Source organism: Streptomyces triticisoli (assembly GCF_003270085.1).
Taxonomy (GTDB): domain Bacteria; phylum Actinomycetota; class Actinomycetes; order Streptomycetales; family Streptomycetaceae; genus Streptomyces; species Streptomyces triticisoli.
In genome coordinates this window covers 1-81821 of sequence record NZ_QFDQ01000054.1, presented here as the reverse complement: position 1 = coordinate 81821, position 81821 = coordinate 1, and the positions used below count along the sequence as shown (strand labels likewise).

Below are 81821 nucleotides of genomic sequence, written 5' to 3'. Positions count from 1 at the left end.
CCGCGGCGAGGCGGGCGACCCGGACGACCCGGCGGTGGCGGCCCTGCGCAGGGCCGCCGCGCTGCGGGCCGAGGCACTGCGGGTCGCAGCGCCGGCATCCGTCGGCCGGGAGGCGGCATGTCGCTGATCGCCACCCTCGCCCGGCTCGAAGCGGTGCGCGCCGGACAGGCCCAGCCCGCCGCGACCGTCCGGCACCGGCACCTGTCCGAGCGGCCACTGGTGTTCGTGCCGCTCACCACCGCCGGTGAGGCGGGCGCCCCGCTCGGCGCGCTGGTCGGCACGGACCGGCACGCGCCCCGGCTGCTGGCCGTGCCGCAGCCGCGCGACCGGGACCTGAGGTTCGCGTTCCTCGCCGAGCTGGCCGACGTGGTCCTGCCGTACATCGACTCCCACGCCTCCGCCGTGGAGGCCGCCGAACGCACCGAGACCGACCCGGAGAGCGGCAAGCGGGTCAAGGTGGAGGTCGAGCTGTGCGCGGACGCGCCCCAGCTGATCGTGCCGAGCCGCGCGGGCATCGACTTCGTACGGCTGCTCGGGCGCTCCATGCGCTTCCGGCGCACCGCCGAGCAGGATCCCCAGGCTCCGCACCCGGCGCCGCCGAGGGTGCCGTTGCTCGGGCGGTGGCTGACCCACTTCGGGGAGCGGGCGCGGGTGCCCGGCTCCTCGCTGCTGCTGGCGCTGACCGACGTGCTGGCCCGGCACTGGACCACCGGCCAGTCCAGCCTGGAGGACCAGCACCTGGGGGCGCTGCTGGCGTGGATCGACCCGCCGGAAGGCGCCTCCGGCGCTCAGGCCGCGCTGCGGGCCGAGCTCGCGCGGGGCGCCGACGGCCAGCTGGAGTGCCCGCCGGCGGGCCCGGCGACCGACCCGGCGTTCGACAACAAGCTGCTGGCGCCGGCCATCGAGCGCTACGACCGCGCGCGTACGGCCCTCGCCGCCGCCGAGGACGGCCTCCAGGCCGACGCCCGGCTGGGCGCCCTCACCGCCGCCGAGCGCGAGATCCGCGCGCTGGTCGAGAGGTGCGCCCTGCCCACCTGGGAGAAGGTCTGGGACGGCCTGGACCTGCTGCGGGCGCTGCCCGAGGGCGCGCACGTCGAGGAGCGGTGGACGCGCGACCGCTGGTCGTTCACCGGCCACCGTGACCGTGTGCTGGCGGGCGAGCCGCCGCAGCCGCGCCGCGACGACGCGGTCACCGCGGCGAACAAACTGGCCGCGCGCGAGCGTGAGCAGGCCCGGCTGGAGGCCCAGGAGGCGCTGGACGACCCGCTGGTCATGGCGGGGCGGCGGCTGGCCGGGGAGGCGTTCGCCGGCGAGGTCACGGACGTCGTCATGGCGTACGGCGAGGGCAGGCGGCCCAGCCCGCGCCCGCTGGTCACCGTCCGCACGGACGACCTGCCGCACCTGGGCGAGCGGGCCCGGGTGTACCGCTCCCTGGACGGCAGGCCGCAGTCGGCCGAGTTCGTCGCCCACGAGGAGGGGGACGGGGCCGAGGGGACGCTGATCGTGCTGCGGATCCTGGACAAGATGGGCCGCGGCAAGGAGCCGGCGGCCGGTTCCGTGCCGGACAAGGGCGACCGCGTGTGCTTCACGCTCTTCGAGCACGAGCAGCGCGGCGGCGCGAAGCTGCCCGAGCCGGAACAGACCCCGTGGACGCATGGCGGCCCGCCGGACGAGGAGAGCGCGCCGGAGGCCCCCGACCCGGTGACCGAGGAGGACGTTCTTTGACTGCCCCCGCCCGCGAGACCGCCTTCGACCCGGGAGCGGCCGCCGCGCGCGCCACCGACGCGATCCTCCGTGACACCCTGCACGGCCCGCACCGCGGTGTCGTCGTCGACTCCCCGCCCGGCGCGGGCAAGTCGACGCTCGTCGTCCGCGCCGCGCTGGAGCTGGCCGCCGCCGGACGGCCGCTCATGGTGATCGCGCAGACCAACGCGCAGGTCGACGACCTGGTGGTGCGGCTGGCGGAGAAGAACCCCGAGTTGCCCGTCGGCCGGCTGCACAGCAGCGACGCCGATCCGTACGACAAGGCGCTCGACGACCTGCCGAACGTACGCAAGTCCGCGAAGGCCGCCGACCTCGCCGGTCTGGACGTGGTGCTGTCGACCGCCGCGAAGTGGGCGCACGTGAAGACCGACGAGCCGTGGCGGCACGCGATCGTCGACGAGGCGTACCAGATGCGCTCGGACGCCCTGCTGGCGGTGGCCGGGCTGTTCGAGCGGGCGCTGTTCGTGGGCGACCCGGGCCAGCTCGACCCGTTCTCGATCGTCGGCAGCGAGCAGTGGGCGGGCCTGTCCTACGACCCGTCGGCGTCCGCGGTGACGACGCTGCTGGCCCACAACCCCGAGCTGCCCCAGCACCGGCTGCCGGTGTCCTGGCGGCTCCCGGCGTCGGCGGCGCCGCTGGTGTCGGACGCGTTCTACCCGTACACGCCGTTCCGCAGCGGCACGGCGGCCGGGGACCGGCGGCTCACCTTCGCCGTCGCCTCGGACGGCTCGGCCCCCGACCGGGTGATCGACGAGGCCGCCGCGTCCGGCTGGGGCCTGCTGGAGCTGCCCGCGCGGTACACCCCGCGCACGGACCCGGAGGCGGTGCGCGCGCTGGCGGCGGTCGTACGGCGGCTGCTGGAGCGGGGCGGCGCGGCCACCTCGGAGCGGTCACCGGACCCGGCGCCACTGACCGCCGACCGGATCGCCGTGGGCACGGCCCACCGCGACCAGGCGGCGGCCGTACGGGCGGCCCTCGCGGACCTGGGGATCACGGACGTGACCGTGGACACCGCGAACCGCCTCCAGGGCCGGGAGTTCGACGTCACGGTGGTCCTGCACCCCCTCTCCGGCCGTCCCGACGCCACCGCCTTCCACCTGGAGACCGGCCGACTCTGCGTCCTCACCTCCCGCCACCGCCACGCCTGCATCGTGATCTGCCGCGCCGGCGTGAGCGAACTCCTGGACGACCACCCGTCGACGGAACCGGTCCAGCTGGGGGTGACGGTGAAGTTCCCTGACGGGTGGGAGGCGAGCCACGCCGTGCTCGCGCGGCTGCGGGAGCACCGGGTGGGCTGGAGACCGTGACCGACACACCAGGCACCTGGTCAGCAAGCGTCCAGCCCGGCACGCCCCATGGCCGGACGGAATCCGGCACGCCGCCGGAGGCGGCCGATGGTTACAGCCCCTGACGGGTGGGAGGCGAGCCACGCCGTGCTCGCGCGGCTGCGGGAGCACCGGGTGGGCTGGAGACCCTGAGAAATCGGGGGTGATTCCCGCCCCGCCGCCCTCTTGCGTGCGCACGGGACAATGGAGGGTGGCCCCTTCGCAGGGCCGTGCCATCCGAACGTACGAGAGGACACGACATGGCGGAGCCGACGCCGCGTCGCAACGAACCGCGGCTGCGCCCCGCGCCCCTGCTGTTCGAGCCCGCCGCGGCGGGTGCCGACCCCGAGCACTTCTTCGACCTGGAGTCGATCGACGATCCGCGCGCGCTGCTCGCGCGGGCGACGGAGCTGACACAGGCGTTCCGCGCGGCGGCCGACCGGGCGGTGGAGTTCCAGGCGATCGCGGCGGCGCAGCTCGCCGACCCGCGGCGGTTCGACCGGCTGACCCCGGCGGACATCGCCGAGCGGGCGGAGTGGACCGAGGACTACGCCAAGAAGATGGTGGAGTTCGGCCGGGATCTGCTCAGCGGAACCGAGGGCGGCGTACACGTCAACCCGGCCGATCCTCTCTAGCCCTACGGAGCCCTCCAGCCCACCTGTTCTCCCCGGCCTGGCATATGCCGGGGGCGCACGATACTCCCGCCCGCCCCTCCCTGTCCCGGTTTTCCGCAACTCGGTGGAAGCGACTGCTCACGGTCGGTAGACATATCCGCCATGAGCCGCACAGGGAGCGAACCGTTCTTCGACCATCTGCACGCCTCCGGCGTCACCGCGGACGGTGCCGCCTGGCTCGCCTCGGCGGGGACGCACCCGCGCGGCACGCTCGCGCTCTGGCGGGAACAGCCGCGGTCGCCGGTCGCCCTGCCCTGCGGCACCGCCTTCGACGTGGTGAACACGCCCGCGGTCTTCGGCCGCCGGATGCTGGACCGGCTGTGGGACGAGGGCCCGGGCTCGGGCCCGGTGGCCGTCCACCGGGGGCGGATGCTGCTCTTCGCCGCGCCGGGCACCGCGCACCGGCTGCCCTCGCTGCTGGAGTGGGAGGAGTGGGGGTCCCGGGGCCGGGCGGCCGGCCGTGGCGAAGGCATCCCGCCGCTGCTGTGCCACGGCAACGGCGACGCGGTGACCCTCCCGCCCCTGGCCGGCGAGGCCTCCCCCGGGCGGTCCGACTCCCGCTGGCTGGTCGCCCCGGACACCCGTCACCCCTGGCTGCCGGGCCCGGAGGTCCTGCTGTGGGCGGCCGTGCGGGCGGCCCGGGCGGCCGTGCGGATATCGATTTTTCCTCCCGCCGACCAGGGTGCTAATGTCTACGACGTCAGCAGGCGCCGCTAGCTCAGTTGGTTAGAGCAGCTGACTCTTAATCAGCGGGTCCGGGGTTCGAGTCCCTGGCGGCGCACGATGGCGATGGCGAGGCGTGTCCGCGGAAAGCGCGGAGCGTCTCGCCATCGTTGGTTTTGCGCGGCTTTGCCGCGCGTTGTGGGGGCTTCGCCACCCACACCCCCTTACTCCGGTCACCGTGGGTGTCAGGTGCTCCGGCGGTCGTGGTGTCAGGTGCCTCCGCGGCCGTGAGGATCAAGCGCTCCTGTGGTCGTGAGAGTCGGATGCCTCCGCGGCCGTGAGGGGCGGGCGGGTGGGTGGGTCAGGCGGGTGTGATCTTGATGGTGTACGCGCCCGATGTCGTGCGGTTCTCCACCTCCACGCGGACGCCGTCCCCGGGCACGGTGAAGGTCTCGCCGACGTCGATCGGCGCGTCGGCGAGCGGCGGGTAGACGGAGGTCTCCGCGCAGGCCTCGGTCTCCGGGTGGGCGTCGATCACCTGGATGGGGCCGTCGCCCGACTCCGCCGTGCTGCGTACCCGGTACACCAGCACCCCCTGCCGGCATCCGGTCACGTCGTTGCCGAGCTGGGCCCGCGCCTCGATGGCCAGCGCGCTGTCGCTCCCGGTGCGCACCACGGCGAGCTTCGTCCCGTTGCCCAGTCCGAACGGCGGCGACCCGGCGGCGCCCTCTCCCGTATCCGTCGCCCCCGCCGGCCCCACCTCCACCGGTTCCAGCGTCAGCCGGGCCGGCCCCGTGCCCCGTACGCAGGTCACCTGGCGCGGCTCCAGCCATCCGAGTTTCCACTTGTGCCAGGCGAACGGGTCCGGTGAGAGGGCGAACTGGCTGCCCATCAGGTCCCAGTCCCCGACGTAGGTGTCCCAGTCGCCCTTGCCGTCCACCGGCCGGTGGTACAGGTCGGGCAGGTCGAAGACGTGCCCGGTCTCGTGGGCGAGCACCAGCCGGTCCGGCGGATGCCGTTCGAACACCGTCACCACCCGCCGGATCTCCTTGCCGTCGGCCTGCAGCGGCATGTCCAGGTTGACGACCTTCGTCGCGTCCGAGTCGACGCCGGGCGCGTCCGGGTCGGCGACGAAGTAGACGACGTCGTAGCGCGAGAAGTCGACCTCGGGGTCGGCGGCGGCGAGCGCGTCGTCCAGGTAGGTGGCGCGTTCCCGGGCGTTCCAGTCCCGGCGCATGGCGTACGCCGTGGACGGCCGCGGCATCCGGACCCAGTGCCGCAGCGCGTGCGGGCGCAGGGTGAACCTGCCGTAGGACGCCTGCTCGTAGAACCGGCTGGTGGCCGGGAAGTGGTCGGCGGCGAGTTCGGCCGGGGTGGTGAGCGGTGCCGAGTCGGGGAAGGACAGGAACACCAGGACGGCGTCGAGCGGCCGGGTGGGCCGCGGGTAGGAGGCGTTCCAGGTGTCCAGGCCCTCCGAGTGGTGCGCGTCCGTGCGGCGCAGGGCGCAGGGTGAGGCCGCGAACGGTTCGGCGACGGACGGCCCGGTCAGGATCGAGGTGGCGGCGACCGCCGACAGGGTGGTGAACACGGCCGCGGTGCTGCGCAGTCGGGGACGCGCCCCGCGCACCCCCGCCCGGCTGAGCGCCCTGAGGGCGTCATGACCGAGCGCCTTCAGGGGGAGCTGACGCGGCACGGGGACCTCCGGGGCGGTTCGCGGGACACCGAACCCAGCTTGTGACAGTTTGTAGGGGTACGCCCTGTTTGCCTGCACCGGAAGGGTGAGAGGCCGGAGTTCACGGCTGGACGGACCGGCGTGGGGTCCGGGGAAGCGACATCCCCGGACCGCTCACGGAACGTCACAAGTGATCGGTCGACTGAAGAATCCGTCCAGGTGTGGGCAGAAACGGTCCGCGCATGGGGCCGGTCGTTCCGTGAGGCCGGCAAGTGGCTGGAAGGGGTCCGCCGACGGCATCTATGATCGGCACACTTTCCTTGCACTTCCCTGCGCGGACACGGGCCGTGCGGCCGTTCGTCCCCCGGCCGGCCACCCGACGAGACCGATACGAAGACCGAGTGCACTGCGGGAGCGAGCGGTGAGCGGAACGTCCGAAGGGCCGACGCCCGCGACAGACCTCAGCCGACCGGGCGTCACACAGAGTGACGTCACGGTGTGTCCGGGTACCGAGCCGATCGCGGTCGCCGCGGCACGGCAGTCCGTTGCCACCGTCCCGTCCGCGCCGCCTCGCGGCGGCCCCGGCGACCCCCTCCCCACCGCCGCTCTCACTCCGATGGCGGAGCCCGCGCCCGCTGCCGTGGGATTCACCGGCATGGCCCAACGCCCGCTCACCGCCTCCCCGGAGCCCCGCTTCCCGGAGCCCCCCTTCCGTTCCGCCTTCTCCGCCGCGCCGCTGGCCATGGCCGTCGTCGACCGCGACGGTCTGGTGGTCAGCGCCAACGACACCTTCGGCGCGCTGTTCGGCGGCGGTCCCGAGGAGTTCGCCGGGCAGCCGGCCGCCGATCTGGTGGACCTGACCTCCGACGCCCGCACCCGGCACGCCTACCACAAGGTGCTGGGCGGCCGGCAGGCCCGGCTGCGCTGCGCCCGCCGCCTGAAACACCCCGACGGCCACTGCCTGTGGGTCCAGATCACCGTCGCGCCTCTGACCCCGGAGTCCCCGGAGTCCGCGGACGTGCTGCTGTCCGTCGCCGACATCAGCGCCCGGCGCGAACTCCAGGCCCGGCTGCGGCACCTGCAGAACCACGACCCCGTGACCCGGCTGCCCAACCGCACCCTGTTCTTCGAACGCCTGTCGGCCGCGCTGGAGGCGGAGTCGTACGAGGGCGGCGGGAGCGGCCGGATCGGGCTGTGCTACCTGGACCTGGACGGTTTCAAGGCGGTCAACGACACCCTCGGCCACCGCACCGGCGACCGGCTGCTCGCGGCCGTGGCCGAACGGCTGACCCGGTGCGCGGACGAGGCCGGACACGGCCGCACGAGCGCCCCGCTGGTGGCCCGGCTCGGCGGCGACGAGTTCGCGCTGCTCGTGGAGGACTCGACCGGCACCGAGCAGCTCGCGGAGCTGGCCGAGTCGGTGCTCACGGCCCTGCAGGCGCCGTTCGAGATCTCCGGCCGGCGCCTGTCGGTGTCGGCGTCCATCGGCGTGGTCGAACGGCACGCGGCGGGGACGTCGGCCACCGCGCTGATGCAGGCGGCCGACACGACGCTGTACTGGGCGAAGGCGGACGGCAAGGCCCGCTGGACGCTGTTCGACCCGGAGCGCAACGCGCACCGCATGACCCGCCAGGCCCTCGTCTCCACGCTGCGCGCGGCCGTCGAACGCGGTGAGTTCACCCTGGAGTACCAGCCGCTGGTCGGCATGGACGACGGGCGGCTGCGCGGGGTGGAGGCCCTGGTGCGCTGGCTCCACCCGCAGTTCGGCACGCTGACGCCGAATCGGTTCATCGCACTGGCGGAGGAGGACGGCTCGATCGTGCCGCTGGGCCGCTGGATCCTGGCCACCGCCTGCCGCCAGGCCCGCCGCTGGCAGCTGGACCACCCGGACGAGCCGCCGATCTTCGTCAGTGTCAACGTCGCGGTCCGCCAGGTGTGGGACTCCGACCTGGTCGCGGACGTGGCCGAAGTGCTGGCCGAGACCGGGCTGGCGCCGCACCTGCTGCAGCTGGAGCTGACCGAGTCGGCGGTGATGGGCTCGGCGGGCCGGCCGCTCCAGGCCCTGCGGGCGCTGAGCGACATGGGCGTGCACATCGCCATCGACGACTTCGGCACCGGCTACTCCAACCTCGCCTACCTCAGCCGGCTGCCGGTGTCGGCGCTGAAGCTGGACGGTTCCTTCGTACGGGGCTTCCAGCACGAGGAGCGGGACGGTACGGCGGGGCGGCCGAGCCCGGCGGACGAGGTCATCGTGGAGGCGATGGTCCAGCTCGCCCACCGGCTGGGGCTCACCGTCACCGCCGAGTGCGTGGAGACCTGCGACCAGGCCAGCCGGCTGCGCCGGATCGGCTGCGACACCGGGCAGGGATGGCTGTACTCCCGGCCGGTGCCGCCGGACCGTATCTCCGAGTTGCTGGAGAGCCGGTGCTGAGCCCCGCTCAGTTCCTGGGCAGGTCGTAGGCGTCCGCGATGAGTTCGTAGCTGCGCAGGCGTATGTCGCCGCTGTGCGCGTTGCTCGTGATCATCAACTCGTCGGCGCCGGTGCGTTTCTGCAGCTCGTCGAGGCCCGCGCGGACCTCGTCGGGGGTGCCGTGCACCACGTTGGCGTTCCAGGAGGCGACGAACTCCCGCTCCGCCGGGCTGAATTCGTACGCCTCCGCCTCCTCCGGAGTGGGTACGAGGCCGGGGCGGCCGGTGCGCAGCCGGACCATGTTCAGCGCGGCGGCCAGCACCTGGCGGCGGGCCTCCTTCTCCTCGTCGGTGGCGAGCGCGGCGACGCCGATCAGGGCGTACGGGGCGTCGAGCACCGCGCTCGGCCGGAAGGACTCGCGGTACAGGTCGAGGGCGGGGAGGGTGTTCCGCGCGGAGAAGTGGTGGGCGAAGGCGAAGGGCAGGCCGAGCAGGCCGGCGAGGCGGGCGCTGAAGCCGGAGGAGCCGAGGAGCCAGACCGGCGGGCGGTGCGGGGACTGCACGCCGCCCGGGGAGGTGCCCTGGACAGGGCCGGGGACGGCGTGGACACGGCGGTAGGGGTGGCCGTCGGGGAAGTCGTCGTCGAGGAAGTGGATCAGCTCCGCGAGCTGCTGGGGGAAGTCGTCGGCGCCTTCGTTGGGCCTGTCGGTGCGGCGCAGGGCGGCGGCGGTGGCGCCGTCCGTGCCGGGGGCCCGGCCGAGGCCGAGGTCGATACGGCCGGGGGCCATGGCCTCCAGGGTGCCGAACTGCTCCGCGATGACCAGGGGGGCGTGGTTGGGGAGCATGACTCCGCCGGAGCCGAGGCGGATGCGGTGGGTGTGGGCGGCGAGGTGGGCGAGGATCACCGCGGGTGAGGAGGAGGCCACGCCGGGCATGGAGTGGTGTTCTGCCACCCAGTGGCGGTGGTAACCCCGGGACTCCGCGAGGCGGGACATCTCGACGCTGGTGCGGAGCGCTTCGGTGGCGGTGTGGCCCGCGCCCACGGTGACGAGGTCCAGTACGGACAGGGGGACGGGAGCGGTTCCGTGGGTCGTTCCCCTGATCTCGTCTGCCACCGGTGCCTCCTGGTTTCGCCGTTCGCTTTCCTGACCGGCGTCAACAGGGCACCGTTGCCTTTTGTTCCTTTTCCCACCCGCCCAACCGTCTCGGTCCCTTGAAAGCCCCCACCGCGGGGCTCCACCCCGGGCCCCGGAGAACCCCCTGCGGGGCTCCGCCCCGGAACCCGAAGGAAACGCGTCGCGGGGCTCCGCCCCGAGCCCGGGGAACAGCCCCGATGCTCGCCCCGAACCCCGAAGGAAAGCCGGACCCACGGCGGTACTCGCCCCGACCCCGAAGGAAAGCCGATCCCACCGCGGTACTCGCCCCGACCCCGAAGGAAAGCCGATCCCACCGCGGTACTCGCCCCGAAGCCCAGGGGAAGCGGCCGCGGGGCTCGTCCCGAAACCCTCGGGTTCCGGGGCGAGCCCCGCGGCTCCCCTTGTCCCTCCGTCACGCTGCCAGTGCGTGGCCCGGGCGGAGGACCACCTTGGTGTAGCCCTCGATCCGCTTGTCGAACTTCTGGTACGCGTCGGGCGCCTCTTCCAGCGGCACCTCGTTGGAGACCACGAAGCTGGGCTTGGCGCGCCCTGCGATGATCAGGTCGCGCAGCTGGCGGTTGTACAGCTTGACGTTGCACTGGCCGGTGCCCATCGCCAGGCCCTTTTCGAACATCTTGCCGATGGCGACCAGCAGCTGGCCGTGCTTGGCCTGCTCGTCGGGTGCGCCCGGGTCGGAGGGCACGTACAGACCCGGTACGCCGAGCATGCCGGTGGGCCGTACCGTCTGGATGAGCTGGTTCAGGACGATGGCGGGCTCTTCCTGACCGGGGTCCTTGTGGGACTGGGCCTGGTAGCCGACGGCGTCCACGCCCTTGTCGGTGCCTTCTCCGTCCGTCTGTTCCTTGATCTGCTCGGCCGGGTCGCCCTTGGTGAAGTCGATCGGGATGGCCCCGATCTCCTCCGCCTTGGCGAGCCGCTCGGGCACCCGGTCGACCGAGAACACCTTCGCCGCGCCGCGCAGCAGCGCCGAGTAGGCGGCCATCAGGCCCACCGGTCCCGCGCCGAAGACGACGACGGACTCGCCGGGCTTCACCTGGGCGAGTTCGCAGCCGTGGTAGCCGGTCGGGAAGATGTCGGCGAGCAGCACGAAGTCGTTCTCGTGCTCCTCCCCCGGTGGCAGTTTCAGGCAGTTGAAGTCGGCGTAGGGCACGCGTACCCGCTCCGCCTGGCCTCCGAGGTAGGGACCCATCGCCACGTATCCGTAGGCTCCGCCGGCGAAGCCGGGGTTGACCGTCAGGCAGAACCCGGTCTTTCCGGCGAGGCAGTTCTTGCAGAAGCCGCAGGCCACGTTGAACGGCATCACGACCCGGTCGCCCTGGGACAGGGAGGTCACGCCGTTGCCGACCTCCTCGATGATGCCGAGGTTCTCGTGGCCGAAGACGATGCCCGGCTCGGCGGCCGTGCGGCCCTCGTACATGTGCAGGTCGGACCCGCAGATCGCGCTCGACGTGACGCGTACGATCACGTCGTTCGGGTGCTGTATCTGTGGGTCTTCGACTTCCCTCACCGTCACGCTGAAGGGCTTTTCGTAGACGACGGCTTTCACCTGGGTCACCTCCGCGTCGAACGCTGGACGACGGCGGCGACGACGGGCCGTTACCGGGGACGCACACGCAGGCGAGGTCGGTCGCCCCGTGCCGTGGGCCCGGGCGTTCTCGCTGCACCGCCGGTACTTCCAGGTAACGCCTCCGCGGCAGGGTCCGCAACCGCGGCGGCTCACACCTGGACGATCGGCTCCCGGGTGAACAGCGCGCCCAGCGCGGGAGCGTTGACGCGGCGGTCGGTCAGGCGCAGGGCCTCCCACACGCTGACCTGGTTCCCCGTGAGGACCGGCTTGCCGAGGTCCTTCTCCAGGGCCGGGATGTGGGCCACGGTGTGCAGGGCGGTGTCGGGCAGCAGGACCGCCTCCGCCTCCGGGACGTCCGCCTCCCGGGCCAGGGCCAGGACCTCCGCCTCGCCCCAGGTGGCCACTTCGGCCGCCGTGACGGTCCCGGCGCTGCGGGCGGCGGCCACCTCGATGTTCCCGGCGCGCAGGAAGTCCACGAACAGGGCGGTGACGTCCTCCGGGTAGGCCGCGGCGAGAGCCACCCGGCGCGCGCCGATCTCGGCCGCCGCGTGCACGAAGCCGAAGGAGGTGGAGGAGGCCGGCATGCCCGCCGCCCGGGCCAGCTCGCGGACCTGTTCGTGCGCGCCCCGCCGGCCGCGTACGAAGCTGCCGCCGGCGCATGCCCACACCACCGCCTCCGCCCCGGTCAGGCGCAGCCCCTCCACGCCCTGGGCGAGCCGCTCGGGCGCGCCCATCTCGTGCAGCGCGTCCACCCGGTGCGTGTCCTCGCCGGGGTCGGTGTGGACCAGGTCCACCCGGATGTCGCTGCCCAGGAGCTGCTCGGTGCGCGGGTAGTCGTCCTCTGCGAAGTGGCCCGGGTAGAGGAATCCGAGTGCGGTCATGTCCAGCCTTCCTGCTGTTCTTTTCGACAGCTGCTCTTCCGGCAGTGGGGGCGGCCGGTACGGCCCCACGGCTCGGGTACCCCGTCGGCGCGGCACAGCCCCACCTCGTGACCCGGCGGGCCGGATCAGGTTTCGACAACGCCTGTGAAGGATTGAAGGGGGCTGAAAACCGGCCGGAATACCCTTCCGGGTTCCGGGTAGCGGCGCGCCCATGGTTCCCTTCCAGTCACACGACAGGGGCTCGCCCCGTACGGACAGACCCGGCCTGCGCCGCCGCGCCCTGCTCTCGGGTGCCGCCGCCCTGGCCGCGGCCGGCGCGGTCGGGGCGAGCAGCGGTTGCAGCCGGGTGGCCACCGCCGACACCGGTGACGGCGGCCGGCTGCTGGAGCAGCTGCGGGCCCGGGGCAGCGTGCGCCTGGGCATCGCGGGCGAGCAGCCCTACGGCTACATCGGCAAGGACGGCAAGGTGACGGGGTCGGCCCCGGCCATAGCCACCCGGATCTTCCAGCGGCTCGGCGTCGGCCGCGTCGAACCGTTCCCCACCGAGTTCGGCTCGCTGATCTTCGGGCTGAACTCGCTGCAGTTCGACGTGGTCGCGGCGGGCATGTACATCAACCCGGACCGCTGCGGGCAGGTGCTCTTCGCGGATCCCGAGTACCAGATGAAGGATGCCTTCATCGTGGCCAGGGGCAACCCGATGAAGCTGCGCAGCTACCAGGACATCGCCCGGAGCGGGGCGCGGATGGCGACCGGTATCGGCTACGCGGAGATCGACTACGCCAAGGCGGCCGGGGTGAAGAGGATCACCACCCTGCCCGACCAGCTGGCCGGTCTCCTCGCCGTCGAACAGGGCCGGGTCGACGTCTTCGCGGGCACCGCGGTCACCGTGCGCAACGTGCTGGAGCAGACCCGCAGCACCAAGGCGGAGGCCACCGACGAGGTCACGCCGTACGTGGACGGCAAACCGGTCGTCGACGTCGGCGGCTTCGCGTTCCGCAGGCCCGAGCGGAATCTGCGCGACGCCTTCAACCGGGAGCTGCACAAGATGAAGCGCAGCGGCGAACTGCTGCAGATCATGCGCCCCTTCGGGTTCTCCGAGGAGCAGATGACGACGCTCACGGCCGAGGAGAAGTGCCGGCCATGAGTGAGATCACATCGGGCCTGTGGGGCCTTCTGCTGCACGGGCTGTGGGTCACGGTCCAGCTGACCGTGTTCAGTGCCGCGCTCGGCGCGGCCGTCGCGTTCGCCGTGGGGCTGGCCCGCACCCACCGGCTGTGGATCGTCCGGTTCGTGTCGGGCGCCTACTTCGAACTGTTCCGGGGCACCTCGGCGCTGGTGCTGATGATCTGGGTGTTCTTCGTGGTGCCGATGACGCTGGGCTGGCAGCTCGTCCCCATGTGGGCGGCCGTGCTCACGCTCGGGTGCACCTACGGCGCCTACGGCTCGGAGGTCGTCCGGGGCGCGGTGGCCGCGGTGCCGCAGGCGCAGCGGGAGGCCGGTGTCGCGCTGGGCTTCACCCCGGTCCAGCGGCTGCGCAAGATCGTACTGCCGCAGGCCTGGCCGGAGATGGTCCCGCCGTTCAACAACCTGCTGATCGAGCTGCTGAAGGGCACCGCCCTGGTGTCCGTGCTCGGTGTGGGCGACATCACCTTCGCGGCCCAGCTGGTGCGCAACGCCACCGGCCGGAGCGCCCCCGTCTACACGGTGATCCTCGTCATGTACTTCGTCCTCGCCTTCCTCCTCACCCGGGGGATGCGGCGGGTGGAGCGCAGGGCCAAGGCGAGCGTCGGACGGCTCGCGCCCGCGGAGCCCTCCGGGACCGCGAAGACCGGCCGGGTCCGGCAGCAGGACCTGGCCGGCAGCTCCTCGGCCACCGGAGGTGTCTCGTGAACTGGGACTGGTCCACGCTGGGCGACTTCCTGCCCCTCTTCGGGCACGGCGTGCTGGTGACCCTGCAGGCCCTGGTCCTGGGCGCGCTGATCGCGTTCGCCCTCGGCCTGGTCTGGGCGCTGGCCCAGCGTTCGCCGCTGAAGGTGGTGCGCTGGCCGGTCACGGCCGTCACGGAGTTCGTCCGCAACACGCCCCTGCTGGTGCAGCTCTTCTTCATCTTCTACGTGCTGCCCGAGTGGGGCCTGACGCTCTCCGCGCTGGCCACGGGCGTGATCGGCCTGGGGCTGCACTACTCGACGTACACCGCGGAGGTCTACCGCGCCGGCATCGACGGCGTGCCGGCCGGCCAGTGGGAGGCGGCGACGGCGCTCAGCCTGCCGCGCTCGCGGACCTGGGCCGCGGTGATCCTGCCGCAGGCGCTGCGCCGTGTCACGCCCGCGCTCGGCAACTACGTCATCGCGATGCTGAAGGACTCGCCGATGCTGATGACCATCGGTGTGCTGGAGATGCTCGGCCAGGCCCGCCAGTTCGGCTCGCGGACCTTCCAGATGAACGAGCCGATCGTGGTCGTCGGCATCGCCTTCGTCCTCATCGCCTACCCCGCCTCCCTTCTTCTGCGAGCCCTGGAGCGACGCCTTGCCCGCTGACGCCGAACCCTCGATCCCGAAGACCGCCGCCACCACCAGCACCGTGGACAGCCCCGCCGGCGGCCCCGGCGGCCCCGGCAGCCGTGAGCTGATCCGTCTGGAGCAGGTCACCAAGCGCTTCGGCGACCACACCGTCCTGGACCGGCTCGACTTCTCCGTGGACACCGGCAAGCACGTCACGCTGATCGGCCCGTCCGGCTCCGGCAAGACGACGATCCTCCGGCTGCTGATGACGCTCACCAAGCCCGACGAGGGCACGATCACCGTCGACGGGGAGCGGCTGTTCCCGGCGCCGGAGCAGCAGTGCCGGGAGGTCCGCAAGAAGATCGGGATGGTCTTCCAGCAGTTCAACCTGTTCCCGAACATGACCGTCCTGCGCAACATCACCGAGGCCCCGGTGACCGTCCTCGGCCTGTCCAGGGACGAGGCGGAGGATCGCGCCCGCGAGCTGCTGGACCTGGTGGGACTGGCCGACAAGTGCGACGTGCGCCCGACCCAGCTCTCGGGCGGGCAGCAGCAGCGGGTGGCCATCGCACGGGCGCTGGCGATGCGGCCGCAGGTGCTGCTGCTGGACGAGGTGACCTCGGCGCTGGACCCGGAGCTGGTCGCGGGCGTGCTCGACCTGCTGCGGGACATCGCCCGCAGCACCGACATCACCATGCTGTGCGTGACCCACGAGATGAACTTCGCCCGGGACATCTCCGACCAGGTCCTGATGTTCGACTCGGGCCGGGTCATCGAGTCGGGCCCGCCGGAGAAGCTCTTCGGCGACCCGGACCACGAGCGCACCAGGGAGTTCCTGAGCGCGGTTCTCTAGGGGCGCACGGAAGCGACCACCCCGGCGGCACGTGCGTCCCCGCATCCCGCCGGGGTGGTCGGAAGCACCCCGGGGAACCAGGTAGTATTTTCTTTGTCGCCGGCCGCGGAGAGCGGACGGCGGGAGTCATGCGCCGCTAGCTCAGTTGGTTAGAGCAGCTGACTCTTAATCAGCGGGTCCGGGGTTCGAGTCCCTGGCGGCGCACAGATGGGAGAGGCCCCTCGTGATCACGAGGGGCCTCTCGGACGTTTTACGGCAGGAAGGTGTCCACCGCCGAGAAGATCACATGGACGACGACCATGAAGATCACGCAGCCGGCGATGAACACGCCCAGGAAGGCCGCCAGGCAGCCCGATTCCGCCGCGAGCCTCCCGCGTGCCGGGGCATGGGCCGTCGCCCGCTCCGGCCACTCAGCCGCGTAGTGCACGGTGACGAGGTCGCCCTCGACGACCGTCGAGGGCCCGTTGCCCTCCTCGAAGCGGACGCTGCGGCCCTCGCGCGTGGTGAACTCGTACACATGGTGCAGCGTCGTGCTCACCATGGTGTCCCCGCCGCCGCTGGTCGTGGTGTACGTCCGCAGGCACCGTGCCTCGGCCGTGAGCCCGCTGCTCCAGGCGCTGCGCATGTCCTGGGAGCGGCGGACGACCTTGACCAGCATGAAGACCGCGACGCCGATCATGAGCAGCGGCACGACGTAGAACAGCGCTTCCATGAAGTCCCCCGTACTCCGTGCGCGGCCGTGATCGGCCGGCGTGGGAGCAACCTACCCACGCCGGCCGGCCCGGTGTCTCAAGGACCGCTCAGAACGTGACGTCCGAGCAGGCGTAGAACGCGTTGCCCGTGTCGGCGACCGTCCAGACCGCGAGGATCACGTGGCGGCCGCTCAGCCCGGTCGGCAGGGTGCCGCTGTGGCTGAGGGTGGCCGGCGGCTGATTGCCGCCGTAGGGGACCGTGAGGAACGGGGTCGTGTTGAGGTCGGAGCGGCTCAGGGCGTGGTTCTGGTTCCAGCCCTGCTTGGTCACGTAGTACCTGAAGTCGGTCGTGGCGTGCCGGGCCGTGAACTGCCAGCGGAAGGTGTAGCTCTGCCCGCCGTTGACCCTGGTGGTGGGCCAGGCGCCGCCCGAGGGGGTCCTGGGGCTGTCGAGCTGGCCGAACCGGGTGTTGTTCCCGGAACAGATCCGTCCGTCGGCCGGCCCGGACGCCGGGAAGCCTTTGGGGCCCTCGACGCTCTGCGGTTCCCACTGGATGTCGCCGCAGTTGGACACGGTGCCGTTGGCACAGAGTTTCTGCCGGCTGATGGGGAGGTCGGTGTAGCCGTGGCTGCTGGCGCCGCCGGTGGAGAGCACGAAGGCTCCGGCGGTCGTCAGACCGAGCACGGCTGCGTACAACTTGGCCTTGGTGCGCATACTGCCGCTCCTGGAGATGTGGGGGAGATTCAGTGAGCTGTGCAGGTCTAGACCAAGTCTCAGATTATTGCTGCGAGGTGAGCATGTCCATACCAATCACGGACCCGACTCCGGCTCTCCCTCCCGCTGTCCCCGCCGCGGGCCCGGCCGGGGCCGGGCCGGGCCCGTCGCGGAACAGTGGCCGGGAACGCCTCCGGGCGTCGTGTAAAGTGGACGGGTCGGCAGGCGCCGCTAGCTCAGTTGGTTAGAGCAGCTGACTCTTAATCAGCGGGTCCGGGGTTCGAGTCCCTGGCGGCGCACGGCGATGAGGGCGAGCCCCGTCCGCGGAAAACGCGGACGGGGCTCGCCCTCGCTGCATCCGTCCCCCGCCGCGTCCTTGCGATCACGCCGAACACCGTAGAACCCTGGGTGCGAGGTGCCGCCGATACGCGGCACTTGGGGGTGTTGAGGATGGTGGGGGGTGTTGGGGGGTTGTAGCAGCCGGTTGCCCGTTCCGTGGGGATAAGGGCCCCCATGCGTCGACGGCCGCCAAGGGGGGCGGCCCTGCAACCGGCAGGCCGCGGTGCCGTGTCTATAAAGTGCACGGCGTGGTGCCCGCGGCCCACCACGCACACGCCTGCGAAAGGTCCAGGGGAACCCGGGGCAGGCGAAGGAACCGACAGACACGCGCACCTGTGCGTGTGGGGGGATGACTCATGACGTCCACGCCGAAAGGCGCCCGGCAGGATTTCGATCCTTCTCGGACGACCCAACTCCGGGTGCCATGGCACCGCAGCGGCCACACCGGCACCCTGCGCAGAATCAAGAAGACCCTGCCGAGATACGACTACGAGCACTACAGCCGCCTGGCCGGCCCCCTCACCCAGCCCGACCCCGACAAGCCGTACAGGGTGCGGTACCGCTCGCTGATCTCCCAGGAGCCGCACCGCGTCCGGGTCGCGCTGATGCTGGCCGCCGCACCGCTGCTGTCGCTGGTCCTGCTGGCCTGGCTGCTGCAGCCCGAGCACTGGACCGAACGCGACCACCCGGCCTACGACTTCCTGCCGGCCCTCGACACGGTGATGCTGGTCTCGATCGGCCTGATCGAGTTCTTCCGCTGCATGAACGTGCTGTCCAACGCGCACGCCACCCTGGTCGCCCGCGACCCCGTACCCGTGGTGCCCGAGACCGGCACGAAGGTCGCCTTCCTGACCTCCTTCGTGCCCGGCAAGGAGCCCCTGGAGATGGTGACCAAGACCCTGGAGGCCGCCGTACGGCTGCGCCACCGGGGCCTGCTGCACATCTGGCTGCTCGACGAGGGCGACGACCCCGAGGTGAAGGCGGTCTGTGCGCGCCTGGGCGTGCACCACTTCAGCCGCAAGGGCGTCGAGCGCTGGAACCGGCCCAAGGGCCCGCACCGCGCCAAGACCAAGCACGGCAACTACAACGCCTGGCTCCAGGCGCACGGCGGCGACTACGACTTCTTCGCCTCCGTCGACACCGACCACGTGCCACTGCCCAACTACCTGGAGCGGATGCTGGGTTACTTCCGCGACCCGGACGTCGGCTTCGTCATCGGCCCGCAGGTCTACGGCAACTACGACACGTTCGTCACCAAGGCGGCCGAGTCGCAGCAGTTCCTCTTCCACGCCCTCATCCAGCGCGCCGGCAACCGCTACGGCGCCCCCATGTTCGTCGGCACCTCCAACGCCGTACGGATCAAGGCGATCAAGCAGATCGGCGGCCTGTACGACTCGATCACCGAGGACATGGCCACCGGCTTCGAGATGCACCGCGCCAGGAACCCGGCCACCGGCCGCAAGTGGAAGTCGGTCTACACCCCGGACGTCCTCGCGGTCGGCGAGGGCCCGAACGCCTGGACGGACTTCTTCACCCAGCAGCTGCGCTGGTCCCGGGGCACCTACGAGACGATCCTCAAGCAGTACTGGAAGGGCTGGTACTCGCTGCCGCCGGGCAAGCTCTTCAACTACACCATGATGATCATCTTCTACCCGATGTCCGCCCTCAACTGGATTCTGGCGGCGCTGAGTTGCGCGCTGTTCCTGGGCCTGGGCGCCTCGGGCGTGAACATCGACCCGACCGTGTGGCTGATGCTCTACGGCAACGCCTCCGCGCTCCAGATCGGCCTGTACGTCTGGAACCGCCGGCACAACGTCTCCCCGCACGAGCCGGAGGGCTCCGGCGGGGTGGCCGGCATGGTGATGTCGGCGCTGTCGGCGCCGGTCTACGCACGCTCGCTGATGGACGCCGTGCTGCGCCGCAAGAGCAAGTTCGTGGTGACCCCGAAGGGCGAGTCGGCCAGCCCCGACACGCTGTTCGGCACGTTCCGCATCCACTGGTTCTTCATTCTGGTCTTCGGCGGTTCGCTCGCCGCCGGTTTCGCCTTCGGGCACTCCCACCCGGCGATGATCACCTGGGCCACGTTCGCCCTGCTCATCACGGCCGCACCGATCTTCGCCTGGCGGTGGACGCTCCGGCAGGAGCGGAGGAGGAGCGCGGGCCCGGCCGCCGCGCCGGAGCCGCAGGACGCGGTCCCGACCGCCGTTCCGGAGCCGCAGGACGCGGTCCCGGCACACGCGCACCGGGCCCACACACCGGCCCAGGGGCTGCCGGTCCCCGTGGCGGAGGTGCCACCGGGACACGCGCCGCACACGGCGCGACAGCAGCCCGGCTGGGTGACGACGAACGGAACGACGGGCGATCACACCGTGCGGATCGCCCTCGGTGGACTGGGGGGACGTAAGGAATGAAGGACCATGCCGGCTTCCGCCGCGCCCGACGGGTCGGGATCGGCGCGGTGGTGGTAGTCGCTCTGGCCGGGATGAACGGGCCGTGGCTCTACCGCTTCGGCACGGAGCGCTACCACCACTACAAGATCAACAAGCCCGAGTACAAGGCCGAGAACGGCCACTGGGAGATCGTCGAGTTCCCCAAGGAGTACCGGCAGAACACCATCCACGCCGTGCTGCTGCACACGGGCAAGGTGCTGATGGTCGCCGGTTCGGGCAACAACAAGAAGAACTTCGACGCCCGGCAGTTCGACACCCGTATCTGGGACCCGGCCAAGGGCACCATCAAGAAGGTGCCCACCCCCGAGGACCTGTTCTGCACGGGCCACACCCAGCTCGCCGACGGCAACATCCTGATCGCCGGCGGCACCAAGCGGTACGAGAAGCTCCAGGGCGACGTCACCAAGGCCGGCGGCCTGATGATCGTCCACAACGAGAACCCGGACAAGCCGATGACGCTGCCCGCGGGCACGAGGTTCACCGGCAAGGAGAACGGCAAGACGTTCGTCTCCAAGGACCCGGTGCTGGTGCCGCGCGCCAAGAAGAACTTCGACAAGACCGGCAGGTTCACCGGCAACACCCCGGGTCTGGGCCGTATCTACGTCGAGGCGCAGAAGAGCGGCGCCAAGTACGAGACCGGAACCCAGGACAACTACACGGTGCAGGGCCTGGCCGGCGCCGACGCCCGCAACACCTACGGCATCGCGCAGAAACTCGCCCTGGACAAGAAGGACTTCCAGGGGATCCGGGACGCCTACGAGTTCGACCCGGTCGCCGAGAAGTACATCAAGGTCGACCCGATGAACGAGGCCCGCTGGTACCCGACGCTCACCACCCTGAGCGACGGCAAGATCCTCAGCGTCTCCGGCCTCGACGACATCGGCCAGCTGGTCCCGGGCAAGAACGAGGTCTTCGACCCCAAGAGCAAGAAGTGGACGTACACGCCGAAGATCCGCCAGTTCCCCACCTACCCGGCGCTGTTCCCGCTGCAGAACGGCAAGCTGTTCTACTCCGGCTCCAACGCGGGCTACGGCCCGGCCGACGAGGGCCGCGACCCGGGCATCTGGGACGTGGACAGCAACGAGTTCACCAAGCTGCCCGGCCTGAGCGACGCCGACATGATGGAGACCTCCGGCACGGTCCTGCTGCCGCCCGCGCAGGACGAGCGGTTCATGGTGATCGGCGGCGGCGGGGTCGGCGAGTCCAAACTGGCCAGCAACAAGACCCGGATCATCGGCCTGAAGGACAAGAACCCGCGCTTCACGGACGGCCCGACGCTGGAGAAGGGCACCCGCTACCCGCAGGCCTCGATCCTCCCGGACGACTCCATCCTGGTCTCCGGCGGCTCGGAGGACTACCGGGGCCGCAGCGACTCCAACATCCTCCAGGCCCGGCTCTACGACCCGAAGTCCAACACCTTCAAGCGGATCGCCGACCCGCTGGTGGGCCGCAACTACCACGCCGGCTCGATCCTGCTGCCGGACGGCCGGGTGATGTTCTTCGGCTCCGACTCGCTCTTCGGCGACAAGGCCAACACCAAGCCCGGTACGTTCGAGCAGCGCGTCGAGATCTACACGCCGCCGTACCTGTACCGGGACGCGCGGCCCTCCCTGTCGGGCGGCCCGCAGACCATCGCCCGGGGCGCCTCCGGGACGTTCACCTCGCAGCACGCCGGCACGGTCAAGAAGGTCCGGCTGATGCGCCCGAGCGCCTCGACGCACGTGACGGACGTCGACCAGCGCTCGATCGGGCTGGACTACACCACGTCCGGCGACAAGATCACGGTGACGGTGCCGAAGAACCGGAACCTGGTGCCGTCGGGGTGGTACATGCTGTTCGTGGACGACGACCAGGGGACGCCGAGCGAGGCACAGTGGGTGAAGGTGCCGTAGTCTGACGTCCTTTTGACGTCCTTTTGCGTCTTTGGGGGCGCCCTCCTTGAAGGGGGGCGCCCCCAAGTCGCTTCCGCATCTTGCTACTTGCTGGTTTTCGCCAGCTCAAGCGCGTACTCGGCCCACCAGTCGCCCGCCTTGGGGCCGCCCTTGCAGGTGCCGTCGGACTCGCCGGGCCGCTTGACCCACAGGTAGGCGTCGACGAGGGGGTCGGCGGTCCTGGTCGACGGTGTCTCGCCGAGCGCCCGGCCGGGCGGGTTGCACCAGCGCTCGCCCGGATCGCCTTCGGTGTAGGGGCCGTTGCCGTTGCGGCTGGTGTCGACGACGAAGTGCTTGCCGCCGATCTTGGCGGACAGCTGCTTGCCGTAGGCGAGGGAGTCCTCGGTGGAGTAGAAGTTGGAGACGTTGACCGCGAAGCCGTCGGCCTGTTCCACGCCCGCCCGTCGCAACGGCTCGAAGATCTGGTCGGGATGGCCCCAGCCCGCGTTGCCGGCGTCCAGGTAGACCTTGGTGTTCTTCAGGGACTTGAGCCGTTCGATCGCGCCCTTGAGCAGGTCGTAGCGCTCGCCCTGGAACTCCTCCGGGGTGCAGCCGTCCACCAGGTGCAGTACGGCGTCCGGCTCCAGGATCACCGTGGCCGCCCGGTCCCCGATGCCCTTGGCCACGCCGTCCACCCAGGCCCGGTAGGCGTCGCCGTCACCGGCGCCGCCCTGCGAGTACTGGCCGCAGTCGCGGTGCGGGACGTTGTAGAGGACGAGCAGCGCGGTGCGGCCCGCCCTGTCGGCGGCCTCGGTGAACCCGCGGGCCTCCTCCTCGGGGTTCTCCGGCCCGATCCACTGGCCGGTCGGCTGCTCGGCGATCTTCCGGATCTGCTCGGCGTCGGCCTTCTTCCCGGCCTTGACGTACGCGGCGACCTGCTGGGCCGCCTTGCTGTCCGGGTTGACCCAGAACGGGTCGGTGTCCTTGGGCTGTTGGGTGATGGAGGCGTCGTCGTCCTTGCCGTCGTCGCCTCCCGAGGAACACCCGGCGGCCAGCAGCGCCGCCCCCAGCACCACCGCGGACGCCCGGATCCCCGCCGAAGAGACGCGCGAGAGAGCCCCTTTCCTGCCGTACATGCCTTCCCCCCTGGTGTGTTCGGCCACGCCCCATGCTGACACACGGGTGACGCCGCCCTCACGCACTCCGCCGGTGCCTGTCGGGGACCTGTTACGGCGGGGCTCAGGGGACGGTTCCGGCCGGGGGCCCAGAGACCGATTCCCGCCAGGAGCCCAGAGACCGGTTCCCGCCGGGGGCTCAGGGGCCGGTTCCAGCGGGCCGTCCGGCCGCGGCCATGTCCCCGGTGACGACCGGCGCGGCCGGCGGCTGCCGTACGTCGCCCAGGCCCTGCCCCCACAGCCACACCCCGAGCAGCAGCACGACCCAGGCCAGGCCGACGAGGAGACGGCCGGTACTGCGGGAGGAGGCACGGTCGGAGTCGAAGCAGGAGCCGGAGCCGGAGCAAGGGTCCGAGCCGAGGTCAGGGCCGGGCATGGTGATCACGTCCTCGGTCGTCCGTCCGGTCGTCCGTCCTGCGGCTCCGGTGGGCGACGGCCGCCGCGGCGGCGCCCGCGAGGACCAGCCCGGTCACCGCGTGCGCGGTACCGGGACCGGCGGGGGCGGCGGGGGCCTCCGCGGCAGCGGGGACGCGGTCAGGGATCTCGGCGTGCCCTTCCGCGGCCCCGGCCGCGGGAACCAGGAGGGCCCCCACCAGAAGTCCCGCACAAAGAGTGAGACGTACTGGACCCATCGTGACACCTCCGCCTTCCAGGAGACGCCCGACGGCCCGGTCCCGCATCCGCTGCGGCCCCGCACTGCTCCGAACGGGGGAATGCGTGTCTCAGACCTGCTCGACGAGATCCGCGATCGAGTCGACGACGCGGGACGGCCGGAACGGGAAGCGGTCGACGTCCTCCGGCTGGGTGACACCGGTCATGACCAGGAACGTCCGCATCCCGGCCTCCAGGCCCGCGAGCACGTCGGTGTCCATGCGGTCGCCGATCATGGCGGAGGTCTCCGAGTGGGCGCCGAGCGCGTTCAGCCCGGCGCGCATCATCAGCGGGTTGGGCTTGCCGACGAAGTACGGCTTCTTGCGGGTCGCCGCGGTGATCAGGGCCGCGATCGAGCCGGTGGCGGGCAGGGCGCCCTCGGCGGAGGGGCCCACGTTGTCCGGGTTGGTGGCGATGAACCGGGCGCCGTCGTTGATCAGGCGCACGGCCTTCGTCATGGCCTCGAAGGAGTACGTCCGGGTCTCCCCGAGGATCACGAAGTCGGGGTCGTGGTCGGTCAGGACGTAGCCGATGTCGTGCAGCGCGGTGGTCAGGCCGGCCTCGCCGATGACGTAGGCGGTGCCGCCGGGCCGCTGGTCGTCGAGGAACTGCGCCGTGGCCAGGGCGGAGGTCCAGATGTTCTCCTCCGGCACGTCCAGGCCCATGCGCTCCAGCCGGGCGTGCAGGTCGCGCGGGGTGTAGATCGAGTTGTTGGTGAGTACCAGGAACGGCCGGCCGGACTCCCGCAGCTTCTTCAGGAAGGCGTCGGCACCGGGAATGGGAACACCCTCGTGGATCAGGACACCGTCCATGTCGGTGAGCCACGACTCGATGGGCTTGCGGTCTGGCATGTGTGAGTCTCCTGCCGTTCCTGCCGTACGCGGACGTGCGTGAACCCCAGCCTAACCAGTGCCCGGATCTTGCCGAAACGGTCCGGCGGGAGCGTTGCGGGTACGCTGCGCCGCAAGCCGAGGTCCCGGGAGCCAGGGGGAGACAGATGCTGAAGCGGCAGTACTGGGGAGTCACCGTCCTCTTCTTCGTCGTGGCCTTCAGCTACGTCGGCTACCGCCTCAACGGCGGGCACCCCAGCGCGCCGTGGCTGATCGGCGGACTTGCGGCCGGGGTGTTCGTCACGGCGGTTCTGGCCCGGGCCGGAACGAAGTAGGCCCGCTGGAGCGGGCGGGTCAGGAGAGCCAGTCGGTGTAGCGGGTGGGGGCGAGGTGGGCGTGCCGGTCGGTGAGGACGTCCCCCTTGACGACGGCGAACATGCCGGCGGTGGGGTCGGTGACGACCGTACGCTTGTCGCCCTTGCGGGACAGGGTCATCCGGCCCAGCTCGTCCAGGGAGAAGACCTCGGGGCCGGCGATGTTGCGGACGCCGTTCAGCGGGGCGCCCGCGGCGACCTCCGCCACCGCGTCGGCCACGTCCTTGGAGGCGATCGGCTGGATCGGCGTGGCGGGCAGCCGGACGGTGTCGCCGTCGGCGGTCCAGGACATGACGGCGTCCATGAACTCCATGAACTGCGTCGCCCGGACGATCGAGTAGGGGATCGGCCCGGCCGCGAGGATGCGCTCCTGGAGCACCTTGGCCCGGTAGTAGTCCAGCTCCGGCACCTGGTCCGCGCCGACGATCGAGAGGATGACGAAGTGGCTGACGCCGCCCCTCTGTGCCGCGGCCAGAAGGTTGTCCATCGAGGTCCGGAAGAAGGCCGCGGAGGCTTCGTCGAAGGTCGGGGAGTTCGTCAGGTTGACGACGACCTCGGCTCCCGCCACCGCCTCGTCCAGCCCCTGGCCGCTGATGACGTCGACCCCGGTGGAGTGCGAGTGCGGCACCGCCTCGTGCCCGGCGGCGTTCAGCTTCCTGACGACCTGCGACCCGATCAGCCCGGTACCGCCGATGACTGCGAACCTCATGCCGTGCCCTTCGTCTGCCTCTCGTCGGACCATGTCCGCAATATGGCATACGAACCGCTATGTGGCCTGACGTGACCTGACAGGTGCCGAAGCCGGCGAAACAGCCGCAGGCCCAGTTCCCGGTCTCCCGATACCCGGACCAGACGACCGCCTGCGCGACGATCACCCGTTCCCCGTCGGACGTGACCGACGGCCCTTCGTGCAGCCGGTACCCCATCGCCAGCGCCTCGCTCACACGGTGGCAGAACGCCGCGTCGTCAGGACCAGCCAGCACCCGGTAGACGGGCAGCCCGTCCGGTGTCGTCGTCATGCCCCAAACGTGTCACACGCCCCGCCGCCAGGATCTCGCGCGGCAAGGCGGCCGGGCCCGGAAACGCCTCGGCCCCGGCGACATGATCATGAAGATCAGCGGTCCATCGGGGCTTGTCAGCCGGTGGAGCACCCACACCGGCAGGCGGAACGACGTGACGCACGCTTCGCAGGCTCCCGGTGCCGGACCGTGGGTGGAGGCCTGCCCCACTCGGCCCGCTTCGGGTTGTGCACCTGACCGAGGCGCCCAGCGCACCCCCGCGCAACCGTCACCCGTCTCCCCGCCCGAACATCGGCGCGAGAACCAGTTGCGCCGCCCCTTCCGCGACCCCCCGCTCCCCACCCGGCGCGACCCGGACCGGGACCGCCCCGTCCGGCATCCCCTCCCGCCGGGCCCGTGCGGCGACCACCGCGCTCACTCCGCTCACGAACACCTCGGGCGCGGCAGCCACGGTCCGCCCACCGAGCAGCACCAGCTCGATGTCCAGCAACCCCACGAGGTTCGCGGCCGCGGCCCCCAGCACCCGCGCCGCCTCCGCCGGCTCCCCCCGCTCCACGGCCGCCAGACACAGCGCCTCGACGCACCCCCGGTTCCCGCACCCGCACACCGGGCCGTCCAGCTGGATCACCTGGTGTCCGAACTCCCCGGCCCCCGTCCGCACTCCCCGGTGCACGCTCCCCCCGATCACGAGCCCGGCCCCCAACCCCGTACCCAGGTGGAGATACGCGAACGACCCGCCCTCCCCCGCGACCGCCAGCCCCAGCGCGGCGGCGTTGGTGTCCTTGTCGACCACGACGGGCACACCGAGCCGCCGCGTGAGCGCGTCCCGCAGCGGGAACCCGTCCCACTCGGGAAACCCGGTCACCCGGTGCAACACACCACTCCGGTGATCGAGCGGCCCGGGCAGCGCCACCCCGACCCCGGCCAGGGACTCCGCGGACCCGGGAGGGCACCCCCCGAGCACCTCCCCCACCAGCTCCTCGGCCTCCCGCGCCACCGCCTCCACGACGGCGTCCGCCCCCGCCCCCAGGTCCAGCGGTCGGCGCCGCTCACCGACCACGGCGCCGTCCAGGTCGACGACCACCGCCCGTGCCTCGTCCCGGTCGACGTGCACCCCTACCGCGTGCCCCGCATCCGGCACCAGCCGCAGCACCGTGCGCGGCTTGCCCCCGGTGGACGCCTGCCGCCCCGCCTCCGCGACCAGCCCCCGCTCCCGCAACCGTGCGGTGATCTTGCTGACCGCCTGCGGGGTGAGCCCGGTCCGCTCGGCGAGCTCCAGCCGGCTGATCCCCTCCGCGCCCGCCCCGCGCAGCAGGTCGAGCACCAGCGCGGCGTTGTGGCTGCGCAGGGCGGGCAGGTTCACCCCGGCGTGCGCCCGCCGCCCCGCCGTCCCCGAGACCGTCACGCCGCCCGTCCCACTCCTCCTGCTGCTCACGCCCCCATACTGACCCCACGCTTGCACTTCGGCAACAGCGTTGCGAAAGTAGGACCATGACTGGCACCCCCCTCCGCGTGGGCCTCGTCGGCTACGGCCTCGCCGGCTCCGTCTTCCACGCCCCGCTGATCGCCGCGACCGAGGGCCTGACCCTCGACACGGTCGTCACCTCCAACCCGCAGCGTCAGGAACAGGCCCGGGCGCAGTTCCCGGACGTCCGCACCGTCGCCACCCCCGACGAACTGTTCGCCCGCGCCGGCGAGCTGGACCTGATCGTCGTCGCCTCCCCGAACAAGACCCACGTCCCGCTCGCCACCACCGCCCTGAAGGCGGGCCTGCCGGTGGTCGTGGACAAGCCGGTCGCCGGTACGGCGGCCGAGGCGCGGGACCTCGCGGCCCTGGCCGAGGAGCGCGGCCTGCTCCTGTCCGTCTTCCAGAACCGCCGCTGGGACAACGACTTCCTGACTCTCCGCAAGCTGCTCGCCGAGGGCGAGCTGGGTGACGTGTGGCGGTTCGAGTCCCGCTTCGAGCGCTGGCGGCCGAAGCCGAAGGGCGGCTGGCGGGAGTCCGGCGACCCGGCGGAGATCGGAGGGCTGCTGTACGACCTCGGCAGCCACGTGGTCGACCAGGCCCTGGTCCTGTTCGGCCCGGCCACCCAGGTGTACGCCGAGTCGGTGATCCGCCGCGCGGGCGCCGAGGCCGACGACGACACGTTCATCGCGATCACCCACGCGAACGGCGTCCGCTCCCACCTCCACGTCTCCGCCACGGCCGCCCAACTCGGCCCGCGCTTCCGGGTGCTGGGCTCGCAGGCGGGCTACGTGAAGTACGGCCTGGACCCGCAGGAGGCGGCACTGCGGGAGGGAGAGCACCCGGGCGCGACAGACGGCTGGGGCACGGAGGACGAGTCGCTGTGGGGCCACCTGGGCTCCGGGGAGTCCCCGCTGACCGGCGGCGGCCGCCCCGTACCGACCCTGCCCGGCGACTACCCGGCGTACTACGCCGCCGTCGCCGCCGCCCTGCGCGAGGGCGCCACGAACCCGGTGACCGCCCACGAGGCAGCCGCCGCACTCGACGTCCTGGAGGCGGCCCGCCGCTCGGCCCGCGACGGCGTGGCGGTGCGGCTGTGACGAGCAACGACACGCAGACCACTCAGCCCACCCAGCCCACCCAGAGCACCCGGACCACCCCGAGCATCGAGGAACTGGAGGCCCAGGAACGCCGCCTGGTCCTCCCCCACTTCACCCTCGACGACGCCTGGACCCTGGGCTCCCTGCTGGTCGACCTGGCACGCGAGCGCCGGGCCCCGGTCGCCATCGACATCCACCGTGCCGGTCAGCAGCTCTTCCACGCGGCCCTGCCCGGCTCCACCCCCGACAACGACGCCTGGATCACCCGCAAACGCCGGGTGGTGGAGCGCTACGGCTGCGCCTCCTACCTGGTCGGCGCCCGCTTCCGCGCCAAGGGCACCACCTTCGAGGCCTCCTCCCGCCTGGACCCGGACCTCTACGCGGCCCACGGCGGCTCGTTCCCGATCAACGTCGAGGGCGCGGGCGTGATCGGCGCGGTGACGGTGTCCGGGCTGCCTCAGCTGGAGGACCACCGGATGGTGGTGGAGGCGCTGGAGCGGTTCCTGGAACAGCAGCGTTAGTGCTGTCGGGGGAAGCCGGGGATTATCCCGGGACGCCCTCCGGTTGGGGTGTGCTGTACGCGTGACGATCAGGGCACAGCACCCACCCCGTCCGGAGGGATCGGAACCGATGAGCGACACCGCAAGCCCTTTGCAGCGCCCTTTGCAGGAGACCGTCGGCCGCTACGGCATCTGGAGCATCGGACTCCGCTCGGAGGACGCGGCCCGGCGCACCGAACTCGCCGAGGCCGCAGCAGAGTTGGAGGAACTGGGATACGGGGCCGTCTGGCTGGGCGGCAACAGCACCGCCCGCAACGCCGCCCCGCTGATCGAGGCGACCCGGCGGATCACCGTCGCCACCAGCATCCAGAGCGTCTGGCAGCAGGACCCCGTCGACACCGCGGCAGAGTTCACCGATCTGGAGGCCGCCCACCCCGGCCGCTTCGTCCTGGGCCTCGGAGTGAGCCACGGCCCGCGCGTGGAGCAGTACCGCAAGCCGTACTCGACGATGGTCGGCTTCCTGGACCGGCTCGACGAGCTCGACCGGTCCGGCAAGGGCGGCGTACCCGCCGGGCGCCGGGTGCTCGCCGCCCTCGGCCCGAAGATGCTGGAGCTGTCCCGGGACCGGGCGGCCGGCGCGATCCCGTACCTGGGCACGCCGGAGCACACCGCGCAGGCCCGCGAGGTGCTGGGCGAAGCCGCCCTGCTGGCCCCGGAGTTCAAGGTCGTCCTGGAGACCGACCCGACCCGCGCCCGCACGGCGGCCCGCGCCTACCTCGCCCCCTACCTCGAACTGCCCAACTACACCAACAACTTCCTGCGCCTTGGTTTCACCGAGTCCGACGTCACCGGCGGCGGCAGCGACCACCTGATCGACGCGCTGTTCGCCTGGGGCGAGGACTCCCGCGTCCGCGAGCACGTCGAGGCGTTCCGCGCGGCGGGCGCGGACCACGTGGCACTCCAGGTGATCACCGACGGCCCGCGTGACGCCCTGCCGAGGCAGGAGTGGCGCAGGCTGGCCTCCCTGCTGGGGTGACCTCCGGAAACTGATTCGCCTGGGAGATCGTCTTGGGAGGTGAGGTCAAGGGGACGGAGGGCGGGGAGCCATGGTGGAACAGGCGCGGGCGGACAGCGGTACGACGCCGACGGTGGAGGCGGCGGCGCCCCGGTGGACGCGGGGGCGGGTGCTCGCCGCGCTCGCGGTGCTGACGGCCGGGCTGCTGGCCTTCCACCGGGCCGTGCCCAACTCCGTGGGCCGCCTGGGCAGTTTGCTGGAAGCGTTCCTGCCGTGGCTCGGCCTGGTGGTCGTGGTGCTGCTCGGCCTGGCGTTGCTGCGCCGTTCGGCCGTCGCGCTGGTGGCCCTGCTCCTGCCGGTGGCGGCCTGGACGTACCTCTTCGGTGGACTGCTCCTGCCCGCGACGGAGCCCGGCGCTCACGACCTGCTGGTGGTGCAGCACAACGTCAGCGACGAGAACCCCGACCCGGCGGGCACGGCCCGCGCCCTGGCCGACGCCGAACCCGATCTCATCGCGCTTCAGGAGCTGGTGCCCCCGGCCCTGTCGGTCTACGAGAGGACCCTCGCCCCGGAGTACCCGTACCACGAGGTCCGGGGCACCGTCGGACTCTGGTCGAAGCATCCGCTGACCGACACCCGGCTGCTGGACATCAAACCCCGGGGAATCACTGAGGACTGGAGTCGCGGTCTGCGGACCGTGGTCCACACGCCGCACGGCGAGATCGCGGCGTACGTCGCGCACCTGCCCTCGGTCCGCGTCCGGGCGAGCGGCCTCGCATCCGCCCGGCGCGACGAGAGCGCCGGCCTGCTGGGCCGGGCCATCGCCGCCGAGAAGCTGAAAACGGTGCTGCTGCTGGGCGACCTCAACAGCACGGTCGACGACCGCGGCCTGGCCCCGCTGACCTCACAGATGAACGTGGCGGAACGAGGCCTCGCCTTCAGCTTCCCCACTACCTTCCCCCTGGCCCGGATCGACCAGGTCATGGCCCGCTCGGCATCCGTCACCCACATCCGCACACTGCCCGCCACCACCAGCGACCACCTCCCGGTGGCCGCCAGGATCACCTTGGGCTGATCGGGCTGATCGGGCTGATGGAACCGAAGAAGCAGTCCCGATCAGGCCTGCTTCAGCTCCTGCCGCTGCCGCCCCAGCCCCTCGATCTCCAGCTCGACCACATCCCCCGCCCTCAGATACGGCTTCGGCTCGGGCTGCCCGAGCGCGACACCCGCCGGCGTACCGGTGTTGATGACGTCACCGGGGTACAGGGTCATGAACTGGCTGACGTACCGCACGACTTCCGCCACCGGAAAGATCTGCTCCGCGGTCGTCCCGTCCTGCTTCAGCTCCCCGTTGACCCACAGCTTCAGCGGCAGCGCCTGCGGGTCCGGCACCTCGTCGGCCGTCACCAGCCAGGGACCGAGCGGGTTGAACGTCTCGCAGTTCTTCCCCTTGTCCCAGGTCCCGCCCCGCTCGATCTGGAACTCCCGCTCGGAGACGTCGTGCGCCACCGCGTACCCGGCGACGTGCGCGAGCGCCTCCTCCCGCGACTCCAGGTACCGGGCCGTACGCCCGATGACGACCGCCAGCTCCACCTCCCAGTCGGTCCTGGTGGACCCGCGCGGCACGAGCACGGTGTCGTACGGCCCGACCACCGTGTCCGCCGCCTTGAAGAAGATCACCGGCTCGGCGGGCGGCTCGGCACCGGTCTCGCGGGCGTGGTCGTGGTAGTTCAGCCCGATGCACACGACCTTGCCGATCCGGGCGAGCGGCGCCCCGATCCGCACCCCGTCCGCATCCAGCACGGGCAGTTCCCCGGCCTCGGCGGCCTCCCGGATCCGCCCGAGCGCCGCGTCGTCGGCGAGCAGCCCACCGTCGATGTCCGCGACCAGCCCCGACAGATCCCGCAGGACCCCGCCCCCGTCCAGCAGCGCGGGCCGCTCCGCCCCCACCGCACCGACTCGTAGCAGCTTCATGATCCCCATCTCCCTCGATCGCGGGCTGCCCGGCCGATGAAGGCGACCTGAGTGCGGCGGACGCAGTCATCGGAGGGCCGGCCGATCCTCCAAGGTCCACGTCCACTCCGCAACACCCCGTTCACGTGCTGGACTCACCGGATACAACACGGCCCGCCCCGGGCCACCTGTCCCGCACCCGCCTCACGCATGCCACCCCCCGGCAGTACGGTGTCCCCCATGCGCCCCGACACGCCCGCCGAAAACGTCGACCACGCCGCCGAGGCGGCCCGTCTGCAGCGGACCGCCGGTCTGTATCCCGAGGACGCCGAGGCCCTCCTCCTCCAGGCCGCCGCCCACCTGGAACTCTCCGGCGACCGCCCCGCCGCGACCACCCTCTACGACCGCCTGCTGTCCTCCCCCACCGCCCTGGAGAACCCCCACCTGGTCCGCGCCCTCAAGGCCTCCAACCTCTGGGAGTACGACCACGAGGCGGAGGCGAGAGCGATCATCGAGGGCATCCGTTCCGCGTCCCCCCGTGACCCGGCCCCCTGGGTGATCGTCGCGGAGTCCCTGGAGTCCCACGACGAACTCGAGGCAGCCCACGAGACGTTCACGCAGGGCGTGGAGCTGCTGCTGACGGACACCGCGGAACCCCCGGACGTCACCCACCACCCCCTCCTCTTCGGCCGCCACCGCGTACGCCGCCTGCTGGGCGCCGCCCACGACGACTGGGACATGCTGGCCGACACCCTCCACACCTCCCCGGTCCCCCGCGTCTCCCTGGACGAACTCCACGACCCGAAACGGCTCTGGTCCCTGGGCTCGGAGAACCCCGCGGAGCTGGAAGCGGAGCTCACCCGCCTCCGCGTCGAACTGGGCGCCTACCGCGCGGCCCTCTCCCGTCCCTTCCCGGTGGCGGTCCTCCACTGGCCGGCGGCGGAACTGACCGAACTCCTCACGGCCTACGCCGACCTGGCCGCGGAGTACCCCTCCCACGAGACCCACCTGGCGACGATAGAGACGTCCCTGCGCGAGCTGGCCTCCTCCGGCACCCCCAACCTGGGCATCGTCACCGGCACGGTCCCCTCCTACGAGGCCTTCGCGGCCTCGGAGGGCGCGTCCCCGTCCGACGCGACGCTGCTGCCGCAGTACGCGACGACGCTGGCGGCCCGGGGGCGGGCGACGGCCTGGCCGCCGCAGCGGGGGGCGGCCTGCTGGTGCGGGTCGGGGCGGACGTACGGGGACTGCCACGGAACGACGGTTCACAACCCCGCCGGAGCCGCCTGAAGGCCCGGCACACGCACGTACTCACCCTCAGTTCGGGCATCGACCACATCGGCCGCGCGGATCCGGCCCGGCCCGATCCCCGAGGCGGAAAGAGACATGTCCAAGGATGTCCGGGGACGGTCCGGCCGACGACAAAACCGAAGGCGATCCGTCATCAACTCGTGAGCATTTCCAGCCAACCGGTGGGCAGGCTACGTCAACTCCACTGCGTGTCCCCACCCCTCACTCCCGAGATGCACAAGAGTCGTCCCCGAACATCTGGAGCAACTGTGTCCGTCAACGAGGCCCGCAGGGCGAGACCCACTCCGAAAACGATCCTGATCTGGACGGCCGTCGCCCTGGTCGGCGCCGTCTCCTGGGGCATGGTCGCTCTGTCCAGGGGCGAGGAGATCTCCGCCATCTGGCTGGTCGCGGCAGCGCTCGGCTCGTACGCGATCGCCTACCGCTTCTACTCGCGCTTCATCGCCCGCCGTGTCCTGAAGGTCGACGACAGCCGCGCCACACCCGCCGAGCGCCACGACGACGGCATCGACTACCAGCCCACCGACCGGCGCGTCCTGTTCGGCCATCACTTCGCCGCCATCGCGGGCGCCGGACCGCTCGTCGGACCCGTCCTGGCGGCGCAGATGGGCTACCTTCCGGGCACCCTCTGGATCGTCGTCGGCGTGATCTTCGCCGGAGCCGTCCAGGACATGATCGTGCTCTTCCTCTCCATGCGGCGGGACGGGAAGACCCTCGGCCAGATGGCCCGCGACGAGATCGGCCGGGTGGGCGGCGCCGCGGCGCTGATCGCCGTCCTGGCCATCATGATCATCCTGCTGGCCGTACTGGCCCTGGTCGTCGTCAACGCGCTCGCGGCATCGCCCTGGGGCACCTTCTCGGTGGCCATGACGATCCCCATCGCCCTGTTCATGGGCTTCTACATGCGCTACCTGCGGCCCGGCCGGGTCCTCGAGACCAGCCTCATCGGCGTCGTCCTCCTGCTGTTCGCGATCGTGGGCGGCGGCTGGGTCGACAACTCCTCCTGGGCGGAGACGTTCACCTGGTCGCCGACCACCCTGGTCCTCTGCCTCGTCGGCTACGGCTTCGTCGCCTCGGTGCTGCCGGTGTGGATGCTGCTGGCCCCGCGCGACTACCTGTCGACCTTCATGAAGATCGGCACGATCGTGCTGCTCGCGGTCGGCGTCGTGGTCACCGCGCCCATGCTGAAGAACGACGCCGTGACCCCGTTCGCCTCCTCGGGCGCCGGGCCGGTCTTCGCGGGATCGCTGTTCCCGTTCCTGTTCATCACGATCGCCTGCGGCGCCCTGTCCGGCTTCCACGCCCTCGTGTCGTCCGGCACCACCCCCAAGCTCATCCAGAAGGAATCGCAGGTCCGGCTGATCGGCTACGGCGCGATGCTCATGGAGTCGTTCGTCGCCGTGATGGCGCTCATCGCGGCGTCCATACTCGACCCCGGCCTGTACTACGCGATGAACGCCCCGGCCGGTCTGCTCGGCACCACGGTGGAGAGCGCCTCCCAGGCGGTGGCGAACCTCGGCTTCACCATCAGCCCGGAGGACCTGGCGGCGGCCGCCCGCTCGGTCGAGGAACAGAGTCTGATCGCCCGTACCGGCGGTGCGCCGACCCTCGCCTTCGGCATGGCGGAGATCTTCTCCGGGGTGTTCGGTGGGCACGCCATGAAGGCGTTCTGGTACCACTTCGCCATCATGTTCGAGGCGTTGTTCATCCTCACCACGGTGGACGCCGGCACCCGGGTCGGCCGCTTCATGCTCCAGGACATGCTCGGCAACATCTGGAAGCCGATCGGCCGGGTCACCTGGAAGCCGGGCATCTGGATCACCAGCGCCGTCATCGTCGGCCTGTGGGGCTACTTCCTCTACGTCGGCGCCACGGACCCGCTCGGCGGGATCAACCAGCTCTTCCCGCTGTTCGGCATCGCCAACCAGCTGCTCGCGGCCATCGCGCTGACCGTGTGCACGACCCTGCTCATCAAGTCCGGGAGACTGCGCTGGGCGTGGGTCACGGGCATCCCGCTGGCCTGGGACGTGGCCGTCACGTTCACCGCCGGCTGGCAGAAGATCTTCCACAGCAACCCGAAGATCGGCTTCTTCGCCCAGCGTCAGTTGTACGCGGACGCGCTCGACGACGGGAAGATCCTCGCCCCGGCGAAGTCGCTCGACGACATGGAGACGGTGATGCTCAACTCCACGGTGAACGGCGTCACCATGATCATCTTCCTCGTGCTGGTCGCGCTCGTGATCGGCCACGCGGCCCTGATCTGCGTCCGGGCCGTACGGTCCCCGCAGCCGCTGCCGACGACGGAGACCCCGTACGTGGAGTCCACGATCATCGTCCCCGCGGCCCGCTCCAAGGTGCTGGCCGGTGCGTCCACGGGGCAGGCCGATCGGGAATGAGAGCGCACAGCAGAGCGGCAGCGCTCCTCGGCCCGCTGACCCGGCTGCTGCGGGGTGTCCGCTGGTACCTGAGGGAGATCTCGGGCACGGCGGACTACGAACGCTACTGCCGACGACACGAGGAGCGGCATCCCGGCGAACCGGTGCCGACCCGGCGCGACTACGAACGCCACCTCACCCGCCACCGCGAGGCGAACCCGCAGGGCCGCTGCTGCTGAGGGAACCCTGAAGCTCCCTGGGGCAAGGACATACCGACCTTGCCCCAGGAGCGGTTCACCTCCGGCGGTTCACCCCCAGCTGTCCTCCGCCGACCGGCCGGAGGGCGGCGGAAGGGCTCGGCGCCACCGGTACCCGCCGCCCCGGAAATGAGGGTGCGCCCGCATGAGCCGGCGGGCATGCTGCTGCGATGGACCGGATTCAGGAGATCACAGGGCTGGTCGACGACGTGCTGGGGCACACCGCCATCGGAACCTACCTCCATGGCTCCTCCGTGCTCGGCGGCCTCAAACCGGCCAGCGACGTGGACATCCTGGTCGTCTCCCGGCGGCGCATGGACGACCGGGAACGGCGGGCACTCCTCGACGGGCTGCTGGGCATCTCCGGTTCCGGTTCCGGTTCCGCGGGCGAGGCCCGCCCGGTCGAGCTCACGGTCACCGTCCAGTCCGACGTCCGCCCGTGGCGGTTCCCACCGACCGGCGACTTCCTCTACGGCGAGTGGCTGCGCGACCGGTTCGAGGCGAGCGGGCCCCCGCAGCCGGAACCGATGCCGGACCTGGCACTCCTGATCACGATGGTGCTGTCCGGCAACCGCCCCCTCACCGGCCCGCCCCCGGCCGAGGTGCTGGACCACGTCCCGCCCGCCGACCTGATCCGGTCGAGCACGGCGGGCATCCCCGACCTGCTCGACGACCTGGACGGCGACACCCGCAACGTCGTACTGACCCTGGCACGTATCTGGACGACGCTCGCCACCGGCGAGATCAGGTCGAAGGACCACGCCGCCGACTGGGCACTCGCCCAACTCCCCCCGGAACAGCGCCCCGTGCTGGAACACGCCCGGGAGCTGTACCTCAACTGCCGTTACTCCGAGGAGAGCTGGAGCCAGGAGCTGACAGCACAGGTACGCCCCCACGTGGAGACAGTGCTTACCGAGATCGGCCGCCTCACACACCGCTGAGGCATGCGCAGCCGCGACGAACGTCCCGGCAACCGCTTCCTGTTCGGCGCCCTGGACATGGTGGGCAACCTTCCGGGGAGGCCGTGAGTCATGAGTATGCGTCACCGATCCGGTGCGCATGACACCTAAGTTATGGGGATTTCATGACGCCTCTCGCCGCCGTGCGGCGTACCACCTCCGCGTTTGTGCTGGCCGCGCTGGTCGGCACGGCGCTGGCCGGTCCCGCCCATGCCCAGGAGGAACCGCTACCGGTCTCGATCACTGGCCCCGACAGCGTGAACCTCTCGCTGCATCCGGAGGACGGTGAGTGGAGTGAGCCTCAGATCGAGCTGGGACTCCAGGCGCCCGGCGAGTCGGTGCCGGACAAGGACGGCATCATCTGGCCGATCCACAACGGCGAGTACACGGTCACCGTGGACGCGAGCTCCCTGGCCGGCGTCGCCTCGGTGGACTTCTCCCAGTTCGGCAGGGGGCGGGGGTGCTCCGTCGACGGGCTCGTCGCCACCTGCAGCGGCTACGAGGTCTATGCGGGCCAGGACTACAACAACCTCGGCGGCATCCGCCTCGACGTGACCGACGAGAGCACCGCGGGCGACTTCGGCGCCATCGAGATCACGGCCGAGGGCGAGGGGCTGGCCTTCACCGGGCACACGGTGGATGTGCTGGTGGGCGGCACGGAGCTGCTGATGAAGCAGCTGACCGAGCCCGAAGGCTTCCAGGCCGGCGACACCTTCCAGGCGCCGCTGGGCTTCCGCAACGCCGGCGGGCTGGGCGGTGACGGCGTCGTGCTGCGGATCTCCGGCAGCCGGGGGCTGTCCTTCCCCAGCACCTTCAGCAACTGCTGGTACGACCCGCGTGACCCGGACCATGTGCTCGGGAGGTCCACGGCGATCTGCATCTTCGACAGCGAGTTCGCCGGTGGGGCGGCATACGGGCTGAGCGCGTCCTTCCCGGTCGAGACGGCTGGTTTCGCGCTGTACGACTCGATGTACTACAGCTTCAGCGCGGTGCCCGCCGAGCAGGCGCGGGAGCTGCTGACCGAGGGCGACTACAAGGCGGGGGACGGGCCGGCGCTGGAGCTGGTCCGCGTGCCGGACACGGACCCGGCCGATTACACCCGCTACGCGGAGATGGACTTCCCGACGACGAACACCTTCGACCTCGCTCTGACCGGTGAGCGGCTGCGGGCCCGCGAGGGCAGCACGGTGTCGGTGGACATCGGCTTCGCCAACCACGGCCCCGCCTGGCTGGCCCTGCTCCGCTCCGGCGGCGAACCGATCTCCTTCTGGGTCGACCTCCCCCCGGGTACCACGGTCACCGCGGTCCCTGAGGGCTGCCGCCCGGGCTGGGAGGGCGCCGAGGGCGACTACCTCTGCTCCATCGACACGCCGATCCTGGAGGACGCCTCCCACACCTTCACCTTCGGCCTCCACGTCGACAAGAAGATCAAGAACGCCACCGGCCGAGCGTTCTTCTCGTACACGATGCCGAACGAGAGCAACCCGGCGAACGACTCCGGGAAGATCGTGCTGAACCCGGTGGGCAAGCCCTGATCGCCCTTCCGACCCGGCACAGCGGGCCCGCCCTTCCGGGCGGGCCCGCTCTGGCATGACGAGGGAGTCCGGGACGGCGCGTTCGTGTCCTGGCGCCTGGACGAGTACTGCGCCCTCTTCCCCGGCCGACCGGCCGCGGACGAACCCACCCGCTCCCGCCGCATCGGCACCCTCGACGCCCACGGCACCGTCGCGACCGCCTCCATGACGCTCCGGCACGGCGCCGAACCCGCCGCCCCTGGCTGAAAAAGCCGGACACGACACGCTCTTGCTTCACAGACGTCCTGGACGTCCGCAAGAAACCGGCTGTCGTACCGAAGTGGTCACCGGGGATGCTGGCAAGGGTGTTTCTGTGTCAGTCTGATGTTTTCCGGAGTGCCGGGGCATGCCGCGATCGCCGCTCCTGGCCATCGGGACGAGTCCGCTGTGTGAGGCGCAGAGCCAGAGGATGACAGGGGGAACCACTCCGTGCGACCCATGCAGATCGTCGTCGCCGTCGAGGCGGCGGACGGTGATGCCGAAGAGACGGACACACTCACCCGTGAGCTGCAGGAGGAGCTGCTGTTGCTCGACGCGGCCGAATCCGTCGCACGACCGGAGGGGGAACCCGTCCCCGCGGGTGCCAAGAGCGGCGCGGCCACGACACTCGGAGCTCTGCTCGTCACCGGGGTGTTCTCGCGGGCGGCACTGAACGCGATGGTCAGCCTGGTGAGCGAGTGGCGGCAGCGGGCGCAGGCTCGGCGGGTGGAACTCACCGAGGGCGAGGACTCATTGATCGTCACGGGCCTTTCGGGCAGTGACCAGAAGGCCCTGATCGAGGCGTGGCTTCAGCGGCGTTCCGGCAGCGACCAGCAATCGTAGGTACGTGGAGACACCTTGAGCCGCGTCGCCCTGCTCATCGCCACCACCGACTACATCGACTCCGGACTGCGCCGCCTGCGCTCTCCCGCGTCCGACGCACGTCGTCTGGGCGCGCTGCTGGAAGACAAGTCGATCGGCTACTTCGACCGGGTCATCCCGTTGATCAATGAGTCGAAGGCGGAGATCGAGGAGCACATCGAGCGGGTGCTGCGGGATCTCTCGCCGAGCGACACACTGCTGATCTATGTGTCCTGCCACGGCATCAGGGACAAGCACGGACGTCTGTTCTTCACGACGCTGCGCACCAAGCGGGACCTGCCCGAGTCGACCGCGATTTCCGCGCGGTTCATCGAGGAGCAGATGAGCCGCTGCCGCGCCCGGCGCAAGGTGCTCCTGCTCGACTGCTGCTTCGGCGGGACGTACATCCAAGGGATGGCGCCCTTCGCGCCTGACGACGGTGAGCTGTCGGCACAGGCGGCCGGCAAGGGCACGTACGTCATGACGGCCTCGGACGTCCTTGAGTTCGCCTTCGAGGGCGAGACGGTGAAGAGCCGCTCGGGAGCCTTCCACTCCGTGTTCACCGAAGCGGTCATCGATGGCCTGAGCACCGGCCGGGCGGATATCGACAACGACGGTGTGATCACGGCGCACGAGCTGTTCCAGCACATCGAGCGGCACGTCCGGGAGAGCGGGGCCCCGCAGACACCGACCGAGTTCCGCTCCGGCGTGCAAGGCAACATCCCTATCGCCAAAGCCGCGTTGTGGCACCGGGGGCCTGGTGCGGAGAACGATCCCTTCGTGGGCGACAGCCTCCCCCTGGGCGAGTTGCTGCCGGCGCTCGCGACAAGTCCCGAGCGTGGTCTGTGCGCCCCCGACTGGCCGCCGAACGGACAGCTCCGGGTGCCCCTGGGGAGGATGTACGACCCGGCGCAGGGCCTCCAGGAGACCTTGACACTCGATCTGTCGGGGGGCGCGCCGCACATCGGCGTCGTGGGCAGCAGGTGGAGCGGCAAGACGTCGGTTCTGCGCACCCTCGCCTGTTCCCTGGCGCTGACCCACACCCCGGACGAGGTGCAGATCTACGGGCTGCACGGCGAACCGGACGGGATGATGCGCCTGGACGCCCTGCCGCATGTGGGCATGGTGGCCGACTACGCCGGCGGCGACGACGTACGCGTCCTCGTCGACGGCATCATGGCCACGCTGAAACGACGAGAGCGGCTCTGTGACGCCTTGCGCATCCGGTCCCCGAAGGTCTTCCGCCAGAAGCGGATGCGGGGAGCGCTGGAGGGCGAGTCGAACGGAGAGGTGTTCCTCCTCATCGACTCCTGGCCGGACTTCGCGGCACGCTACCCCGATGAGTCCCGCCTGTTGCTCCGCGTCGCCCAGCAGGGGGTCTACTACGGCATCCACCTCGTGGTCTCCGCCGACAGGTGGACGGACCTGCCCCAGGACCTCTTCCTGCACCTCGGTACGTGGATCGAACTCGCCCTCGCCGACCCGCGGGAGTCGCGGATCGACAGCGACCTCGCCGGCGGTATCCCGCCGGGGCAGCCGGGGTTCGGACTGACACGGGGACGACGCTACGTCCGGCTCGCCGTCCCCACGCTGGCCCGAACCGGCAGCCCGGCGAAGACGGCCACGCCCCCGGAGGCCTCCTTCGGTGACGAGGGGGAGGAACTCGACGCGCTCCTGAGCAAGGTGGCCGCGGCGTGGCAGCGGCCGGGAGCCCAGCCGCTGAGCACCTTCAAGGACAGCGACGACTCCGTTCCCCGTCTGCTGGACCTGCTGCCGCTCCCCGAGAAGTGGGTCTCCGCCCCTTCAGCCACGTGGTTTCCGAGGCTGGCTTCGAGACCTCCCGTCCCGGCGCCCCCAGTTCCAGGACTTCCCGCCCCGGCATCCCCGGCTCCGACATTTCCCGCATCGGCGCCCCCGGCTCCAAAACCCACCACTTCGGCGCCCCCGACTCCGAGATTTCCCACCCCGGCACCCCCAGTTCCGGGACCTCCCGTCCCGGCATCCCCGGCTCCGAGGTTTCCCGCACCGGCACCCCCGGCTCCAGAAACCACCACTCCGGCGGCCTCGGCTCAGAGACTTACCACCCCGGTGGGCGTCGACATCAACGGTGCCCCTGTCATTCTGGACATCAAAGAAGCTTCGCTGGGGGGCTGGGGTCCACACGGCCTGTGCGTCGGTGCCACCGGTTCCGGCAAGTCGGAGCTACTGCGCACCCTGGTCCTCGGACTGGCGGTCACGCACTCCTCCGAAACACTGAACTTCGTCCTCGTGGACTTCAAGGGCGGTGCCACCTTCGCGGAGATGACACGCCTGCCGCATGTGGCGGCGGTCATCACCAACCTCGCCGACGAGCTGTCCCTTGCCGACCGCATGGTCGACGCGATCCGCGGCGAGGTCATCCGGCGCCAGGAACTGCTGCGCGACTCGGGCAACTACGCCAACCTCCTCGATTACGATCGAGCGCGTGCGGCAGGCGCTCCGCTCGTACCGCTGCCAACCCTGGTCCTGGTCATCGACGAGTTCGCGGAACTGCTGGCTGCCGAGCCCGGTTTCCTGGATGTGCTCATCCTGATCGGCCGCATCGGCCGTTCGCTGGGCATTCATCTGCTGCTGGCCTCCCAGCGCCTGGAGACGGAGCGGCTGCGCGGCCTGGAAACCTACCTGTCGTACCGCATCTGTCTGCGCACCTTCTCGGCCGAGGAATCGCGGGCCGTACTGGGCGTACCGGACGCCTATCATCTGCCCTCGGTGCCCGGCGCCGGATACCTGCGCTTCGACATGGATCACATGGTCGGCTTCCGGGCGGCCTACGCTTCCGGCTGGGTCGGGCCGGACGCGCGCGCCGCTGACGGCGACTCGCCCATGGACGTCATCCTGAACCGCCTGGAGAACCAGGGTCCCTCGGCCCACCAGATCTGGCTACCGCCGCTGGACCAGGCACCGACACTCGATGAACTGCTTCCTGGTCTGACTGCCCTCGAGGGCCGTGGCCTGACACAGCTCGGCAATTCGGACACGGCCCGACTTGTCGTGCCCTTGGGCCTGGTGGACAAGCCGCTCGAACAACGGCGCGAGATCCTGACGCACGACTTCTCCGGCGCCGCGGGCAACTTGCTGATCATCGGCGGCTCTCAGTCCGGCAAATCGAGCCTTCTACGCACTCTTGTGGCGTCCTTCGCCCTCACCCACACTCCGCAGGAAGTCCAGTTCTACGCGCTCGACTTCGGCGGCGGCACCCTGTCCACGGTCGCGGAACTTCCGCACGTGGGCGGTATCGCCTCCCGTCTCGACCCCGAGCGGGTTCGACGGACCGTGGCGGAGGTCTCCGCGATCCTCACCCAGCGCGAAGAGTACTTCCGGGCCAACGGCATTGACTCCATGGCCACCTACCGGCGTCGCCGGGCGCTCGGGGAGGTCACCGACCAGCCGTGGGGGGACGTCTTCCTCGTCATCGACGGCTGGCGAAGCTTCCTCCAGGACTACGAGATGATGGAGAAGACCATCACCGACATCGCCTTGCGCGGTCTCGGCTACGGCATCCACGTCGTCCTCACCACGAACCGCATCGCGGACGTGCGTCCAGTGCTCAAGGACCTGCTGCACCGGCTCGAACTGCGGCTCAGCGACCCCAGGGAATCGGAGTTCTCCGCCACCGTCGCCGCGAACATCCCGGCGAACGTCCCCGGCCGCGGCCAGACGCCGGAGAAACTGCACTTCATCGCGGCGGTGCCCCGCATCGACGGCATCCTCCCCGAGGGGGAGCCGCCCGACGCCACCGCCGCCATGAGCCGCGCCGTCGCACAGGCCTGGCAGGGCCCCGCGGCCCCACCGGTCCGGCTGCTCCCCCGCGAGCTGCCCGTCGGCCAACTACCGAAGGGCAACGCCCATCCGCAGTACGGCATCGCCTTCGGCATCGAAGAGAACACCCTGCAACCCGTCTTCGTCGACTTCGAGACCGATCCTTTCTTCCTGGTCCTCGGCGAGAGCGAGTCGGGGAAGACCTCACTGCTGCGCCTGCTGGTCAAGCAGATCTGCGAGCGCTACACGCCCGACGAAGCGCGTATCGTCGTCGCCGACTACCGTCGCTCCCTGCTCGGCAGCGTCCCGGACTCGCACCTGGCCCAGTACGCCACCATGCCCAACGCCTTGGACACGCAGGTGGCAGAGCTCAGAGATCTCTTCGAGAGACGCACTCCGCCGCCGGACGTCACTCCGCAGCAGTTGCGCGACCGCAGCTGGTGGTCCGGTCCGAGGGCGTTCGTGATCGTCGACGACTACGACCTGGTCGCGACCTCCAGCGGCAACCCGTTGGCCGTCCTCACCGAGCACTTGCCCTTCGCCCGCGACCTCGGCTTCTGTTTCGTCATCGCCCGCAACTCCGCCGGCGCCTCCCGCGCCGCCTACGAGCTGTTCATGCAGCGCATCAAGGAACTGGGCGCCCAGGGCGTGGTCCTCTCGGGCAACTCCGCCGAGGGCGAGATCCTCGGCAACGTCCGGGCCCGGCCCCTGCCTCCGGGCCGGGGCTATTTCGTCTCCCGCCGGAGAGGCACCCCCCTGATCCAGGTGGGCTGGCAGCCGGAACACTGAGGCGGGCCGTCGGCGGTGGCAACTGGCCTCCCGCTCCGCCCTCCACGGATTTCCCCTGGCCCCGGAAACCGGCGCCGAGCAGCTCAAGAACGCCATACGGATCTCCGCGGACTGGAGCGCCCTGGTACTGCGGCAGGGCGCCGCCTTCCTCGGCCACCGGCCCGACACGGGCGAGGACGACTTCTTCGAGTTCGGCGCGCTGCACTGCCGCACCGTCCACCTCGACGCCCTGCTGCTGGGCTCCCTCCAGCACGACCACGTCGACGAGCTCACCGACGAACTCTCGGACGTGTTCACCTCCCCCCGACGTCTGGCCCGCCACGTCGCCACCGTGGAGCACAACATCGCGCTCTTCCGCAGCGGCTACTGGCGCCGGCACCTCACCGCCCACGGCCCCGCCAACGAACTCCTCCTCGCCTTCCAGAACCAGCACCGCTCCCCGCCCGCTTCACCGAGATCCTCGCCGAGGCCGCCGACTGCAGCCGCCTCGTCCAGACCCAGGAAAGCCAACAGATCAGCGGTGCCCTGGGCGTCCTCACCATCCTGGACCTGCCCCTCGGCACGGCCCTGGGCATCCTCCAGTCCTGGACGACCACTCCCTGGCCCACCTTCTGGTCGGCCTCGGGGTGTCGGTGGCGGCGACGGCGGCGGTGCTGACGACGCGGTACGGGCGGTTGGTCCTGTCTTCGTTGCGGGGTGGGGAGAGCGGCCGGTGAACGGCGCCGCGGTCCAGCAGAGCTCTGTGCGTGTGCTTCGGGAACCTGGAGCTTTTGTGTAGCCCCGAAGACGCGGACCGATCATCGGCAACACGTGTGTTGTGCCACATGTTGCCGCCACTGGCAGAATGGCACCGTGCCTGACGCCGTCCCCTCTTCACCCGCCGTTTCGGCTCGCATGAGCCGCCAGGGCTCCCGTGACACGGCACCCGAGGTCGCGGTACGGCGGCTCCTGCACTCGGCGGGACTCCGCTACCGCATCAATGTGCCGGTGCCCGGCATGCCTCGCCGCACCATCGACATTGTCTTCCCAAAGGCCAAGATCGCCGTCTTCATGGATGGCTGCTTCTGGCATGGCTGTCCATGGCACGCAACGCAACCGAAGTCGAACGCGGAGTGGTGGCGGGCGAAGCTCGACAAGAACGTGGCGCGCGACCGGGAGACAACCGAGCATCTGCAGGCGGTCGGATGGACCGTACTGCGCTACTGGGAACACGAAAGCCCCAGCGAAGTCGCGGAAGCAGTCATGCACGCCGTCCAGGGCATCCGTTCCGAGGGCAGGTGGGGGTCGCTGCGCCAGGCGAGGGCGCCGGCGGACGCCCCTGGTCACACGTCTGCCTTCAATTGAACATACCTGCGGGGGGGGCTCTATGGAGAGGCTGGTATCAGTAGACGTGTGCTCGGGAGCGGGGGGACTCGCCCTGGGCCTTGAACGCGCGGGCTTCGACCCCGTGCTGCTCCTGGACCACAAACGGCAGGCCTGCGAGACGCTGCGGTGGAACCGGCCTCCGTGGAACGTGCTTGAAATGGATCTGCTGGATTTCGATCCGGTCGAACACCAGGAGAGCTACGACGTCGATCTGCTGTCCGCCGGGCTGCCCCGCGTGCAGTCCTCCGCGACCAAGAGACGTCCGGACAGCGGGCTGGAGCTGGGGCTCCTCAAGGCCACCGTGTATCTGATGCACGCGATGCAGCCGCGAGCGCTCCTCATCGAGAACGTTCCAGGCCTGGTCGACGATCCGGCGTTCGAGGAGGTGCGCGCATTCATCCGGAATGAGCTCGCACACCTGCACTACGGGCTCCACTGGTTCGTCGTCAACGCGGCCGACTTCGGTGTTCCGCAGGATCGCAAGCAGGGCGTACTGGTAGCTCTGAAAGAACCCTTCGCACGAAACTTCTGCATCCCCGCCCCGACCGTGAGTCAACACGTCACCGTGGGTGAGGCCCTGCGCCCATCAATGTCGGCGCGGGGTTGGATCGGTGCTGAGGCCTGGGCGGCTCAAGCGGATCAGCTCGCGCCCACCTTGGTGGGTGGCTCCGAACGACGCGGAGGAGCAGACCTCGGGCTCAGCGGCACCAAACGGGCTTGGGCCCGCATGGGGATCAACGGTGGGGCCCTGAGTAACGAGGTCCCTGGACGCGACGGTGTTCAGGAGTCGGACACCTCCGGTTCTCCCTTGAAAAAAATCACAGTGGATCAAGCGGCCGCGCTCCAGTCCTTCCCAACCGATTGGATCATCACGGGCAGAAAGACGGTCAGGTATCGTCAGATCGCCCATGCCTCCCCGCCACCGGTAGGTGAGGCGCTCGGCAAGGCCATCGCGGAGGCCCTCAGGACCTGACATCGGTCGGGCGACAACAGCCCGGTGCTCATACCGACCCAGCCATTCATGATCATGGTTCAGCCGGCTAGACTGCGCTGGCACGCCGACGTCTCGGACAGCCAGGACAGCCTCGAATTCGATGATCCCAGAACAACCGAACAAGCCCCGACCAGCGGATTTCCACATTGTGGACCTCTTCGCCGGTCCTGGGGGACTGGACGTGGCGGCGCACGCCTTGGGCGTGCCATCAACCGGCATCGAATGGGATTCGGGCGCCGTCGCCACGCGGACGAGTGCGGGGCTCGCCACTGTGGCGAAGGACGTCCTCGAATGCAGCCCCGAGCAGTTCCCCGAGGCCAACGTCCTCGCGGGTGGCCCACCATGCCAGACGTTCACCGTCGCCGGGCATGGTGCGGGGCGTCGAGACTTGGACACCGTGCTGGCATTCGTGCAACGCCTCGTGGATCGGGACAAGTGGGCCAACATCGAGACCGACCTCGTCAAGCTGGATCCGCGCACCCGACTCGTGCTCCAGCCGCTGCGCTGGGCGCTGGAAGCCATCGACAATCCTGATCTCCGGCCGTACGAAGCCATCGTGCTGGAGCAGGTTCCAGCCGTCCTTCCTGTCTGGGAAAAGTACGCGCAGGCTCTGGAGAGCGAGGGCTATCGGACCGACTTCGATGTACTGCGTACTGAAGAGTTCGGCGTACCGCAGACGCGCCGACGGGCGGTACTGATAGCACGCCGTGGCGACAAGCCGGTGAAGCTGCCCGCTCCGACACACTGCCGTTATCGCAGCGGGGTGGAAGCGCCCCATGACGATCTCGCGCTGAGCGAGTCGCCGCTGAAGATGTGGGTCAGCATGGCGCAGGCCCTCCCGAACCGCCATGGTCCCTTCACCGTGATCTCCAACTACAGCACAGGAGGCGTTTCCAGCAACCGCGGCAGGCGTCACTCCCACCAGCCATCTGCCACGGTCACGGGCAAAGTGTCCCGCAATCGGGTGGTCGCGCCGGACGGAACCGACCTTCCCCGGTTCACTTTCGCGGAAGCGGGTCTGCTCCAAACCTTCCCCGCTGCCTACCCCTGGTCAGGCACGGACATTTCCCAGCAGATTGGCAATGCTGTGCCTCCCCGGCTGGGGATATACATCATCAGTGCGGCGCTCGGGCTCGGGCGCCCCACCAATGCCGACTTGGCCCGGCTCACGTCATGGACGCCACCGGCCAGAAACGCCCACGATAGTACCGAGTCGACGGGTCTCTGATCGCGGCGGAGACCCGTTCGGCTGACTCTGGTCAGTCGTCACCGAGTTGGTCCGTGACTTCTGTCCTCCCCCGGACCCGCGCGTCCTTGAAGAGCTCTTCGAAGCGGCCAGCCAAGGCATCAATGGCCGCCAGCGGTACAGGGCCGTCGTCCGGACCTGTCGGCAGGACCTTGCGCGGAACTGGGGGCGCCGAGTCCGCCTCCTCAACCCACGCGTCGAACGCGCCGCCGTCCCACTCCTCGTCCTCGGCGAGCACGTCGTACATCAGCGTGCTCGCCGCCGCGTTCGTCACCACGGCAAGAGCGTTGACCTCGCGGCCCGTGGTCACCGTCTCCTTGGCCACGAGTCGTATCAGCGCCTGTGCCGTGGGCCGGTGATCGATGATGTCGAGGCGCAGGACGGTGTTCAGGACGTCCTGGTTCCCGCAGGCCACCTGTACCGGTCCGTAGTCGCTGCCGTCCCGGAACAACTCGGCGGCCCACCACAGTCGTGAGAAGGCCTGGGTGTAGTGGGCGCCGGAGAACCTGCTCGCGGCAACCATGGGGGGCAGCCCGTTCCTGCCCTTGGTCGGTAGGTGACGCCACACCACGTAGTCCGGGGCAACGGCCAGGGCAAGGAAACTCCACAGCCTGCTGTCGGACGCCTCCCTCCGGCTCAGCCTCAGTGCGGCGTGCAGTCGCGGAGCGAGCCACGCGTCCGCCTTGGTTCGCGCGTCGTCGCGGAAGAGGTGCATCACGTCGTCGATGAGGTCCCGTATCGGGACGACCTCGGTACGCACGCCCTTGGCGTCCACCGGATCGGTGATCTTGTTCAGCGCAATGTAGGGAGGCGCCTCATGACCGGAGAGAACGCCCGTGCTCAGGAACTTCGCCGCATTGATGTCGGCGAGCAGGGCCAGCCGCTCCGGCAGGTGCTCCGGCTTGTCGGTCATGCTCGGCTCTCCCTCTGCGACGTGTCGAGGGTCCGGATCGCCGTACCCAGGTTCTTGGCCACCTTTGCCCGCCTCCCGGCCGCGTAGTTGATGCGCGGCTGCAGTTCGTTCCATCCGGAGCCTTCCCTGCGCCGGGCGTCGATCTCACGCAGAGCGTCGGCTTCCGAGTGGTCCGGCAGGACGTCGGCGAGCATTCCGCGCAGTACCGCATCCCGCCACCCACCCGGCCACTGCGGGTTTCCGTGCTCGTCCACCTCCAGGTCGCTCACCGCGGAGTGGAAGACGGCCGTCCACACGTCGGTCGCAATCTGGGCGGCGAGCATGTCTCGCACTGCTCGCTCCAAAGGCCCTCCGGACGAGTCGAGAAGCTCGGACACACCCTCGAACCCGGCGTTGAGGTGCACGGTCGGGAGATCACCCGAGGTCTCCACGAGCCACGGCGCGTCCCGGAAGGGGCGCAGCCACTCGGGGCCGGAGGTGAAGTCCACCTGATTGATGATCATTTCCCGCTGCCGTACGGGTGTGCGGGCGGTCAGATCCACGATCCAGGGCTCCTCCGCCCTGCCGATCATCCTGCCCCGCACTCCGTCGACGGTGGCGACGGCAACCACGGACAGGTCGGCCCGACTGCGGTAGGCCGACCTCCAGAACCGCAGGTGGCCGGTCCACGAGCCGTCCTTCCCCGCCACCCGCTCGAGTCGAGCGGTAGTACGGGAGTTGGTCGCTTTCTCGGTGAGTACGGCAATCACCGAGATGTCCGTCCAGGGGCCTTCGGCAATCTCTTTGCCCGGCAGGATCGCGGTCACGCCGAGGCGCACGCTCTCCCAGTCGTCGCGTTCCACCTGGTGCAGCGCGACGACCCGCTCCTGCGTGGAGAACGCCCAGGTCTCCAGATCGTGTTGGTAGAAGCCCTCGCGCTCCTGCCGAACACTCGTGACCTCGAGACCGATCTCCCCTGTGATCCTCTTGTACGGATAGACCTTCACTCGGAGGCTCCCCTGGCCTTCTGCAACTCGACGATCAGCCCTGCGAGCTCGGCTCGGACAGGGTGGGTGGACACATCGGTGACCGCGCTGAACGACGCGCTGCGGGCACCTGCCTTGAAGAGCAGCTTGTCGCCGACGAGTTCGCAGTTCTGTCCTGCGACGACCTCCGACCAGCCCACGGAGGGACGCGCCCCGGAACGGACATCGAACTTCGCCACCGGGCTGAGGAGCCAGGGGTCCTGGCCGGCGGGCAGTCGTACCTCTGCCCTCACGTGCCAGGCACCCGATCCGTCGAGTTCGGCGTCCAGGCCCCTGATCGTCGGCGCTCCCCCACCACGTACGACCGGGCTCGGTCCGCCGTCGAGCCGGAGCAGGTCCCGCAACGCTCGTGGGCCAGCCTTGCTCTTCACCTGGGAACGACCGACGAGTTCACGAACGGACCGGTACGCCGCACTCGTGAACTCCCGAATCCGGCGGTGGGCTCCGGTCGAGTAGACCGCACGCAGTTCGTCAGTCTGTCCCCACTTGTCGTGCTCCGGAGGCTCCGATGCCCGGAGGAACGCCTCCGCCCGTTCCGCGTGGGGAGCGTGCTCACCCGCGGCGTGACCGGCCAGAAGAACGGCCTGGAACGGATTGGTGCCGAGCGGCAGGTCCGGCACCCGAGCTTCGCGGATCACCATGCGATTGCCGCGCATCATGACCACCTGGTTGGGCTTGCCGTCCCCGTCCTCGGCCGCGGTGACCAGAAGCACGGCCTCGTGTTCGACCGTGCCTCGCTGCCCGCGCTGAGCGGGGACCATCAACGGCACCCGTGCATGCGCCACTTGCCCGGTTTCCGTCAGACGGTCGACGGTCTCTCCGTCGAGGTACGCCTTGAGTGCCCGAGTACGGGACGGTTGCACGCGGTAGGGGTCGACGCGCTCCTCGTCGATCAGCACGTGCCCGTTGCGCAGAGTCCGTACGGAGGCTTCGAGGATGGGAGTCGTGCTGCGGCCGGCGGTCATGGCGGCCCAGAAGTTGTGCCCCAGGGCGTCGACGAGACGCTCGTGCATCGCCTGCACCGTCTCCTCGTCGTCGACCTCATCGGTGCCTTGTACAGCCGGGTCGGCAGCCTTGCTCGCCACGTCATGCGCTCCGACGATCAGGAAGGAAGTGCCCGGCGCGGAGCTTTCGCGCGCGAGGTGGAGTCGCTCCACCGTGTCCTCGTCGGCCCACCACGATCTGGAGACGCCCTCGCTGCCAGGTGCGGTGTCGGGCTCACCGAACCACGCCGGCCCGGCGAACGGCTCGCCTTCCACAACCCGCCACGGAAGGTCCAGCCGCCCGACGAGACGTCGTTCGGTCCGACCCTCGTGCGGTTCGGAGAGGGTGGAGTTGATGAGCACCATGCCGAGTCGGCTGGTCGCCCAGAGAGTGGCCTTGCCCAGGCCGTACGAACCGCCGGCGCTCGTATCGGACTTCCGGCTGTCGAGCTGACGCCGGACGACAGCGGCGAAACGTCCGTCCTCGTAGTCGTCGCCGGTGAGGCCCGAGGCGTTGTAGTCGTCGACTCGCAGCAGCACGAGGCGATCACGCTCGTACATGTCCCGCAGTCCCTCGGCGATGACACGGCCGACCTTCTGCTCCTGGGCCGCCGCCGCCTCGTAGTGCGGGAAGAGGTCGTCCCACCGGATGGCCTCGCGGAATCGGGCGAGGGCCTCTCCGGTCAACTCGTGGATCGTGTAACGAACTCGCACGGGGTTGTTGCGGTCGAGCCGCTCGTCGAGGCTGTTCTGCGTGGCCTCGCGGGCCAGGACCTCCACATCGGCATCGAAGGCGAACGTCGCGGCGTTGCCGAAGTCCCGGCCGCCGTCGAGGTAGGCGGGACGGTGGTACCAGCTCACAGGGCGAGCGCTGTCCGCGACATCGGTCGTGCGGGTGTGCATGGTCGCGTACTCCGCGCCGAAGACGTCGGCGATGGCACGCATCGTCTCGTCCCGCGGGACCGCACGCCCGGTTATCCAGGCGGAGACAGCCGCGCGGGTGAGCCCGACGCGATCCGCCAAGTCGGCCTGCTTCATGTTCGCGCGTTGCAACTGGCGCGCCAGCCAGGGACCGAAGTCCTCTCCGCCATTCACCGCTTCCCGTCCCCCCTGGTCGGAGTGCTCATGCGGCGACGAGCATACACGACTGTTTGACAGAAGCCGTTCGTGACAATTTCCTTTGACACCACACTGCGGCCGGAACACTCGATCTCTTGCTCGTGGAAATTATGGACACGAATGCCCGGATTGACCGGAACCGCAGCAATACCCTTGCGGGGACATCAACCGGAACTTCTTCCTTTCACTTCTGAGAGGCCCAGCGGTCAGCCAAGCCGGATGAAGCCACAGCGGCGGGAAGAGTTGGCCGTGCTGCTGGTCCTCGGTCCCGGACGGTGCACGTCCGGGACCGAGGACCAGCGCTGCACCAGTACCCCTGATGGCCACCGTCATCGGCTACCGCTGGTGCATCTCGCTCAGCGTGCCGCAGACCTGGCGGGCTCTGTGGCAAATGGGCTGGGCAGTCCGGGCCGCCGGTCATCATGCCTCCGAACGTGACGAGCAGGCGGTGGCCACTCGGGAGTCGGTCCGGCCGGTGGTGGAACGGCGTTGAAGAAGTAGGCACCGGGCTATGCTCCGCCAACGAGTCCGGGGCGAAGGTCCCGCGCCAACCCAAAGGGCCGCACCTGGTCTCCCAAAGGCCACTGAGGCGGCGTGCCATCACCTCGGCCGCAGCGATGCATGCCCTGCTGGCTGTGTGCACCTCTCGTTGACGGGGCTTCACCCTCCGCTGTACACGCCGTACCTGGATCTGCTTGGACGAAGACATGTGGGCGAGCATGAAGAAGACGCTGGCCAACATGGCCGCATGCATCACGGCCAACACGCCACGCTGGCAAGGACCTTGCTCAAGCAGATGCAGTGCCGTCCCATTCCGTCCTGTTGGACGGCTTCGTCGTCGAGACTGGACTTGTCCTGAGGCAGTGACAGGAGCGACGCACCCCGAAACGAAACCCTCAGTTGTGAGCATCTTCGGCAACTACCTTGCGCCGAGCTTCCCTCAGGCCTTACCTTCAACAGGCGCCATCAGTTACTCCACGGCAAACATCCGTAACGGGGTTGTCGCATGGCTGCACCTTTCCCCCCACTGCGTTTTCGTTTGCGCGCCCGCACCGCCGAAACGATCAGCCATCCAACACTGCAGGGGGATAAACATGTCGAATTCCACCAATGGCTCTTCGGACGACTCGAGTATTTCCCGCGATCCCGACATCGAGCGCATGCGACGCCTGGTCGCGCAGTACGAGTCCCTCGAGGGTCCCGAGCAGCGGTCCGAGTTCTTCATGGCGCACGGCCTCTCGCATCCGGTCATCTCGAATTACCGGAGGATCATCGCGTTCACCGACCGGCAGATCACCAAGAAGTCCCCCACCGCCACGGTTCACATTCGCAGGTCCACGCGTCGCATCCGGGCTTCTCGCCGAAACGTGGCTCCGCCTTCCCGCACCTACGAGACGACCCGTCCGAAGACTTCCCTGCGGGTTTCCCGATCCCGTAAGCGCATCGCCCTGGTCATCATCATCAACTTCTCCTGAAGCAACCAGGCAGCTCGCTCTCGGACTCGCCGTCCACACACTCGCTCGCCCTCGACGAGGGGCTCGGCCACGCATCACCCAGGTGGCCGGCCCTTCGCTCTCCGCCCACATCGAACCACGCACAGAAACCGGAAATCCTCGTGTCACAGCCGTCGTCGGGGGACTCCTCGGCCACCTCGCCCGTGATCGCCAAAATCCTCGAGCAGTCGTCCCGCGTTCTGGAGACGTACCGGGTCGACCCGGGCCTCATCCAAGAGCACGCCAACGGCGAACGTCGCATCACTCAGGGCGGATACGGTGACCGCCAGCTCTTCGAGATCGTGCAGAACGCGGCCGACGAAATCGCCAACGAGCCTGGTGGCGCGGTGCACGTCATCCTCACCGACACCTATCTGTACTGTGCCAACCAGGGCACGCCCGTAACCCCCGAGGGAACCGAGACGATTCTCCGGATGGGCGTCTCCCGCAAGCGTGGCGGGCAGATCGGTCGCTTCGGTGTCGGTGTCAAGTCCTACCTGGTGGTGACGGACGCCCCCCAGTTCTTCAGCGACACCGGGAGTTTCGGCTTCGACCGCGCGTGGTCCCGCACCGAGATCGCACGCACCGCCGGCTTCTCACCGGATTCCGACTTCGAGGCGCCGGTACTACGCATGGCCCGGTCCCTCGACGAGGCTGCGGAGCGAAAGGCCGACGCCGTTCTGGACGATCTGCGTTCCTGGGCAACCACCGTTGTCCGACTGCCACTGCTCCCCGGCGCCGCCAACCGACTGGCCAACGACATCCATAACCCCGAGTCGAAGAACGGCCAGGAGGAGTTTCCGAAGCTCTTCCAGCTTTTCTCGTCCCACGTGGGTCAGGTCGTCCTGGAGGACCGGCGACGCATGCCCGTCGTCCGACGCGTGATCACGGTCGACCAGGACGGGGTGCGCCGGACCATTCACGAGAAAGGTACCGGCCGGACCGCATCAAGCGTGAGCTGGAAGGTCTTCACGGCAGCCCACCAGCCGACCACAGCGGCGCGCGGCACAGCGGGTGAGCTCCACGACCGGGCCACCATCGACATCTCGTGGGCGGTCCCCGAGTACGGCGGTACTCTCCCTTACGCCAACCCCGCCAGGGGACGTGGCAAGTTCTGGTCCTTCTTCCCCACCAAGTACGAGATGACGTTGAGCGGCGCCCTCAACGGTGCCTGGAAGACCAACGAGGATCGACAGAACCTCCTGGACTCCAGTCCGTTCAACCAGGAGCTGCTCCAGGTTGCCGCCAAGCTGGTCGTGACGTCGCTCCCGCAACTCGCTCCTGCTGAAGACCCCGGCGCGTACCTGGCCTTCCTCCCTGGTCGAGCCAAGGCAGCGGAAACCCTCAGCTGGGCGGACGAACTCCTCACCAGGAGCATCTGGAGGCTCACGGCGATCCTCCCCTCCCTGCCCGACCAGGACGGTCGCCTGCGGACACCGCGCGACCTGCGCATCCATCCGGACGGGGGCCGTCGGTCCGGCAGGGTCCTGAAGCCGGAGTGGCTCCGTATGTGGAGCAAGTGCCCCGGCCGGCCGGCCGACTGGTTGCACCCGTCCGTCGAGGCCGCGGAGATCCGCTCGGGCAAGGTCGAGCACATCCTCGACGCGGCCGGTCACCGGCGGGCCACCGTCGTCGAGTGGCTGGAGGCACTCGTCGGTGATGCCGGCCCGGAGGGCTCGGCGATAGCCGTCCGCATCCTGGCCGAGATGATCACTGAGCGGCACCCCTTCGCGGAGGAGGCCCGGCGGGCTCGGACCGTTCTGACGGAGGCCGGAGATCTGGTCGCGCCGATCGCCGGGCAGGTTTGGCGACGCAGTGTGCAGGACGGCCTCAAGGACGACCTCGTCTACGTGCATCCGAAGCTCTCGGAGGACCCGTCCCTTCAAGTCGCCCTGAGTACAATCGGCATCCGTGAGGCGGACAGCCGCGGTCGGTTCGTCGGTGTCCTCGACCAGGGATTCGCCAATTACACCGCCCGCGACTGGCGGCGGTTCTGGGAGCTGTTCCGCCGTGCCGGTGGTTCCAGTGTCGTGGGTGAGATCCGTTCTCGTTTCCCCAAGCCACTGGAGGCCCTCCACGTCCTCACGCTCGACGGCGCGTTCCACCCGATGCGGAACTGCCTCCTGCCGGGGCCGATCGTCCCCGAGGACGGCTCTCGGGACCGCTCTGTTGCCGTCGACCTCTCTTTTCACTCCGACGACACCGCCGTGTTTCGTGAACTGGGCCTGCGCACACGGCCCTGGCAAGCGACCCAGGCCGCTGAGGAAAACTGGTACGAGGAGTACCGCAAGGCCCTTTACGAGGACTACTGCCGCACCCTCGGCAGCAAGAGCCGCCCCACGATCAACCGCATGACGACGGAAGGCTCAGCCTTCGCAGACTCACTCCATCTCCTCTTCCTGCTGTCCGACGAAGGGCGGGCCGCGTTCGTCCAGGCCCTGCCGGACCACTTGGTCGTCGAACGGTGGACCCGGCAGATCGGCGCCTCCGCGAACACGCGAGCCGCGGTTCCCTCTCCCCTTCGTTGGGTGGTGCGCAAGTACGGCATGGTGCCGACTTCCCAGGGGCCGCGTCGCCCATCCGATGCGGTGGGCCCTCAGCTCGCCGGTTACGCCGATGTCCTGCCCGTCGCGGACATCAGCGAGGAGAAGGCCCGCAAGCTCGGTCTTCCCATAAGCGTGGAGAAGGTTCCCGAAGCCCTGTGGGCCAAGCTGACAGAGCAACTGCTCGCCAGCGAGGACGATGCATTCGTAGGCAACACATACGTGTTGATGACTCGCCTCGATCTGCATTTCCCGGAAGGGAAGACTCGGTGCCGCATCGGTGAGACATGGGGGAACCGGGAGGACGGCGAAATCGCCGTGGCCGCTTCCGTCGAGGAGTACCGGACGCTCCGCGCGGAGGCTGTACCTGCCCTGCTCACCGCGGGCCCCGAGGACGCCGAGCTGCTGATAGACAAATGGGGAATGTTGCCCTTCGCCCATGTGATCAGCAAGGAGGTCCGGTACGTCCCGTCCGGCGAGCCGATGATGCTCACCGACGCCTACCCGACGCTTCGGCAGCGGCTGGGCAACACGATCAAGAACTTCGAGCTCCAGTACTGCTCCGAGCTCGAGGAGATCACCAAGACGCCCAACGGCATGAGGCCGAAGCCGCTGAAGAGTGCGCTGTCGGGCACCACGGTGCTGGTTCTCAACCCGAAGTCTCGTCTGGAAGCGCTGACCGCGGCCGATCGGGAGCTGCGGTGGCGGCTGGGTGACTCCGGCTGCCGAGCGATTCTGGAGGCGCAGCACCGGCAGGAGCAGGACAAGAGGACCCAGCAGGCTCTGCAGGCGGTCCGCGACGCCGACACCGTCGTCAAGAAGCTCGCCCTACTGCTCGGCACGGACGCTCTGCGGGAGCGCCTGCCCGAGGGGTTGCTGGAGAGCGAGCGGCATGAACTCGGAGGCGAGCCTTCTGCCGAGCGTGTCGCGCAGATGGCCTACAACTCGCATGGCGACGGCGTGCTCCACGCCTACGTCAAGGAGCTCCAAGCGCGGTTCCCGAGCCATGCTCCGTCCTCGTTCACCGGGTCGGCCGCAGCGGTCAAGTTCGTATCCGACCTGAGGTTTCCCGATGTCTTCGCCGGCTTCAGCACACCGAAGCTCCAGCCCCGCGTCGATGTGGACGGGCCGCGAGAATTCCCTCGACTGCACGACTACCAGGAGCGCCTGGCCGCCAACATCTTCCAGATGCTGGACCGTGTCACGCCGCAGCGGGGCATGCTCTCCCTGCCGACCGGTGCCGGCAAGACCCGCGTGACCGCCGAGGCCGTGATTCGGTGGATCAAGCAGGACGACGACCTCGGTGGCCCGATCCTGTGGATCGCCCAGACCGAAGAACTCTGTGAACAGGCGGTGCAGAGCTGGAAGTTCGTCTGGGAGAAGGTGGGTGCGGAGAAGCAGCTGACGATCAGTCGTCTCTGGTCCTCCAACGAGGCCGGCCCGATTGTGGGGCGCCCCCAGCTCGTCGTCGCCACTGACGCCAAACTGCGGAACTGCTTGGCGACCGACAGTTACGCCTGGCTCCGAAAGGCTGCTCTTGTCATCGTCGACGAGGCGCACGTGGCGATCTCCCCGCAGTACACCGAGTTGCTCACGCAGTTGGGCCTTCCGCATTCCCGTACCGATCGGCACCTGCTGGGCCTCACGGCGACGCCTTTCCGCAACACCAACGAGGAGCAGACCCGCCGCCTGGTCCAACGCTTCGGCGGTAGGCGTCTGGATGATGGTGTCTTCCACGGCGACCCATACGCCGAACTCCAGGAACTGGGCATGCTCGCTCGGGTTGAGCATCAGGAGCTAATCGGTGGAACCATCGAGTTGACTCAGGACGAAAAGGCTCGCGCCGACCAGATGAGCGTTCTCTCCAAGGCGGCCGAGCAGCGTCTCGCCGACGACCACAACCGCAACCAGCGCATCATCGACGAGATCACCGCAATGCCCGAGGACTGGCCGGTGCTGGTCTTCGCCACCTCAGTGGGCCATGCCAAGTTCCTCGCGGCCAAGCTCAACGACCGCGGCATCAGTAGCGCAGCTGTGGACTCGGCCACCAGTCCCTCGGACCGCACCAACCGCATCAGCGCCTTCCGTCAGGGCAGGCTACGCGTCCTGACCAACTACGGCGTTCTCCACCAGGGCTTCGACGCCCCCGCCACCCGCGCCGTCGTAGTGGCTCGGCCGACCTACAGCCCGAACGTCTACCAGCAGATGATCGGCCGCGGCCTGCGCGGACCGCGCAACGGCGGGAAGCCCATGTGCCTGATCCTCAACGTCCGCGACAACATCACCAACTACGGAAAGGCCCTGGCCTTCACCCAGTTCGAACACCTGTGGAGCGCCAAGTGATCGACCCCTACGCCGACAGTCCTCCGCTCACCGCCGAGCAGCAGACCGTCGTCGACCAGCCCTGGGACGCTCGCGTCCTGGTGACTGCAGGTGCGGGGTCCGGTAAGACCCACACCCTGGTCCGCCGTCTCGACGCCCTGATGAGTCGGGATGAGGACGCGCTGGAAGCACGGGAGATTCTCGTCCTGAGCTTCTCCCGTGCCGCCGTGCGCGAGCTGAAGGACCGGATCTCCCGGCACGCCGAGCAAGCTCGGCGAGTCCGGGCGCAGACCTTCGACTCCTGGGCATACGCCCTGCTGACCAGTGCTTACCCGGAGGAGGACTGGAGCCGGTACAGCTTCGAGGAACGCATTCGGCAGGCCGAGGACGCCATCACCAAAGGTGCCGTCGAGGCTGGGGAGCAGGGAGCACCGGCCCATGTGGTGATCGACGAGGTCCAGGACCTCGTCGGCGACCGACGCAACATGGTCGAGGCCCTGCTGGATCGCTTCCAGGACTCCTGCGGCTTCACCGTGGTCGGTGATCCGGCCCAGGCGATCTACGGGTTCCAGGTCTCCGACCCCGACGCACGCGCCGCCGAGACCAACTACTTCTTCGATTGGCTGCGTGCGTCCTACCCGGACGACCTGATCGAATTGCACCTTTCGCGGAACTTCCGAGCCGAATCCGCTGAGGCGAGCACCGCCCTGTCACTGGGAGAAACCCTGCAGGGACTGCCCTCGGAGACGGATCAGGCCGCTGCCGAGGGTGAGCGCGTCCACGGCGAGCTGCGCTCCCGCCTCCAGGGTCTTCCCTCCTTCGGCGTGCTCACGTCGGAGTTCACCCTCGACTCCCTCCGGGACTTCCCCGACTCCTGCGCCGTCCTGTGCCGGGACAACCGGCAGGCACTGGTGATCGCTGAGGTGCTGCACAAGCACGGGGTTCCCCACCGGTTGCAGAGGTCCGCGCAGGATCGGCCGGTTCCCGCATGGGTGGCGGGGGTGCTTCGCCGTACCGGCTCCGCGACGCTCGGGGAAGAGCGTTTCCATGAGCTCGTCGTGCAGTCGAGCGTGCCGGCCGGTGCGGATGTCGACCGTATGTGGCGTTCGCTGCGCGCCGTGGCACGCGGGGGACGTGGGCAGTTGGACCTGGGCAGGATCCGTCGATCGGTGGCGGAGGGATGGTTTCCCGACGACCTGTCCCTTGCCGAGCCCGCGTCCCTCGTCGTCTCCACCGTGCACCGGGCCAAGGGCCTGGAGTTCGACCGGGTAGTGGTGGTCGAGCCGCCGACCATGGGGGAACTGCGCAAGCACCACACCCACGTCGACCCGGCCGCCGAGGCCCGCGCGTTGTACGTCGCCATGACCCGCCCTCGCTACGACCTGTACCGCATCGACGCCCCGGACACCGCGCAGTTGCGCTTCCACCGCGCTCTCAACCGCTGGTATGTGGGCGGCTGGAAGTCGTACGAGCGCCGTGGGATCGAGGCAGCCGGGCGTGACGTGTGCGGCGAGCACCCGCCGGGCACCGACGGCTTCCATGATGACCCCGTCGAGTTGCAGGACTACCTGGCGACGCATGTCCGTACCGGCGACTCCCTCGTGCTGCGTCGGCTGCACGATCTGCCCATGGCCGTCGACCAGAGTCCTCCGTACGCGGTCGTGCACGAGGACCGGCAGGTCGCCGTCGTGTCGGAGCGCTTCCGACGCGACCTGCACGCCTCCCTCAAGGTGAGCCGGACGTGGGAGATTCGATGGCCCGACGAAGTTCACGGGTTCCGGGTCGACACCATGGAGACCGTCGCGGGAAGCCCTGCGTCCGGCGCCCGGGCGGGCCTCGGTGACCACGGTGTGTGGCTCGTGCCCCGGTTGTCGGGGCTGGGGCGCTACAAGTCGAGTGGAAAGGTCCAGGGGAACAACAGCCGATGACGAATGCCGAGAACCCGCACGCCGCGCACTACGCCGCTCGTCAGAGCCTTGTCGACCAGCTCCGCAGGGACCTGTTGGGGCCGGGGGCGCCCGACGAGGTCCTCACGCAGGATCCACCGATCACCATGTACCCGATCGGTGTGCTGTTCCCACGTGGCACGGACGCCGTCGCCGAGCAGGAGATCGCCGACGAGGCGGCCGAGGTGGATGGCCTGGACGACACGCCCGTACTGGCGCGGCGGGACACCGAGGACGCCGGGTCGGAACTGGGCGTCTCCCTGGCCAATGACCGTCGCCCGTCGTCCATGGGTCTGACCTTCGCCGTGGATCCGTCGGTGTCCCCCGTCGTGGAGGTGCACGTCCGGGCCGCGATGTACGAACCGGTCGACGCCGAGGGACGTATCGTGTCCGCGAAGCGAGCGGAGGCACGAACGACTTCCGACCAGGCCGAGCACTGGCGGCGTCGCGAGCTGTCCCTGCCCGTCGTCTCCATCGATGTGACGCAGCCCGGCATGCAGCCCGACGGTCCGCAACAGGGAGAGGTGCTGGTGCGGGCACTCGTCCGCAAGCCGTCGGTCCCCTCCGGCACGGTCACCGTGACCGTGACCCTCATCAACAACATGCGGGTGAGCGAGCGCGAACTGCAGGATGCGTTCAGCCTCTTCCAGCCTCGTCTCACCGTGACCACCCCGTCCGGTGCGCCCGCTTTCGTGGAACGCCCCACCGCACGCGACGCGGTGGACCCCGACCAGGCCGTGAGCCGACTGCTCCACCGTCACGCTCCGACGTTCGCCGTGGGGCACGGCTGCGCGGCGGACTGGGACTGGACACCGCCTCCCGTGGGAGACCCGAAGATCAAGCCGGCCGTCGTCGCTGAGGTGCGGACAGAGTTCGTGCCGGCGCACGAGGTCCTGCTCACGGACTCCAACCCGGACATCGACAGCGAGGCGCTGACCATGCACGGTCTCGCCACGAAGCCGGGCTCGGACGTCCTGTCCGCGTTGGGCGCGCTGGTCGGCGGATACGCCGACTGGATCGAGCGCAAGAGGGCGGAGGCCGCCGACCTCGCAGGCACACCGTTCGAGGAAGTGGCCGGCAAACAGTTGGACGCCTGTGAAGCGGCCCTGGGACGTATGCGGCGCGGCATTCGCATCCTTGCCGAGAATCCGGATGCCATGAAGGCCTTCCGGCTCGCCAACCAGGCCATGTCGCAGCAGCGGGCCCGCAGTGCGTGGGTGAAGAGCGGAAGGCAGGGTGCGCCCGACCCGGTGTCCGGTCGCTGGCGACCGTTCCAGATCTCGTTCATGCTGCTGTGCCTGGAAGGCATCGTGAACCCCGAGCATCCGGATCGGCAGTTGGCCGACCTGCTCTGGTTCCCCACCGGCGGTGGCAAGACCGAGGCCTACCTCGGGCTCATCGCCTTCACCACGTTCCTGCGTCGTATCCGCCACGGCGCTCAGGGCGCGGGAGTCACCGTGCTCATGCGCTACACCCTGCGGCTACTCACCCTTCAGCAGTTCGAACGCGCGGCGATCCTGATGTGTGCCATGGAGCTCATGCGTCAGGAGGACGAGGATCTGCTGGGCCGGGAGCCGATCTCCATCGGCATGTGGGTGGGGCAGTCCGCGACCCCCAACAAACTGACGGTCGCCGAGGAGAGCCTGGCGGAGCTCCGCAAGGAGAAGGTGCTCCAGGAGAAGAACCCGGTCCAGCTCCACGCCTGCCCCTGGTGCGGAACCCGGCTCGATGCCCACCAGTACGAGGTGGATCACGACGCCAAGCGCATGCACGTCCGTTGCCCGGACCAGACGTGCGAGTTCACCGATGGTCTCCCGGTCCACCTGATCGACGACGCCGTGTACGACGCCCGTCCCACCCTGGTCATCGCGACGGTCGACAAGTTCGCCTCCATGCCCTGGCGGGAGCAGAGCGCAGCGCTGTTCAATCGAGACCGCGCGGACGGCACCAAGCCGCCCGAGCTGATCGTCCAGGACGAGCTCCACCTCATCTCGGGGCCACTCGGCACCCTCACCGGCCTGTACGAGACCGCGGTGGATGCGTTGGCCGACCAGCCGAAGATCGTTGCCTCCACGGCCACCATCCGCCGGGCCGAGCAACAAGGTCGAGCCCTCTTCGACCGAGAGGTGCGCCAGTTCCCACCGGCCGGGCTGGATGCCCGCGACTCGTGGTTCGCCGTGGAGACCCCGCGCGAGCGCAAGGCCAGTCGCCAGTACATCGGCCTCCTCACTCCGAGCACCAGCCAGTCGACGCTGCTGATCCGCACGTACGCGACCCTGCTGCACCAGGCGCAGCGTCTCGACACGGCGGAGAGTGTCCGTGACGCCTATTGGACCCTGGTCGGCTACTTCAACAGCCTGCGCCTGCTGGCGGCGGCCGAACTGCAGGTCCACGACGACGTGGAGTCCTATCTGGAATACCTGGCCGAGCGCGACGAGACACCGAGGCGCAAGATCCGGGAGCAGACCGAGTTGACCAGCCGCGCCAACTCCAGCGAGATCCCGAGCCGCCTCAAGCAGATCGAGCTGAGGCTTCCACACGAGGAGACGGTCGACGTACTGCTCGCCACCAACATGATCTCCGTCGGTGTGGACGTCGACCGGCTGGGGCTCATGGCGGTGATGGGCCAACCACAGACGACCGCCGAGTACATCCAGGCGACCAGCCGGGTGGGGCGCAGCCATCCCGGGCTGGTGGCGGTCATGCTCAACTCCGCCCGCTCCAGGGACCGCTCGCACTACGAGAACTTCCTGCACTTCCACTCGGCCCTGTACCGCGAGGTCGAGTCGACGTCCGTCACGCCCTTCTCCGCCCGCGCCCGGGACCGAGGTCTGCACGCCGTCGTCGTCGCTCTGACTCGCATCCTGATCCCGCAGGCTCGCGCCAATGACGCTGCCGGTCGCATTCGCCAGTTCCAGGACGAACTCACAGAGGTGATCAGGCCGCTTCTACTCAGCCGCGTGGGCACGATCGACCCCGAGGAGCGCAAGAGGACGGCTGATGCCTTCGACGAGTTCGTCGACTGGTGGACGGACGCGGCGGAGGAAAGCGGAGGCCTCTACTACGAGCCGGTCCGAGGCAGCAAAATTCCCTCGCTCCTGTGTGCCTATGACGACGAATCCAACGACGAGGCATGGCCGACCCTGTGGAGTCTGCGCGACGTCGACGCGGAATCCGCCCTGTTCATGGAGGCAACACGATGACCCCGCCCCCTCCGCATCGCCGGCGTGGCGCAGGCGCTCCCGCGCGCAGCCTTCCCCGCAAGGGTGCGGTGCGGCGCTCCCAGATGATCACCACGTACGGTGTGGGCTCCATGGTCGCGGTGGACAGCGAGTCGTTCATCGTCGCCGGGACCGACTCCTGGAACATCACCGAGGCCCCCGTACTGCACGAGCACCGACTCGCTCGCGCTCTCGGGGTGAAGTCGTTCCGGCTCCCACCCGCCTCGGACGACACGAGCAAGGACGGCGTACACGTCCGGCGCTTCCCGCTGTGGCACTTCTGTCCCTCGTGTCACTCCCTCCAGCATGTGGACCGCTTCAACTCACCGCCCCGGAAGAACGAGTGCGGCGACTGTCAGGAGGACCTGGTTCCGTCTCGTTTCGTGATGGCCTGTCCGCACGGTCACATCGACGACTTCCCCTACTGGAAATGGGTTCACCGCAACAATCGCCAGGACGGGGTGTCCGGGCACTGCGGTGGACAGTTGCGCCTGCGTACTAGCGGCAGGACCGCATCGTTGCGGAGCATCCTGATCTCGTGCACCTGCGGTGAAGTGCCGGAGGTGTCCATGGAAGGGGCCTTCCGCAGCAGCGCTCTGTCGAACCTGCGTGTCCGGTGCACGGGGAAACGACCGTGGCTCAAGGACGCTCCTGTCGAGAGCTGCAAGGAGCCGCCTCGCACGCTGCAGCGTGGTTCGTCCATGGCCTGGCAGCCGCTGGTCAAGTCGGCGCTGTCCATTCCTCCGTGGAGTGATGGCCTTGCGGCTCGACTGGCTGATGTCTGGGAGCAGTTGAGGGAGCTCAAGCGCTCGGACCTCGAGCTCTTTCTGAAGGGGTTCTCGCTGCGCCACAAGGAGGAGATCCCCATCGCGGTGGTGGTCGAGCTTCTGGAGGCGGAGCAGCACGAGGAGTCGGAGGCCGGCGAGGAGACCGGTCACGACAGCCGGTACGTGGCGCTGCGCAGACAGGAGTACCGGCGTCTGCGGGTGGGCAACGCGGAGCGCGACCAGACACGCGACGAGCAGTTCATCTGCGAACCGCCGTCCACTTCCTCACCCGTGCTCGCCGAATTCGGATTGGTCACACCCATGCTCGTCAAGCGGCTACGTGAAGTACGGGCGTTGAAGTCGTTCACCCGGGTGCACACCCCTGACTCCAACGCGGACGTGCAGGAAGCCCCCCTCTCGTTGGTCGACCTGGACTGGCTGCCCGCCATGGAGGTCCTGGGGGAAGGAGTCTTCCTCCGGCTCGACGAAAAGCGTCTGGACACGTGGGCCGACGACGTCGCCGTCGCCGGGCGTGTGGAGCGCATCCGCATCCGTCACAACCGTCTCCTGCGTGAACGGGCGTCCGACCCCAAATCCGCGCCCGAGTCTCCAGCCACCCCGCGCATGGTCCTGCTGCACACCTTGGCGCACATACTCATCACCGAGTGGAGTCTGGAAGCCGGTTATCCCGCGGCATCCCTGCGCGAGCGTCTCTACACCGACGACACCATGGCCGGGCTGCTGATCTACACAGCGACCAGTGACTCGGCCGGAAGCCTCGGCGGGTTGGTGGCGCAGGGCGAGCCGCACCGGTTGGCGAGAACGCTGCGCTCCGCCCTGCGTCGCGCCGAATGGTGCTCCGCCGACCCCTTGTGCGTCGAGTCGGAAGCGGGTGGCGCGGGAAGCATCAACCTCGCCGCGTGCCACGCATGCGTCCTGCTCCCGGAGACGAGTTGCGAGCAGAACAACGGCCTACTGGATCGCGCACTGTTGATCGGCACGCCCGAGAAACCGGACCTGGGATTCTTCCGGGACGCTCTCGACTCCTGACGCCCCTTGATGCTCTCCGAGCCGAATCAGGAGCGGACTTCGGACACCTGTGTCTCGAACCGCATCTGCGCGCGGTCCAGCACGTCGTCCGCGTCGCGGCCGTGCGCCCTGAGCCAGTGGAGGAGGTCGGTGATGATGAAGATCGCCGCCTCCTCCCCCTCGGTGATGCTCAACCTGCCGAGACGCGAACCGAGCTTCGGTCCCGCCGCACCGTAGAGGTCGAGCATCGCCTCGGCCCGGGTAACGCGAGAACCCCCGCCGTAGCCTTCCGACGACGGCAGCGCCGTGGCCAGTTCACACCAGGTGACCTTTCGGTCGGCGAGGAGTTGAACGCCCCAGCGGTCCGTGATCGCCTCGACGAGCGTCATGCCACGGCCCCCTTCCGACTCGACGTCCGCGGCCATGAGTGTGGGCAGGGTGCGGGTGTCGGGGTCGTGGACCTCGATGCGCAGGAACGTGCCGTTCATCAGGACGGCGAGGGTGGTCGGCGTTCCGACGCCGACGTGGGTGATGACGTTGGCCACGAACTCACTCACGCAGAGCTGCGCCTCGTCCACGAGGTCTTGCAGCCCCCATCTGCCGAGGTGTTCCCGCACCCTGCGCCGTAGGACAGCCACCTCTTCCTCCAAGGCCGTGAACTCCACGACCCACGGCGTCCGCACCATGCATGCACCTGGGATCACTTCGGAACCAACCCTCTGTCGCTCGCCGGTCCGTGCGGACGCCGGATCTCCGGCCGGCCCACATCGGTCGTCCTTCTTCGCCAGGATGGCCGGCGCGAATCCCGTCGTGCAATGTGCACAGAGAGAATCCCACCTTCGGGTGATTGGCGACCGTCGCCCTTGGCACAGAGACTGAACGCTGTTTCGACATGAAGGGGTCCAGATGGCCGGATCACCGACGGCACGCCGCCGTCGCCTCTCCATCGAGTTGAAGAAGCTCCGGGAAAAGAACGCCCTGACCTGCGCACAGGTAGGGGCGGCCCTGGACTGGAGCGGTTCCAAGGTCAACCGGATGGAGACCGGCAGCGGGCGGGTCCAGCCTTCCGACATCGACGCGTTGTGCCGGTTCTACGGCACCAGCGATGAGTTGCGGGAGTTCCTCAAGTCCCTGGCCAGACAGGCCAAGACGCGCGGCTGGTGGCAGGCCCACGGATCGGGGGTGCCCGAGTGGTTCTCGATCTACATCGGTCTCGAACAGGACGCTTCCACGCTGCGCCAGTACCAGTCCGAGGTACTGCCCGGCCTTGTGCAGACCGCTGCCTACGCACGCGAACTCCACACGTGCGGCTCGTACATGTCTCCCGAGGACATCGATCGGGCGGTGCAGGTACGGCTGGAGCGGCAGTCGATGCTCAGCGCCCCCGGTGCTCCGGACTGCTGGTTCATCGTGAACGAGGGGGCCGTACGCAGGGTCGTCGGCGACCGGGAGGTGATGCGAGCACAACTGGAACGCGTACTCGAGGCCGCGGAGCAGCCCAGTGTGACCCTGCAGGTACTCCCCTTCGACGCCGGCACCTGCCCGACCACGGGACCATTCACCATGTTGGGCTTCCCCGACCCGGAGGACCCGGACATCGTGTACCGGGACGGCATCACCGATGCCATGTACTTGGAAGAGGAACCCCATGTCCGCGAGTACACGCGGGCGTTCGACGAGTTGAGGGCAGCGGCCCTCAGCCCGCGACGAACGACCCAGCTGATCAGAAGCGTTGTGAAGGAGTACGCACGATGAACATCGACCACAGCGGCACAGAGACCACGGGCCCATGGGTCAAGTCGTCCTACAGCAACGGCGCCGGAGGCGAATGCGTCGAGTGCGCTCACGCCGGTGAGCAGGTACTCGTACGTGACACCAAGCTCGGCGGCGCCTCCGTCGCGACCATCGCCTCCCCGGCGTGGCACGCCTTCACGAGCGCGGTGCGCCGAGGGTGGCCCGAGCGCCCTTGACCTGCCGGGAGCAGAGCAGGCCGAGTGCTCACGCCAAGTGGCGGATTTGGGCCACCGCGCACTGACGTGACCAGGCATTTCCCGGGCCGCGGTTGGCCCAAATCCGCCACTTCCGCCTGCGGTGGATCACGCCCGCCGCCCAGTGCGCTGTCGTGACGCGGCGGGTCTGCCCGGCCAGTGCCGAGTCGCCGTCGACTGCTTCGGCAAACGCGGTTGTACCTTCCCGGTCACCACTGCCACCGCAGTCCTCGTCATTCGGACCCGGAAATGGACAGGGCCCTCACAAAGCGACCGACCGACAGCCAAGGCCTGATCGACCACCTCATCTGCCGAGAGTTCCCGCTCCGGCGGCTAGAAGATCAAGTGGCTGACACGCCCGGCTGGACATGCCAGGGCCCTGTCGAGCAGGTCCAGCCAGTTGCCCACCTCCTCCTCAGAGGCGTCATCCGCGTCCATGATCCGCTGCGCGAACGCAACAGCCCGCGCCCGGCTCATCTCCACCGCGCCCCATCAGGTCCCCTCCTCCGTCACCTCACCGCCCCCGTTGAGGCCGGCGCGGGGACGATCTCTCATACGCGGTGACGGCTTCGGCTGTCGATCATCGACATCAGCAGCTGGTGGGTTTCGTCGTCGGCCGCGGCGACAAGTCCGCGGCCCGCCCGTCCGATCGGGGAGCCGTCGATCCCGGTGACCACGCAGCGGGCGGCCCGGCACAGAGCGATGCCGGCCGCGAAATGCACACACTCGGAGAAGTCGTCGCCGTCGGTGACGTACGCGGCGCGCTTGCCGGCGGCGACCCAGGCCAGCGCCAGGGTCGTGGAGACCACCCTGGCCCGGAACCGTTGGACGAACCCGGGGTGGGCCAGCAGGTCCACGGCCCGGAAGCCGGGCGCGCTGGGGAACGGCGGGTCGAGGTTGACGTCCACGAGCCGGGTCGCGGGCGTGGGCGCCAGCCGGGTGTCGGCACCGTCGTGCCGCACCCAGGCGGCCTCACCGTCGGTGAAGAAGACCTCGCCGCTGAACGGGTCGGCCACCGCCGCCGCACCGCCGCGCAGCGCCACGTTGACGGCCACGAGCATGTTGCCGGCGGCGTAGTTCAGCGTGCCGCACAGGGGGTTGTGAACTGCTGGCGGTTGACGCTGGTTGAGTGTGTTCTGGTGTGCATGAGTGAGCGTCGCGGTGGCGGTGCGCGGGGTGGGAGGCGGCAGGCGACAGGACGACGGGAGTTCTGGTTTCGAATGCGTGACCTTTGACCGGGGTGGTCGTTGGGTGCGGTGAAGGGTTCTTCGGTGTCGGGCGGGGGTGGGGGGTGTGGGCGGGCTGCGGAAGGTGGCGGCGCCGTTCGTGGTGTCCGGCCCGTCCGGGGTGGCGATCCGCGCCGGCCTGAAGGGGCTGACCGGGCAGGACGAGACGGTGCTGCGCCGGGTCGGCGCTCTGCTCGGCTCGCTGGCCTCCGGCGACCTGAAGGCGCGCTGCGCGGCCGGGCCGGCCCACGACGGCGAGCAGTGGGCGCGGCGCAAGCGGGCGCTGACGGGGCAGTCGTCCGCGCGGTGGGCGGGCAGCATCACCAAGGCCACCCACGACCAGTGGGCTTTGGCCCGGCGCGGGCAGTTCGCCCACCTGCAGAATCTCCAGGCAGGCATCGAGACGATCACGCACCGGCTCGCGCAGCCCCTCGGGGCCAAGGGCTCCCAGGGGGCGCCGGGCGGCTACCGCTCGCGCCGGGAGTGGTTCGCCAAGTCCCGGCGGCTGCACGGGAGGTGAGCATCCGGCTGCCGGCGCCGCTGGCCCACCTGGCCAACGCCCCCCACGGCCGGTACGTGCTCGCCGGCCGGGCCGTCTTTCGCCACCGGGAAGAGGAGTGGGCCGACCGGATCGCCGCGAGCCGTGCGGTGGCCTACCGGATCCACTACGACCCGGACCGAGGCCGCTGGTATGTGACCGCCGCCTGGCAGATCCCGCCGGTGCAGGCGGTGCCGCTGGAGGCGGTCCGGGCGGGTGGGCTGGCCGGGGTGGACCTGAACGCCGACCACCTGGCCGCCTGGCGCCTGGACCGCCACGGCAACCCCGTCGGCGATCCCCGCCGGTTCGACTACACCCTGACCGGCACCGCGGGCCACCGGGACGCCCAGGTGCGCCATGCCCTGATCCGCCTGCTGCACTGGGCGAAGCGGCACGGCCTGGCCCTGGCGATCGAGGACCTCGACTTCGCGATGGAGAAGACCCGGGAGAAGCACGGCAGGCGGAAGCGGTTCCGCAAGCTGCTCTCCGGCCTGCCCACCGCCAAGCTGCGGGCCCGGCTGGTGTCGATGGCCGCCGAGCTGGGCGTGCCCGTCGTTGCGGTCGATCCGGCCTACACCAGCCGCTGGGGCGCCCAGCACTGGCAAAAACCCCTCACCAGCCAGAACAGGAAGCCCACGCGGCACGATGCGGCCGCCGTGGCGATCGGACGACGCGCCCTGGGACACCCGGTCCGGCGTCGGACGGCACCGCCCCCACACGACCGGAGCGATCGTGCGGGGCATCGGACCGTCCAGACCGCATCGGGCGGCCCGGGGCGTGAGGGACCCCGCCCCCGCCTTCCCGGACCACGGACACGATCCGCCGGCGCCGGACGCGGAGCGAAAGCGGGCGACCAGTGTGCCCACAACCGTTCGGGGCGCACGGCTGAGCACGAGTCCTGGCACCAGGACTCACTCCCGCTCAGCCTTTAGGAACGGTCCACCAACCACTGGCGCGCGGCCTCCGCGGCGCCCTGCTGCCCGCCCTCCTCGCCGAGCACGGCGTCATCGGGTCTCGCGGCGCGGATGACGGCGAGGATCGCCTTCTCGGCCTCCACATCGGCCGCGGTGGCGAAGTCCCCGGCTCCCTTGTCGATGCGGGCGAGCCGCCGGCCGTACAGGGTGCGCACCACGTCCGCGCCGGCACATGCCGCAGCCGTCGCGACTCCAGCATCGTCAAAGCCCGTATACGAGTTGCTCACGTCACGAAGGTTATCGGCGACAGAGTTCGTCCCCCACCGGTCTGGAAGACGTGACGGGGCCGGGTCGGCCGGCCATCAGTGCGATGTTCGCCTGTCCGCCGATCGGCGAACCTGCGCGTTGCTGGAACCTCCGGTAGGTCATCAGCTGTGCCCACCCCATGGATACGGTTCAGGGGCCCGCAGTGAGAGCTGCTGGGCCCCTGAACCGTAGTGAGGTCCGTCCCCGACCTCGGGGAGTTACGCCGCTGCTCTCAGCCTTCTCTGCAGGGTCTTGGCGGGGGCTTCGGCGAGGTAGCGCTCGATCGAGTCGTCGAGTTCTTCGAGCCACGGTGTGTGGTGCTCGGCGGCCAGGGTTCCCGTCATGACCGAGCGGTAGACACGGTCGCGGTAGCCCATGATGTCGGCCTTCTTGTCGCGCATCCACGCGAGGAAGATCTCGACGACCTGGTCGAGGTCGAACTCGGGGTAGTCCGTCTGCCGCAGCAGATCACGCACGTAGTCGGCCTGGAAGCGGACCTCTTCGGCGGCCGAGGAAATCTTCTCGAAACGTTCCCGCCACTCGGCGATGGACGCGGAGCGTTCGGTCTCCGACGGCAGCTCGGCGCGGCCCAGGATGAGGTCGCGTACATACCAGGCCTGCGCGTCGAACATGTTGAAGGTGAACCACTGGTCCTGCGCGCCGAGGTAGGCCAGACGCGGGTTGTCCTGCCACACGACACCGCGGTAAAGGCCGTCCGGGTACACGTTGTTCGGGGAGGCCAGCGCGAGCTCGTCGGGCAGGAACGGGTACTTGTGCAGGTAGCCGGTGCACAGGATGACGGCGTCGATGTGCTTCGAGGTGTCGTCGGCGAAGTGGACCGTGTTGCCCTCGATGCGCTTGATGGCGGGGCGTTCCTCGAAGCCCTCGGGCCAGTCGTAGCCCATCGGCGTGGAACGATAACTCGCCGTCACCGAGCGTGCGCCCATCTTGAACGCCTGGCTGCCGATGTCCTCGGCCGAGTAGCTGGAGCCGACGACGAGGACGTCCTGCCCCTTGAAGGCTTCCGCGCCGCGGAAGTCGTGCGCGTGGGTGATGTACCCGGGGAAGGTCTCGATGCCAGGGAAGTGCGGCATGTTGGGGAAAGAGAAGTGGCCGCTGGCGACGATCACATGGTCGAACTCCTCGGTCGTCGTTTCTCCGGTGGGGAGATTCTCGACCGTGAGCGTGAAGACCTCACGCTCGGCGTCGTATTCCGTCCAGCGCACGACGGTCTGGAAACGGATGAAATCGCGCACGTTCGTCTTCTTCAGCCGGCCGGCGATGTAGTCCCACAGAACCGTGCGCGGCGGGTATGAGGAGACGGCGCGACCGAAGTGCTCGTCGAAGGTGTAATCAGCGAACTCCAGCGCTTCCTTCGGCCCATTCGACCACAGATTGCGGTACATGCTCGAGTGCACGGGCTCGCCGTACTCGTCGAGTCCGGTGCGCCAGGTGAAGTTCCACTGGCCACCCCAGTCGGCCTGTTTCTCAAAACAGACGATCTCGGGGATGTCCGCCCCCGCACGCGCTGCGGTCTCAAAAGCCCGCAGCTGAGCCATGCCCGAGGGGCCGGCACCGACAATCGCCACTCTTTTTCTGTTCGTCACGTATGTCCCTTTATTTTCGCCATGCGACCCCGCTCCCACCCTTACGGGCAGGGCGAAGCCATCCGGTCGTCAGAGTCTGCACGTATCGACCGGTCCAGAGAGACGGATTTCTTCTGACCATAGCAGGACTGGCTCAGTTTCGCTAATTTGCTGTCGCAATCAGCGGCGTTAGCCCGTCGGAAGTGCGGGCCGCGACAGCTGGTCCGGCCGTGCGGCCACAGGTCGGCATCAAGCCCCACTCTCGGCGCATGACCTGTAGTTTCGTCACTTCGTCGGGTGGGACGAGGTCGTCCGCCGGGCTGGCCGCGAAGGTCGTCGCCCTGCATGCCTTCACCCTTTGAACTTCACGTCGGCAACGCGGCAGAAAGGGTGGATGGCGCCCTGGCGGAAATGTGACCGGCCGCAGCTCCTTCCCGGTCTGCGCGATCCCATTCCTCCGAGATGCAGAAGGAAGCGGATCCGTAATCTGGTTCTCCGCCTTGTCCGAGTGAAGGAGGGCTTTCCATCATCGGTCTGAGCCGGCCGGATGAAGGCAGAGGACGGCTTGGACGAGGCTGGTGATCCAGGTGGTCGAACACCGGAGCCTGCGGAGGAGCCGCCAGGACTTGAGGGTGGCCATGGCCTGCTCGACGAGTGCGCGGATCTTCGCGTGGGACCGGTTCACCGCCTGCTGACCGGTGGACAGGGTCTCCCACCGTCCCCGGCACGGGGTGCGGACCGTGCCGCCGGCACCCCGGTAGCCCTTGATGCTGCCCAGCTCGTGATGTCGGCCTCGGCGAGGGCGTCGACGATGCCGTGTTCGCGAGCAGCGCGGATGTCGTGGACGGCGTCGGGCAAGGCCGGTGAGTCCCTCGGAGAGGTACAGCAGCCGTGCGCCCTCGTTGTCCGTGGCGCGGATGAACTGAGCGCCCGGCGCGGCGAGTTGGGCGAGGAAGGCGGGCATCCAGTCGTCCAGCGGGGTCGGCGGGACCCTGGCGGGGCGCTCGGTGTCCGCATAGGCGGTGCGGGCCGACAGGTCGCCCGCCAAAGGTGGCGCGGTCTGGGAGCGGGCCTGCATGAACCTGCATGAAGGAGGAGCGGGCGATGATGCGGCCCTCGGCGGTTCCGTCCTCGTTCACCGTCACCTTGGCGAGCCCGGTGCCGTACGGCCAGGAGCCGACCGTCGCCAGGATGATGCCGCCGGGCTGAGCCGGCGGATCCATGTGCAGGGGATGCGGCGTACGGCGCAGGTGGCGATCAACCGGTCGTAGGGCGCGCGGGCCGGGTGGCCCAGGAGGCCGTCGCCGGTCACCGTCCAGGTGGAGAAACCGGCCTCTTCCGGGGCCGCGTCCGCGCGGGCGGCGACCTGGGGGGCCACTTCGACCGTGGTGACGTTGTCCTCGCCGAGACGGTGGCACAGGAGCGCGGTGGAGTAGCCGGTGCCGGTGCCGGTTCCGGTCTCCAGGACCGTGTGCCCGTCGGCCGTCTCCAGGTCTTCGGTCATCGAGACGACGGTCACGGGAGTGGTGGAGGTGGCCGGAGGGGAAAGTACCTCCGGCCGGGCCCGATCGGCCGCTGTCTCCCCGGCCGCCGCCTCCCGCTCGACCTGTCCGATCCGGGACGTAGGCGTATGAGCAGGTGGTCCCAGGCCCTGCGAGTTCGGCCTGGGAGGAACTCCTACTCCTTCAGGCCCACCGCCCCGACGGCGTGGCCCTGCTCGCGAGTGACGTCCGCGGTGTCGGGGTCCGGGCGCCAGTCTGCGGACCTGACCAGGCCGGGTTCGACCAGGCGCAGCCCCTGCAGAAAGCTCCCGATGCGCTCGGGCGAGCGCAGGTGGTACGTGTTGACGGACTGCGCGTTGTACGCCGCGACGGCCGCCTCGAGTTGTTCGTTGGTGGCCGTGCCGTCACTCAGGACCACGTAGCTGCCCCGTGGCAAGGCGTCGACCAGCTCGGCCACGATGCGCTCGGGCTGCTCCTGGTCCGAGAGCTGCCCCATGATGTTGAGCAGCATCAGGCCGATGGGCCGGTCGAAGTCCAGCGTGTGAGCCGCCTCGGCGAGGATCTTCCGCGGGTCGCGCACATCGGCGTCGAGGTAGGCGCACACGCCTTCAGGCGTACTGCGCAACAACGCGTCGGCGTGGGCGAGGACGATGGGGTCGTTGTCCACGTAGACGACCCTGCTCTCGGGCGCGATGCCCTGGGCGACCTCGTGGGTGTTGTTGGTGGTGGGCAGCCCGGTACCGATGTCGAGGAACTGGCGGATCCCCGCGTCACGCGCCAGGAACCGCACCGCTCGTACCAGGAAGCCCCGTTGCACGCGGGCGATGGCCGCGAATTCGGGGAAGGTCTGGAGGATCAGGTCACCGGCCTGGCTGTCCACCAGGTAGTGGTTCTTTCCGCCGAGCAGGTAGTCCCACACGCGCGCCGAGTGGGGCCGATCGGTCTGCAGTCGTCTGTCCCAGTCGTCTTGGTCAGTCATGATCGAAGCATGACACACGGCAATACTCAGAGTCCTCAACTCCCATGTTTACCTGCACCGTTGCTCGTCAACCCGGCTTCGAGGCCCACTGGCGCCACCGTCTTGCCCGCGAGCATCACCGCGCCTGCTCGCATGTTCGTGATGGTCGTCCACGGGAGGATCGGCCGGGTCCGTGGAACAGCGTGGAACACCTGAACCGTTCGGTAATGTGTTCGTCCGGGGAGGGCCTGAGGGACTGCTGCCAGGGGGTAACGGTTCGTCACAGCCGTAGACGCATCCCATGACCACGGACGTTGGCGCGGGCTCCGGCTCCTGGTCCCGGAGGACGACCACGAGAGGGACGGGGAACACCGATGACGACCGCTCACGCCTTGTCCGGGACGGGGAGCAGCCCGCCGCCGGAGCACGACACGGTCATCGACGTACGGGATCTGCGGATGCGCTACCGCAGCCAAGAGGTCTTGAGGGGAGTGGACTTCACGGCCCGGCGAGGCGAAGTCGTCGTGCTGCTCGGCCCGAACGGTGCGGGCAAGACGACCACGATCGAGGTCCTGGAAGGCTTCCGGATGCGCTCGGCCGGTGACGTGACCGTCCTCGGCACCGATCCGGCTCGCGGGGACGAACGGTGGCGTGCACGCCTGGGCATCGTATTGCAGTCCTGGCGCGACCACGGCAAGTGGCGGACGCGGGAACTGCTGGCCCATCTCGGCTCGTACTACGCGCCGTACTCCACCGCCCTCGTGCGGCGGCCGTGGGAGGTCGACGAGCTCATCGCCGCAGTGGGACTGACCGAGCAGGCGGACAAACGGGTCGGAACCCTGACGGACCGTCGCGTGCGGGAGTCGACGATCAGTCGGTGGTGCGCAACAGCAGTTTGCCCGTGGACGTGCGTTCGCCGATGAGCTGGTGCGCGCCAGCCGCGTCCGACAGAGGGAACTCGGCGGTGACGGGAAGGGTGACCGTTTCGTTGCAGACGGTACGCAAGGCGCGTTCGGTCAGTGCACGTAGGGCGTCGGGCGCGGACTGAGCGAGGGCGAGCACGGAGAAGCCGGCGACGGATCGGCCCTGCGCGTACAGTTCACCCTGCCCGGCCCGCCAGGGCTCGGCGCCGCTGGCGTTGCCGAAGGACACCAGACGCCCGAAGACCGCCAGTGCCTCCAGGCCGCGGCGCAGCGTGTCGCCGCCCACCGGGTCCAGGACCAGGTCGACGCCCCGGCCGCCGGTCGCCCGGCGGACGTCCGTCTCGAAGGTGTCGGGCCGGAACACCTCGTGGTAGCCGTGCTTGAGTGCGTAGTCGGCCTTGGCGTCGCTGGAGGCCACTCCGTACACCGCGTCGGCGCCAGCTGCCCGGGCCAGCTGCCCGACCGCCGTGCCGATGCCTCCCGCCGCGCCGTGCACCAGCACACTCTCCCCGGCCCGCAGCCGCCCCACCTCGTGGACCAGCGCGTGCGCGGTCGGGAGCACCGTCGGCAACGTGGCCGCGGTCCGCAGGTCCAGCCCGTCGGGCAACGGGAAGACCCTCGCGGCCTCCGCGAGCACGACCTCGGCGTAGCCGCCGCCGTCGACGAGCGCGGCGACCTCCTGCCCCGCCCGCAGGCCCTCGACGCCCTCCCCGATCGCCCGGATGCGCCCGGAGACCTCCAAGCCCGGACGGTAGGGCAGCGACGCCACCCGGTACCCCTCGGCACGCGCCTTCACGTCCGCGAAATTCACCCCCGCCCACAGGGCCTCGATGGTCACTTGACCAGGGCCCGGCTCGGGTGCCGCAGTCCGCACGACGTGCAGCACCTCGGGACCGCCATACTCCTGGAACTCGATCGCACGCATACGTCGGACCACCCCTCAACGAGTGTTCAACTGAAAGCGAACACTAGCACTGTACGATGACTGTCGAACACTGGTTGGAGGAAACATGGGAATGCTCGAACAGGCTGAAGGCGCAAGTCACCGTCCGGCGCCCGTACATACGCACCCTGACGAGGTCCCGCTTCTCACGGCCCTGTCCGCACTCGCGGATCCCGTGCGCATCCAGCTGGTCCGCGAACTGGCCAAACACCCCGCCTGGGCGCTCAGCTGCAGCAACTTCGACGTACCGGTCGGCCGGGCCGCAAAGAGCCACCACTTCGCGATCCTGCGCAGCGCAGGCCTGGTCGAACAGCGGGACCAGGGCCCCAAACGACTCAACCGACTGCGCCGCGAAGAGTTCGACGCCCGCTTCCCCGGCCTCCTCGACCTCACCCTCCGCGCCGACGAGACCGAGTGACAGCAGCTGACTCTTCCACGCGGCCGGGCAGCGCCGTCGGCCACCTGCCCGACCGCGGCCATCATTGCCATGCGAACGCCAACCATGAGCGTTCCGTTGATGCTGGGCGGACAAGGCGTATCAAAGCGCCGGCTGACCTGCCCGAATGCCGTTTCGGGGTCGTCGCCTCAGAAGGTGGAAGCGCCACCACAACACCACCCACGCCAAGATCCGATGCCTCGATAAGCAGGCCATGGCCATTCTCAGGGGCTGGCGCCTCCTGCGGAAGCTCCGCTGCAGCCTCGATGAATACGATGCGGGCCTGGATGAGATGGTTCCTGAGAGCCTCTGACGGGGGCGCGTGCAGGAAGACCCAGCGTGGATCGAAGTTTGACTGTACGCCATTCAAGGCAGTGCTTGATTTCGATGGCCAGAGTGCGACCGTCCGGCATATCCACTGGAACGTCGACATGGCGCCCCTTGGGCGCTTGTACAGGGTAGTAGGGGGGTCGTGAGTCGGTACGGGACAGTGCCGCTCAGGAGCACCACCTGCCATCTCGCGGAGGTAGTCCTCCGCGCCCTTGTACCGTGCCCGTGAGTGGCGCATGGCCCGCATCTCGTGAAGGGTGCGCTCGGCTGTGCCTGGTGGAAGTTCACGGGGTGCAACGTCGCCTTCGCCGTCACTGCTGTGGCGTTGGTTTCCTTCTGCCGAGTGGCCGTTGCCTTCGGCAGATGGCTCGTGCGCCTGGTGCGCATCCGCAGTGTCATGCTCGGCCGAGCCGTGGCCGGGGCCGTCATGGCCGTGCCCGGTCGGTTGTGCCGGGCACGGCACGGGACACCAGTCCGGTTCAGGATCGCCCGGGCTCCTTGACCGGGCCGTTCGACGGGGAGCTGGTGGGCAGCGGGCCGGTACGGCGGTTCGGGCCGTTGCCCGGAACCGAACCGTTCCTTGGGTTCGGGGCACTCAGGGTCGTGGACGGAGTCTTCTGCTGGACCCACGCCCCCGTACAGGTGAGGGTCGTTCCCGGCACGTTGCAGTGGGTTTGCCAGACCTGCCCGCCGGTCGTCAGGACCTGGACCCATAGGTCGTTGCCCTGGGTGGAGACGCCGACACCACAGACCGAGGGTCCGGGGTAATTGTCGTTGCTGCTGAGGTTCACCCACGTGTAGGGGCTCATGGTGGGCAGGAGGTCCTGGCGGCCCACGTACGTGACACCACCCGAGATCACCGCGCTGAACTGCTCCGACCTCGATGGGGCGATGGTGTCGATGTCAGCGCACGGGCCGGTCGCTCCGGGCGGACCCGTCGGACCCGTCGGACCCGTCGGACCCGGCGGCCCAGCCGGACCGGCAACCCCGGGCGGCCCGGACGGACCAGGCGGTCCCGACGGCCCAGCCGACCCGGCAGCCCCGGGCGGACCCGACGGACCAGCCGGACCCGACGGACCGGCAACCCCGGGCGGCCCGGACGGACCAGCCGGACCAGGTGGGCCAGGCGGACCAGGCGGACCCGTTGCTCCCCGGCAGTGGTCCTTGCCGTTGCCGCCGTCACTGTCGAGTGAGGCCGTGCGGTAGTGCCCCTCGCGGGGCCTGTGTGAGTCGTGCGTGCACTCGTCCTTGTCACCGCTGTACGCCACGGCCGTGGGGTCTGCCGTGCCCCGCATCGGCTCGGCAGCCAGACCGGCCGCGCAGGCTGTCAGGGCCAGTGCGAGCGAGGCCAGCATGCCTGCTTTCCTGAAGTTGTCCCGCGCCAGTGGCCCCCACAGCGGGCGTCTTGTGCCCCCAGGACTCATCTAGGTGCTCCCTTGTCCGACGGGCGTGCGAAAGGTTTCCATGAGAGGGAGCTTGACCTGCCGTCCCTTGGACGAGCGGCGCGCCCGGCCGTGGCGCGTTCATGCATCAGCAAATCGGCCCATGCGAAAAATCCGAACGGGGCAGTTCTCCGGCAAACGAGGTGTCACCACGACTGCTTAAGGAATGCTGGAGGCAGCCACGGACGTTGATCGCGTCATGACTCAAAGACCCGCACCTCACACCCTGTCCGACGAAGCCCTCTCCGAGCTGCTCGGCAAGCAGCGGTTCGGCACCCTCGCCACGGTCAAGCGCACCGGCCACCCCCACCTGACCACCATGCTCTACAGCTGGGACGCCGAGGCCCGCATCGTGCGGTTGTCGACGACGGCCGACCGCGTCAAGGTCAAGCACCTGCGGCGCGACCCGCATGCCGCGCTGCATGTGCAGGGCGGCGACGTGTGGTCGTTCGCCGTCGCCGAGGGCAGGGCCGAGGTCTCCGAGGTCACGACGGTTGCCGGTGACGCGGTCGGGCGGGAACTGCTCGGGATCGTCCCGAGAGACGCGAGGCCGGAGGACGAGGACGCGTTCCTGGAGCAGCTGGTCGCCGAGCACCGGGTGGTCGTCCGATTGCAGGTGGACCGGCTGTACGGAACGGCGCTCGACATCAACGACTAGGGTTTCCGCTGATCCCTGTATGCCCCCGTACCGGACTTCAGCGCCGCGTCAGCGCCAGCATGCTCAGTCCGAACATCAGGACGCCCAGGGGAAGATGGACCGACGGTATGTGCGCGATACCGAGCACGACCTGGACCGAGGCGAGGACGAGGAAGCCGGACGCGTGCCAGACGGGCCGGGGCGAGCCGCCGCCCGGCTTCCACGCCAGCACCGCCGCGAGCACGTACAGCATCGACGCCCCGTACATCACTCGGGCTCCGACACTGTGCAGTGTCTCTCCGTAGGACGAGGTCAGCAGCAGTCCGGCGGAGACCGCTTGAAGGAAGATGGTCAGGGTCTGCAAAGTGATCGCGATCTGCAGGAACGAGAAGCGCTGCTGTGCCGTCGCCTGGGGTGCCATGCCACGGTCCCCTTTTCCGCCCGGGGGCAGTAGATCGGTGAGGTCTCACCAGCCCGACGACGCGGACCTGCGAAAGGTAAGGCGAGGAGGCGGTCGGGAACATGGGGACGGCTGGGACGGGCACCGGTGAGACAGCCGGTGAGCGGCGCCAACTGATCAATGTCGCCTACCGGTTGCTCGGTTCACTGGCCGAGTCCGAGGACGCCGTACAGGAGGCCTACGCGCGCTGGTACGCGCTGCCACGAAGTCGGCAGGACGAGATCGTGTCCCCCGGCGCCTGGCTGACGACGGTGACCAGCCGCATCTGCCTGGACGTGCTCGGCTCGGCTCGGGCCCGGCGTGAACGCTATGTCGGCGCGTGGTTGCCCGATCCGCTGCCCGACCACGCCGAGTGGGACCACGGACATGGCACCGACCCCGCGGACCAGATGGTCCTGGACGAATCGGTGACCATGGCCTTCCTCGTCGTCCTGGAGTCGATGACACCCGCCGAGCGGGTGGCATTCGTCCTGCACGACGTCTTCCGTTACCCCTTCGCCGAGATCGCCGACGTCCTCGGCCGGACCCCTGCGGCCTGCAAGCAGCTCGCGGCCTCCGCCCGGCGGCGGGTGCGCGTCGCGCGGACTCCGGTGACGGCGGCCGGGCAGGCCGACGCGGTGCGGCAGGTCAAAGAGGCGTGGGAGACCAAGGACATCGCGGCCCTCGTCGAACTCCTCGACCCGGCCGCCGTGATGACCTCCGACGACGGCGGCATGGTCGGTACCGCCCTACGCCCGGTCGAAGGCGGTGCGCGCATCGCCCAGTACATGGTCGCCATCGCCGACAAGGATCCGGGGCTCGAACTCCTGGAGCGGTCGGTCAACGGCATGCCGGGCCTGGTGGCCCGGCATGCCGGCGCCGTCGTGACCGTAGCCTCGTTCGATGTCGCCGACGGCCGCGTCACCCGGATCTGGGCGGTCCGCAATCCGGAGAAACTGCGGCCGTGGGGGCGGGACGGCTCCGCGTAACCGGTTCCGCTTCCGTACCCGGTCCCGGAGCCGGACGAGCGGGGGCCGGCGCTGCGGGCCTACTGGGACAGGAACCCCGCCGAGGTGCGGACGTACGGACCTGCGCAACGTCCGCCACTGAGACCTGTCCCACGGCACGAGGCGCGAGCCCGTGCCGTGGGAGGCATCCAGCGGTCGGCTACGGGGTGAGCCGGTTGGGGCCGCGGAAGAGGAAGGTGGACTCGCGGATCGACTCCAGACCGAGCATCACCATCAGCACCCGGCCGAGGCCCATGCCCAGGCCGCCGTGGGGTGGGCAGCCGTATCGGAACGCGTTCAGGTAGTCCTGCATCGGCTCCGGGCTCATGTCCTTCTCGGCGGCCTGCTTCAGCAGCACGTCGTAGCGGTGCTCGCGCTGCGCGCCGGTGGTGATCTCCAGCCCCTTCCACAGCAGGTCGAAGCTCAGGGTCACCTCCGGGTTGTCGGCCGGCCGCATGTGGTAGAAGGGCCGGATGCTCACCGGGTAGTGCGTGACGAACACGAACTCGTGGCCGGTGGCCTGCTGGATGTGGGCGCTGATGCTCCGCTCGCCCTCCGGGTCCAGGTCCTCCTTGGTCCCCTCCGGGTCCCAGCCGCCCTCGCGCAGGATGTCGTGCGCCTCGGCCATGGTGATGCGGGGGAAGGGCGTCGCGGGGACGGTGACCTCCACGCCGAACTGCTCCCGGACGGCCTCGCCGTGGGCGTCGGCGACCTTGGCGATCGCGTGGGCGAGCATCCGCTCCTCGAAGGCCATGACGTCCTCGACGCCGTCGATCCAGGCCAGCTCGACGTCGACGCCGGTGAACTCGGTGGCGTGCCGGGAGGTGAACGACGGCTCGGCGCGGAAGACGGGGCCGATCTCGAAGACCTTCTCGATCCCGGCCGAGATCGCCATCTGCTTGTAGAACTGCGGCGACTGGGCCAGGTAGGCGCTGCGGCCGAAGTAGCCGAGCCTGAAGACATCCGCACCGGACTCCGATGCGGTGCCCATGAGTTTGGGCGTGTGCATCTCCGTGGCGCCCTGTGCGTAGGCGTACTCCCGCATCCCCTGTTCCAGGGTGGTCTGCACGGCGAACATCAGCTGGGTGGCGGGACGGCGGCGCACGTCCAGGAAGCGCCAGTCCAGTCGGTGCTCGGTTCCGGTGTGTTCGTCGATGGGCAGCGGGGTGGCGGCCGGGTTCAGGACCTCGACGGCTTCCGGGACGAGTTCCAGTCCGCCGAGCCCGACCTGGGCGGCGTCCACGACGCGGCCGGTGATCCTGACGGCGGACTCGGGTGTGAGGGCTTCGAGTTGGGCCTCCAGCGGCCCGTCGTCACGCTTGTGGGTCACCTGCACCATGCTGCCGGTGCTGTCCCGCACGATGACGAACTGCATCTTGCGCTGCAGGCGCAGGGCGTTCACCCATCCGCGGACGGTGACGGTACGGCCGACGTGTTCTCGCAGGTCGGAGACGTGTACGCGGCTGTGGATCATTGCGGTCCTCCGAAGGACATCGTCATGATCCCTTGGGAGTGCGGGCGAGAAGGGCAACTCGCGGTACCACCGCACTTTCGCCGCCACCGAGTGACGGCCTCGTTCGGGCCCGGTGACGGGGGCCGGCCGGCGGGGCATCGGGCCACGTGGTGGGGCCGTTCCTCCCCGCGCTCGGGAGGGTCTTCACCTCGGGGCGCGAGACCGCCTTCCCAGCTGCCGGCGGCTCTCTCGGCTCGCGTGCTCCCTGGCTACTCGTCTCCGTCGACGCGTTGCCCGGAAGAATAGGGACACCGTGGAGGCGCCCGCAAACGAGAAAACGAGAAGCGCTGGGAATCGCCTTCCGTCTCAACCCGAATCGTCCGACGCCACCCCGCCGGCGCCCACGTGAAGTGGCGGATTTGGGCCACCGCGTACTGACGCGACCAGGTGTTTTCCAGGTCGCTGGTGGCCCAAATCCGCCACTTCCACCTGATGAACGGGCTCCTCACCCCGATGAGAGGCAGGATCCGTCGCTGCGTCGTCCGGCGGAACGAGCACGCCCGGGACGAACGCCTACGAAAAGCCGTCACCAGGGCCGGTGTTGCCTGATGCGGCACGGGTGGCAGAGGTGCGGCGGCCGCCCCGGCGGTCGGAGCCCCGGCCGCCGGTCCCGGCAGTGCCGCCCGTGGCTCCGCCGGCCGGCGCCCGGC

60 protein-coding genes, 3 tRNA genes and 7 pseudogenes are annotated in these 81821 nt (G+C 69.6%); 43 read left to right on the top strand and 27 right to left on the bottom strand.

Going from position 1 to position 81821, the window contains the following annotated elements; genetic code table 11:
• Window positions 1–117 precede the first annotated feature (117 nt).
• The 5 genes from DEP02_RS09965 (at window position 118) to DEP02_RS09945 (ending at window position 4544) form a co-directional block, all read left to right on the top strand.
• Window positions 118–1725: an amino acid adenylation domain-containing protein gene (locus DEP02_RS09965; protein ID WP_112466970.1), complete on the top strand. Its 1608-nt coding sequence runs from the start codon at window positions 118–120 to the stop codon at window positions 1723–1725.
• Window positions 1722–3071: an AAA family ATPase gene (locus tag DEP02_RS09960; protein WP_112466969.1), complete on the top strand. Its 1350-nt coding sequence runs from the start codon at window positions 1722–1724 to the stop codon at window positions 3069–3071. Before DEP02_RS09965 ends, DEP02_RS09960 begins: the two co-directional genes overlap by 4 nt.
• Before the next feature lie 278 nt (window positions 3072–3349).
• Window positions 3350–3724, top strand: a complete 375-nt coding sequence (locus tag DEP02_RS09955; RefSeq protein ID WP_112466968.1) for a DUF8844 domain-containing protein — start codon at window positions 3350–3352, stop codon at window positions 3722–3724.
• A gap of 141 nt (window positions 3725–3865) precedes the next feature.
• The gene (locus DEP02_RS09950) at window positions 3866–4480 is read left to right on the top strand and encodes a bifunctional DNA primase/polymerase (protein WP_112466967.1); all 615 of its coding nucleotides are present in this window, start codon (window positions 3866–3868) and stop codon (window positions 4478–4480) included.
• Window positions 4471–4544: transfer RNA gene (locus DEP02_RS09945), tRNA-Lys, on the top strand. Before DEP02_RS09950 ends, DEP02_RS09945 begins: the two co-directional genes overlap by 10 nt.
• A gap of 243 nt (window positions 4545–4787) precedes the next feature.
• On the opposite strand, the gene DEP02_RS09940 is transcribed toward DEP02_RS09945, so the two are convergent.
• Complete coding sequence (locus DEP02_RS09940; protein ID WP_112466966.1) at window positions 4788–6119, bottom strand: M6 family metalloprotease domain-containing protein; 1332 nt, start codon at window positions 6117–6119, stop codon at window positions 4788–4790.
• A 400-nt stretch (window positions 6120–6519) separates the two neighbouring features.
• Here DEP02_RS09940 and DEP02_RS09935 point away from each other — a divergent pair, with 400 nt between their 5' ends.
• Window positions 6520–8529: a putative bifunctional diguanylate cyclase/phosphodiesterase gene (locus DEP02_RS09935; protein WP_438947742.1), complete on the top strand. Its 2010-nt coding sequence runs from the start codon at window positions 6520–6522 to the stop codon at window positions 8527–8529.
• Window positions 8530–8536: 7 nt separating this feature from the next.
• Here DEP02_RS09935 and DEP02_RS09930 read toward each other — a convergent pair whose 3' ends face one another.
• The 3 genes from DEP02_RS09930 to DEP02_RS09920 all read right to left on the bottom strand — a co-directional run bounded on the left by DEP02_RS09930 (window position 8537) and on the right by DEP02_RS09920 (window position 12112).
• Entirely contained in the window at window positions 8537–9622 is a 1086-nt protein-coding gene (locus DEP02_RS09930; protein ID WP_112466965.1) for an LLM class flavin-dependent oxidoreductase, read from the bottom strand.
• Window positions 9623–10055: 433 nt separating this feature from the next.
• Window positions 10056–11210: a glutathione-independent formaldehyde dehydrogenase gene (locus DEP02_RS09925; protein WP_112466976.1), complete on the bottom strand. Its 1155-nt coding sequence runs from the start codon at window positions 11208–11210 to the stop codon at window positions 10056–10058.
• Between the two features lie 170 nt (window positions 11211–11380).
• Window positions 11381–12112 (bottom strand): maleate cis-trans isomerase family protein, encoded by a 732-nt coding sequence (locus DEP02_RS09920; RefSeq protein WP_112466964.1) that lies wholly within the window; start codon window positions 12110–12112, stop codon window positions 11381–11383.
• Between the two features lie 211 nt (window positions 12113–12323).
• Here DEP02_RS09920 and ehuB point away from each other — a divergent pair, with 211 nt between their 5' ends.
• The 5 genes from ehuB to DEP02_RS09895 all read left to right on the top strand — a co-directional run bounded on the left by ehuB (window position 12324) and on the right by DEP02_RS09895 (window position 15670).
• Entirely contained in the window at window positions 12324–13256 is a 933-nt protein-coding gene (gene ehuB, locus DEP02_RS09915; protein WP_112466963.1) for an ectoine/hydroxyectoine ABC transporter substrate-binding protein EhuB, read from the top strand.
• Window positions 13253–14002 carry an ectoine/hydroxyectoine ABC transporter permease subunit EhuC gene (gene ehuC, locus DEP02_RS09910; RefSeq protein WP_112466975.1) on the top strand — a complete coding sequence of 250 codons (750 nt, stop codon included), beginning with the start codon at window positions 13253–13255 and terminating at the stop codon, window positions 14000–14002. Before ehuB ends, ehuC begins: the two co-directional genes overlap by 4 nt.
• Complete coding sequence (gene ehuD / locus DEP02_RS09905; protein ID WP_112466962.1) at window positions 13999–14649, top strand: ectoine/hydroxyectoine ABC transporter permease subunit EhuD; 651 nt, start codon at window positions 13999–14001, stop codon at window positions 14647–14649. Before ehuC ends, ehuD begins: the two co-directional genes overlap by 4 nt.
• 43 nt (window positions 14650–14692) lie before the next feature.
• Window positions 14693–15466 (top strand): ectoine/hydroxyectoine ABC transporter ATP-binding protein EhuA, encoded by a 774-nt coding sequence (gene ehuA, locus DEP02_RS09900; protein ID WP_112466974.1) that lies wholly within the window; start codon window positions 14693–14695, stop codon window positions 15464–15466.
• 130 nt (window positions 15467–15596) lie between these two features.
• Window positions 15597–15670, top strand: a tRNA-Lys gene (locus DEP02_RS09895).
• Window positions 15671–15716: 46 nt separating this feature from the next.
• Here DEP02_RS09895 and DEP02_RS09890 read toward each other — a convergent pair.
• Entirely contained in the window at window positions 15717–16178 is a 462-nt protein-coding gene (locus tag DEP02_RS09890; protein WP_112466961.1) for a DUF3592 domain-containing protein, read from the bottom strand.
• 88 nt (window positions 16179–16266) lie between these two features.
• Window positions 16267–16872 (bottom strand): lytic polysaccharide monooxygenase auxiliary activity family 9 protein, encoded by a 606-nt coding sequence (locus tag DEP02_RS09885; protein ID WP_112466960.1) that lies wholly within the window; start codon window positions 16870–16872, stop codon window positions 16267–16269.
• A 225-nt stretch (window positions 16873–17097) separates the two neighbouring features.
• Here DEP02_RS09885 and DEP02_RS09880 point away from each other — a divergent pair.
• From DEP02_RS09880 to glxA, 3 genes are all read left to right on the top strand, one after another.
• Window positions 17098–17171 (top strand) — tRNA-Lys (locus DEP02_RS09880).
• 396 nt (window positions 17172–17567) lie between these two features.
• Complete coding sequence (locus DEP02_RS09875) at window positions 17568–19622, top strand: glycosyltransferase family 2 protein (protein WP_112466959.1); 2055 nt, start codon at window positions 17568–17570, stop codon at window positions 19620–19622.
• Window positions 19619–21553 (top strand): radical copper oxidase GlxA, encoded by a 1935-nt coding sequence (gene glxA / locus DEP02_RS09870; RefSeq protein ID WP_112466958.1) that lies wholly within the window; start codon window positions 19619–19621, stop codon window positions 21551–21553. The genes DEP02_RS09875 and glxA overlap by 4 nt, the downstream gene beginning before the upstream one ends.
• An 83-nt stretch (window positions 21554–21636) precedes the next feature.
• On the opposite strand, the gene DEP02_RS09865 is transcribed toward glxA, so the two are convergent.
• The 3 genes from DEP02_RS09865 to DEP02_RS09850 form a co-directional block, all read right to left on the bottom strand.
• A complete protein-coding gene (locus tag DEP02_RS09865; RefSeq protein WP_112466957.1) occupies window positions 21637–22668 on the bottom strand; it encodes a glycoside hydrolase family 6 protein in 1032 nt (343 codons plus the stop codon).
• Between the two features lie 178 nt (window positions 22669–22846).
• Entirely contained in the window at window positions 22847–23083 is a 237-nt protein-coding gene (locus DEP02_RS34535; protein WP_332871940.1) for a hypothetical protein, read from the bottom strand.
• A 346-nt stretch (window positions 23084–23429) separates the two neighbouring features.
• Window positions 23430–24209, bottom strand: coding sequence for an HAD-IIA family hydrolase (locus DEP02_RS09850; protein ID WP_112466955.1), 780 nt, complete (start codon window positions 24207–24209; stop codon window positions 23430–23432).
• A 146-nt stretch (window positions 24210–24355) separates the two neighbouring features.
• Here DEP02_RS09850 and DEP02_RS33330 point away from each other — a divergent pair, with 146 nt between their 5' ends.
• Window positions 24356–24523, top strand: a complete 168-nt coding sequence (locus DEP02_RS33330; RefSeq protein WP_157977406.1) for a hypothetical protein — start codon at window positions 24356–24358, stop codon at window positions 24521–24523.
• Window positions 24524–24542: 19 nt separating this feature from the next.
• On the opposite strand, the gene DEP02_RS09845 is transcribed toward DEP02_RS33330, so the two are convergent.
• The 3 genes and pseudogenes from DEP02_RS09845 to DEP02_RS09835 form a co-directional block, all read right to left on the bottom strand.
• Complete coding sequence (locus DEP02_RS09845) at window positions 24543–25271, bottom strand: SDR family oxidoreductase (protein ID WP_112466954.1); 729 nt, start codon at window positions 25269–25271, stop codon at window positions 24543–24545.
• Between the two features lie 154 nt (window positions 25272–25425).
• Window positions 25426–25581 (bottom strand): annotated as a pseudogene (locus DEP02_RS34530) (DUF1737 domain-containing protein); the annotation flags it as partial.
• Between the two features lie 268 nt (window positions 25582–25849).
• A complete protein-coding gene (locus tag DEP02_RS09835; RefSeq protein ID WP_112466953.1) occupies window positions 25850–26986 on the bottom strand; it encodes an ROK family transcriptional regulator in 1137 nt (378 codons plus the stop codon).
• 86 nt (window positions 26987–27072) lie between these two features.
• On the opposite strand from DEP02_RS09835, the gene DEP02_RS09830 reads away from it, so the two are divergent.
• From DEP02_RS09830 to DEP02_RS09815, 4 genes are all read left to right on the top strand, one after another.
• The gene (locus DEP02_RS09830; protein WP_112466952.1) at window positions 27073–28146 is read left to right on the top strand and encodes a Gfo/Idh/MocA family oxidoreductase; all 1074 of its coding nucleotides are present in this window, start codon (window positions 27073–27075) and stop codon (window positions 28144–28146) included.
• Entirely contained in the window at window positions 28143–28667 is a 525-nt protein-coding gene (locus DEP02_RS09825) for a heme-degrading domain-containing protein (RefSeq protein WP_112466951.1), read from the top strand. The genes DEP02_RS09830 and DEP02_RS09825 overlap by 4 nt, the downstream gene beginning before the upstream one ends.
• A 109-nt stretch (window positions 28668–28776) precedes the next feature.
• Window positions 28777–29682 carry an LLM class F420-dependent oxidoreductase gene (locus DEP02_RS09820; protein ID WP_112466950.1) on the top strand — a complete coding sequence of 302 codons (906 nt, stop codon included), beginning with the start codon at window positions 28777–28779 and terminating at the stop codon, window positions 29680–29682.
• A gap of 70 nt (window positions 29683–29752) precedes the next feature.
• The gene (locus DEP02_RS09815) at window positions 29753–30736 is read left to right on the top strand and encodes an endonuclease/exonuclease/phosphatase family protein (protein WP_112466949.1); all 984 of its coding nucleotides are present in this window, start codon (window positions 29753–29755) and stop codon (window positions 30734–30736) included.
• Between the two features lie 41 nt (window positions 30737–30777).
• Here DEP02_RS09815 and DEP02_RS09810 read toward each other — a convergent pair whose 3' ends face one another.
• A complete protein-coding gene (locus DEP02_RS09810; protein WP_112466973.1) occupies window positions 30778–31635 on the bottom strand; it encodes a fumarylacetoacetate hydrolase family protein in 858 nt (285 codons plus the stop codon).
• A gap of 219 nt (window positions 31636–31854) precedes the next feature.
• On the opposite strand from DEP02_RS09810, the gene DEP02_RS09805 reads away from it, so the two are divergent.
• The 11 genes and pseudogenes from DEP02_RS09805 to DEP02_RS09750 all read left to right on the top strand — a co-directional run bounded on the left by DEP02_RS09805 (window position 31855) and on the right by DEP02_RS09750 (window position 47104).
• Window positions 31855–32904 (top strand): SEC-C domain-containing protein, encoded by a 1050-nt coding sequence (locus DEP02_RS09805; protein WP_112466948.1) that lies wholly within the window; start codon window positions 31855–31857, stop codon window positions 32902–32904.
• A gap of 233 nt (window positions 32905–33137) precedes the next feature.
• Window positions 33138–35321 (top strand): carbon starvation CstA family protein, encoded by a 2184-nt coding sequence (locus DEP02_RS09800; RefSeq protein ID WP_112466947.1) that lies wholly within the window; start codon window positions 33138–33140, stop codon window positions 35319–35321.
• Complete coding sequence (locus tag DEP02_RS09795) at window positions 35318–35539, top strand: YbdD/YjiX family protein (protein WP_112466946.1); 222 nt, start codon at window positions 35318–35320, stop codon at window positions 35537–35539. Before DEP02_RS09800 ends, DEP02_RS09795 begins: the two co-directional genes overlap by 4 nt.
• A 188-nt stretch (window positions 35540–35727) precedes the next feature.
• Window positions 35728–36498: an aminoglycoside adenylyltransferase family protein gene (locus DEP02_RS09790; protein WP_112466945.1), complete on the top strand. Its 771-nt coding sequence runs from the start codon at window positions 35728–35730 to the stop codon at window positions 36496–36498.
• A 143-nt stretch (window positions 36499–36641) separates the two neighbouring features.
• Window positions 36642–38051: a hypothetical protein gene (locus DEP02_RS09785; RefSeq protein ID WP_112466944.1), complete on the top strand. Its 1410-nt coding sequence runs from the start codon at window positions 36642–36644 to the stop codon at window positions 38049–38051.
• Between the two features lie 45 nt (window positions 38052–38096).
• Window positions 38097–38279: pseudogene (locus DEP02_RS09780) on the top strand (nuclear transport factor 2 family protein); the annotation flags it as partial.
• Between the two features lie 240 nt (window positions 38280–38519).
• On the top strand, window positions 38520–38912 hold the full coding sequence (locus tag DEP02_RS09775) for a hypothetical protein (RefSeq protein ID WP_157977405.1): 393 nt from the start codon (window positions 38520–38522) through the stop codon (window positions 38910–38912).
• 15 nt (window positions 38913–38927) lie between these two features.
• Window positions 38928–43517, top strand: a complete 4590-nt coding sequence (gene eccCb / locus DEP02_RS09770) for a type VII secretion protein EccCb (protein ID WP_112466942.1) — start codon at window positions 38928–38930, stop codon at window positions 43515–43517.
• An 894-nt stretch (window positions 43518–44411) separates the two neighbouring features.
• Window positions 44412–44861 (top strand): very short patch repair endonuclease, encoded by a 450-nt coding sequence (locus DEP02_RS09760; RefSeq protein ID WP_112466941.1) that lies wholly within the window; start codon window positions 44412–44414, stop codon window positions 44859–44861.
• 22 nt (window positions 44862–44883) lie between these two features.
• On the top strand, window positions 44884–45855 hold the full coding sequence (locus DEP02_RS09755) for a DNA cytosine methyltransferase (protein WP_112466940.1): 972 nt from the start codon (window positions 44884–44886) through the stop codon (window positions 45853–45855).
• 121 nt (window positions 45856–45976) lie between these two features.
• Complete coding sequence (locus tag DEP02_RS09750) at window positions 45977–47104, top strand: DNA cytosine methyltransferase (protein ID WP_112466939.1); 1128 nt, start codon at window positions 45977–45979, stop codon at window positions 47102–47104.
• Between the two features lie 31 nt (window positions 47105–47135).
• Here DEP02_RS09750 and DEP02_RS09745 read toward each other — a convergent pair whose 3' ends face one another.
• Genes DEP02_RS09745 through DEP02_RS09735 form a run of 3 tightly spaced genes read right to left on the bottom strand, consistent with a single transcriptional unit; the run spans window position 47136 to window position 51138 of the window.
• Window positions 47136–48035 carry a DUF6339 family protein gene (locus DEP02_RS09745; protein WP_112466938.1) on the bottom strand — a complete coding sequence of 300 codons (900 nt, stop codon included), beginning with the start codon at window positions 48033–48035 and terminating at the stop codon, window positions 47136–47138.
• A complete protein-coding gene (locus DEP02_RS09740) occupies window positions 48032–49021 on the bottom strand; it encodes a hypothetical protein (protein ID WP_232839040.1) in 990 nt (329 codons plus the stop codon). Before DEP02_RS09740 ends, DEP02_RS09745 begins: the two co-directional genes overlap by 4 nt.
• Entirely contained in the window at window positions 49018–51138 is a 2121-nt protein-coding gene (locus DEP02_RS09735; protein ID WP_112466937.1) for a helix-turn-helix transcriptional regulator, read from the bottom strand. Before DEP02_RS09735 ends, DEP02_RS09740 begins: the two co-directional genes overlap by 4 nt.
• 343 nt (window positions 51139–51481) lie before the next feature.
• Here DEP02_RS09735 and DEP02_RS33325 point away from each other — a divergent pair, with 343 nt between their 5' ends.
• The 6 genes from DEP02_RS33325 to drmB all read left to right on the top strand — a co-directional run bounded on the left by DEP02_RS33325 (window position 51482) and on the right by drmB (window position 64504).
• On the top strand, window positions 51482–51655 hold the full coding sequence (locus tag DEP02_RS33325) for a winged helix-turn-helix domain-containing protein (RefSeq protein WP_157977404.1): 174 nt from the start codon (window positions 51482–51484) through the stop codon (window positions 51653–51655).
• Between the two features lie 601 nt (window positions 51656–52256).
• Window positions 52257–52637 (top strand): hypothetical protein, encoded by a 381-nt coding sequence (locus DEP02_RS09730; RefSeq protein ID WP_157977403.1) that lies wholly within the window; start codon window positions 52257–52259, stop codon window positions 52635–52637.
• Between the two features lie 140 nt (window positions 52638–52777).
• On the top strand, window positions 52778–57541 hold the full coding sequence (locus tag DEP02_RS09725; protein ID WP_112466935.1) for a DEAD/DEAH box helicase: 4764 nt from the start codon (window positions 52778–52780) through the stop codon (window positions 57539–57541).
• The gene (locus DEP02_RS09720) at window positions 57538–59448 is read left to right on the top strand and encodes a UvrD-helicase domain-containing protein (RefSeq protein ID WP_112466934.1); all 1911 of its coding nucleotides are present in this window, start codon (window positions 57538–57540) and stop codon (window positions 59446–59448) included. Before DEP02_RS09725 ends, DEP02_RS09720 begins: the two co-directional genes overlap by 4 nt.
• Window positions 59445–62669 (top strand): helicase-related protein, encoded by a 3225-nt coding sequence (locus DEP02_RS09715; protein ID WP_112466933.1) that lies wholly within the window; start codon window positions 59445–59447, stop codon window positions 62667–62669. The genes DEP02_RS09720 and DEP02_RS09715 overlap by 4 nt, the downstream gene beginning before the upstream one ends.
• Complete coding sequence (drmB, locus tag DEP02_RS09710) at window positions 62666–64504, top strand: DUF1998 domain-containing protein (RefSeq protein ID WP_112466932.1); 1839 nt, start codon at window positions 62666–62668, stop codon at window positions 64502–64504. The genes DEP02_RS09715 and drmB overlap by 4 nt, the downstream gene beginning before the upstream one ends.
• A 26-nt stretch (window positions 64505–64530) precedes the next feature.
• Here drmB and DEP02_RS09705 read toward each other — a convergent pair whose 3' ends face one another.
• Window positions 64531–65169, bottom strand: coding sequence for an ATP-binding protein (locus DEP02_RS09705; protein WP_112466931.1), 639 nt, complete (start codon window positions 65167–65169; stop codon window positions 64531–64533).
• Between the two features lie 220 nt (window positions 65170–65389).
• On the opposite strand from DEP02_RS09705, the gene DEP02_RS09700 reads away from it, so the two are divergent.
• Window positions 65390–66238 (top strand): helix-turn-helix domain-containing protein, encoded by an 849-nt coding sequence (locus tag DEP02_RS09700; RefSeq protein ID WP_112466930.1) that lies wholly within the window; start codon window positions 65390–65392, stop codon window positions 66236–66238.
• Window positions 66235–66453, top strand: coding sequence for a DUF397 domain-containing protein (locus tag DEP02_RS09695; RefSeq protein ID WP_112466929.1), 219 nt, complete (start codon window positions 66235–66237; stop codon window positions 66451–66453). Before DEP02_RS09700 ends, DEP02_RS09695 begins: the two co-directional genes overlap by 4 nt.
• A 569-nt stretch (window positions 66454–67022) precedes the next feature.
• On the opposite strand, the pseudogene DEP02_RS09685 reads toward DEP02_RS09695, so the two are convergent.
• A pseudogene (locus DEP02_RS09685) lies at window positions 67023–67571 on the bottom strand (inositol monophosphatase family protein); the annotation flags it as partial.
• 193 nt (window positions 67572–67764) lie between these two features.
• Here DEP02_RS09685 and DEP02_RS09680 point away from each other — a divergent pair.
• Window positions 67765–69167: pseudogene (locus DEP02_RS09680) on the top strand (nuclease/transposase family protein).
• Window positions 69168–69172: 5 nt separating this feature from the next.
• On the opposite strand, the pseudogene DEP02_RS09675 reads toward DEP02_RS09680, so the two are convergent.
• The 5 genes and pseudogenes from DEP02_RS09675 to DEP02_RS09655 all read right to left on the bottom strand — a co-directional run.
• A pseudogene (locus DEP02_RS09675) lies at window positions 69173–69436 on the bottom strand (inositol monophosphatase family protein); the annotation flags it as partial.
• Between the two features lie 237 nt (window positions 69437–69673).
• Window positions 69674–71044 (bottom strand): trimethylamine monooxygenase, encoded by a 1371-nt coding sequence (locus tag DEP02_RS09670; RefSeq protein ID WP_232839039.1) that lies wholly within the window; start codon window positions 71042–71044, stop codon window positions 69674–69676.
• Window positions 71045–71567: 523 nt separating this feature from the next.
• Window positions 71568–71908: pseudogene (locus DEP02_RS09665) on the bottom strand (transposase family protein); the annotation flags it as partial.
• A gap of 274 nt (window positions 71909–72182) precedes the next feature.
• Entirely contained in the window at window positions 72183–72545 is a 363-nt protein-coding gene (locus DEP02_RS35795) for a methyltransferase domain-containing protein (protein ID WP_438947741.1), read from the bottom strand.
• Between the two features lie 173 nt (window positions 72546–72718).
• Window positions 72719–73522: an SAM-dependent methyltransferase gene (locus tag DEP02_RS09655; RefSeq protein WP_112466927.1), complete on the bottom strand. Its 804-nt coding sequence runs from the start codon at window positions 73520–73522 to the stop codon at window positions 72719–72721.
• 353 nt (window positions 73523–73875) lie between these two features.
• Here DEP02_RS09655 and DEP02_RS09650 point away from each other — a divergent pair.
• Window positions 73876–74376 (top strand): annotated as a pseudogene (locus DEP02_RS09650) (ATP-binding cassette domain-containing protein); the annotation flags it as partial.
• Here the strand turns inward: DEP02_RS09650 and DEP02_RS09645 are convergent.
• A complete protein-coding gene (locus DEP02_RS09645) occupies window positions 74372–75349 on the bottom strand; it encodes a quinone oxidoreductase family protein (protein ID WP_112466926.1) in 978 nt (325 codons plus the stop codon). The pseudogene DEP02_RS09650 and the gene DEP02_RS09645 overlap by 5 nt on opposite strands.
• A 91-nt stretch (window positions 75350–75440) precedes the next feature.
• On the opposite strand from DEP02_RS09645, the gene DEP02_RS09640 reads away from it, so the two are divergent.
• Window positions 75441–75785 carry an ArsR/SmtB family transcription factor gene (locus DEP02_RS09640; RefSeq protein ID WP_112466925.1) on the top strand — a complete coding sequence of 115 codons (345 nt, stop codon included), beginning with the start codon at window positions 75441–75443 and terminating at the stop codon, window positions 75783–75785.
• Window positions 75786–76612: 827 nt separating this feature from the next.
• On the opposite strand, the gene DEP02_RS34520 is transcribed toward DEP02_RS09640, so the two are convergent.
• Complete coding sequence (locus DEP02_RS34520) at window positions 76613–76942, bottom strand: hypothetical protein (RefSeq protein WP_232839038.1); 330 nt, start codon at window positions 76940–76942, stop codon at window positions 76613–76615.
• 832 nt (window positions 76943–77774) lie between these two features.
• Here DEP02_RS34520 and DEP02_RS09625 point away from each other — a divergent pair.
• Window positions 77775–78233, top strand: coding sequence for a PPOX class F420-dependent oxidoreductase (locus tag DEP02_RS09625; protein ID WP_112466923.1), 459 nt, complete (start codon window positions 77775–77777; stop codon window positions 78231–78233).
• A gap of 37 nt (window positions 78234–78270) precedes the next feature.
• Here DEP02_RS09625 and DEP02_RS09620 read toward each other — a convergent pair whose 3' ends face one another.
• Window positions 78271–78633, bottom strand: coding sequence for a hypothetical protein (locus DEP02_RS09620; protein ID WP_112466922.1), 363 nt, complete (start codon window positions 78631–78633; stop codon window positions 78271–78273).
• A 101-nt stretch (window positions 78634–78734) separates the two neighbouring features.
• On the opposite strand from DEP02_RS09620, the gene sigJ reads away from it, so the two are divergent.
• Complete coding sequence (gene sigJ / locus DEP02_RS09615) at window positions 78735–79640, top strand: RNA polymerase sigma factor SigJ (RefSeq protein ID WP_112466921.1); 906 nt, start codon at window positions 78735–78737, stop codon at window positions 79638–79640.
• Window positions 79641–79818: 178 nt separating this feature from the next.
• Here sigJ and aspS read toward each other — a convergent pair whose 3' ends face one another.
• Window positions 79819–81132 carry an aspartate--tRNA(Asn) ligase gene (gene aspS / locus DEP02_RS09610; protein WP_112466920.1) on the bottom strand — a complete coding sequence of 438 codons (1314 nt, stop codon included), beginning with the start codon at window positions 81130–81132 and terminating at the stop codon, window positions 79819–79821.
• Window positions 81133–81821: the final 689 nt, after the last annotated feature.

Bases quoted from the DNA above. Each gene is read 5' to 3' on its own strand.
- DEP02_RS09965 (WP_112466970.1), top strand. From the start codon at position 118: ATGTCGCTGATCGCCACCCTCGCCCGGCTCGAAGCGGTGCGCGCCGGA.
- DEP02_RS09955 (WP_112466968.1), top strand. From the start codon at position 3,350: ATGGCGGAGCCGACGCCGCGTCGCAACGAACCGCGGCTGCGCCCCGCG.
- DEP02_RS09950 (WP_112466967.1), top strand. From the start codon at position 3,866: ATGAGCCGCACAGGGAGCGAACCGTTCTTCGACCATCTGCACGCCTCC.
- DEP02_RS09920 (WP_112466964.1), bottom strand. From the start codon at position 12,112: ATGACCGCACTCGGATTCCTCTACCCGGGCCACTTCGCAGAGGACGAC.
- ehuB (WP_112466963.1), top strand. From the start codon at position 12,324: ATGGTTCCCTTCCAGTCACACGACAGGGGCTCGCCCCGTACGGACAGA.
- ehuC (WP_112466975.1), top strand. From the start codon at position 13,253: ATGAGTGAGATCACATCGGGCCTGTGGGGCCTTCTGCTGCACGGGCTG.
- DEP02_RS09890 (WP_112466961.1), bottom strand. From the start codon at position 16,178: ATGGAAGCGCTGTTCTACGTCGTGCCGCTGCTCATGATCGGCGTCGCG.
- DEP02_RS09885 (WP_112466960.1), bottom strand. From the start codon at position 16,872: ATGCGCACCAAGGCCAAGTTGTACGCAGCCGTGCTCGGTCTGACGACC.
- DEP02_RS09875 (WP_112466959.1), top strand. From the start codon at position 17,568: ATGACGTCCACGCCGAAAGGCGCCCGGCAGGATTTCGATCCTTCTCGG.
- glxA (WP_112466958.1), top strand. From the start codon at position 19,619: ATGAAGGACCATGCCGGCTTCCGCCGCGCCCGACGGGTCGGGATCGGC.
- DEP02_RS09865 (WP_112466957.1), bottom strand. From the start codon at position 22,668: ATGTACGGCAGGAAAGGGGCTCTCTCGCGCGTCTCTTCGGCGGGGATC.
- DEP02_RS34535 (WP_332871940.1), bottom strand. From the start codon at position 23,083: ATGCCCGGCCCTGACCTCGGCTCGGACCCTTGCTCCGGCTCCGGCTCC.
- DEP02_RS09850 (WP_112466955.1), bottom strand. From the start codon at position 24,209: ATGCCAGACCGCAAGCCCATCGAGTCGTGGCTCACCGACATGGACGGT.
- DEP02_RS33330 (WP_157977406.1), top strand. From the start codon at position 24,356: ATGCTGAAGCGGCAGTACTGGGGAGTCACCGTCCTCTTCTTCGTCGTG.
- DEP02_RS09845 (WP_112466954.1), bottom strand. From the start codon at position 25,271: ATGAGGTTCGCAGTCATCGGCGGTACCGGGCTGATCGGGTCGCAGGTC.
- DEP02_RS09830 (WP_112466952.1), top strand. From the start codon at position 27,073: ATGACTGGCACCCCCCTCCGCGTGGGCCTCGTCGGCTACGGCCTCGCC.
- DEP02_RS09820 (WP_112466950.1), top strand. From the start codon at position 28,777: ATGAGCGACACCGCAAGCCCTTTGCAGCGCCCTTTGCAGGAGACCGTC.
- DEP02_RS09815 (WP_112466949.1), top strand. From the start codon at position 29,753: ATGGTGGAACAGGCGCGGGCGGACAGCGGTACGACGCCGACGGTGGAG.
- DEP02_RS09810 (WP_112466973.1), bottom strand. From the start codon at position 31,635: ATGAAGCTGCTACGAGTCGGTGCGGTGGGGGCGGAGCGGCCCGCGCTG.
- DEP02_RS09805 (WP_112466948.1), top strand. From the start codon at position 31,855: ATGCGCCCCGACACGCCCGCCGAAAACGTCGACCACGCCGCCGAGGCG.
- DEP02_RS09800 (WP_112466947.1), top strand. From the start codon at position 33,138: ATGCACAAGAGTCGTCCCCGAACATCTGGAGCAACTGTGTCCGTCAAC.
- DEP02_RS09795 (WP_112466946.1), top strand. From the start codon at position 35,318: ATGAGAGCGCACAGCAGAGCGGCAGCGCTCCTCGGCCCGCTGACCCGG.
- DEP02_RS09790 (WP_112466945.1), top strand. From the start codon at position 35,728: ATGGACCGGATTCAGGAGATCACAGGGCTGGTCGACGACGTGCTGGGG.
- DEP02_RS09785 (WP_112466944.1), top strand. From the start codon at position 36,642: ATGACGCCTCTCGCCGCCGTGCGGCGTACCACCTCCGCGTTTGTGCTG.
- DEP02_RS09760 (WP_112466941.1), top strand. From the start codon at position 44,412: ATGAGCCGCCAGGGCTCCCGTGACACGGCACCCGAGGTCGCGGTACGG.
- DEP02_RS09755 (WP_112466940.1), top strand. From the start codon at position 44,884: ATGGAGAGGCTGGTATCAGTAGACGTGTGCTCGGGAGCGGGGGGACTC.
- DEP02_RS09750 (WP_112466939.1), top strand. From the start codon at position 45,977: ATGATCCCAGAACAACCGAACAAGCCCCGACCAGCGGATTTCCACATT.
- DEP02_RS09745 (WP_112466938.1), bottom strand. From the start codon at position 48,035: ATGACCGACAAGCCGGAGCACCTGCCGGAGCGGCTGGCCCTGCTCGCC.
- DEP02_RS33325 (WP_157977404.1), top strand. From the start codon at position 51,482: ATGGCCACCGTCATCGGCTACCGCTGGTGCATCTCGCTCAGCGTGCCG.
- DEP02_RS09730 (WP_157977403.1), top strand. From the start codon at position 52,257: ATGTCGAATTCCACCAATGGCTCTTCGGACGACTCGAGTATTTCCCGC.
- DEP02_RS09715 (WP_112466933.1), top strand. From the start codon at position 59,445: ATGACGAATGCCGAGAACCCGCACGCCGCGCACTACGCCGCTCGTCAG.
- drmB (WP_112466932.1), top strand. From the start codon at position 62,666: ATGACCCCGCCCCCTCCGCATCGCCGGCGTGGCGCAGGCGCTCCCGCG.
- DEP02_RS09705 (WP_112466931.1), bottom strand. From the start codon at position 65,169: ATGGTGCGGACGCCGTGGGTCGTGGAGTTCACGGCCTTGGAGGAAGAG.
- DEP02_RS09700 (WP_112466930.1), top strand. From the start codon at position 65,390: ATGGCCGGATCACCGACGGCACGCCGCCGTCGCCTCTCCATCGAGTTG.
- DEP02_RS09695 (WP_112466929.1), top strand. From the start codon at position 66,235: ATGAACATCGACCACAGCGGCACAGAGACCACGGGCCCATGGGTCAAG.
- DEP02_RS35795 (WP_438947741.1), bottom strand. From the start codon at position 72,545: ATGACCGAAGACCTGGAGACGGCCGACGGGCACACGGTCCTGGAGACC.
- DEP02_RS09655 (WP_112466927.1), bottom strand. From the start codon at position 73,522: ATGACTGACCAAGACGACTGGGACAGACGACTGCAGACCGATCGGCCC.
- DEP02_RS09645 (WP_112466926.1), bottom strand. From the start codon at position 75,349: ATGCGTGCGATCGAGTTCCAGGAGTATGGCGGTCCCGAGGTGCTGCAC.
- DEP02_RS09640 (WP_112466925.1), top strand. From the start codon at position 75,441: ATGCTCGAACAGGCTGAAGGCGCAAGTCACCGTCCGGCGCCCGTACAT.
- DEP02_RS34520 (WP_232839038.1), bottom strand. From the start codon at position 76,942: ATGAGCCCCTACACGTGGGTGAACCTCAGCAGCAACGACAATTACCCC.
- DEP02_RS09625 (WP_112466923.1), top strand. From the start codon at position 77,775: ATGACTCAAAGACCCGCACCTCACACCCTGTCCGACGAAGCCCTCTCC.
- DEP02_RS09620 (WP_112466922.1), bottom strand. From the start codon at position 78,633: ATGGCACCCCAGGCGACGGCACAGCAGCGCTTCTCGTTCCTGCAGATC.
- sigJ (WP_112466921.1), top strand. From the start codon at position 78,735: ATGGGGACGGCTGGGACGGGCACCGGTGAGACAGCCGGTGAGCGGCGC.
- aspS (WP_112466920.1), bottom strand. From the start codon at position 81,132: ATGATCCACAGCCGCGTACACGTCTCCGACCTGCGAGAACACGTCGGC.